The sequence below is a fragment of the Denitratisoma sp. agr-D3 genome (genome assembly GCF_054658675.1).
This window is the reverse complement of the sequence record NZ_BAAGIA010000001.1, coordinates 169,731-282,132: the sequence shown is the minus strand read 5'-3', so window position 1 is coordinate 282,132 and position 112,402 is coordinate 169,731. Positions and strand designations below refer to the sequence as shown.

Below are 112,402 nucleotides of genomic sequence, written 5' to 3'. Positions count from 1 at the left end.
GATGGCAGCGTCCTTCACCGGAATGGCGATCTGGTAGTAGAAACGGTTCGCCACCCAGCCGCGAATCTGCTCCGGCCTTGCCTTGCCGGTGTTGAGCATGACGTTGAAGGCATGGAAGATGTGATACGACTTGCCGTTCTCCCGTAGCTGGGCTTCAAACTCCTCCCGGCTCCAGGGTTCACGGCCGTCGTCAACAGGGGCGGATTCGGCAAGAAGGTCGGCTCGGATCATGAAAGGGTCTCCGCAAAAATAATCAAAGGGTGATGTGCAAGCCATCCTCGGCGACTTCGATACCGCGCCGGATCAGTTCGGCCCGTTGCGGAGAGTCCTCGTCGAGAATGGGATTGGTGTTGTTGATATGGATGAGAATCTTGCGCACGGAACGCGGCAGCTCGTCGAGCCAGTCCATCATGCCGCCGGCACCGGATTGAGGCAGATGGCCAATATCTCGGGCCGTCTTGTCGGAGAGACCGGCAGCGATCATTTCGTCGTCGGTCCAGAAGGTGCCGTCCACCAGCACGCAATCCGCCTCAGCCATGCGGGCGAATACCTCCGAGTCGCGGGCACCCAGGCCCGGCGCGTAGAACAGGCGTTTGCCCTCACCGTCCGTAATGGTCAGGCCGATGTTGTCGCCGTCCACCGATTGCTCCCGGTGGGGCGAATAGGGCGCGGCCTTGCTGGTCAGGGGCAGGGCCGAGAACTGCAAACCCGGCACCTTGGCAATGGCGAAGGGTGCACCATCCAGCGGCACGGTCTGGCGGGCCACGCCACTGTAATGGGCCAACACCTTGAGTACCGGATTGCCGGTGGTCAAATCTTCGTACACCGGGTCGGCACACCACAGGGACAAGGGCTGCTTTTGTTCCCGCAGCATGAAAAGGCCGGTGGCGTGGTCGATCTGGCCATCCACCAACACCACACCGCCGATGCCCGTATCGCGCAGGGCCCGGTTGGGTTGCAGTTCCGGCGTAGCTTTGATCTGTTGCAGGATGTCGGGGGAGGCATTGAGCAGCACCCAGTCGGCGCCGTCATCCGCAGCGACGCAGATGGAAGACTGGGTGCGCGGCTTGGCCCGCACGGTACCGGCGCGCACGCCGGCGCAGTTGCGGCAATTGCAGTTCCACTGGGGAAAGCCGCCGCCTGCCGAGGCGCCAAGGACAATCAGTTTCATGGGATGGGCTGTCGAGGAATTCAGGGACCGCCACCGGCAAGGCCGATGACGGCATCGCTCATTTGCTAGGTGTTCGTGAATGGATCGTAGCGAGCGACCCTAGCCTGGTTCGAGAAGCACAGCCGTACACGAAGTACGGCGAGCATCGCAGGGCCGGGATCGGGTCGCGCAGTAGACTCATTCGGGAACAATTAGCGGGCGGCGATGTACATGGTGATTTCAAAACCGAAGCGGAAATCACAAGCGGTGGGGGTTTCCCATTTCATGACGCAATCTCCTTAAGGGTTTGTCGTAGGTGCCGCAACGGCGAACCGTCCCGGCCAGACCCGCACAGTCGAAATATTTCAGACTTAACGAATCTAAAACGAACTATCCCTCGTATCACCCAGGCGCCTCTCCCTGAAAACCATGAATCAGGACTCATGATTTTCATGAGACCGTGACAAGCACCTCCGCAGCGGACAGGTGATCGCACCCCGCCGCTAGAATCCAGCCATGACTTCCGCCGCACCGCTTGCCCCTCTTTACCCGCCCAGCCAACCCTACGACTGCGCCGAACTGGCCGTGTCGGGCGGTCATCGTTTGCATGTCGAACAATGGGGCACAGCAACGGGGATTCCTGCCCTGGTGCTTCACGGCGGCCCCGGCTCCGGCTGCACGCCGGCCATGGCCCGCTTCTTCGATCCGGAACGCTACCGCGTGATCTTGCTTGACCAGCGAGGCGCCGGCCGCAGCCAGCCCCATGGATGCAGGGAGGGCAACACCACGGCACTGCTGCTGGATGATCTGGAAACCCTGCGCCGCCACCTAGCGGTGGACCGTTGGCTTTTGCTCGGCGGTTCCTGGGGCGGCACCCTGGGGGTACTGGCGGCAGCCGCCAATCCCGCCGGCACCGCTGGCCTGTTGTTGCGCAACCCCTTCCTTGCCCGACAACAGGATGTGACCTGGTTTTTTGAAGGGGCCCGGCCCTTCCATGCCGACGCCTGGCGGCATTGGCAGGTACTGGGCGTACCGGAACAAGCAGGGGCCATGGAGCCCTGGCTGGAACAGCGCCTCGCGACGGGCGACGATGCAGAACGAAGCGCCATAGCGCTGGCCTGGTGGCACTGGGAAAACGCCCTGGCCGGCACAACAGAAACCGCCACACTACCGGCAGCGGACACCCTGCCCCGCCTGGCGAACAAATACCGGCTGCAATTGCATTACTTCCGCCAGGGCTGTTTCCTCGACACCGATTCGGTACTCCGGGCCGCTACCCGCCTGGGCAACGTCCCCACGCTGATCCTCCAGGGACGGCAGGACCACGTCTGCCCCGGCAGTGAAACCGAACGGCTGCATCAGGCTCTGCCTAACAGCCGCCTGCAATGGATAGACGGCGTCGGCCACGCCCCCTATGCGCCGGCCATGGCGGATGCCACGGTGCAGGCGCTGAACCATTACGCCAGTACCGGCACCTTCATCACGCCGTAAAAGGAAAAGGTCCCTGATCAGGAGGGACCCTTGACCAACCAGGCACCAACCCAGCCCGCGCCAACCGAAGCGGTCGCCGGGCTGTCGGCGCTACTGGGCCGCTTCGTCCAGACTGCCCGCCAGGTGGCGCTGGTCGCCCCAGACTTCCACCCGCCAACCATCGGCGCTGACGCTGATCCAGTTGAGGGCGGCGTTGGGAATGGGGAAGTCGCGGGGGCTGGCCAGGTCGCGGCCATGGGCGCGACGGTAGATCACGTCCAGCACGCCGCCGTGGGCCACCAGTAGCACCGTCTGGCCAACATGTTGGGCCGCCAGGCGATTGAGGGTTTCGGCAATGCGCCGGTCGAAAGCGCGCAGGCTCTCGCCGTCGTCGAAACAATGGTCGATGTCGCGCACCTTGTAGGCGGCGAAATCCTGGGGGAAGTCCCGCTCCACTTCGTCCGCCGTGCGGCCCTGGAACAAGCCGAAGTGGCGTTCCCGCAAACCCGGCTCCAGCCTGGGTCGCAGGCCCGTCACCACGGCGATGGCGGCGGCGGTCTCCTGGGTGCGCAGCAGGTCGCTGCAATAACAGGCGTCGAAGTGGTGGGGTTGCAGGCCCCAGGCCGCCGCCTCGGCCTGGCGCAGGCCGTTGGCGTTGAGGCCGATGTCGATGTGCCCCTGGAGCCGCCGCTGGGCGTTCCAATCGGTCTCGCCGTGGCGGACGATGCAAAAACGGGTGACGCTCACCATGCTCGGTAAAGCCAAAAGCTACGCGGCCTCGGTTGCCGACCTTAGTTGCCAGCAATGGTCATCTGGTTGATCAGCACCGAGCCGATCTGCTTGGAGCCCCGCACCAGCACGTCATTGCCGATGGCGACGATGCCCTGGAACATGTCCTTGAGGTTGCCGGCGATGGTGATCTCATGGACCGGATAGGCGATCACGCCGTTCTCCACCCAATAACCGGCGGCGCCCCGGGAGTAGTCGCCGGTCACGTAGTTCACGCCCTGACCCAGCAGTTCGGTCACCAGCAGGCCGGTGCCCATTTCCTTGAGCAGGCCAGCCAGATCGTGCTGGCCAGGCGTGGCGATCAGGTTGTGGCTGCCACCGGCATTGCCGGTGGTCTGCATGCCCAGCTTGCGGGCGGTGTAGGTGGACAGGAAATAGCCCTGCAACACGCCGTCCTTCACCACCTCGCGGTCGTGGGTGGCAACGCCGTCGTCGTCGAAGGGGCTGGAAGCCAGGGCCTTGGGAATGTGGGGACGCTCGGCGACCTGGACGAACTTGGGAAAGATCTGCTTGCCCAGGGAGTCGGGCAGGAAGGTGGACTTGCGGTACAGCGCGCCACCCGATACGGCCTGGACGAAGCTACCGAGCAGACCGGCGGCCAGGGGCGCCTCGAAGATCACCGGCACCTTGCGCGTCTTCAGCTTGCGGGCGCCGAGGCGGGACAGGGCGCGGCGGGCGGCGTAGTCGCCGATGGCCTCGGGCGCGGCCAGGTCGAGGGGGTCGCGCCGGCTCGAATACCAGTCGTCCCGTTGCATGTCGTCGCCTTCGCCGGCGATCACCGAGCAGGACAGGTAGTGGCGCGAAGTGGCGAAACCGTCGAGGAAGCCCAGGCTGTTGGCGGAGACGAAATGGGACTGCTGCACCGAAACGCTGGCCCCTTCCGAGTTGGTGACGCGGGGGCTGACGGCAAAGGCCGCCTGCTCGCAGCGGCGGGCCAGGTCGATGGCGGCCTCGACGCTGATGGACCAGGGGTGGTAGAGGTCCAGATCCATGGGCGCCTTGGCCAGCAGCTTGGCCTCGGGCAGGCCGGCGCAGTCGTCCTCGGCGGTGAAGCGGGCGATGGACAGGGCCGCATCCACCGTGGCCGTGACCGCCTCGGCGGAAAAGTCGGAGGTGCTGGCGTGGCCCCGGCGCTGGCCCAGGTACACCGTGACGCCGATGCCCTTGTCCCGGTTGTACTCGATGGTCTCCACCTCGTCCCGGCGCACGGTGACGGACTGGCCGAAGCCCTCGGAAACATCCACCTCGCAGGCGCTGGCCCCCTGCTTGGCGGCATGGTCGAGCACCTGGCGGGCGAGGGAACGCAAATGGTCTTGGTCGTAGCTGAATTCGGAAGCGGACATGGCAATCGGGACGGATGGGCCGGCGCAAAGCGGGCGAAGCCTATAATCATACCCGTGGATACCAAACTCTTAGACCAAGACGACCTGCCCGAGGACGAACGCCCGGACGACAACCCCGAAGCCCTGCGCTGGGAGGAAAACCGGCGCGGCCCCACCAGCAGCGCCCCCAGCAAGTCCCGCAAGAAGCGGGAAGTGGAGGCCCTGCAAAGCCTGGGGGTGCAACTGGTGGCCCTGTCCACCGACCGGCTGAAGAAAATCGCCCTGCCCGACCACCTGCGGGAAGCGGTGCGGGAAGCCCAGCGCATCACCAGCCATGGCGCCAAGCGGCGCCAGTTCCAGCTGATCGGCAAGCTGATGCGGGAAATCGACCCGGCGCCGATCCAGGAGGCCCTGGACGAGATCAACGGCGTTTCCGCCGCCGCCACGGCCCGCCTGCACGCCCTGGAGAAGCTGCGCCAGCGCCTGCTGGAGGACGAGACGGTGCTGGGCCAGATCGCCGCCGACCATCCGGGCGTGGACATGCAGCAATTGCGGCAACTGCGCCGCAATGCCCTCAAGGAGCAGGAACAGGGCAAGCCGCCCAAGGCCTTCCGCGAGATCTTCCGCATCCTGAAGGAATTGCAGTCCCAGGGGGCGAGCGCCGAAGACGAGGAATTGACCGATGACGACCAATGACAACAAATTGCTGATCGGCCTGGTCTCCATCTCGGACCGGGCTTCCTCCGGCGGCTACGAGGACAAGGGCCTGCCGGCCTTGCAGGAATGGTTCGGCGCGGCCCTGGCCAGCCCCTGGCACATGGAAACCCGGCTGATTCCCGACGAACAAGTGGTGATCGAGCACACCTTGATGCAGTTGTGCGACGACGCCGGCTGCCACCTGGTGCTCACCACCGGCGGCACCGGCCCCACGGTGCGGGACGTGACGCCTGAAGCCACCCTGGCAGTGGTGGAAAAGGAAATGCCCGGCTTTGGCGAACAGATGCGGCAGATTTCCCTGCACTTCGTCCCCACCGCCATCCTTTCCCGCCAGACGGCGGGCATCCGTGGCCGTAGCCTGATCCTCAACCTGCCCGGCCAACCCAAGTCCATCAAGGAAACCCTGGAAGGGGTCAAGGACGCCGAAGGCAGGCAGGTGGTACCCGGCATCTTCGCCGCCGTGCCCTACTGCCTCGACCTGATCGGCGGTCCCTACGTGGAAACCCACGAGGCCGTGATCAAGGCCTTCCGTCCCAAGTCGGCCATTCGCCCGCCTCGCTGAACAGGGCCCTGGGCAGGGTTAGGGCTGACTAACCGCTGGCGCCCTGCGCAAACACCCGTCGTCCCCGTGCAAGCGGGGACCCAGTGGCTTCACACAAAAACACGGAACTCCCGCTTAGCAAAGCCATCCCTGTCCTGGGTGTGTTGACGTGCAGGAGTGGCGGAGCCCATCGGGCAATCAGCGGCTCCAGTCCCGCAGCAGGTGCAGCCCCCAGGCCACGCCGAAGCCGCTGAGCTTGCTGCCCAGGGCACCCAGGCCGCCCTCGTTGGCCGAGGCGGACAAATCCATGTGCAACCAGGGCCGCTTGGCGGTGAAGCGCTTGAGGAAGCGGGCCGCCAGGATGTGGTCGGCGTCGCCGTCCATGGTGCATTGCTTGATGTCCGCCACCTTGGATTCGAGGCCCGTCTCGTAATCCTCGTCCAGGGGAAACACGCAGACCCGTTCACCGCTGGCCCGCCCCGCCGTCACCGCCAGCAGGCCCAGGGCTTCCTCGCTGGCGAACACGCCGGAATACAGATTGCCCAGGGCGGCGTGCATGGAACCGGTGAGGGTGGCGAAATCGATCATCAGGTCGGGCTTTTTCCTCGCCGCCAGGGTCAGGGCGTCCGCCAGCACCAGGCGGCCCTCGGCGTCGGTGTGCACCACCTCGATGGTGGTGCCGTCGAGGGCGGTGACGATGTCGTTCTGCATGAAGGCGCCGGCGGAAATATGGTTCTGGGCGATGGCCAGCCAGGCATCCACCGCGATGGGCAGTTGCAGGTCGCTGACGGCCTGCAACAGGCCCAGCACCACGGCGGAACCGTTCATGTCCTCGTGCATGTCCTGCATGTAGCGGGCGGGCTTGAGGTTGTGGCCGCCGGTGTCGAAGCAGATGCCCTTGCCCACCAGGGCCACGGTCTGTTTGGCGTTTTTCGGCGCGTAGCGCAGATGGACGATGGCGGCGTCCTCATGGGCCGAGCCCTGGGCCACGGCGCAGAAGGCGCCGGCGCCCATCTTCTTCAGCTTTTTGACGTCGAACTCCTCCACGCTCCAGCCCCGGATCTTGGCCAGGGCGCGGATGCGCTTGCGGTAGTCGGCCGGCGTCAGTTCATTGGGCGGCAGGGCGGTGAGGCAGCGGGTCAGGGTGTTACCCGCCGCCAGGGCGACGGCGTCGGCGAAATCGCGCGCGGTGCCGGGACCATGGTAGTGCAGGGCTTGCAGGGCCTTGGCCGGTTTTTTCTTGCGCACCGGCAGGGGGGCGCCGTTGGCCAGGGCCACGTACACCGCGTCCCGGGCGGCGGCCAGGTCCACCCCGGCATTCACCAGGGACAGGGCCTTCGGCGTTTCCTCCAGCAACAGGGCCGCGCCCTTGCGCAGGGCGGTGAGGCGCTCGAAGGCCAGCTTGCTGTTGTCCACCTGGACCAGGGCCATGCGTCCGCCGTCGGCCAGGTCCAGGGCCTGGGGCGTCTTGCCCAGGTCCGTCACCTTGACGCCGCGCCGCGCCAGCACCGCCAGCCACTGGGCCCGCGCCGGCAGCTTGGCCGGCAGTTCCTTGCCCGGCGGCAGCAGCCAGAGCTGGTGGCCGCTTTCCTTGAGGGGGGCCGTGGCGGCGTGGCAATACAGCGTGGCGAGGGGCATGGCGACCTTTCCGTTTACAATTCCGTCGATTATACGTTTCGGGAAATGCCTCCCCATGAAGCAGTACCTCGACCTGATGCGCCACGTGCTGGCCCACGGCCACGAAAAATCCGACCGCACCGGCACCGGCACCCGCTCGGTGTTCGGCTACCAGATGCGCTTCAACCTGGCGGAGGGCTTCCCCCTGCTCACCACCAAGAAGCTGCACACCCGGTCCATCATCCATGAACTGCTCTGGTTCCTCCAGGGCGACACCAACATCCGCTACCTCAAGGACAACGGCGTCTCCATCTGGGACGAGTGGGCGGACGAGAACGGCGACCTGGGCCCGGTGTACGGCCACCAGTGGCGCCACTGGCCGGCCAAGAACGGCGGCGAGATCGACCAGATCAGCCAGTTGATCGAAGGCCTGAAAAAGAATCCGGACTCCCGCCGCCACATCGTCAGCGCCTGGAACCCCACCGACATTCCGGACATGAAGCTGCCTCCCTGCCACGCCCTGTTCCAGTTCTACGTGGCGGGTGGAAAGTTGAGTTGCCAGCTCTACCAGCGCAGCGCCGACATCTTCCTCGGCGTGCCCTTCAATATTGCGTCCTACGCCCTGTTCACCCTCATGGTGGCCCAGGTCTGCGGCTATGAGCCCGGCGAATTCGTCTGGACCGGTGGCGACTGTCATCTGTATTCCAACCACATGGAACAGACGGCCCTACAACTCTCCCGGGAACCCCGTCCCCTACCGACCCTGAAGATCAACCCCGAGGTGAAGGACATCTTCGCCTTCCGCTTCGAGGACTTCACCTTGGAAGGCTACGACCCCCACCCCCACATTTCCGCGCCGGTGGCCGTTTAAGGCGTTCAGGCATGAGCTATTGCCCCACCGCCACCCCCGCCTGGCAGGCCCTGACGGCCCACGCCGCGCAACTCAAGCCGCGCCACCTGCGGGAACTGTTTGCCGAGGACGGCCAGCGCTTCCAACGTTTCTCCCTGCGCCAGGACGACGTGCTGCTGGATTTTTCCAAGCAGCGCATCACCGCCGAGACCCTGAACCTGCTGCACCAGCTCTGGCAGGACGCCGACGTGCCGGGCTGGATCGCCCGCCTGCGCGGCGGCGAGGCCATCAATCACACCGAAGGCCGCGCCGTGCTGCACACCGCCCTGCGCCGCAGCGGCCCCGAGCCGGTGCTGTTCCAGGGCAAGGACGTGATGCCGGACATCCGCCGAGTCCTCGACCAAATGCGCGACTTCTGCGCCGCCGTGCATAGCGGCGACTGGAAGGGCGCCAGCGGCGAACGCATCCGCGACGTGGTGAACATCGGCATCGGCGGCTCGGACCTGGGCGCCCGCATGGCCTCCCTGGCCCTGGTGGCCGAGCAGATGCCGGACCTGCGGGTCCATTACGTCTCCAACCTGGATGGCGCCCATCTCGCCACCACCCTGGCCAAGCTGCACCCGGCAACCACCCTGTTCATCGTCGCCAGCAAGACCTTCACCACCCAGGAAACCATGCGCAACGCCCAGTCCGCCCGGGACTGGGTGGTGCAGAAGCTGGGCGAGAAGGCCGTGGCCCACCACTTCGTCGCCGTCTCCACCAACCATGGCGAAGTGGCCAAGTTCGGCATCGCCCCGCAGAACGTCTTCGAATTCTGGGACTGGGTCGGCGGCCGTTTCTCCCTCTGGTCCGCCATCGGCCTGCCCCTGGCCCTGGCCATCGGCTTCGAGAAATTCCGCCAGTTCCTGGCCGGCGCCGAAGCCATGGACAAGCACTTTTTCAACGCCCCGGTGGAGGCCAACCTGCCCGCCACCCTGGCCCTGCTGGAAGTGTGGAACACCAACTTCCTCGGTGCCGCCACCCGAGTGCTGCTGCCCTACTCCCAGTCCCTCGAAGTGCTGGTGAGCTATTTGCAGCAACTGGAAATGGAATCCAACGGCAAGCAGGTGGATCGCGACGGTGCAGCGGTCAGCTATGGCACCGCCCCCATCCTCTGGGGCGAGTCTGGCACCAACGGCCAGCACGCCTTCTATCAGTTGATCCACCAGGGCGGCAGCCTGATCCCCTGCGAATTCATCGTCCTCAAGAAGGCCGACTATCCCCTGCCCGGCCACCACGAAATGCTGCTGGCCAACTGCTTCGCCCAGAGCGATGCCCTCATGCACGGCAAAACCGTGGAGGAAGTGCGGGTCGAAATGGCTGCCGCCGGCCTGAGCCCCGAAGCGGTGGATGCCCTGTCGCCCTACCGTGTCTTCCCCGGCAATCAGCCCTCGTCCACCCTGCTGCTGTCCGAACTCACGCCCTACACCCTGGGCCAGTTGATCGCCCTGTACGAACACAAGGTGTTCACCCTGGGCGTGCTCTGGCACCTCAACAGCTTTGACCAGTGGGGCGTGGAATTCGGCAAGCAATTGGCCAACAAGCTGTTGCCCATGCTGGAAGGCAAGGCAGCGGTGACGGGGCTGGATAGTTCGACGGCAGGGTTGATTGAGGCGTGTAGAGGATAAGCAACGGACTAGCTTAAGGCTCTATGTAGAAGGGATGCTTAGCCATGAAAAATGACAAAACGCACCATGATGACTACAAAGGTTTTTCGATTGGCGTTCTCATGCTTTGCTACGAGAATGGTTGGACAATCGAAGTAGAAATTACAGGGCAAGACACTTCAATCCCGCGCTGGCGCGATAACGATACGACGTACAAAACCGAAGAAGAGGCCCGTGATGCTGGCATCAACTGGGCAAAGGCATTCATTGACGAGACGATACCGTCTAACAACTAGACTGCCATTCATTTCTTGCCATGAAAATCCCGCAACTCTCTCTCATCGTCGCCCTCGCCAAGGACCGCGCCATCGGTCGCGGCAATCGGCTGCTCTGGTCCCTGCCCGCCGACATGGCTCACTTCCGCGAGGCCACCAAGGGGGCGACGGTGATCATGGGACGCAAGACCTGGGAGTCGTTGCCACCCAAGTTTCGTCCCCTGCCGGGACGGCACAACATCGTAATCAGCCGCCAGGCGGACTACGTGGCCGAAGGGGCGGTGCTGGTGCATAGCCTGGACGATGCGGTGGCGGAAGCCCGGCACAAGGACGCGCCCATTTTCATCATCGGCGGCGCGGAGATTTACGCCCAGGCTCTGCCCCTGGCGGACCGGCTGGTGTTGACCGAGGTGGATGACACCGTGGCCGATGCGGATGCCTTTTTCCCCGCCATCGACGCCGACGCGTGGCGGGAAGTGGAACGCAAAAAAGGCGGGGAGGCCGACGCTGCCGCCGGCACCCCCGCCTTCGATTTCGTTACGCTGGTACGGCGCTAAGGCCACGCCGGGGATTGCCCCGGCAGACCGTCGTCCCCGCGCAGGCGGGGACCCAGTGACTCGGCTTTTTTAGACTTGGCTGTTTTGTAAAGCCCCTGGATTCCCGCCTGCGCGGGAATGACGAGGGTGCTTGGCGCACGGGCTTCGACAAGTACGGCCCGAATGGGGAGGACCAGCCCCCTCACCCTGTCCCTCTCCCACGCTGGGGAGAGGGAACCCATGACGACGCTCGCCGCTTCATGGCTTTTTCTCAGGGCCTAGATGCGTCTGCGGTAAAAGCGTTCGCTTTGCTACTCGAACCAGCTTAGCCCCGCAGTTTCTTGGCCACTTCGGCGATGCGCTTGCCGTATTGCTTGGCTGTTTCCAGATCGGAATCGCGCATGGCTTCGGCGCCTTGGTCGGCGTTGGCCTGGGCCATGGCGCCGCTGAAGCTGCCGAGGCGGTTGAGGTCGTCCACGCTGCCGGTGCTGGAGTTGTTGCCGGGCAGTTGGTTCACGCCGGTCCAGATCATGCCGTGCTGGTTGGCGTAGATCATCAGCTGGATCAGGGTGTTGAGCTTGTCGCCGGATTGGGAGGCGGAGGTGGTGAAGCCGCCGGCCACCTTGTCTTGCCAGTCGCGGGTGTACCAGGGCTTGCTGCTGGCGTCCATGAAGGTCTTGAAGGGGGCGGAAACGCCGCCCATGTAGGTGGGGGTGCCGAAGATGATGGCATCGGCGCCCTTGAGTTCGTCCCAGTCGGCATCGACGATCTTGTCCACGGCCAGCAGACGGCCGGTGGTGCCGGGAGCGGAAAGAGCGCCGTCGAGCACGGCTTGGGCTTGGCGGGCGGTGTGGCCGTAGCCACTGTGGAAGGCGACAACAACGTGGGTCATGGAATGCTCCTGTGATGAGGTTGGGTGGGTGTTCTAGGAAGTTGGGGGTGAAAAAGCGGGGTGATCAGGGCAGGTCGAACCAGAGGAATTCAACGCCTTCGGCGCTGCTCACCTGAAACTCGCATTCGTCGGCGATCCTGGCGCCATCGCCCTTGGTGAAAGCTTGGCCGTTCAAGCTGAGGCTGCCGGCCACTACGTGCAGGTAGGCCCGCCGCCCCGGGGTGAGGGCGATGGCCAGGGATTGCCCGGCCGCCAGGATGCTGGCGTAGATTAGAGCGTCCTGGTGGATCACCATGCTGCCGTCGCGTCCGTCGGGGGACACCAGGGCTTGCAGACGGCCCTGCTTGAGGGCGTCGGGGAATTCCTTTTGTTCGTATTCGGGGCGGATGCCGCGCAGGTTAGGCTCGATCCAGATTTGCAGCAGGGTGGCGGGTTCGCTGTCGGAACCGTTCATCTCGCTATGGAGAATGCCCTTGCCGGCGCTCATGCGCTGCACTTCGCCCCGCCGCAGCAGGCGGCTGTTTTCCATGCTGTCGCCGTGGCGCAAGGCGCCGTCGCCCATGTAGGTGACGATTTCCATGTCGCGGTGGCCGTGGGTGCCGAAACCGGTGCCAGGGGCGATGAAGTCGTCGTTGATCACCCGCAGCGCGCTCCAGCCCATGTGGTCCGGATCGTAGTAGTCGGCAAAGGAAAAGCTGAAGCGGCTTTGCAGCCAGCCCAGATCGGACGCGCCCCGATCCTGGGATTTGCGCAGCGCAATCACATCAATTCCTTTCACATAAGAAATTCATGCCGCAAGGCTAAACGACTGGACAGACACTCCACAACCGATATAAATTGAACGAACAGTTCAATTTTATTCACATGAAAATCTCCCTCGACGCCCTGCAACTGATCGACGCCATCGACCTCAAGGGCAGCTTTGCCGCCGCCGCCGCGTCGGTGCACCGGGTGCCGTCGGCGGTCACCCACGCGGTGCGCAAGCTGGAGGAGGATCTTGGCCTGGAATTGTTTCAGCGGGAAGGCCGTCGCGCCGTGCTGACCCCGGCCGGCCGCATCCTGCTAGAGGAGGGCCGCCACCTGTTGCGGGCGGCCAGCATGCTGGAAAACCGGGTGCAGCGGGTATCCCACGGCTGGGAAACGGAATTGCGCATCGCCGTGGACGCCGTGGTGGACATCGCCGACCTGATGCCCCTGATCGCCGAATTCGACCGCCAGGAAAGCGGCACCCGGCTGCGCTTCAGCCACGAAGTCCTGGGCGGCGGCTGGGACGCGCTGATCACCGGTCGCGCCGACCTGGCCGTCGGCGTCAAGGACGACCCGCCCCCCGGCAGCGGCCTGGTCGTTCAGCCCTGGGGCGAAACCGAGTTCGTCCTCGCCGTGGCGCCCCACCACCCGTTGGCCACCGTGCCGGACCCGCTTTCGCCGGAGGTCCTGGCCCGGCACCGGGTGGTGGCCATCGCCGACACCTCCTTGGAACTGGCCGCCCGGGACGTGGGCCTGCCCACCAGCCAATCCACCCTCACCTTTCCCACCATGGCGGCCAAGGCGGCGGCCCAGATCGCCGGCCTGGGCATCGGCCACTTGCCCCGCGTCCTGGCGGAAAAGGAAGTCGCCGCAGGGCGGCTGGTGATCAAGCGGGAAGAAGGCCCCATGCCCACCAGCCCGGTACGCCTGGCCTGGCGCAGCGGCCCGAGCGGCAAGGCCCTGGACTGGTTCCGCAAGAAGCTCAACGAAGCCGAATGGAAGGCCCGGCTGCTGCCGGGCGCGGGCAAGGACTAACGACTCTGAATAAGTCCGTTCGCACTGAGCCCTTCGGCGAGCTCAGGACAGGCTTCGACAGGCTCAGCCCGAACGGCATCCTCTGAATCAGACTTCCCTAAACAACGGCGCTTGGCCGCCCTTCGCCGAGCACCGCTCAGAGCCAGGGCTCGGGACCGTTGACCCAATCGATCAGGGGCTGCCACTGGGCCTGGTCCTGGCCGGCGCGGGCGGCTGACAGATCGAAGATGGTGAGGCCGTGGGCGGCCGCCTGAACATAGGTCTGGGTGTCGCGCAAATAGGTCAGCACCGGCAAGCCCTGGCTTTCGAGAAATCGCTCCAGTTGCGCCGCCGCCCGGGTGCGGGCGTCCACCCGCATGCCCACCACGGCGACGTAGGCCTGGTGCTTGCGGATTTCCTTTTCCTCGGCCAGGGCCTCCAAGAATTGCTGGGTGGCGAGGATGTCGAAAATGGAGGGCTGCAAGGGCACGATGACCCGATCCACCACCTTCAACACCTGGGACAGGCGCTTGCCGTGCAGGCCGGCCGGGGTGTCCAGCACCGCGTGGGTGGTGCCCTTGGGCGGCCGCGCCGGCTTGTCGCCGTCGATCTCCCAGCTGGTGATCGGCGGCAGGGCCGGGGAACGCAGGCCCAGCCAGGTGCGGGCGGACTGCTGGCGATCGATGTCCCCCAGCATCACTGCGTGCCCCTGGCGGGCGAAATAACCGGCGAGGTTGGTGGCGAGGGTGCTTTTACCCACGCCGCCCTTGGGATTGGCGATCAGGAAGGATTTCATGGTGGCAGTACCCGGGCGAGTTCCAGTCAAGCCGCAAGGATACCCGAGCCGGCCCAGCGGCGCGCCGGAACGGCGCATGCCGTCCCGGACAAGGGCCGGACCGGGAGGGAGTCCGCGTTCTTTTCCCTGCCGGTGAAAGCGGGTAAAGTCGCCCCCTTCGCGTTTTTTCCTCCCTCGTCATGCGGCTGCTGCGCCTCGCCAAGATAATCCGGGTCGGGATCGCCCACGGGCTCGACCAGATGATTCTGGAACACGAACCCTCGGGCCTGCTCATGCGCCTGGCGCAAAAGGTGTTCTTCTGGCGCGACCTGTCGGCGCCCCCGGCGGTGCGCCTGCGCCTGACCCTGGAAGCCCTCGGCCCCATCTTCGTCAAGTTCGGCCAGATGCTGTCCACCCGCCGCGACCTGCTGCCGCCGGACATCGCCGACGAACTGGCGCGGCTCCAGGATCGGGTGCCGCCCTTCCCCTCCGACCAGGCCGTGGCCCTGCTGGAAAAGAACTTCGGCAAGCCCCTGGACCAGGTTTTCGCCAGCTTCGAGCGCACGCCCGTGGCCTCCGCCTCCGTGGCCCAGGTGCATTTCGCCGTGCTGCCGCCGGAACAAGGAGGCCGCGAGGTTGCGGTCAAGATCCTGCGCCCCGGCATCGCCCCGGTGATCGACCACGATCTGGCCCTGCTCGATGCCGCCGCCTGGCTGCTCGAAAAAGTCTGGTCCGACGGCAAACGCCTGAAACCCCGGGAAGTGGTGGCCGAGTTCGATAAGTACCTGCATGACGAGCTGGACCTGATGCGGGAGGCCGCCAACTGCTCACAACTGCGGCGCAACTTCAGCGGCACGGACGCTGCCGCCAAACTGCTCAAGGTGCCCGAGGTGTATTGGGACTGGTGCAGCGAGTCGGTGATGGTGATGGAGCGCATGAAGGGCACGCCCATTTCCCAGATCGAGGTGCTGCGGGAAAAGGCCGTGGATATTCCGGCCCTGGCCCGGGCCGGGGTGGAAATCTTTTTCACCCAGGTCTTCCGCGACGGCTTTTTCCACGCCGACATGCACCCGGGCAACATCCAGGTGGCCACCGAGGGCGCCGACAAGGGCAAGTACATCGCCCTCGACTTCGGCATCGTCGGTACCCTCAACGAAACCGACAAGCGCTATCTGGCGCAGAACTTCCTCGCCTTCTTCCGCCGCGACTACAAGCGGGTGGCCGAGGCCCACGTGGAATCCGGCTGGGCACCCGCGGACACCCGCATCGACGAGTTCGAGGCCGCCATCCGCGCCGTCTGCGAGCCGATTTTCGACCGGCCCCTGAAGGAGATTTCCTTCGGCCGCGTGCTGCTGCGCCTGTTCCAGACCAGCCGCCGCTTCAACGTGGAAATCCAACCCCAGTTGGTGCTGCTGCAAAAAACCCTGCTCAACATCGAGGGCCTGGGCCGTCAGCTCGACCCCGACCTGGACTTGTGGAAGACCGCCAAACCCTTCCTCGAACGCTGGATGAGCGAGCAGGTGGGTTGGCGCGGTCTGATCAACAATCTGAAGAAGGAAGCCCCCCAGTGGGCCACATTGCTGCCGGCCCTGCCGCGCCTGGCCCATCAGGCCCTGGCGGAGCGGGAACCGGCGCGCCTGCTGGCGGCGGTGGAGGCCCTGCAACGCCAGGCCGCCCGCCGCAACGGCTGGCTAGCCCTGATCGCCGCCCTGCTGGGCGGCATCCTGCTGGCCCTGGTCGGGCGCTAAGCGTCCGCCGGCGAAGGCCGAGGGCGCGCTGGATTCCGCCGCCCCCAGGCTGATGCGGTGGGCCCAGTCGATGGCCTCCTGCTGGGCGGCCATGATGCCCTCCTCGCTGATCTGCAAGTCAGCGGCCATGGCCGACACCCGCGCCAGATCGCCCTGCTCCAGGGCTTCGCAGAGGGTGATCAACTGTCCCAAGGGACGGTCGCGGCGGATCAGGGCGGACTTGAGTTCCTCCGCCAAGTGCAGACGTTCCGCCAATTGGTCCATGGACCAGCCCATCAGCACGTCGGCCAGGGACAACAGGCCCACCATGTAGGCCTCGTCCTGTAACAGGCTGCTCACCTGGTGGGTGCGGTAGGTGAGCACGTATTCCATGAAGCGGGCCCGGCGCAGGGCCAGTTCCAGCAGCGGCGAATGGCCGCCGTTGCCGTCCAGCACGTAGAGCAGCACCTGCAACCAGCGCCGCAACTGCTCCCGACCGAGGACGACGAAGGCGTGCTTGATGGAGCGGATCGGCGACAACATGGCGAAGGCGGAGGAATTCACCAGCCGCAGCAAATGCACCGACAGCACCGGATTGGCCTTGAAGGTCTCCTCCAGCACCTTGTCCTCTTCGTTGGCCAGCAGCTTGGCCAACATTTCCAGCACCGCCACCTTTTGCGGGTCGGCACGCTGGCCGGCCACCTGCACCGGGTGGGCGAAGTAGTAGCCCTGGAACAGATGGAACCCCAGTTCGTCCAGGGCGGTGAAGGTTTCGGGGGCGTCCACGCCGCAGGCATAGAGCTGCACTCCCTGGGCCCAGGCCTCGTCGATCAAGGCCTCGCACTCCTCCGCCAGCACCCGGTCGGCGCGCAGCTTGAGCACATCGGCCAGCAGCACGGCGCTGCCCAGGCTGTCGCGCTGGCGGCCGTCCTCCAGGTCGGTGGCGTCCAACACAAAACGGTAGCCGCGGGCCTTGAGTTCCCGGCAGCGGTCGCCCATGGCCCGCAACAAGGGCAGTTTCACCTCCAGGGCAAAACGGTCGGGCGGCAGCAGATTGAGCAGTTCGCTATCGAGCAGGGCGGCGGAAACGGGCAGGAAGGCCCGGCGCAGGCGCAGCAACTCGTCCAGTCCGGAATGGACGAAGGCGCTGAGGATGGCATTGGCGGCGGCCTGGTCCTCCCCCTCCTCGGTCGAAGGGGCGGCCAGGGGCTGGGCCCGGTAAAGCAACTCGACGGCCACGGTGGCGCTGGCGCCGTTGAGTACCGGCTGCCAGGCAAAGGCGTAACGGGGATTGTCCATGGCGTCCGTCATCCGCACCGGGCAACGCCCTGGGGCGCGGACATCAGCGCCAGGCGCGGCGCAAGACCGCCGACCGCAGGTCCGGCCGGAAGCGCGACCGTAAGCCCGACCACCCCGCGCCCGGAACTCCAAAAAATGCCGTCATCATCGCGCTTTTCCAAGCGTTTCAGCCCTCCGTCCCATGGGTCCGACTGCCTATCCCTTGAGTATAATCGCCGCTTCAAAATTTTCCCCTTGCAGCAAGGCTGGGCGCGGCTTTGTGCCGGTCGGCGGCTGCACCTATTTCTGAAGGGCCGCCCATGCTGCTTTGGTTCGTTATCGCTTACTGGGTCGTTTCCGTGGGCATCGGCCTTTACGCCGCCACCCGCGTGCACAACACCAAGGACTTCGCCGTCGCCGGCCGCCATCTCCCCTTTTACATGGTCACCGCCACGGTGTTCGCCACCTGGTTCGGTTCCGAGACAGTATTGGGCATTCCCGCCACCTTCCTCAAGGAAGGATTGCACGGTGTCGTCGCGGACCCCTTCGGCTCCTCCCTCTGCCTGATCCTGGTGGGCCTGTTCTTCGCCGCGCCGCTGTACCGTATGAACCTGCTGACCATCGGCGACTTCTATAAAAAGCGTTTCGGTCGCGGCGTCGAGGTGCTGACCACCCTTGCCATCGTCATTTCCTATCTGGGCTGGGTGGGCGCCCAGATCACCGCCCTCGGCCTGGTCTTCAACGTGGTGTCCGGCGGCGAGATCAGCAAGCTGGCGGGCATGTGGATCGGTTCCGGCACCATCCTGATCTACACCCTGTTCGGCGGCATGTGGGCGGTGGCCATCACCGACTTCCTGCAAATGATCGTCATCGTCCTGGGCATGCTCTGGATCGGCGGCTCCGTCAGCGACATGGCCGGCGGCGTCGGCGTGGTGGTCAAGCACGCCGCGGACAACGCCAAGTTCGACTTCTGGCCCGCCGCCGACGCCAAGGAGATCCTGGCTTTCGTCGCCGCCTGGGTCACCATGATGTTCGGCTCCATCCCGCAACAGGACGTGTTCCAGCGGGTGCAATCGTCCAAGACCGAGAAGATCGCTGTGTGGGGCTCGGTGCTGGGCGGCAGCCTGTACTTCATCTTCGCCTTCGTGCCCATGTTCCTGGCCTACTCCGCCACCCTGATCGACCCGCAAATGGTGGAGTCCCTGATCGACACCGATTCGCAGATGATCCTGCCCGAGCTGGTGATGAAGCACGCCCCCCTGTTCGCCCAGGTGATGTTCTTCGGCGCCCTGCTGTCCGCCATCAAGAGCTGCGCCTCGGCCACCCTGCTGGCGCCCTCGGTCACCTTCACCGAGAACCTGCTCAGGCCGCTGCTGGCCAATGAACACGGCCACGTCCCCGACCGCAAGCTGCTGCTCACCATGCGTATCGTCACCCTCAGCTTCACCCTGTTGGTGACCCTCTACGCCATGAACTCCAAGGCCAGCATCTTCACCATGGTGGAAAACGCCTACCAGATCACCCTGGTGATGGCCTTCGTGCCCCTGGTCTGCGGCCTCTACTGGCGCCGCGCCAGCAACCAGGGCGCCCTGCTGTCGGTCTTCCTCGGGCTGTCCACCTGGCTTGCCCTGCTCCTGGCCGGGCCGGAAGACCCCTTCCTGCCGGCCCAGTTCGCCGGCCTGCTGGCCAGCGCCCTGGGCATGGTGGTGGGCTCCCTGCTGCCCCAATGGCTGCCCCACGACCATCGCATCCACGACGAACTGCGCGCCGGCCACCATGCCGCCGCCCAGACCCACCATGCCGAGCCGGTGCACCACCACGGCAGCCGTTGAGCGGGTCGCGCTGCCGCTCGGCTGCGTGCGCTGACCGTCCGCCATCATGGGCCGCCAGTTCCATTCCAGCCTGTCGCTGCACCTGGCGCTGGCCTACACCGCCCTGGTGGTCTATGCCAGCCTGCATCCCTTCAGCGACTGGCGCGACACGGGCCTGCCGCCCTGGGAATTTCTCGCCGCCCCCTGGCCACGCTACGTCACCGCCTTCGACCTGATCACCAACGTCCTGGCCTACGTGCCCCTGGGCTTCCTTTGGGTGGTGTACCTGCGCCCGCCGCGCCGGCCCTGGCCCGTCGCCGTGCTTTGCGTGCTGGCCGCCAGCCTGCTCAGCCTGGGCCTGGAAACCGTGCAGAACTACCTGCCCAGCCGCATTCCCTCCAACCTGGACCTGGGCTGCAACAGCCTGGGTGCCCTGATCGGCGCCCTGGTCGGGGCGTGGCGCGGCCACCTGCTGCTCAACGGCAGCCGCCTGCACACCCTGCGCCAACACTGGTTCCTGCGCGGCGGCGCGGGGGACGCCGGACTGACGCTGATGGGACTCTGGCTGCTGACCCAGCTCAACCCGGAAATCCTCCTGTTCGGCAACGGCGACCTGCGTCAATTGCTTGAACTGGAAGACGCCATGGCCTTCGACGTGGACCGTTTCAGCCGCATCGAAACCTTCATCGCCGCGGCCAACACCCTGGCCGTCGGCCTCGCCGCGTCCTGTCTGCTGCTGCGCCGGCAGTGGGCCGGCGTGCTGCTGCTGATGGCCGCCGCCCTGCTGGTGCATAGCTTCGCCGCCGCCCTGCTGGTCAGCCCGCAACAGGCCCTGCGCTGGATCACCCCGGGCAACAGCCAGGGCATCGCCGTCGGTCTGTTGTTGCTGCTGCCCAGCCTGCAACTGGCCCCGCCCCTGCGCCGGGTACTGGCCGGCAGCGCCCTGCTGGTGGCCACGGTGCTGGTGAACCTGGCCCCCACCAATCCCTACCTGACCCTGGCTGCCCAGGCCTGGTGGCAGGGCCACTTCCTCAACTTCAACGGGCTGACGCGGCTCGCCTCCATGCTCTGGCCCTTCCTGGCCCTGCCCTGGCTGCTGTTGCCCCAACGGGAACGAACCTTCCATGCATGACGACCGACCCGATGACCGACTGCTCGCCCTGCGCGACGAACTGCGGGCCTTCTGCGCCGTGCGCAACTGGCAGGGCTACCACACGCCGAAAAACCTGGCGATGGCCATGATCGTCGAAGCGGCGGAACTGGTGGAACACTTCCAGTGGGCGACGCCGGAGGAAAGCCTGGCCCTCACCCCGGAGAAAAAGGCCGAGGTCCAGGACGAAGTGGCCGACACCTTCATCTACCTGCTGGAACTGGCGGACGTGCTGGACATTGACCTGATTGACGCGGCCCGGCTCAAGATGACGAAGAATGCCCGCAAATATCCGGCCCCGACCAAGGAAGGCGGTCGGGTCTGAGATAATCCGGCCTTCGTTTCCTTGTCCGCCCCACGGAGTCCCCCATGAGTTTCTTCAAGCACCACATCTTCTTCTGCACCAACCAGCGGCCCGACGGCGAGGTCTGCTGCAACAGCCACGGCGCCGATGCCCTGTGGGCCTATGCCAAGGAAAAAGCCAAGAACTCCGGCCTCAAGGACGTGCGGGTGAACAAGGCCGGCTGCCTCGGCCGCTGCGACCAGGGCCCGGTGGCCGTGGTTTACCCCGAAGGCACCTGGTACACCTTCATCGACCAGGAAGACATCGACGAGATCGTGGACAGCCACCTGGCCCAGGGCAAGGTAGTGGAGCGCCTCAAGATCTGAGCCAAAAACCAATCGTCATATCACCCCTAGCCCCTACCATGAGCCTGCACGAACGCGTCCTGCTGGACGGCCCCACCGGCAAGATCGAGGTTTTCGTCGAACCCACGGCGGGAGCCAAGGGCATCGCCCTGATCTCCCACCCCCATCCCCTGTTCGGCGGCACCGCCGACAACAAGGTGATAACCACCCTGGCCCGCACCTTCCGCGACCTGGGCTATGCCACCCTGCGCCCCAGCTTCCGCGGCGTCGGCGGCTCCGAGGGCGAACACGACCACGGCTACCAGGAAACCGACGACCAATACGCAGTGCTGGCCTACGCGCGACAACGCTTCGGTACCGAATTGCCGGTGTACCTGGCCGGCTTCTCCTTCGGCGCCTACGTCACCACCCGCCTCGCCAAGCGCCTGCAAGACGAAGGCAGCCCGGCCAAGCGCCTGGTGCTGGTGGGCACTGCCGCCGGCTACGTGGAGGGCGCCCGCAGCTACACCACCGAGGCGGTAGCGGCGGACACCATCGTCATCCACGGCTCCAAGGACGAAACCGTCGCCCTCGACAACGTGCTGGCCTGGGCCGAGCCCCTCGACCTGCCCGTCACCGTGGTGCCCGGCGCCGACCATTTCTTCCATCGCCGCCTGCACATCATCCGGGCGATCATTACTCAGGCCTGGAGGCCGGAGTCATGATCGCCCGATTGCAAAAGAATCGCCCTCGCTCCCAACCCCGCTCCCCGAGGGAGCGGGGCGACTATTTCGGACTGGCCTACGGCAAGTCATTGCCCAGCCCATGACATCTCCCCTTCGCGTCCGCGAGCTGCGCAAATCCTACGGTGACCGCGAGGTCGTGGCCGGGCTCTCCTTCGAACTGCGCCCCGGCGAGTGCTACGGCCTGCTCGGCCCCAACGGCGCGGGCAAGACCACGACCCTGCGCTGTTGCCTGGGACTCACCGCCCCCGAAGGCGGCGACATCGCCCTCGCCGGCGAGCCGGTGCCGGCCCGGGCCCGGGAAGCGCGCCAGCGGGTCGGCGTGGTGCCCCAGTTCGACAACCTCGACCCGGACTTCAACTGCCGCGAGAACCTGCTGGTGTTCGGCCGCTACTTCGGTCTCGACGACGACGCCATCCGCCGCCGCATTCCCGAACTGATGGAATTCGCCGGCCTGGCGGGCAAGGAGGACGCCCCCCTGCGCAGCCTGTCCGGCGGCATGAAGCGGCGCCTGACCCTGGCCCGCGCCCTGATCAACGACCCCGATCTGCTGGTGCTGGACGAACCCACCACGGGCCTCGATCCCCAGGCCCGCCACCTGATCTGGGATCGCCTCAAGCGCCTGCTGGGCCAGGGCAAGACCATCCTGCTCACCACCCACTTCATGGACGAGGCGGAACGCCTCTGCGATCGTCTTGCCATCGTGGACGCGGGTCGCATCATCGCCCAGGGCAGCCCCCGGGAACTGATCGCCGACGAAATCGAGAACTCGGTGGTGGAAGTCTTCGGCGACGGCGCGCCCCGCTGGGCGGCGGACCACGCCGCGGCCTATGCCCACCGCTTCGAGATCACCGGCGAAACCGTGTTCTGCTACCTGGACGACGCCGGCCCGCTGCTGGCCCATCTCAACCACCACCCCGAGCTGCGTTCCCTGCACCGTCCGGCCAACCTGGAGGACGTGTTCCTCAAGCTCACCGGCCGCGAACTGCGGGATTAACGGGCCGTTACAGCCCAGCCGGCCAGGGCCGGCGGCCTCCCCTACAATGCGGACTCACGCCTGCGCCGCAGCGTGAACGTCCGACGGAAAAATGCCATGCCCCGACGCCTTCGCCGACTGATCCTCCTGTTGCTGACCGGCCTGCTCGCCGGCTGCGGCAGCACGTCGCCCAAGTTGTCGGAACTGTCCGTCATCAACGACGAACGCTTCGACGTCATGTCGCCCTATGCCTACCAGACCTCCGTCAGCAAGGAAAAGGCCTGCGAGGCGGCGCGCAAGACCCTGCTCAGCCAGGGCTATCAGGTGGACCTGCGGGACGCCCTGACCATCAACGGCACCAAGTTCTTCCAACCCACCAAGGACCACCACACCAAACTGGAAGTGGGCCTGGTCTGTGTGGACACGGAGGAAGGCACGGTCGTGTACGCCAATGCCAAGCAGACCTATTTCGAGCTCAAGGCCAGCAGCAACAGCGCCGGCCTCGGCCTGGCGGGCATGGGTTCGATTTCCCTGCCCTGGTCCGCCAGCGTGGACAACCTGGTCAAGGTGGGAGAGGAAACCGTCACCGACAAGAGCTTCTACCGCCGCCTGTTCAGCCTGCTCAGCCAGGGCCTGCGCAGCGGCGACTAGCGGCAAACCTCCTGCACCAGCAAGCGCAGGTCGTCCACCGCCCGGCTGAGCCAGGCCTGGGTGCCCAGGTAGCTGTCGATGGGACGATGGTCGACGAACACCGACCAGGCCGGCACCAGGCGCGGCGTGCGGACCTCGCCTGCCATCACCTTTGCCCGTAGCCAATCCAGTTCCGGCGGATAGTCCCTGGCGACGTAGGGCTCGGCCAGGCGCGGTTTTTTCACGCTGTGGAAATCCACCTTGGCGAAGGTCGGGCTACGGCGGAAAGCCGGGCCCAGATTGGGTTCGCTGACCCAGCGCTGGCACCAGCTGCAATCCTCGGCGCTCCAGTAGATCACCTGGATGCGGCGCTCATGGCAGGGGTCGGCCGGGGGCACGGCGAACGCGGACGCGGCGAAAAACAACAGGCAGGACAGCAGGCAAAGACGTGGAGCGGACACGGGCCAAGGCGGAAGCAAAGTGTTAAGGTACGCCGAGTTTACTCGTCGTCATCGCACCCCATGCTTTCTCTGCTTTTCCATTCTCTGGCCTCGGGCCGCTTCCTCACCGTCTGGCGCCGCAATTTCCTGGTCTGGCGCAAGCTGGCCCTGACCTCGGTGCTGGGCAACCTGGCGGACCCGATGATCTATCTGTTCGGCCTCGGCTACGGCCTCGGCGGCCTGCTGCCCCAGGTGCACGGCGTGCCCTACATCGCCTTCCTCGCCGCCGGCACCCTCTGTTCCAGCACCATGAATGCCGCCAGCTTCGAGGCCCTCTACAGCGCCTTCTCGCGCATGCACGTGCAAAAAACCTGGGAAGCCATCCTCAACGCTCCGATCTCCCTGGAAGACGTGGTGGCCGGGGAATGGTGCTGGGCCGCCACCAAGTCGGCCCTGTCGGGCACTGCCATCCTGGTCGTGATGGCGCTCCTGGGCTACGCCGACCCGGCCCACGCCCTGTGGGTGTTGCCGCTGATCTTCCTGATCGGCCTCTGCTTCGCCGGCCTGGGTTTGATCGTCACCGCCCTGGCGCCGTCCTACGACTTCTTCATGTATTACTTCACCCTGTTCATCACCCCCATGACCCTGCTCTCGGGGGTGTTCTTTCCCCTCGAACAGCTCCCCGGCGTGCTCCAGGGCCTGGCCCAGGTCCTGCCCCTGAGCCATGCGGTGGCCCTGATCCGGCCCCTGCTGCTGGGCACGATGCCGGACCAGATCCTGCTACACATGGGGGTTTTGCTGCTGATCGCCCTGACCAGCTTTGCCGTGGCCCTCAAACTGGCCCGGCGGCGCCTGCTTACCTAGGCGTCGACGACGCTTCCGGCAACGCGCCCAGTTCGCGGCTCAAGCGCAGCGCGGCGGTGTCGCCGGCCCGGGGCTGGGGCCCTTGCGCCAGGGATGACGCCCCGTGCCGAGGCACGTCGATGCGCCACGCCGCCCAACCCAGGACCAGGGCAAAGGCCGCCACCAGCAGGCCGCGCCAATGGCGGGAGACCCCATTCCTGAGTGCTGCCCAACGCCCGACGCCTTGTCCCGGCTTGTCCGCCAGCGCCCGCCGCGCGGCCCGGCTCTCGGCCAGAGCGGCCTGAGCCTCGGCCTTTTCCCGCGCCGCCTCGGCGGCGGCAGCCTGGGCCGCCTGCTTGGCGGCGCTGGCGAGACGGGCCTGTTCCTCCTTCTCCAGCCGCAGACGGGCGGCCTTGGTGGCCTCGATGTCCGCGGCGCGGCGCTCGATGGCCACCCGCTCGGTCTTGCGTTCGGCGTCCGCCAGGGCTTCCGCCTGCTTGGCCAACATTTGGTCGGTCTGGATGCGGATACGGGCCAGGGCCAGGGCCTCGGCCTCGGCCAGTTCCTGCTCGCGCAGGGCCTCCAGGGCTTGCTTGCCCTGGTCCAGGCGGTCCCGGGCCGCGGCCTCGACGGCGGCGCGGTGTTCGGCGGGGGTCTGCTGGCGGGAAGTCGTCACGGTGGCTCCTGGAATATCCCGTCAGCCTAGCCTAGCGGAGGCGCGGGAAAAACCCGAATAAGGAACCCTTCCCGCCCGCCAACCGGGGCATCAGTGACCGATCATGTCCCGGTTGGCGGCCCCCGGCGGCACCATGGGATAGACGTGGTGATCGATGTCCACCGGGGCGTGGATCAGCACCGGCCCCGGCCGGCGCAGGGCTGCCGTCAGGCTCTGGACCGGATCCTCGGCGGCCCCCAGGTCCACCGCCGCCAGGCCGCAGCCCCGCGCCAGGGCGACGAAATCGGGACCGTGGCGGTAGCGGCTGGCGTAGATGCGTTCGCCGTAGAACAGGGTCTGTTGCTGGTTCACCAAGCCCAGGGAGTTGTTGTTCATGACGATGATCTTGAGGTTGGCCCCCTCTTCCGCCGCCGTCACCAGCTCCTGCACGTTCATCAACAGGCTGCCGTCGCCGCTGAAGCAGACCACGGTCCGCTCCGGGCAGGCCAGGGCCGCGCCCAGGGCCGCCGGCACGCCGAAGCCCATGGTGCCCAGGCCGCCGGAGGTGAGCCACTGCCGGGGCCGAGCCAGGGGATAAGCCTGGGCGGTCCACATCTGGTGCTGCCCCACGTCGGTGGCGACGATGGCGTCCGGCCCCAGGGCCTCGGCGGCGATGCGGATCAGGCCGTGGGGCGTGTCCGCCGTCGTGGCGTCGGCCCAGGCCGGCGGGTGTGCTTGGCGCAGGGTCGTCACCCGGCGCCGCCATTCCGGGTTGCGCCGGGGCGCCACCTTGGGCAACAAGGCCTGCAAGGCTTGTCGGGCATCGGCGCGCAGGGCCAGATCGGGTCGACGCAGCTTGCCCAGCTCGCGGGCGTCGATGTCCACATGGACAACCCGGGCATCGGGACAGAAGGCTTCCAGCTTGCCCGTGGCCCGGTCGTCGAAACGGGCGCCGACGACGAACAACAGGTCGCATTCCTCCAGCGCCAGGTTGGTGTGGCGGGCGCCGTGCATGCCCAGCATGCCCAGGTCGAGGGGGTGGCCGACCGGCATCGCGCCCAGGGCCATGAGGGTGGACACCGTGGGCAGGTCGGCCTTTTCCGCCAGGGCCAGGGCAGCCTCGGCGGCCTCGGCGTGGATCACGCCGCCGCCCAGGTAGAGCACGGGACGGCGGGCGGCGGCGAGCATGCGAGCAGCCGCCTCCAGGTCGGCGTCGCTAGCTGCGGGATGGGACTCGGCCAGGCCCGGCGCGGGCCACTGGGTGATGGTCACCTGCTCCATCTGCACATCCTTGGGCACGTCCACCAGCACCGGGCCGGGCCGCCCGGACAGGGCGATGCGGAAGGCCCGGGGAATCGCCTCCAGCAGGTCGGCGGCATGGCTGACGAACAGCACTTCCTTCGTGATGGGTGCCGCCACGGCGCCAATGTCCAGTTCCTGGAAGGCGTCGGTGCCGATCATGGCCCGGGGCACCTGGCCGGTGATGGCGACGATGGGAATGGAGTCGAGCATGGCGTCGGCCAGGGCGGTCACCAGGTTGCTGGCGCCGGGACCGGAGGAGGCCAGGCAAACGCCCACCTCCCCCGTCGCCCGGGCCGCGCCCTGGGCCATGAAACCGGCGCCCTGCTCATGGCGGGCAAGGACGTGGCGCAGCGCGGGAAAACCGGCCAAGGCGTCGTACACTGGCAGGATGGCGCCGCCGGGAATGCCGCTGACGAAGCCCACGCCCTGCCGGGCGATGAGGCGGACGATGAGTTCCGCGCCGGTGAAGGTGGTGGGCGTGGGCAGAAGGCCGGTCAGGGCCAGTTCCCGGTCGGGTGCGTTCATGGTGAGGCTCCTCTCTAGGTTGAGGTGCCGGTACGCCGAAGGGGAATGGACAATAAAAAACCCCCGCCGGCAGCGCCGGCGGGGGTTTTTGGAAAACAGTTCAGCGAACCCGGGCCGACGCGGTGTCTACGACGACTACTACGACTACGCTGCCGACGACGGCCGAAACCCGCTCGCCCGACGAGGGGAAAGGGTTGTTGGCGGAGGCGGTGGGCAGGTTCATCGGCGGTAAGGGTTCGGGGGTTGCAAAAGGCCCGACCATTATGCGCGCCCCGGTACGGCTTCCGCAAGTCCCCACAGAAAGTGCATGTTCTGGGAAAATCGGTCTTTCGGCCCTGATCAAGGGGCCGCCGAGGTACCAGGCGGAAAACAACGGGGATTCCGTGAATAGAGACTTGGACACCACTCGCCGCTTACAGGCACTCAAGACGATCCGCCCCTGGGTCGCCCGGATGCTTGTCGTCTCCTTGCTCGCCACCGCCGGGTTGATGGGCTATTTGCTCTGGTCCAGCTATCAGGATGCCCTGCTACTGGGCCGAACCACCACCCGCAACATGGCCTGGGTGCTGGAATCCCGCCTGGATGCCACCCTGCGCCGGGTGGATGCCCTGCTGGAAAAACGGGCATCCAACCTGGCCCGAACTCCGTCGATGATGGATGTCGCCCAGGCCCCGCGCCACCAGCTTGCCCTGACGGCCGCCCTGCAACAGGATCTGGTCAATTTCCACGAAGTGGTGAGCCTGCGCGTGTTCGATGCCCAGGGGCGATTACTCTACAACTCCGAACCCCCGCCCTGGCCGGAAAACGACGTCGCCGACCGCAAATACTTCCGCGCCCTGAAGGCCGACGCCACCCTGGGCCGGGTGTTCTCGGAAGTCGTCTATTCACGCTTCGATGACCAGCCCGTGTTCGTGGTGGCGATGCCGATCCGGGCCGCCACGGGCCGTTTCCTCGGTGTGGCCACCGCCGCCATCAACCTGAGCGACCTGTCCGCCCTGTTGCGCTCCATCGAGCTCGGCCGCGACGGTGTCATCAGCATCCGCCGCAGCGACGACTTCCGCCTCGTGCTGCGCTGGCCGCCCCTCCCCGACCAGATCAATACCCCCCTGGCCCCCAACCATCCCAACCGCCTGGCCGTGGAGGCGGGAGAAAAGACCCACACCTCCACGCTCCATTCCCAAAGCGACGGCACCCTGCGGATTTTCAGCCTGCGCGTCCTGGAAAATCACCCCTTCTCCGTCGTCGTGGGCGTTTCCGTCAGCGACGCGCTGGCGGGCTGGTACCGCCGCCTGAGCATCGTCATGATCGCCGGCACCTGGATTCTGCTGCTCTGTCTTTCCCTGTTCCTGACCTTGCGCAGGCGGGGACGGGAACTGATCGCGGCCCACGACTCCCTGGAAAAGAGCGCGGCGGAACTGCGGGACAACGAGCAGCGTTTCCGCACCCTGTTCGAGGAGGCGCCCATCGGCCACATCCTCACCCGGGCCAGCGACGGCCGCTTCCTTGCCAGCAACCAGGCCTATTCCGACCTCAGCGGCTACGCCAAGGAAGCCCTGGACAAGCTCAGCTCCTGGGACCTGGTGCCCGATAGCGAAGGGGAGGACGAGCAGCACGGCTTGCAGATCCTCAAGCAAACGGGCCGCTTCGGCCCCGTTGAAAAGCACCTGCTGCACCGGGACGGCCATTGGGTGCCGGTGCGCCAGCAGAGCCGCATCGTGCCGGGCTGGAACGGCGAAGACCAGATTCTCTCGGTGGTGGAAAGCATCGCCGGCCAAAAGCAGGCGGAAGAGCGTATCCATCTGCTGGCCAACGTTTTCCAATACAGCGGCGAGGCGATCCTGATCACCGACCGGGACAACCGCATCGTCGACGTCAACACCGCCTTTACCCGCATGACCGGCTATGGCGCCGACGAGGTGCTGGGCAAGGACCCCAAGCTCCTCGCCTCGGGCCGCAATACGGCGCGGGAATACCAGGTCATGTGGCGCGCCATCAAGGAGCAGGGGCGCTGGCAGGGGGAATTGTGGGACCGGCACAAGGACGGCCACGTCTATCCCAAGTGGATCACCATTTCCACCATCGTCGATGGCAACGGCGACATCAGCCACTACATCGCCAGTTTCACCGACATCACCGAACACAAGGCGGCCGAGGAGCGCATCCACTACATTGCCCACCACGATGCCCTGACCAAGCTGCCCAACCGTCTCAGCCTGCAAGGCCGGCTGGAACAGGCCCTGGCCAGCGCCCGCCGCGAGGGTAGCCATCTGGCGGTGATGTTCGTGGACCTGGACCGGTTCAAGATCATCAACGACACCCTGGGTCACCACGTGGGCGATGACCTGCTGGTGGAAGTGGCCCAGCGCCTGCGCGAGAGCGTGCGGGAAAGCGATATCGTGGCCCGTCTCGGTGGCGACGAATTCGTCATCGCCGTGGTCGGCACCGCCGTCGCCGAGGCGGCCCTGGTGGCAACCAAGGTGCTCAACACCCTGTCCCAGCCCTATGTCATGGAGGGCACCGAACTCCACTCCACCCCCAGCATCGGCATCAGCCTGTTCCCCGAGGACGGCGAGGACGTGGAAACCCTGATGAAGAACGCCGACACCGCCATGTACCACGCCAAGGCCATGGGACGGAACAACTTCCAGTTCTTCCACCAGACCATGACCGAAATGGCGACGGAGCGCCTGCTGATCGAAACCCATCTACGCCAGGCCCTGGCGCGCAATGAATTCGTCCTTCACTACCAGCCCCAGATCGACGCCGAAACCCATCGCGTGGTCAGCGTCGAGGCCCTGATCCGCTGGCGCCACCCCGACCGGGGCATGATGCTGCCCTTCAAGTTCATCCCGGTCGCCGAGGAATCGGGCCTGATCGGATTGATCGGCGCCTGGGGCCTCAACGAGGCCCTGCGCCAACTCAAGCAATGGCGCGAGGCAGGCATCGACACGCTGCGCATGGCGGTGAACATCTCCGCCAGCCAATTGCGCGACCCGCTGCTGGCCGACCACATCCGCGACTTGCTGGCCCAGTACGGCCTGACGGGGCGGGACCTGGAACTGGAAATCACCGAGAGCGTGGCCATGCACGACCCGGCCAAGAGCGCGGCCCTGATGAACCAGCTCCATGCCCTGGGCGTGGAACTGACCATCGACGACTTCGGCACCGGCTATTCCTCCCTGGCCTACCTCAAGCAACTGCCCCTGGATCGGCTCAAGCTGGACCGCTCCTTCGTCTCCGACATCGAACACGACCCCAACGACGCGGCCATCTGCACCGCCACCATTTCCCTGGCCCACAGTCTGAATCTCGCCGTGGTGGCCGAGGGCGTGGAAACCCTGGCGCAGATGGATTACCTCAAGCGGCTGGGCTGCAACTTGCTGCAAGGCTATCTGTTCAGCAAGCCCCTGCCCGCCGACAAGTGCCTGCCCTTCCTGCGGGCCAATACCTAGCCTCCCCGAGGCCCTGGCCCATGGCGGGTAGAATCGCCCGCCATGGAACCCGCCACCCCGCCCAGCCCCGTTCTGCTGGTCCTGACCAACCTGCCCGACGCCGATGCCGCCCGCATGCTTGCCAGCCGGCTGGTGGAAGGACGGCTGGCGGCCTGCGTCAACCTCCTGGCGCCCTGCACCTCGGTCTATCGCTGGCAAGGGCAAATCGAAGCTGCGACGGAAGTGCCGCTGCTGATCAAGACCACGGCGGCCCGCTACCCGGCCCTGGAAGCGGCCATCCGGGAAAACCACCCCTATGAACTTCCCGAGATCATCGCGGTCCCAATCGCGACCGGCCTGCCCGCCTACCTGGGCTGGGTCGTTGCAGAAACCACACCGAACGACACCCCATGCTGACCCGCCAGTTTTTCCGTAGCCTCCTCTGCCTGTTTCTCTTCCTCATGCCCTGGCTGGCCCAGGCCGGCCAGGAGCCCCTGCCGCCGGAACAGGCCTTCCAGGCCAGCGCCCGCTTCCTCGACCCGGCCACGGTGGAAGTGCGCTACGACATCGCCCCGGGCTACTACCTCTACCGGGACAAGTTCCAGTTCGCCGTCGCCACGGGGGCCGGCACCCTGGGCACACCGATCTTCCCCAAAGGCGAGACCAAGGACGATCCTAATTTCGGCAAGGTGGAAGTGTTCCACCAGTCCTTCGCCGTCAAGCTGCCCGTCAGCGGCGCCGGCAACCCGCTCAGCCTGAAACTGGGCTTCCAGGGCTGCGCCGACATGGGCATCTGCTACCCCCCCATGAGCCCCGTGGTGGATGTGGAAGCGGCCGGCACGGCCGCAACGAACAAGGCCAGCAACACCCTGGGCGGCGACAATAATGGCAACGAAACTTCACGCATCGCCCGCCTGCTCCAGGGCAACCTGTGGCTGGCCCTGATCAGTTTCTTCGGTTTTGGCCTGCTGCTCTCCTTCACCCCCTGCATGCTGCCCATGGTGCCCATCCTCTCCGGCATCATCGTCAATCACGGCCACGCTGTCAGTCATGCCCGCGCCTTCGTCCTGTCCCTCGCCTACGTGCTGGGCATGGCCATCACCTACGCCCTGGCCGGCGTCGCCGCCGGCCTGTCCGGCACCCTGCTCTCCAGCGCCTTGCAAAACGCCTGGGTGCTGGGGGGCTTCGCCCTGGTGTTCGTGGTGTTGTCCCTCTCCATGTTCGGCTTCTACGAACTGCAACTGCCCAGCAGCCTGCAAAGCCGCCTATCCGACACGGCCAACCACCGGGGCGGCAACCTGCCCGCCCTGTTCATCATGGGCGCCCTCTCAGCCCTGATCGTCGGCCCCTGCGTCGCCGCGCCCCTGGCCGGCGCCCTGCTCTACATCGCCAAGACCGGCAACGCCCTGCTCGGCGGCACGGCCCTGTTCGCCCTGGCCTTGGGCATGGGTGTGCCGCTGCTGGCGGTGGGCCTGTTCTCCCGTTCCCTGTTGCCCCACACCGGCCCCTGGATGGAATCGGTGAAAAAATTCTTCGGCGTGCTGCTGCTGGCCACGGCCCTCTGGCTGGTGTCGCCGGTACTGCCGATCTGGCTGGTGATGCTGGGTTGGGCGGCTCTGCTGATCGTGCCTGCCATCTACTTGCGGGCCATCGACCCGCTGCCGCCCCACGCCAATCACTGGCACCGTTTCTGGAAGGGCATCGGCCTGCTCATGCTGCTGGCCGGCGCGGCCCTGGTGGCCGGCGTTGCCGGCGGTTCCCGCGACCCCTTGAAGCCCTTGGGCTTCCTCGCCCCGGCCAACGCCAGCGTCAGCCGCGAAGTACATTTCGACACCGTGCGCACCGTGGCGGAACTGGACGCCCGCCTGCAAAAAGCCGACAAGCCCGTGCTGCTGGACTTCTACGCGGACTGGTGCGTGAGCTGCAAGGAGATGGAGCGCAACACCTTCAGCGATCCGGCGGTTCAGCAACGCTTCGCCACCATGACCCTGTTGCGGGCCGACGTTACCGCCGCCAACGACGCCGACTACGAACTGCTCAAGCGCTTCAGCCTGTTCGGTCCGCCGGGTATCATCTTCTTCGATCGTTCCGGCCAGGAACTGACGGACCTGCGGGTCGTCGGCTACCAGGCGCCGGCAGAGTTCCTGGCGGTACTCGACCGCCTCCCCCATTGACGTCCTGATTGCGGAGATTCATCCATGTTCACCGGCATCGTTGCCGCCACCGGCAAGATCACCCACGTGCAGCCCCTGGAAAAGGGCGTGCGCCTCACCATTCAAGCCCCGGCCCTGGGCCTGGACGACATCGGCCTCGGTGATTCCGTGGCCCACAACGGCGTCTGCCTCACCGTCATCGAGAAGGCCGGCGACAGCTACAAGGTGGATGTTTCCAAGGAAACCCTGGACTGCACCGTGGGCCTGGATGGCGCCAGCAACAATGCCGAAGTGAACCTGGAAAAAGCCATGCAACTCACCGACCGCCTCGGCGGCCACCTGGTCAGCGGCCATGTGGACGGCGTGGGCGAAGTGCTCAAGTTCGAGAAGATCAGCGAATCCCACGAGCTAGTGATCCGCGCCCCCAAGGCCTTGGCCAAGTACATCGCGCGCAAGGGCTCGGTGACGGTGAACGGCGTGTCCCTCACCACCAACACCGTGGACGGCACCGACTTTTCCATCAACCTGATTCCCCACACGGTACAGGTCACCACCCTCAAGTACCTGAAAGCCGGCGCCGGGGTGAATCTGGAGGTGGACCTGATCGCCCGCTACTGCGAGCGCCTGCTCACCGCCGACAAGGAACTAGCCGGCTGACCGCCCAAGCTCGCCACGGCAGGGCCGATCGTCAACAATCGGCCCCGTCCGGTTTTGGGGCGTAAAATGCGCCCCTTTTCCCCTACACCCTTTACACCCCGCCCATGAGCGACATCAGCCCCATTTACGACATCATTGCCGACATCCGCGCCGGCAAGATGGTGATCCTCGTGGACGAGGAAGACCGGGAGAACGAAGGCGACATCGTCGTCGCCGCCGAGTTCGTGACTCCCGAAGTCATCAACTTCATGGTCAAGCACGCCCGCGGCCTGGTATGTCTGACCCTGACCGAAGCGCGCTGCAAGCAACTCAACCTGCCGCCCATGGTGCAGGACAACCGCACCCCCCACGGCACCGCCTTCACCGTTTCCATCGAGGCCGCCGAGGGCGTCACCACCGGTATTTCCGCCTTCGACCGGGCCCGCACGGTGCAGGCCGCCGTGGCCCGGGACGCCAAGCCTTCCGACTTGGTACAACCCGGCCACATCTTCCCCCTCACCGCCCAGAACGGCGGCGTGCTGGTGCGCGCCGGCCATACCGAGGCCGGCAGCGACCTGGCCCGTCTGGCCGGGCTGGAACCGGCCTCCGTCATCTGCGAGGTGCTCAAGGACGACGGCACCATGGCCCGCCTGCCGGACCTGATCGAATTCGCCAAGGAACACGGTCTCAAGATCGGCACCATCCGCGATCTGATCCACTACCGCAATGCCAATGAAAAGCTGGTGGAGCGGGTCTCCACCCGCCAGGTGCGGGGAACCCATGGCGACTTCACCCTCCACGCCTATCTGGACAAGACCAGCGACGAGGTGCATTTCGCCCTGACCAAGGGCGAGATCAAGCCGGACCAGGAAGTGCTGGTGCGGGTGCACCAGCCCCTGTCCATCCTCGATTTTCTCGACTTCCAGGGCCAGCCCTACAGCTACAGCATCGACCAGGCCATGCGCACCATCAATGCCAAGAACGGCGTGCTGGTGCTGTTGCAGCGGCAGCCCTCCCGTAGCGCCATCATGGCCGCCCTCGGCGCCAGCACCAGCGACGGCGGCAGCAATCCGGCCCGCTGGGACAACCGCCTGTTCGGCACCGGCGCCCAGATCCTGCGCGACCTGGGCGTGGGCAAGATGCGCCTGATGGGCAACCCCCAGCGCATTCCCAGCATGGCCGGCTTCGGCCTGGAAGTGACGGGCTATCTCGCGCCCGACAACGCCAACAAATAAAGGAACCCACATGGCTCGCCGCGAATTCCGCGAACTGGAATCCAATCTCTCCGCCGCCGGGCTGCGCTTCGGCATTGCTCTTTCCCGCTTCAACGAGGAGATCGGCGACGGCCTGCTCTCCGGCGCCAGCGACGAACTGGCCAAGCTGGGCGCCAACGCCGACGACGTGACCCTGGTCACCGTACCCGGTGCCCTGGAACTGCCCCTGGTGCTGCAAACCATGGCCAAGAGCGGCAAGTACGACGCCCTGATCGCCCTCGGTTGCGTCATCCGTGGCGAGACCTACCACTTCGAGGTGGTGTCCAACGAATCCTCCCGGGGCATCACCGAGGCCCAGCTGTTCACCGGCGTACCCATCGCCAACGCCGTGCTCACCGTCGAGAACGACGACCAGGCCCGCGTGCGCATGGTGCAGAAGGGCCGCGAAGCCGCCCAGTGTGCGGTGGAAATGGCCCACCTGCTGAAGGCGGTGCGTTCATGAGCGGCAAGAACTCCCGCCGCAAGGCCCGCGAATTCGTCGTCCAGGGGCTCTACCAGTACCTGATCGGCGGCCAGGACGAAGCCGCCATCCAGGTGCAGACCGAGGCCGTGCCCGGTTTCGACAAGGCCGACACCGAGCTGTTCAAGTCCCTGCTGCACGAAACCCTGCTCCACGCCGCCGACCTGCAAACCCTGATCGCGCCCCACATCACCCGCGCCTGGGAAGACGTATCCCCCATCGAGCGGGGCATCCTGCTGCTGGCCACCTGCGAGCTCAAGCACCACATCGAGACGCCTTACCGGGTCATCATCAACGAGGCCATCGAGCTGACCAAGACCTTTGGCGGCACCGACGGCCACCGTTTCGTCAACGGCGTGCTGGACAAGCTGGCCCCGGAACTGCGGGCCGCCGAAGCGCGCAAGTAGGCTGCCTCGCCCACCCCACCCGGAGGCGCCCATGCCGTCCGAGTTCTCCCTGATCGAACGCTACTTCACCCGCCCCGCACGGTCCGCCGTGCTGGGCGTGGGAGACGATTGCGCCCTGCTGGTCCCCAGCCCCGGCCAGGAACTGGCGGTATCCACCGACCTGCTGGTGACGGGTACCCACTTTCTTGCCGATGCCGAGCCCGAGGCCCTGGGCTGGAAGACCCTGGCGGTCAACGTCTCCGACATCGCCGCCATGGGCGGCACGCCCCGCTGGGCCACCCTGAGCCTGGCCCTATCGGCGACCACGGCGGCGGACGAAGCCTGGCTGGCTGCCTTCGCCCGGGGCTTTTTCGCCTGCGCCGACGCCTTCGACGTTGAACTGATCGGCGGCGACACCACCCGCGGTCCCCTGACCCTGGGCGTCACCATCCTCGGCGAGATACCGGCGGGCCAGGCCCTGCGCCGTAGCGGTGCCCACGCCGGCGACGATGTCTGGGTCTCCGGCACGCCGGGCCGGGCCGCCCTGGGCCTGAGCCAGGTGCAAGGCCGCGTCGCCCTACAAGACGCCACGGACTGCCTGACCGCCCTGCACCGCCCGCAACCCCGGGTTGCCCTCGGCCTCGGCCTGCGCGGCCTGGCCAGCGCCTGCATCGACGTGTCCGACGGCTTGCTGGCGGACCTGGGCCATATCCTCGAACGCTCCAACCTCGCCGCTACGCTGCACGTAGAAGCCCTGCCCCTGGGCCTGCTGCCCGCGGACGCGCCGCCAGATCTGGCCCTCGACAGCCTGCTGGCCGGCGGCGACGATTACGAGCTGGCCTTCACCGCCCCCCCGTCACAGCGCCCGGCCCTGCTGGCCTTGGCCGCCTCCCTTCACCTGCCCCTGCACCGCATCGGCACGACCGAAGCCGGCCCCGCCGGCGACCTGCGTCTGCTGGATGCCCAGGGGCAGCCCCTCCCCGTCCGCCGACGGGGGTACGATCACTTCGTTCCCTAGCCCCTCATCACCAGCTCCTGACAGCCATGGCCAAGAATCCTCCGCCCCCCCTCAAATTCCTCTTCACCGATCCGGCCCACCTGGTGGCCTGCGGCTTCGGCAGCGGGTTGTCCACCTTCGCCCCGGGCACCGTCGGTACCGCCTTCGCCTGGGCCAGCTACCCGCTGCTGCGCTTCGTCTTTCCCTCCGATCCAGTCTGCCTGCTGGCCCTGTTCTTTCTCTTTGTCTTCGGCGTCTATGCCTGCCACGTCACCGGCCGGCGGCTGGGGGTGGTGGACCACGGCTCCATCGTCTGGGACGAAATCGTCCCCTTCTGGGGCGTGCTGATGTTCTGTCCGCCGGCCCTGATGCCCTCGCCCCACGGCTACTACTTCTCCCTGGACGGTTTGCTCTGGCAGACAGCGGCCTTCTTCCTGTTCCGCCTGTTCGACATCATCAAGCTGCCGCCGGCGGGCTTTTTCGACCGCCAGGTGAAGAACGGCTTCGGCGTGATGATGGACGACCTGATGGCCGCCGGCCATACCGTCCTCGTCCTGGCCCTGCTCAAGCGCCTGCTGGGCTGATGCCGGCCATGGACCCGCGCCTGGCCGACCTTTCCGCCCGGGTCGGAGCCGCCCTGGCGGCCCGGGGACTGACCCTGGCCACGGCCGAATCCTGCACCGGCGGCTGGGTGGCCCAGGTGCTGACCCACACCGCCGGCAGTTCGGCCTGGTTCGAGCGGGGCTTCGTCACCTATTCCAACGAGGCCAAGCAGGAAATGCTCGGCGTCCCCGTCGCCACCCTGGAAAACCACGGCGCGGTGAGCCTGGAAACCGCCGCCGCCATGGCCCTGGGCGCGCTGCAAAACTCCAAGGCTTTGATTTCACTGTCGATTACCGGCATCGCCGGGCCGACGGGTGGCTCACCGGGTAAGCCAGTGGGTACCGTATGCTTCTCTTGGTGCTTCCGGGGCGAAGCGCCCCGGAATCGTCGCCGACGCTTCGGCGGTGACCGGGAAACCGTTCGCTATCAAGCACTTGTCTTCGCCCTCGAACAACTGCTGGCGCTCCTTGCCAAAAAGCCCTAGCGGGGCGGCAAGAAGCGTGCCATTCATGCCATAATCGGCCCAATCATTGAAAGGACACTCCATGGACGACAACAAGGCAAAGGCCCTCCAGGCCGCCCTGGCCCAGATCGAAAAACAATTCGGCAAGGGCTCCATCATGAAGATGGGCGAAGGCCAGATCGAAAACGATATCCAGGCGGTTTCCACCGGCTCCCTGGGCCTGGACATCGCCCTGGGCATCGGCGGCCTGCCCCGTGGCCGCGTCGTCGAAATCTACGGCCCGGAATCCTCCGGCAAGACCACCCTGTGTTTGCAGGTGGTGGCTGAAGTTCAAAAACTGGGCGGCGTGGCCGCCTACATCGACGCGGAAAACGCCCTCGACCCGGTCTATGCCGGCAAGCTGGGCGTCAACGTGCCCGACCTGCTGATCTCCCAGCCCGACACCGGCGAGCAGGGCCTGGAAATCGCCGACATGCTGGTGCGTTCCGGCGGCGTGGACCTGATCGTGATCGACTCCGTCGCCGCCCTGACGCCCAAGGCCGAAATCGAGGGTGAAATGGGCGACCAGCTGCCCGGCCTGCAAGCCCGCCTGATGTCCCAAGCCCTGCGCAAGCTCACCGCCAACATCAAGCGCACCAACACCCTGGTCATCTTCATCAACCAGATCCGCATGAAGATCGGCGTCATGTTCGGCAACCCGGAAACCACCACCGGCGGCAACGCCCTCAAGTTCTACGCTTCCGTGCGCATGGACATCCGCCGCACCGGCGCCATCAAGAAGGGCGAGGAAGTGATCGGCAACGAAACCCGCGTCAAGGTGGTGAAGAACAAGGTGGCCCCTCCCTTCCGCGAAGCCCACTTCGACATCCTCTACGGCGAGGGCATCTCCCGCGAGGGCGAAGTGGTGGAACTGGGCGTGGAAAACAAGATCGTCGAGAAGTCCGGCGCCTGGTATTCCTACAACGGCGAGAAGATCGGCCAGGGCAAGGACAACGCCCGCGAATACCTGCGGGAACATCCCGAGATCGCCGTGGAAATCGAGAACAAGGTGCGCGCAGCACTGGGCGTCAATGCAATCCCCACCGCGAACAGCGAAGACTAAGGAACCCCTGAGCGTCGGCGAGCTGAAGGCCAAGGCCGTTCGGCTCCTGGCGCGCCGGGAACACAGCCGCGCCGAACTGCTGCGCAAGCTGTCCCCCCACGGCAACCCCGAGGACATTGAAACCGTGCTGGCCGATCTGCAACGCCACAACCTGCAATCCGACGCCCGCTTCGCCGAAAGCTACGTGCGTAGCCTGGGCGAGCGCTTCGGCGTCGCCAAGCTGCGCCACACCCTGCGCGGCAAGGGCATCGCCACCGAGGTGGTGGAGGCGGAACTGGGCAAGGCCGACCTGGCGGACGATAGCGAGCGGGCCCGGGCCGTGTGGGCCAAGAAATTCGCAGCGGCACCGACGGACGCCAAGGAATGGGCCCGCCAAGCCCGCTTCCTCCAGTCCCGGGGCTTTGCCACGGACGTCATCCGCCGCGTGTTGAAGGAACTGGACGCATGTTGAGCGACACCTCCACCCTGCCGCCGGTCCGGCTTTCCGCCAGCAACCTGCGCAAGAAATACAAGTCCCGCACCGTGGTCAAGGACGTGTCCTTCGACGTGGGCAGCGGCGAAGTGGTGGGCCTGCTGGGCCCCAACGGCGCCGGCAAGACCACCTGTTTCTACATGATCGTCGGCCTGGTTTCCGCCGACGGCGGCGAGATTGGCCTGGAAAGCCCGGGCGCCCGCGACCGGCTGACCCACATGCCGATCCACCGCCGCGCCCACCTGGGCCTGTCCTACCTGCCCCAGGAGAACTCGGTGTTCCGCCGCCTCACCGTGGCCGAGAACATCCGCGCCGTGCTCGAATTGCAAAATCTCACGCCCCAGCAGATCGAGGGCCACCTGGACGAACTGCTGCAAGAACTGCACATCTCCCACATCAAGGACAGTCCGGCCATCGCCCTTTCCGGTGGCGAACGGCGCCGGGTGGAAATCGCCCGGGCCCTGGCCACCAGTCCCCGCTTCATCCTGCTGGACGAACCCTTTGCCGGCGTTGACCCCATCGCCGTGCTGGATATTCAAAAGATCATCGGCTTCCTCAAGGCGCGCAACATCGGCGTGCTGATCACCGACCACAACGTGCGGGAAACCCTGGGCATCTGCGACCGCGCCACCATCATCAACGAGGGCGAGGTGCTGACTTCGGGCACGCCGGAGGAAATCATTCATAATGAAAACGTACGCCGTGTCTATCTCGGAGAAAATTTCCGCATGTAGGGCCCAGGGCCCGGCGGCAGCACAACGATGAAACAATCGCTTCAGCTCAGAGTTTCCCAACACCTGGCGCTCACGCCCCAGTTGCAGCAGTCCATCAAGCTGCTGCAACTATCCACCTTGGAGCTCAACCAGGAAATCGAGCAGTTCCTCCAGGACAATCCCCTGTTGGAACGGGATGAGCCCGCCAGCGACATGAGCAGCTACACCCCCGGTGGCGACGCCTTGCAAACCCCGCAAACCGTCACCACGCCGGCCGAGAGCGAAACCACCCCGGCCAGCGACAACAACGATGAACTGAGCTGGGGCAACGACTTCGGCACCCCGGGCAGCGGCAACAGCAACCGCGACCCCAACGACGACAACGACACCGATGCCGGTGAAATCCAGGCGGCCGCCACCAGCCTCGGCGACCACCTGCTGACCCAGCTGGCCATGACCCAACTGCCGCCCCGGGACCGCGCCCTGGTGGCCTTCCTGATCGAAGCCCTGGACGACGACGGCTACCTGGCCCAACCCTTGGAAGAGCTGGTGGACGTATTGCCGGAGGAACTGGGGGATGACCCGGAGGAGCTGCTGGAGGAACTCCAGATCGCCCTGCGTCACGTGCAGAATTTCGACCCCACCGGCGTCGGCGCCCGCAGCCCGCGCGAATGCCTGCTGCTGCAATTGGCCGTGATGCCCAAGACGCCGGTGCATGAACTGGCCACGGCCATCGTCGCCGGCCACCTGGAGCAACTGGCGGCCCGCGACTTCGCCCGCATCAAGAAGGCCCTGGGTTGCAACGACGACGCCCTGCGCGACGCCCAGAACATGATCAAGGGCCTCAACCCCCGTCCCGGCGCCCAGTACGCGGCCCTGGACACCCGCTACGTCACCCCCGACGTGATGGTGCGCAAATACCGGGGACGCTGGACCGCCAACCTGAACTCCGACGCCATGCCGCGCCTGCGCATCAACCGGCTCTACGCCGAGCTGCTGCGGCAGAACCGGGGCAGCGCCTCCTCCGGCCTGTCCGGCCAGTTGCAGGAAGCCAAGTGGCTGATCAAGAACGTGCAGCAACGCTTCGACACCATCCTCCGGGTCAGCCAGGCCATCGTGGACCGGCAGCGGGCCTTCTTCGACCACGGCGAGGTGGCGATGCGTCCCCTCACCCTGCGCGAGATCGCCGACACCCTGGGCCTGCACGAGTCCACCATCTCCCGGGTCACCACGCAAAAGTACCTTGCCAGCCCCCGGGGCGTGTACGAACTCAAATACTTTTTCGGCAGTCACGTGTCCACCGACACCGGCGGCGCCGCATCGAGCACCGCCATCCGCGCCCTGATCAAGCAGCTGGTCGGGGCCGAGGACGGGCAAAAACCCCTTTCCGATGCGCGAATTGCAGAAATCCTCGGTGAACAGGGTATCGTGGTGGCGCGGCGGACCGTCGCCAAGTACCGCGAGTCCTTGAACATACCGCCGGTCAACCTCAGAAAGACTATCTAAAGAGAGAAGGAGGCATCATGAATCTCAACATCACCGGTCATCATGTGGAAGTCACCCCCGCGATCCGTGAATACGTTAGCGGCAAAGTGGAAAAGGTCATCCGCCACTTCGACCACGTCACCAGCACCCACGTCATTCTCTCCGTGGACAAGACCAAGCAGAAGGCTGAAATCACCCTGCACGTGAAGGGCAAGGACATCCACGCCGACGCCGTGGGCGAGAACCTCTACGCCTCCATCGACGCGATGGTGGACAAGCTGGACCGGCAAGTGGTCAAGCACAAGGAAAAGGTCACCGACCACAACCACGACAAGCGCGCCACCGGCGCCGCCAATCCCGCCGAATAAGCCGGCCCTGCCCGGGAATGCCGAAGTCCCCCCGGATCGCCGGCATTCCCGATCCGTCCCGCCACGGCGGGGTTCTTCAGGGGTTGTCCATCCACCCATGAATCAGATCGCCAAAATCCTGCCCCTCGACAATGTCGTGGCGGACCTGGAAGCCAGCAGCAAAAAAAGGGCATTCGAACAGGCCGGCCTGCTGTTCGAGAACAACCACGGCATCGCCCGCGCCACGGTTTACGACGCCCTGTTCGACCGGGAAAAACTCGGCTCCACCGGCCTCGGCCAGGGCATCGCCATTCCCCACGGTCGCATCAAGGGCCTCAAGGAAGCCCGCGGCGCCTTCCTGCGCCTGGCGGCGCCGGTACCCTACGAGGCTCCCGACGGCCAGCCGGTGAACCTGATGTTCGTCCTCCTGGTACCCGAGGCGGCCACGGAAAAGCATTTGCAACTGCTGTCCGAACTGGCCCAGATGTTTTCCGACAAGGCCTTCCGCGAAGGCCTGCTCTCCGCCCCCGACAACGCGGCCCTGCACGGCCTGTTCCAGCAATGGCACGCAAGCTGACGGTCGCCGACCTCTACGCGGCCCAGGGCGAATTCCTCACCCTGAGCCACATCTGCGGCGACATCGGCCGCAGCATCGCCACGCCCCGGGACGACATTTCCCCGGCGGACATCGTCGGCCACTTGAACCTGATCCACCCGGAGCGCATCCAGGTGTTCGGCATCCCCGAACTGGTCTGGGCGGCCAAGCAGCCGGAAGACAAGCTGCGCCACCAGATCCACGAAATCATGCAGGCCCCCTGCCCCGCCGTCATCGTCGCCGACAACTGCGGCGTGCCCGACGTGCTGCGCCAGGAATGTGAAGCCACCAACACTCCGCTGCTGGTGTCGCCCCAGTCCGCCGCCGTGGTGATCGACGTGCTGCGCCTGCACCTGTCCCGGGTCTTCGCCGAAACCATCGCCCTGCACGGCGTGTTCATGGACGTGCTGGGCCTGGGCGTTCTGCTCACCGGCGACTCCGGCGTGGGCAAGAGCGAGCTGGCCCTGGAACTGCTGACCCGGGGCCACGGCCTGGTGGCCGACGACGTGGTGGAAGTCTCGCGCATCCCTCCCGATGTGCTGGAAGGCCGCTGCCCCGAACTGTTGCAGGACTTCATCGAAGTGCGCGGCCTGGGTTTGCTCAACATCCGCACCGTGTTCGGCGAAACCGCCTGCCGGCGCAAGATGCGCCTGCGCCTGATCTGCTACCTGCAAAAGCCCCAGCCCGGCGTGCCCCAGGCGGCGCGGCTGCCGCTGGATGCCCAGACGGAAACGGTGCTCGGCGTGCCGGTGCGCAAGGTCACCATCCCCGTCGCCGCCGGCCGCAACCTGGCGGTGCTGGTGGAAACCGCCGTGCGTTCGACCATCCTCAAGCTGCGCGGCATCGACTGCATGCAGGAATTCCTCGACCGCCAGCACAAGGCCCTGGCGGGTGACATGAACTAGGCTGCCCGCCAGCCGCCCCGGTTTTCACGATTGCCGTTCCACTCAACCACTGAAGGAGACGCATCCATGAAGAAAATCGCCCTCGCCCTGATCACCGCCACCCTCGCCCTCGGCAGCGTCAACGCCCTGGCCGCCTCCGAGGCCCAGAAGGCCCAGCAGGAAAGGATGAAGTCCTGCAATGCAGACGCCAAGGCCAAGAACCTGTCCGGCCCCGCCCGCAAGGATTTCATGAAGTCCTGTCTGAGCGGCGGCGAAGCCGCCCCGGGTGCCGCCGCCCCCAACGCCCAATGCGAGGAAAAAGCCATGGGCAAGAACGGCAAGCCCCTGGCCGGCGCCGCCAAGGGCGCTTTCATGAAGAAGTGCCAGGCCGAAGCTGCCGCCGCGAAATAAACGGCACGCCGCCAACAAAAAAGGCCGGGAGTCCCCGGCCTTTTTTATTGCCCGTGCAACACAGGAGTCATTCGTCGTCCATCGCCATCAGCGGGATCACGCCAGGGGCCACGGGCATTTCCTGGTCGAACACCACGTCGCCCTCGGCATCGGGAATGCCGGTGGTCTTCAGATTCTTGAAGTCGAACAATTGGTGGTCCATCAGGTGGGAGGGCGTGACCCGGCCCAGGGCGGCGAACATGTTCTTGATGCGGCCGGGGAAACGCTTGTCCCAATCATTGAGCATCTCCTTCACCACCTGCCGTTGCAGGTTCTCCTGGCTGCCGCAGAGGTTGCAGGGAATGATGGGGAACTGCTGCACCTCGGCCCAGCGCTCCATGTCCTTCTCGCTGCAATAGGCCAGGGGGCGGATCACCATGAACTCGCCGTTGTCGGACACCAGCTTGGGCGGCATGGCCTTCATGCGGCCGCCGAAGAACATGTTGAGAAACAGGGTTTGCAGAATGTCGTCCCGGTGGTGGCCCAGGGCAATCTTGTTGGCGCCCAGTTCCCGTGCCACCCGGTAGAGGATGCCGCGGCGCAGGCGGGAACAGAGGGAGCAGGTGGTCTGGCCCTCGGGGATCACCTTCTTGACGATGGAATAGGTGTCCTGCTCCTCGATGTGGAAGGGCACGCCGATCCGCTTCAGATAGGCGGGCAGCACCTCCTCGGGGAAGCCCGGCTGCTTCTGGTCCAGGTTCACCGCCACGATCTCGAAGTTGATCGGTGCGTGGTCGCGCAGGTGCAGCAGGATGTTGAGCAAGCCGTAGGAGTCCTTGCCGCCGGACAGGCAGACCATCACCTTGTCGCCGTCCTCGATCATGTTGAAGTCGGCGATGGCCTGGCCCACCTGGCGGCGCAGACGCTTGCCCAGCTTGTTGGCCTCGCGCTTCTCCTTTTCCTGGGCGGGAGTGAGGGCGGGCTTGTCGCCGGTGCTGGTGTCGGCAAGGGTTTCGATGGCGGCGTCGGTCATGGCGGATTACTCGGGGATATCGGGTAGGGACAGGTGGGCGGAACGACCGCCATCCACGTGGATGACCTGGCCGGTGATGTAGGGGGCGTCGAACAGCAGGAAGGCCACGGTGCGGGCCACGTCGTCGGCGTTGCCGGGACGTTGCAGCAGGGTGCTGGCGACGATGGCGGCCTGGGTGAAGGCGGAGAACTCGGCGTCGCCCTCGGGCCACTCCACCGGACCGGGGGCCACCGCATTGACCCGGGCCTGGGGCGCCAGTTCCACCGCCAGGGCCCGGGTCAGGCCCAGCAGGCCGGCCTTGGCCGCCGTGTAGGTAGCGTAGCCCCGGTCCGGCTGGTTGGCGTGGATGTCGGTGATGTTCACGATGCTGCCGCCGCTGGCGCGCAGGGCCGGGGCGGCCGCCTGTGACAGGAACAGCGGCCCCTTCAGGTTGCTGCCCATCAACTCGTTCCAGTCGGCTTCGCCGATGCGGCCCAGGGGCGTGGGGAAAAAACTGGAGGCGTTGTTCACCAGCCCGTCGAGACGACCGAAGGTGGCCAGGGTCTTGTCCACCAGGGCGGCCAGGGCGACACAGTCGTCGAGGCTGGCCTGGGCGGTGGCGGCGGAACCCGGCCGCAGGCCGTTGAGTTCGGCCGCCAGGGCCTCGGCCTCGGCCGCCGAGCTGCGGTAATGCAGCATCAGCCGCGCCCCATCGCGATGGAGACGGCGGGCGATGGCGGCACCGACGCGACGGGCGGCGCCGGTGACGAGCACGACAGGAGCGGTTGCGGATGGAGCCACGATGGAGGGCGAAAAATGGTCAGGGGTGGGCAAAGGCGGCATTTTACCCGGCCCCTTCGCCCCCTCCTAGCAGTCATGCGGTCTTCCCCGCTCCGGTGGGAAGCCAGTGACGTTGAGTGCCCAAGACGCTGGGTCCCCGCCTACGCGGGGACGACGCTGGGAGCATTGCCGCCCGCCCCCTAGCCCCTAGCCTCCAGTCCCTGGCCCCTATTAACGTCCCAGCAGGCGATTGAGCACCAGGGCGGCAGCGGCAAAGCCGAAACCGGCGGTGACCGCCACCGAGGAACCGTAGCCGGCGCAGTTGAGGCCCTGGGGCGCCGGCGCGTGCTGTTCACCCGGCACCTCGCACGCCTCGCCGGCCTGAGGGCGGATGATCTGTTCGTCGGAATAGACGCAGGGCAGGCCGAACTTCTTTTTCGGATCGCGGGGGAAACCGTAATCCTTGCGCAGGCTGGCCCGCAGCTTGGAAGCCAGGGCGTCCTGGGTGGTGCGGGAAAGATCGTCCACCTTGACCCGGGTCGGATCGATGCGGCCGCCGGCACCGCCGGTGGTCACCAGCCATTGCCCATGGCGGCGACAATGGGCGGCCAGGGCGGCCTTGGCCCGCACCTGGTCGATGGCGTCGATCACGCCGTCGCAGATGGGCACCAGGTCGGCAATGTTGTCCGGGGTGATGAAGTCGTCCACCTGGCTCACCGCGCAGGCCGGGTTGATCGCGGCCACCCGCTCGGCCATGGCCTGCACCTTGGCCTTGCCCAGGTTGTCCTCCACCGCGTGGAGCTGGCGGTTCATATTGCTCTCGGCAACGTGGTCCAGGTCCACCAGGGTCAGCCGGCCCACGCCGGACCGGGCCAGGGCCTCCACCGCCCAGGAACCCACGCCGCCCAGGCCGATGACGCAAACGTGGGCCGCTTGCAGCCGGGCCAGGGCGTCGGGGCCGTAGAGCCGCGCCATGCCGCCGAAACGACGCTGGTAATCGGGGGAATCAGTCATGGCCGGCATTGTATGATGCCGCGCCATGGAATCCCGACTCCCCGCCCCCTCCGCCGACGCCCAGGCCGCCAGCCAGCGCCTCGTCCAGCACATCGCCGACGAGATCCGCCAGACCGGCGGCTGGATCTCCTTCGCCCGCTACTGGGAACTGGCCCTCTACACCCCGGGCCTCGGCTACTACGCCGGCGGCGCGCAGAAGTTCGGCAGCGCCGCCGAGGGGGGCGACTTCGTCACCGCGCCGGAACTCACGCCCCTCTTCGGCCAGGCCCTGGCGCGCCAAGTGGCGCAGATCACCACCGCTTCCGCGCCGGTGGTGCTGGAAGCCGGCGCCGGCAGCGGCAAGCTGGCCGCCGACCTGCTGCTGGCCCTGGCCGCCCTGGACCAGGCGCCGACGCGCTACCTGATCCTGGAACTGTCCGGCGAACTGCGGGCCCGGCAGCGGGACACCATCGCCCGCCTGGCACCGGATCATCTGGCGCGGGTGCAGTGGCTCGATGCCCTGCCGCACACCTTTTCCGGCTGCGTCGTCGGCAACGAAGTGCTGGACGCCATGCCGGTGCACCGCCTGCACTGGCACGAAGAAATGGGCTTACAGGAAATCGGCGTGACCCTGGCCGCCGACGGCACCTTCGCCGAAACGGAACGCCCCGCCGGCGATGCCCTGCGCCGGAGCGTGGCCGACATCGTCGTGCCCCTCGGCTATCGCGGCGAAGTGAGCCTCGCCGTCCGCGCCTGGATGGGCGAATGGGGACGCCGCATCGAACAGGGCGGCCTGCTGCTGATCGACTACGGCCTGCCCCGCCACGAGCTCTACCATGCCCAGCGGGACGGTGGCACCGTGCGCTGCCACTACCAGCACCGCAGCCACGACGATCCCTACTGGTATCCCGGTCTGTCGGACATCACCGCCCACGTGGACTTCACCGCCGTGGCCGAGGCCGGCTTCGGTGCCGGGCTGGACGTGCTGGGCTACACCACCCAGGCCAGCTTCCTCATGAACTGCGGCATCGCCGACCTGCTCGCCCAACGCCAGCGCGAGGACAACCCCGCCGGCGCGGTGAAGGCCAGCGGCGCGCTACAACTGCTGATGTCCCCCAACGAAATGGGCGAACTGTTCAAGGTCATCGCCCTGGGCCGCGGCATCGCCGGCCCGCTGCTGGGCTTCAGTCGCGGGGACAAGACGCATACGCTGTGAGTCTGAAAGACTTTCGATCAAGCGACATACATATGGTCTAAGTTTGTATCCAAGATTTTTTACTGGAATATCACCATGGGCACTTCGTCAATCTTATAAAGAACGATACAAATCGAATGCCGAATGAATCAGTACCCGTCATTTTCACGCCTGACGATGAGCCCTACCTTGGCCGGCAATTGCTATTTCACTTTGATCAGCTCATTAGCTCAGTGCTGAAGTTAAATACAGCAACCGCCCCAACCTCTCACGGCCGTCACCTTACAGACCATCAAGAAATGGCCTGTCAAGTAATAGCGCAATCCCTCAGCATTGCGCTGTCCATCCGAGAACTAATTCGTCAAGGCTATCTTTTTGGCGGACATGTTCTTCTTCGCCCTCTTGTTGAGAGGCAAACGATTCTTTTCTATCTTCATCTACACCCTGAAGAGATAGAAAAGTGGAAACGCGGATGGCATCAAGGCGATGCCCCAGGACTTGCAAAAATGATTGAAGAGATTCAAAAAAAACTACAACGCGAAGAAATCATTAGCGGCAAAAAAATAACTGCGGCAATGAACAGTCTCATGCATGCAAAACCGGACTCCGCTCAATGGAACCTTGTCCCCCTCGGAACAGACGCTGCGGGACATGCTGTTTCAAAAATTCTCAACCGTCCTGATCTCTGTGACGAGCTTTGCGCAGAAGTGATTCCAGTTCTTGCGATTATCCAAGCAATGATCTCCGCTTACTTCCCCGTTGAAGAATAACGAAAAGCCAAAAGGGAAAGGGATTCTCTTTAACAATCGCGCTTCATCACTCTGACCATCCTCACTCCAAAAACCCCATCGTCTTCCGCGTCGCGCCCCGCAGGCCGCTGCGGGCCGGTTCCAGATCCTCCGCACGCAATACGTCCCGGCCCGCCAGCTTGGCGTTGCCAAAGGCGGCCATCAGGCGCTTGCGCATGTCCCGTGGCGGCACGCTGGCCAGGGCCTCCATCACGGCGGAGGGCGGCTCCTCGCTGAAACCCCAGTCATGGTCGGCGAGGATTTCCCGGTAGAGGCGGCAGGCGATGCGGTAGGCGGCGTCGCCGTCGGGGCGGGGCACGTCGTAGACGTTCATGCGATTGAGGATGGGCTCGGGCAGGTTGCGCTCGTCGTTGGCGGTGGAAATCCACAGCACGTGGCTGGCATCCATGTCCACCTCGACGTACTCATCGCGGAAGGCCCGCGCCGTGTCCCGCTCCAGTAGACCGTAGAGGGCGCCGAGGGGGTCGTAGCGGCTGTCGCCGCCGGCCTTGTCCACCTCGTCCAGCACCATCACCGGGTTGGCGTATTCGCCGTTGATCAGGGTACTGGCCACCTTGCCCGGCTTGGCGTTGCTCCATTGGCTCGAGGCGCCGGACAGAATCCAGCCGGCGGTGAGGGAACTCATGGGCACGAACTCGTAGCCGGTGCCCAGGGCGTCGGCCAGGCAGCGGGCGAAATGGGTCTTGCCGATACCCGGCTCGCCCAACAGCAGCATGGGCGTGAACTGCACCGGCTCGTTGCCGGAAACCGCCAGGGCCAAATACTTTTTCAGGTCGTCGATGACTTCGCTGAAGTTGGGGCACTGCTCGTAGAGATTGTCGAGGGCGTCGGGATTGGAAGGCTTGATGGCGTAGCGGTTTCCCCCCAGCTTTTTCATTTTTTCGTAAAAGCTGGCCAGGGCCTCGTTGCGGCTGGGCGGGGTGTCGTCCAGGGCCCGGTCCACGTCGGCCAGGGAATAAATTTGCCGCATGTCGGCAAGGGGGATGTGAAAGTCCGTATCCATGATGCTGCCCTCCTCAAGTCCTGACTGCACAAGGCGCGGATTCGGACCGTCCACCTCGCCCCACAACAGTGTTGTCGGGGTGACGGCCCGGAACTCGCCCTGAGAAAAGTCGAGCATATTTGGTGCCAGCAAGTCATCAAGGGGCGCCGGGCGACGTCGGAGGGCTACCGCCCAAGCCAGGATTGGTGCGGGTCTACGGGGTGGCCAAAGGGGCATTGAACGGCACAACTACAGAGCGACGGCCGCGTCTCGGCGCAGCGGTGTTTGTCGCGAAAGGGAGGAATGCCCCATTGTCGGGCACGGGCCGGGAGCATGCCCCCGGCCGTTGAAGGGCTTAGGCGCCCATGTCCACGGGGAGGGTTTGGCGCCGGCCGCCGAGGATGAACCAGACTAGGCTGGCCGCCTGCAAGGCCAGCAGCATGGCCCAGGCCAGGCGCAGGGCGTCGTCCCGATCCAAGCCCCGGGCCTGCCCCGCGTCCACCACCAGGCCGAAACCCCACTGCAAGGCGAAGCCGCAGACGAACACGCCCAGGTTGAGGCAGGTGTTGGCCCGGCCCGACAGATGGCGGGAATAGCCCTGGGCGTGGGCCGCGTAGGACAGATTGGCGGCGGCGAAGACCAGGCCGAACACGGTCCATAGCAGCACACTGGGGGCGGCATCGACGATCAGGACCAGGCTCACAATCAAGGCCAGGGTGTTGCCCACGGTGATGAAGTGGACGGGGGTGATGCCGCGCCGGGTGCAGCGGGTGATGGTGCTGGCGATGAGGATGTAGCCCGTCATCAGCGCCAGGTTGAGCAGCAGCAGATGGAAGGCGGCATGGTGCTGGCTGGCGTCGTTCACCGTCATCAGCCAGGGCACGGCCCAGAGGCTTTGGATGGCGATGAAGCCGCCGATCATCATGCCGGTCTGGGGGGCGAAGCGCCAGAAGTGGCGACAGGCGAGAATGCGCGCCACGCCCTGCAACTGGGCGGCCAGGCCCTCGCCCGTGGCGCCGCTTTCCCTTTCCGGCGTGCGGCTCACGGCCCAGGCCGCGACCACGGCGAGCAGGGCCAGGCCCCAGAAAATGCCGCGCCAGCCCACCAGGGGCAAGAGGAAACTGAAGGGGGCGCTGGCGGTGAGGGCGCCGAGGCCACCCGCCACCATGATGGAGGAACTGAGGGCGGCCTGCCGCTCCGGCGGAAACCAGAGGGAAAACGCCTTGAAGGCGGCCATCAGGCAGGCGGAAACGCCGAGGCCGATCAGGCCCCGGGCCAGGGCCAACTGGCTCAGGTTGCGGCCCAGGGCGAAGGCGGCGCAGCCGGCGGCGCACAGCAGCAGCAAGGCAGCCTCGACCCGGCGCGGACCGAAGCGGTCCAGGGCCATGCCCAGGGGCAGTTGCACCAGGGCGAAGGCGATCAGGTAGGCGCTGGTGAGCAGCCCCAGGTCGGCGGCGGACAAGCCCAATTCCTGGGACAGGTCGGGGGCGATCACCGCGTTGACGGTGCGCAGCAAATAGGAGATGTAATAGCCCAGGGCGTAGGGCAGAAAGATGCGTTGCCAGGCGTGCAGGCCGGTGGGCGTGTTCATGGGGAGGAATTCAGGCTGGCACGGCGGGCCACAACCAGGCCGCGCCGCGCACGCCGGAGGAATCGCCGTGGCGGTGACGGACCAGCCGGGTCGCCACCGTGTCGGAAAAAATATGGGCGCCCCAAAGGCGGGTCACATTGCGGTAAAGCCGCTCGACGTTGGATAGGCCACCGCCGAGGACGATGACCTCCGGGTCGAGGATGTTGATCACCACCGCCAGGGCCCGGGCCAGGCGAGCTTCATAACGTTGCAGGCTGGCCTCGCAGGCCCCGTCCCCCGCCGTCGCTCCGGCGACGATGGCTTCCGCCGTCAGGTCCTGCCCCGTGACGCGACGATGGTCCGCCGCCAGACCGGGGCCGGAGAGGAAGGTCTCGACGCAACCGTGCCGGCCGCAATAGCAAAGCGGAGAGACGTCCTCGCCGTCGACCGGCAATGGGATATGCCCCCACTCCCCGGCAATGCCGTTGACGCCGGCCACGACCTGGCCGTTGACCACAAGGCCGCCACCCACGCCGGTGCCGAGAATGACGCCGAACACCGTGGCCGCCCCCGCCGCCGCGCCGTCCGTCGCTTCCGACAGGGCGAAGCAGTTGGCGTCGTTGGCCAAGCGCACTTCCCGTTGCAGGCGGTGCGCCAAGTCCTGGCGCAGGGGCCGGCCGATCAGGCAGGTGGAATTGGCATTCTTGATCAGGCCCGTCGCCTGGCTTTCGCAGCCGGGAATGCCGACCCCCACGCTGCCCTGCCGTTGCAAGGCCTGCTCGGCCTCGCGCACCAGGGCGACGATGGCGTCCAGGGTGGCTTGGTAATCGCCCTGGGGCGTGGCCACCCGCTTGCGCCACGCCTCCCGACCGTCCTCGCCCAGGGCCAGCAATTCGATCTTGGTACCGCCCAGATCGACGCCCAGCCTCGGCGCTGGCGCCATCAGACGCCGCCGCCGGCGATGTTTTTCAGCGCCGCGTTGTAGAGGGAGGACACTTCATCGGGACCGGAGGCGCTCATCTTCATGTCCCGCGCCAGGCCGTCCTTGAGGCCGTACACCCAGCCGTGCACCGTCAGTTCCTGTTTGCGCGCCCAGGCATCGCGGACCACGGTGGTCTGGGCCACGTTCACCACCTGCTCGACCACGTTGAGTTCGCACAGGCGGTCGACCCGGTCCTCTTCCGCCGTGCCGGCCAGGATCCAGGCGTGTTTGTCGCGCACGTCCTGGATGTGGCGCAGCCAGTTGTCGATCAGGCCCAGCTTCATGTCCTTGAGGGCAGCCTGGACGCCGCCGCAGCCGTAGTGGCCCACCACCATGACGTGGCGCACCTTGAGCACGTCGATGGCGAATTGCAGCACCGACAGGCAGTTGAGGTCGGAGTGCACCACCACGTTGGCAACGTTGCGATGGACGAACACCTCGCCCGGCAACAGGCCGGTGATCTGGTTGGCCGGGACGCGGGAATCGGAACAACCGATCCACAGGTATTCGGGGTTTTGCAGGGTGGCAAGCTTGGAGAAGAACTGGGGGTCCTCGGCGCTGATGCGCTCGGCCCACTCCCGGTTGTTCTTGAACAGGTGAGACAGATCGGCATTACTCATGGGAAGGGTGACTCTCTTTCTGGGTGTTGCAAAACGGGTGGGTGCGCAGGTCGATGGGCGGGTTTAGGCACCATCGCCGACGTAGGGATTGGTCTGGCGCTCGCGGCCGAAGGTGGAGTTGGGACCGTGGCCGGGAATGAATTCCACCTCGTCGCCGAGGGGAAACAGCTTGCCGCGGATGGCGGCGGCCAGGGTGTCGAAATCGCCGTAGGGCTTGCCCTTGAAGTCGAAGTCGGTGCGGCCCACGGAGCCGGCGAACAGCACGTCGCCCACCACCGCCAGGCCCTTGCCGCGATGGAAGAACACCACGTGGCCCGGCGTGTGGCCGGGGCAGTGGAGCACTTCCAGGGTTTCGTTGCCGAAGCGCACCGTGTCGCCGTCCTGCAACCAGCGGTCCGGCGTGAAGGATGGAAAGACGGGAAAGCCGTAGAGGGCGCACTGCTGGGGCAGGTGGTCGATGAGGAACTTCTCGTCCTGATGGGGGCCCTCGATGGGCACCCCGCCCAGGCGCTGGGCCAGTTCGCCAGCGGCGGAGGCGTGGTCCAGGTGGCCGTGGGTGAGCAGGATGCGCTCCACGGTCAGGCCGTTCTTTTCCACGGTGGCGAGGATGCGCTCGATGTCGCCGCCGGGGTCGATCACCACGGCGTGCTGGGTGGCGTCATCCACCAGGATGGAGCAGTTCTGCTGAAAGGGAGTGACGGGAAGGACGGCGTATTTCATGGGGTAAAGGTCCACCAGGTGACGGCGGCCGCGCCGAGGACGGCGGCGGCCAGGAGGACGCGGCCCCAGGGGAAGGGCTTGTCCGCGTAGGGATCGGTCAGGGCCCGTTCGGCGCCCGGGGGAAGCTGGGCCAGGCCGGTGAGGGAGGTGCCAAAGGGAATGTTGATGCGGGCCCGGGCGTTGATGGCCCAGCCGTTGGCGTCCAGCAGCGGGCCCAGGTTGCGCCCGCGCAGCTTGAAGGCGGCGACGATCATGGCCGGGCCCGACACCGCCAGCATCAAGCCGGCCAAGGCCAGGGGCACCTGCCACCAGGCCAGGCCCAGCAGGCCCGTCACCAGGGACGCCAGGGCGGTGCCCAGGGCGCCCACGGCGAGGCCGATGGCAGCGAAGATGCCGGCGAACTTGCCCACGTCGAAGGCCTGTTGGGCCGGCGCCTTGGCTGGCGCGTCGACTTTCTTGGCCACGCCGGCGGCGGTTTCGGCCAGCTTGGCCTCGACCCCGGCGGCCTTGTTGGCGGCGATCTTCTGCAACTGTTCCGCCACCAGTCGCGCTAGGCGCTTGTAGGGCGACCAGAAAGCCTGGCGCAGACTGATGGGGTGGTCCACGATGCGGACGATGGTGGCGTCCCAATCCCGCCCCCGGCGGTCGTAGAACACGCCGTTGCGACCCACCAGCAATTGGTCGGCGTCGCCGGCGGTGAAGGCGGCGGCGATGGTCATTTTTTCCACGCCCGCCTCGCCCTGGCGCAGGCAGTCGCAATAGACCAGACACATGCGGGACAGGCCGGCCAGGGCGGCGTGCTTGGCCGGGTCGGTCACGGCGACGCACAACTCGGCGCTGCGGCCATCGAGATAGAGGGTGCCCAACTGGAAGGTGGCCCAGGACTTGGTGCCCGGCTGGCGGTTGTAGAAGTCGCGGAAGGCGACGAAATTGTTAGCCAGGGGCAGCAGGTCGCGCACGTAGCGGGCCAGCCGTTCCAGGTCGCGGGCGGCCAGCAGCTCGGCAGGGGGCTCGGTGGCCTGGGCCGGGTCCGCCGCCAGCCAGTCCTGGTAGGGCACGAAGGCGGCCTGGAGGGCGAGCCACTGGCTTTCCGTCAATTCGTTGCGGCCCAGGCCGCCGACCAGGGGCCGCGCCACGGCATCGGCAAAGGCGGCCACGGCGTCGGCCCAGGCCGGGTTGAGGCCGTCCTTCAGGGGCAGCGCGCGGCCCGCCTCGACGCGGGCCAGGGGCAACGCCGCCACGGCATCGGCGGCGCCATGGAGCAGGCCGGTGCCCAAAGCGCGCAGGGTGTCGGGGTCGGGATTGAGGGCCGCCGCGCCCTGGGGGTCGAAGGCGGCCAGGCGGCAGCGGGTGAAGTAGTCGTCGATCTTGGCCCGGACCTCCGTCAGGGCGGCGTGGGCGGCGGGGGTGTCGGCGCCGAGGGGCAGCACGTCGGCGCTTTGGCCCTGGGCCTGCCACTGGGCCTGGAGCCGGGCGCGGCAACGTTCCTCGGCGGCGGCGGCCTCGGCCACGGTGAGCAGGGCGTCCGCCGGTTTGCCCAGTTCCGCCAGCAGCGCAGTACCGGCGGCGGCCAGGGCGGTGCCGGCGGGGTTGTCCGCCAGGGCGGCCAAGGGCAGGCCGGGCAGGGACCGGGCCAGCACTTCCCGATCCGCCAAGCGTTCGGCGGCCCAGGCGATGGCGGCCAGCAGTTCGGCGGCGCGGATGTGGCCATCGCCGTCGCTATCGATCAGGGCCAGGGTACGGGCGTCAAACTCGATGCCGATGGTGGGACAGGAAAGGGCGACCCACAGCTTCTGGTCGAGCCGGTCGAGGGCCAGCAGGTCGGCGGCGCGGTCCAGGCGCACCTGATCGAAGCCGCCGGCGCGGAAGAAGCGCCAAGTATGGGATGTCGCGGTCACGATGGGTCCAGTGGGTGGTCGGGAAGACGAATGCTAGCAGGCTCCCCGGCCAGGGTCGCCATTGTCCTCCCCGCGCGGCACAGGCAGCTTACAACCCTGTCGGGAAAGGGGTTGTCGCCTGCTCCAGGGCCGTCAGCCAGGCCAGGGCCTGGTCCCGCTGTTCGCCGCACATTTCCGCCGAGGGTTGCAGCCCGCCGCAGCAGGCGGGCCGCTCGGGGCGTCCGAACAAGCGGCAGCGCAATTGCTCGTCCAGGTGGCGGCAGGGAACGCCGGCCGGCTTGTCCAGGCTGCTGATGGAGGGCGCGATGCAGCAGGCGCCGCAACCGGGACGACAGTCCATGACGGCCGCCGTCAACGCAGGCCCAGGTCCTTCAGCTTGCGGTAAAGATGGGTGCGCTCCAGGCCGGTCTTGTCGGCGAGGCGGGTCATGTTGCTGCCGTCGATGTTGAGGTGGTATTCGAAGTAGATGCGCTCGAACATTTCCCGCGCCTCGCGCAGGGGCAGCTCCAGCATTTCGGCGGAAAAGCCCGCCGGCGTGGCGTTGCCGCCGTTGGCCGGGGCGATCAGACGATAGACGTCCTCGGCCTCGATCTCCTCCGCCAGGGCGGACAGGGCCAGGGACTTCACCGCCGCCCGCAGCTCGGCGTAGCCGCCGGGCCAGGCGTGCTGGCGCAGGGCGTTCTGGGCTGCCACGGCGAGGCGGCGCGGCGCCACCTGTTCGGCTTCCACCAATTGGTTGAGCAGGTGGCCGGCGATGTCGGGAATCTCGTCGCGCAATTCGGCCAGGGCCGGCAGGCCCAGGCGGCCGGGGAACACCCGGGCCAGCAGGGCCTCGTCCCAACCGTGGGCGGCCAGGGCCGCGGCATCGGCCTCGGTGCCCACCACCAGGTGCAGTTGGTACTTTTCCAGGCGCTCGGCGGCGAACAGCAGGTTCTTGTGCTGCAAGCCCTTCAAGCGGGTCAGTTCCTCGGCGTAGATCACGCCGCCGCCGGCGGCTTCCAGGGTTTCCAGGGACAGGGGATTGGAATCGGCGGCCAGGTCGATCCAGGTCTTGCCCGGGGCAAGCAGGGTGCGGGCGGCCAATTCCACCAGGCCGCCGGGGGCGGAGCGGAGCAGGATGGCGGCACTGCCGGCGGCCACCTGGTCGAGACGCTTCTTCAGGTCCTTGAAGTGGGCGGAACGGGGAAAGGCCGCCAGGGACAGGCCGCCGACGGGACGACGACCGTGGTCCAGGCCCTGCTTCACCGCTGCCAGCAGCTTCTGCATGCCGATGGGTTTTTCCAGGAAATCCACGGCGCCGATCTTGGTGGCCTCGACGGCGGTGTCGATGGTGGCGTGGCCGGACATCATCACCACCGGCATGGTCAGTTGGCCGGAGGCGGACCACTCCTTGAGCAGGCTGACGCCGTCGGTGTCGGGCATCCAGATATCGAGCAGCACCAGGTCCGGTCGCCCTGCCTCGCGGATGCGGCGGGCGGCGGCGGCGTTCTCCGCCAGGAGCACGTCGTGGCCCTCGTCCCGCAGGATTTCGGAAAGCAACTCGCGGATACCGACTTCATCATCAACCACCAGAATTTTCGACATGATTCCTCATCACCTCAGATTGCTTCGTTATTCGCTTCATGCACCAGGGGCAGCTTGATGGCGACTTCCGCCCCCCCGGTTTCCCGGTTGGCGAGCCGGATTTCTCCGTTGTGCTCGTCCACGATCTTCTTGACGATGGCCAACCCCAGGCCGGTGCCCTTGGCCTTGGTGGTGACGTAGGGCTCGAAGGCCCGACTCAGGGTGGTGGGCGGAAAGCCGGGGCCGTTGTCGGCCACGGTCAGCACCGCCTGGGGCCCCTCGCGCCGGGTGTCGATCCGCACCTGGCCGCCACCGCTGTCCACCAGGGCATCCTGGGCGTTGGCCAGCAGGTTGTGGATCACTTGGCGCAACTGGTTGGCGTCGGCCCGCACCAGGGGCAGGTCCGGCGCCAGGTCGGCGTCCACCCGGGCGGCGGCGCTTTCGTACAGGCCCAGCACTTCCCGGATGAGTTCGTTGAGGTCCACCGGCGCCAGGGCCGGCGGCGGCAGACGGGCGTAGTCGCGGAAGTCGTTGACCATGGTCTTCATGGCTTCCACCTGATTGACGATGGTGCGGGTGGCCCGCTCCAGCATGTCCTTCTCGTCCCCGCTCAGGCGCTGGGCCAGCTTCATCTGCAAGCGCTCGGCGGACAGCTGGATCGGCGTCAGGGGATTCTTGATCTCGTGGGCGAGACGCCGCGCCACTTCGCCCCAGGCGGCGGAACGCTGGGCCGAGAGCAATTGGGTGATGTCGTCGAACACCACCACGTAGCCGCCGCTGGGCAGGGTGGAGCCGCGCACCAGCAGGGTCTTGGCCACGCCCTGGGGGAAGGCCAGTTCCAGTTCCCGCTGCCATTCGGCGCCCCGCTCGGCGAAGCCCTGGACCAGGGCCTGGGCGAAGTCCCGTTGACGCGGCCACTCGGCGAGGGGCAGGTCCTCGAAATGGGCCAGGTCGTCCGCCAGGATTTGCACCGCGCCCCGGTTGGCCGCGCGCAGGCGGAATTCCCGGTCGAAGGCCAGCACGCCGGCGGACAGGTTGGCCAGCACGCTTTCCAGATAGGCCCGCGCCGCTTCCAGTTCCGCCCGGTGGCGCTCGGTCTCGCGCCGGGCCTCCGACAACTGGGTGGTCATCTGGTTGAAGGAATGGGTCAGCACGCCCATTTCGTCCCGGGTGCGCACCGTGGCGCGGGGAGTGAAGTCGCCGGCGGCCACGGCCCGGGTGCCCTCGGCCAGGATCAGCAGCGGCTCGGCCAGGCGCCGGGCGAGGAAAAAGGCCAGGGCCACGGCGGAGAACAGGGCCATCAGCAGGGTGATGGTGAGGGTCAGGGTATAGACCCGCTTCAGACTGTCGCGGCCCAGTTGCAGGCCCTGGTAGTCGCGGTAGGCGGACTCGACGCTGTCGGCGCTGCGGGCGATGGCGGCCGGCACCGGCTGGCTCAGTTGCAGATAGCTCTCGCTGCCCAGGCCGCTGATCACCGGCACCAGGACGAACACGGTCATGCCCTGGCTGGCATCCCCTTCCACCCAACTGTTGCCCTGGCTCTGCCGGGCCTGGCGCAGCTGGGCCGTCGTCGGCAGGCTGGGCAACAGTCCCGCCGAATCGGCGCTGCTGCTGTAGGCCAGGACCTTGCCCGCGGCGGAAAACAGGGCCGCCGTCTGCACCCCGCCCTGTTCGCGCAAGCGGTTGAGTTGGGACAGGGCGGCATAGCCGCTGCCGTCGCCCAACTCCAGGGCCATGCCGCGGGCCTTGCCGCGCAGTTCGGCCTGGAGGTTGCCGAGCACGTTGCGACCGAGCTCCAGCCCGCCCTCCAGGGCGCTATCCACCCGCACGTCGAACCAGGAGTCGATGCTGCGCACGGCGAACTGCATGGACACGCCGTACACCAGGACGCCGGGCAACAGGGCCATCAAGGCCAGCATCAACAACAACCGCGTCTTGAGCCGGGAACCGAAGACGCGGCTGCGATACTCGCGCCACAACTGGCGCAATTGCACCGTCACCAAGCCCAGCACGGCCAGAGCGACGACGGCGTTGACCCCCACCAGCAGGGCGTAGTGGCGGGCGAACAAATCGGTGTTGGAGGTGGCCGAGGCCAGCAGGAACAACAGCAGGGTGCCGATCACCGCGGCCACCACGGTCATGGTCAGCCTCATTTGGCCTCCCCGGCGGTGACGGCGTTGACGAAGCCGGCGGCGGCCTGGGGCTGCCAGCGCAAGGTCTTGCTGGCGATTTCCCAATCCCGGTTGGCGAAGGCGTCCAGTTGGAAGGGCTTGGGCAACTGGTTACGGTCGAGGGACAAGCGCACCGCCGCCTGGTAGCTCTCGCCGCTCTTGAGGGCGTTCTTGTCCAGCACCGGCAGGGCGCCGACCCGGCCCAGGGCACGCAGGGCCTCGGCCAGGGTGTCGAAGTTGCGGTAGAGGGTGCCGGTGGCGAGGCGGTACTGACGGGTCAGGTGGTTGTAGGTCAGGCGGTAGGTCAGGGTGTGGCCGGCGACGTGTTCGTTGGCCCAATACCAGCGGTTGCGGGTCAGCTCGAACTCCAGGTTGAAGTAGAGGGCCAGACCCCGATTGACCGCGTCCTCCACCCGGTGGCCGAGATCCACGGTGAACTCGGCGGTCAGGGCGTAGCCGTCGTCGCTGGCCACCAGGCCGGCGCGCTGGGGTTCGATGCCGCCGGCGCTGGCGCTACCGACGCAGGCCAGCCAGACCGCCAGCACGGCCCAGAACCGCAGCAGGGGCCGCAGATCAGGCAGCGTGCTTTTCCAGCAGGGCATAGTAGAAACCGTCATGTTCGGCGTTGGGCATCAAGGGCGTTCCGAGCTGGGCGGGTTCCGGGAACAGGCAGCGGGCGTCCCCATGCCGGGCCAGGAAGGCGGAAATCTGTCGGCCGTTTTCCGCCGGAAACAGGGAACAGGTGCAGTAGAGCATTCTGCCACCCGCTGCCAGCAAGGGCCACAGGGCATCGAGAATTTCGCCCTGGGTTGCGGCAAATCCGTCGGCGTCGCCGGGACGGCGCAACCACTTGGCGTCCGGGTGGCGACGCACCACGCCGCTGGCGGAACAGGGCACGTCGGCCAGGATGCGGTCGAAGGGACGGCCATCCCACCAGTCCGCCGTGCGGCGGCAATCGACCACCTTGACCTCGGCCCGCAAGGCCAGGCGCTCCAGGTTCTCGTCGATGCGCCGGGCCCGTTTTGGATCGGCCTCCAGGGCCAGCAGGTCCGTCGCCCCCCGCTCCAGCACGTGGGCGGTCTTGCCGCCGGGAGCGGCGCAGGCATCCAGCACCCGCATGCCGGGCTGGGCATCCAACAGCAATGCGGCGCGCTGGGCGCCCAGATCCTGCACCGATACCCGGCCCTCGAAGAATCCGGGCAGGCGATCCACGGCGACGGGCTTGGTCAGCAGGATGCCGGCCTCCTCGCCACGGGGTTCGGCGTCGATGCCGGCTTGTCCCAGGCTGGCCAGATAGTCGTCGCGGGAGCCCCGGCGCAGGTTCACCCGCAGGGCCATGGGCGGGTGGCTGTTGCCCGCCGTCAGCACCTGCTGCCAGTCCTGGGGATAAGCCTGCCGCATTTGTTCCAGCCACCAGCGGGGATGCTGCCAGCGAGCCACCTCGTCGCCCTCGGCGGCCGCCGCCAACTCGTCGCGACGACGCAGGGCATTGCGCAACACGGCGTTGACCAGACCGCGCAGATGGCCGCCCGCCATGGCACCGGCGGCTTCCACGGCCTGGTTCACCAGGGTGTGGGTATCGTCGGAACGGCTGTCCAGCAGATGCAGGGTCACCAGCAGCAGACCATGCACTTCCGCCGCCTTCAGTTTTTTCTGTAGCAGTTGCCCGAGCAGGAAGTCGCCCCGGCCGTAGGCGCGCAGGGTGCCGTACACCATGTCCATCACGTTGGCCCGCTGGCTTGGCGCCAATTGGGCCAGGGCCGGCGAGCCGTCCAGGCTGCGGCCACGGCCCACCTCGGCGACGATGCATGCCGCGGCATGGAGGGCGAAGGCCAGGGAATCCTCGGCGAGTCCGGTGACGGAGCGGGAACGGGCGGGACGAGGGGGCAAGAAATCAGGCTTTCGACGAAGGTGGACAGGGCGGATTCTGGGACTTCGCTGCGGGAACTGCAAGCCGGCAACCGGGCCAAGCCGGCCCGCTCCCCGACCGAGAGATCAATCGGGAAGGTAGCCGTGCGAATACGGACTCAGAAAGTGCACTCGCTGCCGCCGTTCTTGCCCACGCCCTGACCATTGCCGTTGTTCTGACGGATGCTGGGTGGCAGGGGTATCGGCTGGACGGCCTGTTGCGGCGGCACCAGCACCGGCGGCGCCGTGGGGGTGGGCACGAAACCGAACTGGCCCGGATTCACCAGGATCTGGCCGGCCGTGTTGGTGACGACGACGGCCCCCGAGGTCACGTCCACGTGCAGGCCGTTGGCCGGCGCCTGCCCCCCCGGCATGGGGACGCCGGCGCAATCGTTCTGGCAGAGCAGGGCACCGAAGTGGGTGCCGCGAATACCGATGGTGGCGGTGGGCGTGGTGAAGGTGACGTTGTCCTTGTTGCGCTTGCCGATCGCGCCGGTCACCGCGCGCAGGCCGCCCTTGACCAGGTTCAGCACCGAGCTGTCGGCGGCGGGCTTGGCCTCGTCGTAGGCGTAGGCTTCCACCTTCAGTTGACTGCCGGGCCGCAGCACCACCTCGCCGCCGTCCACGAACTTGATGCGGGCGTAGGTTTCCTGCTCGGTGGTCAGCAAATCGCCGCTCTGCACCTCCGACTTGACCGACAGCAGCTTGCTGCTGCCGTCGGCGCGCTTGACGGACAAAGTGCCGGACAGGTGGGTGACCACCCCCGCCCCCGCGCCCCAGGCGGCGGCGGAGCACAGGAGCAGGAGCCCCGTCAGCAGCCTAGCTGCACTGGTTCTTGGGTTTCGCTTGGCCATTGTTCTGGTCTTTCGATGTCGCGTTGTTGGTGGAGTCCTGCTTGTCGTCCTTGCCGTCGTTGTCGCCGAAGCTGTCGCCGTTACCGCCGTTACCGCCGCTGCTGCCGCTATTACCACTGCTGACGCTATTGCCGCTATTACCATTGCTGCCGCTGCTGCCCCCCTTCCCCAGGTTGTTCGGGCTGGTGACCGAATTGAGGGTATTGGTGATGGTGCTGGTGACGGTATTGCTGGCAGCGGTGGCGGCGCTGTTGCCGCTCAAGCCATAGACCAGGGACAGGGTGCTGCCGCTGGCGACGGTGCCACTGCCGATAATGCCGGTATAAAAACCGCTGCCGCCGGCCACGGTGTCGGTGGTCTCGCTACCGTCGATGTACACACCACCATCCTTGCGTTGAGGGAAGTTGATGTGGATCGTGGCTCCCTGGGCGCCAGTACCGCCATACACCGTGGATGTACTTTGCTGGCCTGCGGCCTGATCGTTCACATACAGGCTGGAACCGCTGCCCTGTAGGTTGAAATAGACGTCGCCGCCGGCCTGGACCGAGGCGCCGTCGTTGATGCGGATGTTGCCGCTGGCGGTGACGGTGGTCTTGCTGGCGGGATTCACCGTGCCGGAGCCGTTGATGCCCCCCACGAGTTCGGAGCCGGAACCCGTTAGGGTGATGTCGGCGCCCTTGACGGTCAGATCGCCCCCGGATTTCAAGCTGCCCCCACCGCTCAGGCGGATGTTGCCGCTGGCCGTGGCCTTGAGGCTACCGTTGTAGGCATGCAAATAACCGTTGTCGATATTGATGGTGGTCGCATCCACCGTCAGGTCGCCGCCAGTGGTCAGATAGGCGCCGTCGGACACGGTGAGGGTGGCGGCATTCAGTGCCACCTTGTTCAAGGCCGACCAGTTCGCGCTGGTGCCGAAGGTAAGAGTGCCGTCGGTGCCGACCTTCACCAAATTGTCCGTACCGGCGATCTGGATGACACTCACCCGATCCAGGCGTAGGTCACCGGAATTGCGGAAGTCCACGCTGAAGCGGCCATTGCTGCCGAGACCACCCTGGCTGGCGTAGTCCTTGAACAGGATGATGTTGCCGGTATCCGTGCCGAAACCGGAATCATCGGTATTGCGTACCGAGATGCCGCCGTAGGCCGGCGTCGCCGTCACCACTGTGGGCGTGCCCGCGCTGATGTCGTCGACGCCGACAGCGGCCTTTAGCACGCCAGCCACCTTGGAAACATTGGTATCGACGCTGATGGCAATGCCATTGGCGCTACCGCCGTATTGGCTGGTCAGGTAGATCTTGTCGGCCGTGACGTTGGTGTCGCTGCCGTTCTGGTCCAGGATCGCACCATAGGCGGTGATGTAGGCGCCGTAACCGGCGCCGCTGTAGGCGGTCAGAGAACCGAGGCCCACCTTGCCGAAATAGGAACGGACGCGGGCGTCCTGCCCGGCCCTGATGGTGACACCGCTACTCATCAAGATGTCGTTGCTGAGTAGCAAGGAAGACACCGAACTGCTCAGCGCGGACAGGGAGCCGATGAACACGCCGCCACGATTGTTGGTCGTCGCATCGGAGCTGATGTTCACCGCGCCGTTGGCCTGGATGTTCACCGTGGCCGTCCCGCTGAGGGAACCGATGATGACCGGACTGCCGGTACCGCCAATGAGGTCCACGCCACCTTGGGTGGTGATGCGAATATTGGCGCCGTTCTTGCCGCCAATGTAGGCGGCGGTTGCCGGCACGCTGTCCTCGTCCAGGTTCTGACTGCTGCCGCCCTTCATATAGAGGCTGCTGGCAGTGTTGTAGAGATTGATCTGCTGGTTCGATCCGCCGAGGCCGGCGCCGCCGTAGGCCGCCGCGCCGCCGTAAATGGACAGGGAGTTGGCATACACGTAGCGTGTCTTTGTGCTGGCATCGGCCAAGGTGATGGAAGCCTCGTTGCCTTGGCTGACACTACCGCCGCCATTGCCGCCGTAGAGAGTAACGCTGGGCCGATAGGTGCCGCTCGTCTCGGGATGCTCGCCGATCTGTTGGTTGCCCATACCACCATTGATCTCGGCCCGGTTGTTGGCGCCGTAGCTGCCGCCGTACAAGGTCAGCTTGCCGCTGCCGGTGCCCTTGAAGGTGATCGACTGGGAACCGCTACTGGCGTTCTGGCGAATCTCGGCGTAGTTGCCCGTGCCGCTGCCGCTGGTGATGCCGTAACCGCCATCCATGCGCAGCTCGCCGCCGCTGCCGTTGATTTCGATGATCTGGGTGCCGTTGGCCACCACACGGCCATAGTTATTGCTCAGGGAGAACGTGGAAACGTTGTCCATCACGCCGCCGCCGTAGACCCGGATCTGATTGGCAGAGAGGGTCTGGGTGCCGCTCAGGGACTCCACCGTCGCCCCGGTATTGCTGATGGTGCTGCCGCCATAGACCCGAAGCTCGCTGGCGGCCTTGAGCGTCTGGTTGCCGCCGGCCTGGACCAGGGCGGCATGGGTGCTGCTGCCCTTGATCTCCATCTTGCCGCCGGCATTCCAATCCATGACGCCGCTGCTCTTGACGGTGCTGCCGGCAACGGTGATGTCGCTCCCGGCGGCCCAATCCATGGAAGCCGCGTTAACGGTGGCATCACTCACGGTGATCGTCCCGACACCCGTGTTCAAGGCATAGGCGGTAGAACTGCCAAAGCCGCCACCATTCCATCCCGCGCGCACCGTCATTTTCCCCGTCGTGGAAATGCCGCTGTCCGTGCTGCTGTCCGGAGCAAACTCGATGCCTCCACTGGCGTAAAAACCCACATCCCCGACATAACTAATACCTTTCGGCACCGTCAAGCCGCCACTCGAGTTGGCGAGCGTTGCGCCATTCAGGGTGACCCCACCGGTAAATGTGGTCGTGCCAATACCGATGTCCAGCGCCCCCGGACCCGTGATGGTGGTGCCATAAAAAGTTCTCGCCCCGCCATGGACCTCGGTCAGCTTTACCCGGGCGTTATCGGCAATGGAAACCGAGCCATCAACCGTGCCGGCGTTCTGGAGGGAGAGAATCGCGCCCCCATCAACATTCGTTTTCCCTGTGGACGATTGGTTATAAAGCGCCTCGAAGGCGGTACTCGACTTGATGATGACGGTACCGTCATTATTGAAGACGCCGCTATCACCGGTTGACTCGCTATAGATGGCAAAACCCGAGCGATCATTGCTGGTGAACGTCCCCGTGCTCTTGTTGTTGAACGTTGCCGCCTGAGGGTTTGTCGAGGGTATCGGATTCGAATCCCATAAACGAATCTGGGCCTTCCCCCCCAGGGATACGGAGCCGAAGTTATTCCAGGTTTTCCCGCCCAATACGTTGACATTGGTGCGATAGTTAAGCGCGCTATCGCTACCAAAATACAGATCGGTATTGGCCGTGGTCGTGATGCTTCCGCCCGCATTCAAGTCAAGCGTGAGGTTACCCTTGGAACTCATGAAGGTAATTCGGGATGTATCAGCGCCATCACCAAACACGATGTTGTTAACAACATTGAAGGTGAGGCTGCTCGGGCTCGAGTCAGCGTCACGATACGTACCGATATCCACGCCCGCGTTAATCGTCAGATTGTCTGCTTGATAGACAATATTGGCACCATATAACGCATGATTGATGTCGGAATCAGTCAACACCGACCCGGCGTATGAAGCCGTGCCGCTATGGATGATCGTCACGTCTGTCGGATCGAGCAGCCAGGTGCCGCGCTCGCCCTTCGCCGCCAAGGCATTGACCCGCATCCCTGATGCATACAAAGTCTTGTGGCCGGATGTTTCGACAAAGCCGCCGTCGCCGCCGTTCGCGCCCCCTTGGACGGAGACCTTGCCCCAGGCAGTGGTCGTGTCATTGGACCAAAGGATGACTTTGCCACCATCCCCGTTATCGGTGGCATCGGCCTTGATGGTGGCACCCGCGCCAAAATACGTGTTTTCGGCGTTTTGTATCGCGGCGTTTTTGCCCTGATAGTCACCGCCGATCAGCACCGTGCCGCCGCCGGTGCTACCCGACGCATCGATCGTGGCGGCGTCCGTAACCGTGACACGATTGCCGAGCACTTCCACCTGACCACCCTTGGTGCCCGTGGTCACAATCCGCCCATTGCCATCCACGTAGGCGTCCTGACTGGCCTTGAGGAAAACCCGGCCGCCCTCTTTCACCACGCTGCTGGCGTTGAGGGTGCCGCTGTTGCGGACCAGGACGCCGGCCATGCCGATGCGCCCGGCTTCGGCCAGGATGGTGCCCAGGTTGGTGGCGCTGCCCTCGCTGCCGGTGATTTCCACCTTGACTCCCGGCGTGCCGGTGTCCACCAGGGACACGGTCTGGCCGGCGGCAAGAATGGTCTCGCCGTTGGGCGTGACGATGGTGCCCAGGTTCTCCACCTTGGGCGCGATCAGGTACACCGAACCGCCGCTGGGGGTAGTGATGGTGCCTTCGTTCCGCACCGTGCCGGCGCCGGGCGTGGCGTCGAACAGCAGTTTGCCGGCAAGGAAGTTCTCGTTGCTGATGTTCAGGGTGGAGGCAACGAAACTGCCCACGTCGATCTTGGCACCGGCGCCGACCATGATGCCCGCGCTGTTGACGATCCAGACGTTGCCCTTGGAACTGATGGTGCCGGCGATCACCGTCGGATCGACGACCAGCTTGCCATTCACCATCATGCCCACCACCCGGTTCAACACCGAACTGCCGGCGGCCTGGTCGAAGATCAGGGTTTCCCCTTTCAATACCGACAGGGCACCCCAGTTGATGATGGCGCCGTTGCTGTTCACCACTGTCGTGACGTTGCCGTTTTGGCTGTAGGTGGCGGAACCCGCCACCACGTTGAAGTCCACGCCGCCGCCTTGGGCGGCACTGCCGAAGCAAGTGGCCAAGGCCAGGGGGAGCAAGCGCAAGCGACTGCGGATTTGACGGCGGTGCAGGGGATGCACTGGTTTCATGGTGTTCTCGACTCCCACGGGAGTTCTGGGCAAGGGGTTTAGGCGGCGTTCAGCCAAAGGGCCAATTTATTCGCAAAAAGCAAGATGGGGCAATGACTTAGGACACGGGCATCAAAAGCTGTAACTGAGACCGAAATGGGCTCGCCAGGCGGCATCCACATAACCGACGGTAGTGGCGGAGAGGGCGGCGCTATGCAGGATGCGGGCCCAATCGAAGCGGGCGGTGGTGCTTTTGCCCAGGGCGTAGCGCAGGCCGAAACCGGCGCTGGCCAGGGAAATCCGTTCGTTGGGGGTGCCGTTGGCCGGCGCGACGACACCGGTCTCGTTGACGTAGCTGGCGTTGGGGGTCAGGGTGTTGTAACCGTTGGCGACGTCGAGGAAGGTCAGGGCGCGGACGGTGCTGCCGGCGGCCATGTCCCCCAGCAGCGGGGCCAGGTCGGGGGAGTACAATTCCAGGTTGGCGACGAAGCCGCTGTCGGCGGTCAGCACCCGTTCATTGAAGCCCCGCACCGCGCTATAGCCGGTGAGGCTGAACTGGTCCGAGGCCGGCAGGGGGTCGGCGCTGTACTGGCCGCTGACGGCGCCCCGGGCCATGCCGCCCCAGTCGAAGGCGTAGCTGAGGCTGGCGGCGCCCTGGAGGCTGGTGAAGTTGCGCTTGCCCGCCCGGTTGCCGGCGGCGTAAACATAGCGCCAGTATTCCTGCTGCTCGCCCCAGGCCGTGTTGTATTGCAGGCCAAGGCTGACGTCGGCCGACCACTGGGGCTTCTGCCACTGGCCGGAGTAAGTGACGGAGGCCACCCGTTCCAGGGTGGCGACGCAACCGGCGGTGATCAAGGGGGCGCCCGCGGAACGGCAGGGATTGAGCTGGTTCTTCTGGTCGAAACCGAACACCAGGCGCGAGGTGTATTCCCCCTGGCGCGCGAACAAATGGTTCCAGCGCACCGCCGCGACGTCGCCCTTGCCGTTCATGGCCAGCACGCCGCCCGGGGCGATGACGTTGGCCGACATATTGATGGAACTCCAGCCCAGGATCACGTCGAGGCTGTCGCCCAACTCATAAAAGGGCTTGCGGAAACCGACGCTGACCACTTCCAGGTCCACACCCTGGGGTGCATCGGGGGAAGTGATGTAGCCCAGGGTCAGCACCTCGTCGCTGCCGAGCAGGTTGGCGTCCCGATAGGCCATGCCCAGCCGGTATTGGCCGGTCTTATCCTTGTCGCCGGTGTTGTCCAGGGTGAGGATGATCTTTTTCGGATTGTCGTCCTCCACCTGGACGCGGGCGTCCACCTTGCCCTCTTCGTCGCTGACGGCCAGGGTCACATCCACCTGTTTGGACGGATTTTCGTTGGCCAGTTGCACGTTCTCGGAAATCCGGCGCAGATTGGGTGCTCCCCCTGCCTGTAATTGGGGCAGGGAGCGGCGCAGGTTGGCCTCGTCGAAATAGCGGTTGCCACGTAGGCTGACCTTGCCGATGGCCATTTCCACCACGTTGATCCGCACCACGCCGGCGGTCAGCTCCTGCTCCGGCACGTAGACCTGGACCGTGCCGTAACCCAGGCTGCGGTAGCGGTTCTCCAGGGCCTCCAGGGCCTTCTGGATATCGCCATAGACCTTGCCGCGGCCAACGAAGGGCGCCACCAGGGCGTCCGTTTCCGCCGCCGGCAACAAGGTATTGCCTTCCACCTGGAAGCGGGCGATATCGAAGCGCTCGTCATCGGCCTGGGCCAGGGGCGCCAGCATCGCCATCAACAGTGACAACCAAAACCGTTTGTTATTCTTCATTACCCATCCCTACCGGCCCGGCCGCGACCATCGCGGCGAGCACCGGCCTATTCTCGACAAAGACGTCACACAAGCGTCACACGCCCCGGACGGCATAAGCAATCCGCGGGCCACGGCCTGGATCGCCTAGAGCTTCTCCAGGCCCTCCCTGATCCGCTCCGATTCCTCCATGCGCAACAAGCGGGCGACCTTGCCCGTCAGCTTGTTGGCATCCGCCATCAGGATCTGATGCTTGATTTCCAGCAACTGGGCCGGATGCATGGAGAAATTACGCAAGCCCATGCCCAGCAGCAGCCGGGTCATGCGCGGATCACCGGCCATTTCGCCGCACACCGAGACCGACAGGCCGGCCCGCTGGCCGGTCTGGATCACCAGGGAGATCAGGCGCAACACGGCCGGATGAAGGGGATCGTAAAGATGGGCCACCGCCTCGTCGGTGCGGTCGATGGCCAGGGTGTATTGGATCAGGTCGTTGGTGCCGATGGAAAGAAAATCCAAGCGGCGCAGGAAAGGCCCCAGGGCCAGGGCGGCGGCGGGCACTTCGACCATGCCGCCGATTTCGATGGCTTCGTCGAACTTGATCTTGGCCGCCCGCAACTGGGCCTTGGCCTGGTCGATCAGGACCAGGGCCTGGGCCACCTCGGTGGCATGGGCCAGCATGGGAATCAGCAGGCGCACCTTGCCGAAATGGGAGGCGCGCAGGATGGCGCGCAACTGGGCGAGGAAAATCTGCGGCTCCGCCAGGCAATAACGGATGGCGCGCAGCCCCAGGGCCGGATTGGGCTGGATGCGCTCTGCGCCGCGCAGGGCCTTGGCCTCCTTGTCGGCGCCGATGTCCAGGGTGCGGATGGTGACGGGCTTGCCGCCCATGGCCTTGGTTACGGTCTTGTAGGCCTCGAACTGCTCGTCCTCGTTGGGCAGGTCGTCCCGGTTCATGAACAGGAATTCGGTACGGAACAGGCCGACGCCGTCGGCCTCCACGGCCTTCACCTCGGCCATGTCCTGGGGCAGTTCGATATTGGCCTGGAGGGAAATCTCGACGCCGTCCAGGGTGGCCGCGCGGGCGTTCTTGAGCCGCTTGAACTTGGACCGTTCCAATTCCAGGGCGGTCTTTTTCAGCCGGTATTCCTCGAGGATGCGCTGATCGGGATCGATGATCAGGGCGCCCCGGGTGCCGTCCACGATCAGCAGATCGTCGTCCTGGATCAGGGGCCGGGCGTGGTGCATGCCCACCACGGCGGGGATCGCCAGGCTGCGGGCGACGATGGCGGTGTGGGAGGTGGCGCCGCCCAGATCGGTGACGAAGCCGCCGATACGCATGCTCTTGAACTGGATGGTGTCCGCCGGCGACAAGTCGTGGGCGACGACGATCAGGTCCTCGTCGCGGCCTTCCTTGCCGCGCTTGGCCAATTTGCGCGGCTTGCCGAGCAGGGCCTTGATCACCCGCTCCACCACCTGCACCACGTCCTGCTTGCGTTCCCGCAGATAGGGGTCGTCGAATTCATCGAACTGGGCCACCACCTGTTGCATCTGTTGCACCAGGGCCCACTCGGCATTGCAGCGGCGGTCGCGGATCAGGGCCTTGGACTCTTCCACCAGCATCGGATCGGCCAGGATCATGGTGTGCAGGTCGAGGAAGGCCAGTAGTTCCGAGGGGGAACCGGGGGCATCCGCCTCACCGCGCAGGGCCTCCAACTCGGTCTTGGCCAGGGCAAAGCCCTCTTCCAAACGGGCCACTTCCCCTTCCACGTCCTTGTCCCGCAGCTGGTACTGGGCCACCTCCATGATGGCGTGGGAGACCAGGTGGGCACGGCCGATGGCGATGCCCTGGGAGACGGCGAGACCGAAAATGGAAAAGGTCATGGTGGCGGCGGTCCTATTCGCCTTCGCCGAACTTGTCGGCAATCAGGGCCAGAATGGCGTCCAGGGCTTCCTGGTCGCGCTCGCCGGCGCAGTCGATGGTCACCGTGGCGCCCTTGCCGGCGGCCAGCATCATGACCCCCATGATGCTCTTGGCATTAACCCGGCGACCATTGCGTTCCATCCATACCTCGCAGGGAAAGCTGCCCGCCAACTGGGTCAGTTTGGCCGAGGCGCGGGCGTGCAAGCCCAGTTTGTTCACGATTTCTGCATCTGCTTTTGGCACGAATCCTTCCCCCTGACCCGAAATTGTCCACGTTGACCCCGGGATTTTGCCTGATGGAGGCCGGCTCTGCATGGGCGGCCGGGGTAGAGTGTGAGAATATTCGGGATTTGTTGCATTGCATCAGTCGATAAGAAAAACGGAGACAACATGCCCCTGAGCCCCCCCTCCCCACGGGACCCCATCCATCACCGCGTCGTCGAGTGCCAGGGTTTCCGCCGCGCCGACGGCCTGCTGGAAATCGACGGCCACATCACCGACATCCGTCCCTTCCCCTACTATGGCCACTGGAGCAACGAAGTGGTCACCGGCCAGCCGGTGCATGAAATGTGGCTGCGCCTGACCATCGACGCGACAAAAACCATCGTCGCCGTGGAAGCCGCCCTGGACCACACCCCCTTCCCCACCTGTCCCGACGTGGGCGCCCACTACCAGCGCTTGGTGGGCCTCACCATCGGCCCCGGCATGGGCAAGGACATCTTTGAACGGGTTGGCGGCACCGAGGGCTGTACCCATGTCACCGGCCTGATCCAGGCCATGGCCACCACCCTGTTCCAGGCCATGGCCTCGGAAGCCCAACGGCTGACGCCGGGGGACGAGACCCTGGAGGGGGACGAGCTGCTGCGCAAGCGCATGCGCAAGGTGGGGGACGCCTTCGCCAACTCCGCCGCGCCGGGCTATCCCCTGCTCAACACCTGTTATTCCCATTCCTCCACCAGCCCGGTGGTCAAGCGCCTGGCGCCGGAATACCACCACCCCGAAGGGGAGGACTGACCCGCCGGGCGACGGGGCCGGGGGGGGCCCTACGGGGTCAAGCCCGCCGACTCAGGGCAGCACGTCCACCTTGAGGTCGGGCGGATCGAAGCTGAGCCGGGCGCGGAATGCCGCGGTCACCTGGATGCGGCCGTCCGCCGCCACCCGCAGGGCCTGGCTTACCCCCAGCTTGGCCGCCAGGCGGGGCCAGTCGTCGCCGGCGATGAACAGGGGCTTGCTGGCGGCGTCGGACCACATGCCGGCCTTGGGGCCGGGCGGAATCAGCACAGACAGGGACTCGCTGGCGGTGGCCGGCACGCCGGTACGCGGGTCGATCAAATGGCTGTAGCGGCGGCCATCCAGTTCAAAGTAGCGCTGGTAGTCGCCGGAGGTGCCGATGGCCTCGCCATCCCGCAACTCCAGGGCCGCCAGGGGATTGGTGCTGCGCGGATGCTGCAAGCCCACCCGCCAGGGTTTGCCGCCCTTGCTGCCCAGAGCCATGATGTTGCCGCCAATGTTGACCAGGGCATTATTGACGCCCTGCTGGCGCAACAGGGCGGCCGCCTTGTCCAGGGCTACGCCCTTCAAATAACCGCCGAAGTCGAGGGCGACGGCCCGGTTGCGGCTGCCGATCATGCGGCCATCGATGCGCAGGTCGGCAACGCTGGGATGGGCGGCCTGCAAGGCCTTGAGCTTGGCCGGGTCGGGCAGACGGGGCTTGAAGGTGTCGTCGTGGAAGCCCCACAGCTCCACTAACTTGCCGATGCCCGGGTCGAACAGATATTCGCCCTGGCGGGCGAAATCCGCGGCCTCGGTGACGAAGGCCTCCATTTCCGCCGTCACCTCGCGGGGCTTGCCGGCGGCGATGGCGTCGTTGAGGGCGGTCAGTTCCGAGGGTTGCCAGGCGTGGTAGGTCCGGTGCAGCCGGTCGAATTCCCGCAGCACCGCGTTGGCGGCGGCATCGGCCTTGGCCTCGTCCTCGCCCCAGACCAGCACCTGGACCCGGGTGCCGAAGACGAAGGATTCCTTGCTGACCAGGGGTTCGCGGCCGCAGCCGGCCAGGGCCAGCAGCAGGGCGGCCAGGAACAGGAAACTAGGCCGCATCGGCGATGTCCGCGGGCTGGCTTTCCTCCAGTTCCAGGGAGGCCGCCAACAGGGCCAGGCGGGCGACCACGCCGTAGGCGTAGAAGCGGTTGGGCGGCGCGTCGGGCTCCAGGCAGACGTCGGGCAGGGAACAACAGGTCTCGAAATCCAGGGGCTTGAAAGTCATGCCCGGCGCGTTGAGGTTCTCGTCGATGCCCCGCGCCGTGTTCACCCGGTAGAAGCCGCCCACCACGTAGCGGTCGATCATGTACACCACCGGCTCCGCCGTGCCTTCGTCCACCCGTTCGCAGGTGGGCACGCCTTCCTGGATCAGCACCTGGCTGACTTCCATGCCTTCCTTGATCACCGCCATCTTGTTGCGTTGCTTGCGGTTGAGGCCCTTCACCTCGCTGGCGTCGCGCACGGTCATGATGCCCATGCCGTAGGTGCCGGCGTCGGCCTTGACGATGACGAAGGGGTCAGCGTCCACCTCGTATTCCTTGTAGCGCTGACGCACGCGGTTCAGCACCATGTCCACATTCGCCGCCAGGCATTCCTCGCCGGTGCGCTCGTGGAAGTCCACCCCGTCGCAGACGCCAAACTCGGGATTGATACGCCAGGGATCGATGCCGATGTGGGCGGCGAAGTCCTCGGCCACCCGCTGGTAGGCGGCGAAATGGCGGGATTTGCGCCGGGTGGCCCAGCCCGCGTGGAGGGGCGGGATCACGAACTGCTCGTGCAGGTCCTGCAACAGGGCCGGCACGCCGGCCGACAGGTCGTTGTTGAGCAGCACGGCGCAGGGATCGAAACCGTCCAGGCCGAGGCGGCGACCGCCGTTGCCCAGGCGCTTGAGGGGTTCCAGCACCAGCTGCTGGCCGTCGGGCAGGTCCAGGGTGGTGGGCGCGGTGATGTCCGGCAGCAGGGAACCGATGCGCACGTTGAGCCCGGTGCGGCGCAGGATGGCCGCCAGGCGGGCCACGTTCATCAGGTAGAACTGGTTGCGGGTGTGGTTTTCCGGCACCAGCAGCAGGTTGCGGGCCTCGGGGCAGATTTTCTCGATGGCGGCCATGGTCGCCTGAATGCACAGGGGCAGGAAGGCGGGGTTCAGGTTGTTGAAGCCGCCGGGGAACAAATTGGTGTCCACCGGCGCCAGCTTGAACCCGGCATTACGTAAATCTACCGAGGCGTAAAAAGGTGGGGTGTGCTCGTTCCACTGGCTGCGCAGCCAGTGCTCGATGGCCGTGGCGCTGTCGAGGAATTTCTTTTCCAGCCCCAGCAGGGGACCGGTCAAGGCGGTGGTGAGATGGGGAACCATGGGTTCTCGATAAACCAGTGTTCTGGAGAGCGGCGATGTTACACCAAGGCCCAATACCAACCTGGCCCATGCCGGGGCTGGCAGCGGGTAGAATCCGCCCCTTCGCCCGCCCCTGCGGCGGGCCGCCATCATCCGGGAAATCTACCGTGCTCGTCGCATCCAACATCACCATGCAGTTCGGGGCCAAGCCCCTGTTCGACAACGTCTCCGTCAAGTTCGGCGAAGGCAACCGCTACGGCCTGATCGGCGCCAACGGCGCCGGCAAGTCCACCTTCATGAAGATCCTGGCCGGGGTGCTGGAACCTTCCGCCGGCAACGTCTCCATCGATCCGGGCGAGCGCATGGCCTTTCTGCGCCAGGACCAGTTCGGCTACGAGGACGTGCGGGTGCTGGACGTGGTGCTGATGGGCCACAGCGAGATGTGGGCCTGCATGAGCGAGCGCGACGCTATCTACGCCAATCCCGAAGCCACCGAAGACGACTACATGAAGGCCGCCGAACTGGAAGGCAAGTTCGCCGAGTACGACGGTTACACCGCCGAAGCCCGTGCCGGCGAGCTGCTGCTGGGGGTGGGCATTCCCACCGAACAGCACAACGGCCCCATGCGCGAAGTGGCCCCCGGTTGGAAGCTGCGGGTGCTGCTGTGCCAGGCCCTGTTCGCCAACCCGGACATCCTGCTGCTGGACGAACCCACCAACAACCTGGACATCGACACCATCCGCTGGCTGGAAGACGTGCTGAACCAGCGCGAGTCCACCATGATCATCATTTCCCACGATCGCCACTTCCTCAATCAGGTCTGTACCCACATGGCCGACCTGGACTACGGCACCATCAAGGTGTACGGCGGTAACTACGATGACTTCATGGAAGCCTCGACCATGGCACGGGAACGCCAGCAGGCCGCCAACGCCCGGGCCAAGGAACGTATCGCCGACTTGCAGGACTTCGTCCGCCGCTTCTCCGCCAACAAGTCCAAAGCCCGTCAGGCCACCAGCCGCTTGAAGCTGATCGACAAGATCAAGCCCGAGGACGTGAAGCCTTCCAGCCGTCAGTACCCCTGGATTCGCTTCGAGTACGACGAAAAGGACAAGCTGCACCGTCTGGCGGTGGAACTGGAAAACGTCACCTTCGGCTACGAGAAGGACCAGCCCGTCATCAAGGGCTTTTCCACCGCCATTGAAGCCGGGGATCGCGTCGCCATCATCGGTGAAAACGGCGTCGGTAAAACCACCCTGCTGCGCCTGCTGGCGGGTGCCGACCTGGGCGGTCTGACGCCCAACTTCGGCACCGTGAAGTGGGCGGAAAAAGCCAAACCCGGCTACTTCGCCCAGGACCACACCGAAGACTTCGCCGGGGGCGAAAGCCTCACCGACTGGATCGTGCAGTGGGTGCGGGAAGGCGGCTATGAAGGCGGCGACGTGGAAACCCTGATCCGCGGCACCCTGGGCCGTCTGCTGTTCTCCGGCGACGAAGTGAAGAAGTCGGTGAAGGTGATCTCCGGGGGCGAACAGGGCCGCATGCTGTTCGGCAAGCTCATGCTCCTGCGCCGCAACGTGCTGCTGATGGACGAACCCACCAACCACTTGGACATGGAATCCATCGAATCCCTCAACACCGCCCTGGACAAGTTCCCCGGCACCCTGGTGTTCGTCTCCCACGACCGGGAATTCGTCTCCTCCCTGGCCACCCGCATCATCGAGATCAAGCAGGACCACAGCATCGTCGATTACCGTGGTACCTACGAGGAGTACCTGTCCAGCCGGGGCATCGAGTAAGCCATGGCCTACGTCGTCGCTGCGCCCGAACAACCCTCTCTGCCCGTGCGGGGCACGGCTGACCGTTTTCCGGTACGGCGCATCTTCTGCGTGGGGCGCAACTACGCCGCTCACGCCAAAGAAATGGGCGCTGCCGGAGATAAACCGGCAGGCGGCCCCATGTACTTCACCAAGAGCGCCCACGCCCTGGCCCAGTCCGGCAGCACCCTGCCCTACCCGCCGGGTACCAGCAACTACCACTACGAAGTGGAACTGGTGCTGGCCTTGGGCGGCATCGACGGGACCCCGGTTTTCCGCGTCACGCCGGAACAGGCGACAGCAGCCATCTACGGCTACGCCGTGGGCTTCGACATGACCCGCCGCGATTTGCAGAACGCCGCCAAGGACAAGGGCCACCCCTGGGACCTGGGCAAGGACTGCGAAGGCGGTGCCGTGGTATCGGAGATCGTGCCCTTCGCCGAACTGGGCCTGCTCGACCAGGGCGATATCCGCCTCAGCCGCAACGGCGAATTGAAGCAACAGGGCGACCTGGCCGACATGATCTGGCCCCTGGGCGAAGTCATCAGCCACCTCTCCCACTACTACCACCTGCAAGCTGGCGACCTGATCTTCACCGGCACGCCGGAAGGCGTGGGCCCGGTGCAGGCCGGCGACACCATCATCGGCACCGTGGCTGGCGTGGGTAGCGTATCCCTGACCCTCGGCCCCGCCGAATAAGCAATACAGGCAAGGTAAGCCCGTCATGATTCAGTTACGCCGCCTGGCGTTCTCCCGCGGCGTGGACCGCCTGGTGGAAGGCGCGTCCTTCCAGCTCCATCCCGGTTGGAAGGTGGGCCTCACCGGCGCCAACGGTTGCGGCAAGTCCTCGTTCATGGCCCTGCTGCGGGGCCAGCTCCACGCCGACAGCGGCGACCTGGAAATGCCGCCGAGCTGGGTCATCGCCCACGTGGCGCAGGACACACCGGCCCTGCCCAATACCGCCCAGGATTTCGTGCTCGGTGGCGACGAAGAGTTGGCCCGCATCGAGGCCGACCTGATCGTTGCGGAAGAAAAACACGAGGGCGAAAAGATCGCCCTGCTCCATGGCCGCATCCAGGAAATCGGCGGCTACGCCGCCCGCGCCCGGGCGGCCGAGTTGCTCCATGGTCTCGGCTTCAAGGACGGCGACTTCACCCGCCCGGTGGCCGAGTTTTCCGGCGGCTGGCGCGTGCGCCTGAACCTGGCCCGGGCCCTGATGTGCCGTTCCGATCTGCTGCTGCTGGACGAGCCCACCAACCACCTTGATCTGGACGCCGTGCTCTGGCTGGAAAACTGGCTCAAGAGCTACCCCGGCACCCTGCTGATGATCTCCCACGACCGGGACTTTCTTGATGCCGTGGTGAGCCGCATCGTGCATATCGAGCAGCAGCAGATGACCCTCTACCAGGGCAACTACACCGCCTTCGAGCGCACCCGCATGGAGCGGCTGGCGGGCCAGCAGTCCATGCACGAAAAGCAGCAGCGGGAAATCGCCCACCTGCAAAAGTACGTGGACCGCTTCCGCGCCCAGGCCACCAAGGCCCGTCAGGCCCAAAGCCGGATCAAGGCCCTGGACCGGATGAAGGAAGTGGCGGCCGCCCACGTGGACAGCCCCTTCAGTTTCAGCTTCCTCGAACCGGAAGCATTTTCCGATCCCCTGCTGCAACTGGATCAGGCGGTCATCGGCTACGGTGAAACGCCGTTGCTGAACCGGGTCAGCCTCAGCGTGCGGCCCGGCATGCGCCTGGGCCTGCTCGGGCGCAACGGCGCGGGCAAGTCCACCCTGGTCAAAGCCCTGGTGGGCGACCTGGCCCTGCTCGGCGGCCAGCGCAGCGAAGGCCGCCACCTGCGCATCGGCTACTTTGCCCAGCACCAGCTGGAGCAACTACGCCCCGACGAATCGCCCCTGCAACACCTGCTGCGCCAGGAGCCCCAGAGCCGGGAACAAGATCTGCGCGACTACATCGGCGGCTTCGATTTCCGTGGCGACATGGCCACCACGCCCTGTGCCAATTTTTCCGGTGGCGAGAAAACCCGCCTCGCCCTGGCCCTGCTGATCCGCCAACGCCCCAACCTGCTGCTGCTGGACGAGCCCACCAACCACCTCGACTTGGAAATGCGCGAGGCCCTGACCCTGGCCCTGCAAGAGACCGAGGCTGCCGTGGTGCTGGTCTCCCACGACCGCCACCTGTTGCGCACCACCTGCGACGACCTGTGGCTGGTGGCCGATGGCAAGGCCCAGGCCTTTGACGGCGACCTGGACGACTACGCCCGCTGGCTGGCGGAGCAACGCAATGCGGAAAAAGCCGCCGCCCAATCCCAGGATGCCGACAAAGCCGCCCGCAAGGAGGCCCGGGGCCAGGACCGCGCCCTGAGCCAGGCCCAGAAACAGGCCCTGCTGGCCCAACGCCGGCCCCTGGTGAAGGAACTGGAAAAACTGGAAAAAAACCTGGCCGCCTGGCAAAACGAAAAAACCCAGGTGGACGAACAACTGGCGGACCCGTCCCTGTACACCGCCGCCGATCGGGGTCCCATGGAAACCCTGCTCAAGCGCCAGGCCGAATTGACGGCGCAGGTGGATAGCGCCGAACTACGCTGGCTGGAAATCCAGGAAACCTTGGAGAATCTGGCTTAGCCTGGAAACTTTTTGCCACGGCCACGCTCTTTCCCGATCCTTGCCAATCACCGAACCACGCCATGAACGCCATCGACTGGTCCCTCCTGCTTCCCCCCTTCCTGGCCGGCCTGCTGGTGCTGTCCACCCACGTGCCCCTCGGCCGCAAGGTGCTGGACAAGGGCATCATCTTCATCGACCTGGCCGTGGCCCAGGTGGCGGCCCTGGGCTTCATGGTCGCCACCTTCCTGGCGGAGCGGCTGCCCTTCCACAGCGACATGAGCGAAGCGGTCTTCGGCCAGATCGCCGCCGGCCTGGCCGCCTGCGGCGCGGCACTGCTGCTGACCTGGTCGGGCCGACGTTGGCCGGAAGTGCAGGAAGCCCTGATCGGCCTGCTGTTCGTGGCCGCCGCCTGCGCCGGCATCCTGCTCCTGGCCCACGATCCCCATGGCGGCGAGCACCTCAAGGACTTGCTGGCGGGCCAGATCCTCTGGGTCGGCCTGGGGCAGCTGACGGTCCCCGCCCTGGTCTACGGCCTCCTGCTGCTGGTCTGGCTATTCCTGCGCAAACGGCTGTGGGACGGCGATTTCTATTTGCTGTTCGCCCTGGCCGTCACCGTCTCCGTGCAACTGGTGGGGGTCTTCCTGGTGTTCACCAGCCTGATCGCCCCGGCCATCGCCAGCCGCCGCCTTCGCGGCGGCGCCGCCCTGCTGCGCGGCTACGCCGTCGGCATCGCCGGCTACGCCCTGGGCCTGCTGGCCTCCGCCCTGTGGGACCTGCCCGCCGGGCCGGCCATCGCCGCCTGCCTCTGCCTGCTGGCCCTGACCGGGCTGCGCCGGGAACGCACCTGACCGGGGGCGCCCCCGCCGGGTGGTAAACTCACCCGCTTTACGGGCCGGCCCCGCCGCCTCCCGCACAAGGGTCCCATGAGCATCCAGACCGACAACTTCAGCGCCTCCTTTGCCGAACCGACGCCGGAACGGCTGATCTCCGGCGGCAAGGAATCCAGCCAGGAAGAAGCCCTGGAACGGGCGCTGCGCCCGAAGAAATTGGCCGAGTACGTGGGCCAGCAAAAGATTCGCGGCCAACTGGAAATCTTCATCGAGGCCGCCAAGAAGCGCGGCGAGGCCCTGGACCACGTGCTGCTGTTCGGCCCCCCGGGTCTGGGCAAAACCACCCTGGCCCACATCGTCGCCCACGAAATGGGCGTCAACCTGCGGCAGACTTCCGGTCCGGTGCTGGAACGGGCCGGCGACCTGGCCGCGATCCTGACCAATCTGGAACCCCACGACGTCCTCTTCATCGACGAAATCCATCGGCTCTCGCCGGTGGTGGAGGAAATCCTCTACCCGGCCCTGGAAGATTTCCAGATCGACATCATGATCGGCGAAGGCCCGGCCGCCCGCTCAGTCAAGCTGGACCTGCCGCCCTTCACCCTGGTGGGGGCCACCACCCGCGCCGGCATGTTGACCAACCCCCTGCGCGACCGCTTCGGCATCGTCGCCCGGCTGGAGTTCTACACCCCCGACGAGCTCGCCCACATCGTCCGCCGTTCGGCCCAATTGCTCAATTGCGATGCGGTGGACGACGGCGCCATGGAAATCGCCAAGCGTTCCCGCGGCACGCCCCGCATCGCCAACCGCCTGCTGCGCCGGGTGCGGGATTTTGCCGAGGTCAAGGCCGAAGGCCGCATCACCCGCGAGGTGGCCGACGCCGCCCTGACCATGCTGGACGTGGACCACCTGGGGCTCGACATCATGGACCGCAAGCTGCTGTCCGCCATGCTGGAGAAATTCGGCGGCGGCCCGGTGGGCGTGGACAACCTGGCCGCCGCCATCGGCGAGGCCCGGGACACCATCGAGGACGTGCTGGAGCCCTATCTGATCCAACAGGGCTACCTGCAACGCACACCGCGCGGCCGCGTCGCCACGGCCAGCATCTGGCGCCACTTCGGCCTGGCCAGCCCGAACACGCCGCCCTCCCTGTTCGACGGCGTCGACAAGGGCTGAGATGGGCGTCAGCCACGTCGCCTACTGTTTCGACGGGGCCTACGCCCTGCTCACGGGGGTGTCCCTGACCTCCCTGCTGCACCACAATCCCGGCCCATCCCTGCACATCCATTGCCTGGTGCGGGACGTGGACGCGGTCGAACGGGAGCGGCTGCGCATCACCGCCCAGCGCTATGGCGCGGCCCTCGACTTCATCGACCTGGAACAGGGCCTCCTCGCCGACCTCCCCCTGGACGGCCATCTGACCTCGCCCCTGATCTACGCCCGCCTGCTGCTGCCGCGCCTGTTGCCGGCAAGTCTGGAACGGGTGCTCTATTTGGACTCCGACACCCTGGTGCTGGGCGACATCGGCGCCCTGTTCCGCGTCGACCTGGCCGACCACCCCCTGGCCGCCGTGGCTGATGTCGCCCACGTCCCCATGGGTGCCCGCCTCGGCCTGCCACCCGGCACCTATTTCAATGCCGGCGTCCAACTCATGAACTTGTCCCATTGGCGGCAGCAGACCTTGGGCGAGCGTTGCCTGGACAGCCTGATCCAGCCCGGCGCCGGCGAACGCTTCGCCGCCCTGGACCAGGATGCCCTCAACGCCCAGGTCCAGGGCCGTTACCTGGCCCTACCCGATGACTACAACCTGGCCTTGCACCACAAGGGGGAAGTCACGGTACTGGGCCACCGGCTACGCTCGGCGCCGATCACGGCGCAGACCCGCATCGTCCAGTTCCTCGGTCGGGTCAAACCCCATTGCGACTGGTATGTCGGCCCCGGCCTGACCCAGTTCGAACGCTATCGCAGCGCTTCCGAGTGGCATGACGTCCCCCTGGTCCCGCCCCGTTTCGTCGACGACCTGGTGGACTGGGCCGACAAGCGCTGTACCGAGGGTCGCTACACGGAAGCCGTCGCCCTGCTACGCAAGGGACTGCTAACCCTGGCCGACCGCATCGTGAAGGAAACCCATCCATGAACACCATCGGCCGCCTGTCGCTGCGGGTCTACTACGAGGACACCGACGCCGCCGGCATCGTCTATTACGCCAACTACCTGCGCTTCCTCGAACGCGGCCGCACCGAGTACCTGCGCGCCCTGGGCTACGGCCAGGAAGCCCTGGCCCGCGAAACAGGGCTGGCTTTTGCCGTGCGTTCCCTCAATGCCGAGTACCTGCTTCCGGCTAAATTGGACGATGAACTTATCGTCGCCTCCCGCATCGAAACCCTCGGTCGCGCCCAGGTGGTCTTTGCCCAGCAGGTGCTCCGGGGCGACACCCTGCTGCTGGACGCCAAGGTCAAGGTGGTCTGCATCGACGCCGCCAAAGGCAAAGCCGCCGCCGTGCCCCGGGGCATCCACGAAAAACTCAACGCCGCATTCGCCGCTTCCGCCAAGGTAAATCCATGAACCTGACCCAGGACCTTTCCATCATCGACCTCTTTCTCCAGGCCAGCTTCGCCGTCAAGCTGGTGATGAGCCTGCTGCTGGGCGTTTCCGTCATGTCCTGGTACTGGATCTTCCGTAAATGGTTCGCCATCGGCGAGGCCCGGGGCCGCACCGAGCAGTTCGAGCGCGATTTCTGGAGCGGCGGCGACCTGGCCAACCTATACCAGAGCGCGATCAACGACCGCCATAGCACCGGCGCCCTGGAACGCATCTTCGAAGCCGGCTACCGCGAGTTCACCAAGCTGCGCGGCCAGAAGAGCCTGGACCCCGGCACCGTGGTGGACGGCATCCGCCGCGCCATGCGCGCCACCTACCAGCGCGAACTGGACGACCTGGAAGCCCACCTGTCCTTCCTCGCCTCGGTCGGTTCGGTGTCACCCTACGTCGGCCTGTTCGGCACCGTGTGGGGCATCATGCATGCCTTCCGCGGCCTGTCCAACGTCGCCTCCGCCACCCTCTCCTCCGTCGCCCCCGGCATCGCCGAGGCCCTGGTGGCGACGGCCATCGGCCTGTTCGCCGCGATTCCCGCGGTGATCGCCTACAACCGCTTCGCCCACGACGTGGACCGCCTGGCCGTGCGCTTTGAGAGCTTCATGGAAGAGTTCTCCAACATCCTGCAACGGCAGTTGAGGTAAGGCCATGGCCCGTCGTCAGCGTCGCCTGAAAAGCGACATCAACGTCGTCCCCTACATCGACGTGATGCTGGTGCTGCTGGTGATCTTCATGGTCACCGCACCCATGATCCAACCCAGCAGTGTGGACCTGCCCAGCGTCGGCAAGAGCAACACGCCGCCGGTGGCCCCCCTGGAGGTGGTGATTCGAGCCGACCAGACCCTGGCCCTGCGCGACCGGGCCAAGAACGGCAGCGAAATCACCCTGTCCCGCAGCGACTTGGCGGCCCGGCTCAAGGCCGCCCAGCAGGCCAATCCCGACCAGGCGGTGTTGATCGCCGGTGACAAGAACGTGCGCTACGAAGCCGTGCTCAGTGTCATGGACGAACTGCAACGGCAACAGGTGGGCAAGATCGGCCTGCTGGTGCAACCCAAGGCGGGCGGCAGCGAATGAAGACGGTGAATCCGGCAGCGGACATGCCCCTGGCACCCCAGGAGGCGCCGGGCAAGCGGGCCGCCCTGGTGATGGCCGTGGTGGTCCATGCAGTGCTGCTGGGGTTCCTGATCTATGGCATCCGTTGGCAGACCCAGTCGCCGGAAGCCGAATCGGTGGCGGTGGAACTGGTCCGCGCCGGCCCCGCCGCCAAGGCTGAACCGGCCCCGCCGCAACCCAAGGCCGAGCCGGAACCGCCCCCACCGCCGCCCAAGCCGGTGGTCAAGGCCGAGCCAAAACCCGAACCGAAGGCGGAACCCAAGGCCATGGCCAAGCCGGACATCGCCGTGAAGGAAAAGGAAAAGCCGAAAGCCGAGCCGGAAAAGAAGTCCAGCCTGCTGGACAAGTTCCTCAACAAAGAATTCGACCAACTCAACAAGAACAGCAAGAGCGCCTCGGTGGCCTCGGCCCTGGACAAGGAAATCGCCCAATCCAAGGCCACCCAGGCCGCCGCGGCCAATGCCAAGGCGGTGGCGGACTACATGGGCCGCATCCGCGGCAAGATCCGCGGCAACCTGATCCTGCCGCCGGACGTCAAGGGCAACCCCGAAGCCAGTTTCGACGTAGTGCAACTGCCCAGCGGCGAAATCATGTCCGTCAAGCTGCGCAAGTCCTCCGGCAATGCCGCCCTCGACGCCGCCATCGAACGGGCCATCCTCAAATCCAGCCCCCTGCCCAAGCCGGAACGGGGCGAAATCTTCAGTCGCGACCTGGATTTGAAGTTCCGTCCCCTGGACGACTGAAATTTCCGCTTAATCCGTGCCCGCTATAATCGCCGCCCATGAAATCCATTAAAAGCCTGATTGCCACGCTCCTGGTCGGACTTTCCGCCGGGGCCAGTGCCCAACTTTCCATCGAGATCACCGGCGCCGGGGCCAATCGCATCCCCCTCGCCATTCCCGCCTTCGATGGCGAGCGCATCGTCTCCACCGCCCTGGTTTCCGTGGTCCGCGCCGACCTGGAGCGCAGCGGCTTCTTCCGCATGGTGGACCCGGGCACCGCCCCCCTCGGCGAAGCCGCCCCGGTGGCCTACGCTGACTGGCGTGCCAAGGGCGCCGACGCCCTGGTCAGCGGCACGGTGCAAGCCGCCGGCGAGGGCCGCTACGACACCCGCTTCCGCCTCCACGACGTGCCCAAGCAGGCCCTGCTCACCAGCGGCGGCTTTGCCCACAGTTCGGCGCCCTACCAGTTGCGGGCCACGGCCCACCGGGTGGCCGACGCCATTTACGAAAAGCTGACCGGCGAAAAGGGCGTGTTCTCCACCCGCATCGCCTACGTGGTGAAGAGCACCGGCCGCTTCGAGTTGCAGATCGCCGACGCCGACGGTGCCAACCCCCAGACCGCCCTGGCTTCCCGCGAGCCCATCATTTCCCCCACCTGGTCGCCGGACGGCGGCAAGCTGGCCTACGTGTCCTTCGAATCGAAGAAACCCGTGGTTTACGTGCACGACCTGGCCACCGGCCGTCGCCACGTGGCTGCCAACTTCAAGGGCTCCAACTCGGCGCCGGCTTGGTCCCCGGACGGCAAGCGCCTGGCCGTGGTGCTGACCAAGGACGGCGGTTCCCAGCTCTACACTGTCAATGCCGACGGCAGCGGCCTGCTGCGGGTGGGCGGTTCCGGTGGCATCGACACCGAGCCCCAGTTCTCCCCCGACGGCCAGTGGATCTACTTCACCTCCGACCGGGGCGGTAGCCCGCAGATCTACCGCATCGCCGCCAGCGGCGGCGACACCCAGCGGGTCACCTTCAACGGCAGTTACAACGTGACGCCCCGTCTCTCGCCGGATGGCCGCAGCATGGCCTACATTTCCCGCGAGGGCGGCCGCTTCCAGGTGACCCTGATGGACCTGGCCACCAAGCAGACCCAGATCCTGACCGATTCCGCCCGGGACGAATCCCCCAGCTTCGCCCCCAACGGCCGCATGATCCTCTACGCCACCGAAGTCGGCGGCCGGGGCGTGCTGGCCGCCGTGTCCAGCGACGGGCGGGTCAAGCAGCGCCTGACGGTGCAAGCCGCCGACATTCGGGAACCAAGCTGGGGTCCCCTCATCAAATAACCGTCCCACCCAACCCCTTTTCTTCTGACACCGCCCCGGAGATTGCCATGAGTTCCCCCCTGTCGTTCCGTTCCTTGTCCTCCCTGCTGGCCCTGGCCGCCGTGCTGGCCGCTTGTAGCAGCCAGCCCCCCGCCCCCGAACAACTCCCCTCGGGCGTGGAAAGCCGTGATCCCAACGCGGTGACCGGACGAGTGGATGGTATCGACCCCCTGAGCATGGCCGCCCTGAAGGACCCCCGCAGCCCCCTGTCCAAGCGGGAAGTGTTCTTCGACTACGACAGCTTCGTGGTGCGCGAGGAATATCGCCCCCTGATCGCCGCCCACGCCAAGTTCCTGGTGGCCAACCCCAAGGTCAAGATGCTGATCCAGGGCAACGCCGATGATCGCGGCAGCCGCGAATACAACCTGGCCCTGGGCCAGAAGCGGGGCGAGGCCCTGAAGAAGGCCCTGCTGCTGCTGGGCGCCCGGGAAGAACAGATCGAGTCCGTCAGCCTGGGCGAGGAAAAGCCCCGTTGCGAGGAGCAGACCGAGTCCTGCTGGGCCCAGAACCGGCGTGACGACATGCTCTACAGCGGCGAGTTCTAAGCTATGAAGCGCCTCCTCCCCGCCGCCCTACTGTTGGTGCTGAGCCAGGCCCAGGCCGGTCTGTTCGACGACGACGTAGCCCGGCAACGCATCGACGGCTTGCAGGCCCAGGTGGGAAGCCTTTCCCAGCGGGTGGAGGACGCGGGGCGCAATCAACTCGATTTCGCCAACCAGATCGAAAGCCTGAAGGCGGAGCTGGCCAAGCTGCGGGGGCAACTGGAAGAACTGAGCTACAACCTGGACGCCACCCAGAAGCGGCAAAAGGACTTCTACGTTGACCTGGACAACCGCCTGCGCCGCTTCGAACAGGGCGCCGCGCCGGCCAAGGCCGAGGTGGCAGCCGATGGCGCCGCGCCCGAGGCGGGGGCCAAGCCCGCCGCGCCGGCGGCCAATCCGGCCAACGAGGGCAAGGATTACGAGACGGCCCTGATGGCGCTCAAGGGTTCCCGTTTCAAGGAAGCCCTGGCCGCCTTCACCGCCTTCATCAAGAACTACCCCAACAGCGCCCAGCAGCCCAGCGCCCACTTCTGGGCCGGCTACGTTTCCGCCCAACTGAAGGACCACGTCCGCGCCGCCGAGTTGTACGGCAAGGTGGCGGCCAACTGGCCCAGCGACGCTCGCGCCCCCGACGCCCTGGCGGAGCAGGCGGCCTCCCTTGAGGCGGCTGGCGACAAGGCCGGCGCGCGCAAGGTCTGGGAAACCCTGGTGGAAAAGTATCCCGGCTCGGATGCGGCGAAACGGGCCCGACCGGGCAGCAAAAAGAAATAAACTCCCCGGGCCGCGTTTGCGGCCCTTTTTCTTTGTGCCATGACCGTTACGCCCTCCCCACTTGCCGCCAAGTTGCGCCTGAGCGAAATCTTCCATTCCCTCCAGGGGGAATCCACCCGGGTCGGCCTGCCCACGGTCTTCGTCCGCCTCACCGGTTGCCCCCTGCGCTGCGTCTGGTGCGATACCAGCCATGCCTTCCACGGCGGCGAAACCACCACCGTGGCGGCCGTGCTGGAGCGGGTGGCGGCCTACCAGTGCGCCACGGTCTGCGTCACTGGCGGCGAGCCCCTGGCCCAAAAGGGCTGCCTCGCCCTGCTGACGGCCCTGTGCGACGCGGGCTACTCGGTGTCCCTGGAAACCAGCGGTGCCCTGGACATCGGTGCCGTGGATCCCCGGGTCAGCCGCATCATGGACTTGAAGGCACCGGACTCGGGAGAGGTGGAAAAGAATCTTTGGTCCAATCTGGACCTGCTGACGCCGCGAGACGAGCTGAAGCTGGTGCTGGCCTCCGAAAACGACTATCGCTGGGCCGTGGCCCAGCTACAGGAGCGGAATCTGGCCCGGCGCTGCACCGTGCTGTTCTCCCCGGTCCAGGGTGCCCTGGCCCCGGCGGACCTCGCCGCCTGGATACTGCGCGACCGGCTGCCGGTCCGCTTTCAACTGCAACTCCACAAAATCCTGTGGGGCAATGAACAAGGAAGATGAAATGAGCGCAAGCAAACCCGCCGTCGTGCTGCTTTCCGGCGGCCTGGACTCCGCCACGGTGGTGGCCCTGGCCCGGGAACAGGGCTTCGACGTCTACTGCCTGTCGGTGGAATACGGCCAGCGTCACCACGCCGAACTGGCCGCTGCGGCCCGGGTGGCCGCCGCCCTGGGCGCCAAGCAGCACCGGGTGCTGCACATGGACATGAACCAGTTCGGCGGCTCCGCCCTGACCGATGCCTCCATCGCCGTGCCCACGGACGGCGTGCAACCCGGCATTCCCATCACCTACGTGCCGGCGCGCAACACCATCATGCTTTCCCTGGCCATGGCCTGGGCCGAGGTACTGGATGCCGCCGACATTTTCGTCGGCGTCAACGCGGTGGATTATTCCGGTTACCCCGACTGCCGCCCGGAGTTCATCAAGGCCTTCGAGACCATGGCCAACCTGGCCACCAAGGCGGCGGTGGAAGGCCGCAAGCTCACCATCCACGCGCCCTTGATGGACATGGGCAAGGGCGACATCATCCGTGCCGGCCAGCGCCTGGGGGTCGATTACGGCCTCACCGTGTCCTGCTACCAGGCCGATGAAGCGGGCCGCGCCTGCGGCCTGTGCGACTCCTGCCGCCTGCGCAAGGAAGGCTTCGCCGCCGCCGGCGTGCCCGATCCGACACGGTACCAGTCACAATGACCGCTCCGGGGCCTTGCCCAGCGGGCCCCAAGCCGGGAAAATTCCCTGACTTGTACGGGGAGCGCCTTTGAAGAATCTTGGCATACGCCAACGGGTACTGCTGATCGCCCTGGTGCCGATGACGGTCATCGCCCTGGCCCTGGTGTCCTATTTCACCCTGCTGCGCTACAGCGACGTGGAGAATGCCCTGGTGCAACGGGGCGGCACCATGGCCCGGCAACTGGCCCCGGCCTCGGTGTATGGCATGTTCTCCGGCAACACCACGGAGTTGAGCCGACTGGCGGAAGCCGTTCTCGCCGAGGCCGACGTCTCCGCCGTTTCCTTCTTCGACCGCAACGGCAAGCTGCTGGCCTCGGCCGGTACCCGCCGCAGCTTCGAGGATCCCTTTTCGTTAACCAACGACTGGCAGGGGCAAACCAGCGACGGCAAGACCCTGTTCTTCCACGTCAAGGTGATCCAGGCCGGCTTTGACCTGGACGATCCCTTCTACGACGGCGGCGGCGCCCGGGGACCGCGCACCCTGGAACTGGGCAGCCTGACCGTCGAAATCAGCCGCAAGCACATCGTCGAGCGCAAGATCGAAATCCTGGTGGTCAGCCTCGTCTCGGTGCTGGCCATGCTATTGGCCACCTCATTCCTCGCCCGCCGCCTGGGGCGGGACATCACCGAACCGGTCATGGCCCTGGAAGCCGCCATGCGTCGGCTGCGGGAAGGCACCTTGTCCACCCGCGTCCCGCTCCATCCGGCGCGCACCCTGCGCGCCCTGGAGGAAGGCATCAATGAAATGGCCGTGGCGCTGGAAGCGGCCAGCCAACGATCGGCGGCGGCCCTGGCCAGCAGCGAGGCCGAGTTGCGCAAGCAGTACGACTTTGCCAGCGCCTTGCTGCAAGCCCAATCCGACGCCCGGGTGGGGATGATGATCCTGCTCGATGGCCGGGTCGTGTTCGCCAACGACGCGGCACTGCACATCCACGGCTATACCCTGGACCAGCTCATCGCCCTGCCCGACGTGCTGCTGCTGCTGCCCGCCTCCGAACGGCAGAAGCAACTGGCCCGGCGCCAGTTGCTGATGGAATCGAAGTGGCCCGGGGAGCGCACGGTGACCGCGATCCTGACCCGCGACGGCGAAATCCGCCACGTGGACATGGTGATGATGCCCCTCAAGAGCGACAGCCATTCGCCGCGCATGGTGGTGATCGAGATCGACATCACCCAACGGATCTTCGACCAGGCCCGGATCGAGGCCGTGAACCTAGAACTCCAGGCCCAGCGCGAGGAGGCGGAACGGGCCAACATGGCCAAGTCGCGCTTCCTCGCCGCCGCCGGCCACGACTTGCGCCAGCCCCTGCATGCCCTCAACCTGTTCGCCGCCGAATTGGAAAGCCGGGTCAGCACGCCGGTGCTACGCCGGCTCTCGCGCCAGATCAACACCGCGGTCGGCTCCCTCGGCGAGCTGCTGGCCGCCCTGCTGGACGTTTCCCGCCTTGACGTCTCGGAACTGAATCCCCACCGCCAGCCGGTCGCCCTGTTCCCTTTGCTGGAAGCCGCCGTGCTCAATCACCAGCGCAGCGCCGACGCCAAACAGTTGCGCCTACAGGTGATGCCGACCCGGCTCTGGGCCGATTCCGATCCCCGTTACCTGACCCGCATCGTCAGCAACCTGGTAGGCAACGCGGTGCGCTACACCCCCAAGGGCCGGGTGCTGGTGGGGGTGCGCTCCCAACAAGGCATGGTGCGGATCGAGGTATGGGACACCGGTATCGGCATCGCCCCCGAACACCTGCCCAGCCTGTTCCAGGAGTTTTACCAGGTGCACAACCCGGAACGGGATGCCAACAAGGGGCTCGGCCTCGGCTTGTCCATCGTGGACCGCTTGTCCAAGGCCCTCGATCATCCGGTCACCGTGCGCAGCACCCCGGGCAAGGGCACGGTGTTCACCGTGACCCTGCCCAAGGCGAAACCCCCCGTGGCGGAAGAGGAAAACGATGCCGCCGGCGAAGGCCCGGGGGTACGCGTGCTGCTCGCCGCCGACGCGGCCACTTGCGGCAGCTTGGGCGCCCTGCTGCGGGGCTGGGGTTACCGGGTTTCCGAGGCCAACGACGAGGCCGGCTTATCCGCCCTATTGCAGGCGGAGGAACAACCGGTCCTGGTGGTGTGCGACGACACCCTGTGTGATGCCCTGTTGGCCGCCCGACGGGGCGGCAGCAGCGACCAGTTCGCCGTGATCATCCTGGGCACGGCACCCGACACCATGACCACCAGCGACCTGCGTCTGGCCGGGCAACTGGGCAAGCCCTTGAAGCCCGCCCGGTTGCGAGCCCTGCTGCGTTCCGTACTGGAGGAATAAGCCGCACCCTGTGCCCGTCATGGCTGGCGGGGGGAGGCAACGGCGGCGCCTAGACCCTCGTGGCGCCGCGCTTAGCGTAGGAGGTACGCTGGGATTCGCTGGGGTATTAGACCCGGCGGGTCTTGTTCACCGCCAGCAGCGCCTGAGAGCGGTTGGTGACGTTGAGCGCCTTGAAGATGGCCGATACGTGGATCTTCACGGTGCCTTCCGTCACGCCCAACAACTCGGCAATCTGGCGGTTGGTCTTGCCCTCGGTCAGCAAATCCAGAACCCGGGCCTGGCCAGGGGTCAGGCTGAAGCGTTCGGCGGCGCTGCGGCCCCGGCCCTTGGTGGCCTGGCCTTCTTGGTACTTCGGCGGCAGGAAGATCTCGCCGGCCAGCACCAGGCGCAGGGCATCCAGCATGGATTCGCTGGTGCTGGCCTTGGGCACGAAACCGGAGGCGCCGCTCTTGAGGGCCCGTTTCACGGTCTCGGGATCGTCCAGGGCGGACAGGATCACCACCGGCACATCGGGGAAGCGCTTGCGCAGGACGCTGAGAAAGGACAAACCGGTCAAACCGGGCAGCATGATGTCGAGCACCATGAGGTCGATATCCGGATGCTGTTCCAGCACCTTGAGCGCGGCATCGGCATCCTCCGCCCCCATGGTCTGCACATCCTTGTCAATACCGCGCAGGGTCTGGAGCAGACCTTCACGCACCAATGCATGATCTTCAACCACCAACAGCTTCAGCACGCTATGCCACCCCCCGGAACTAATGACAAACGACAGATTCGACAGGGGCATAGTCTAACGCCATTCCCCGCTTGAAGAAAGAAAGTCATTTCATCTATTTACGAGTACCATGAGGCTCAAAACCAGGGAGAAATGCCATGAGCGAACCCCATGCTTCCCAGTCCTCCGCCGACCCGCAGGACTTCCTCCGCCAGTTTTGGGCCGGCCTCAATATGCCTCTGCCGGGCATGGTGACGCCGACCTTGGACATCAATGAGTTGGATAAGCGCATCGCCGACCTGAAGGCCGTCGAAGGCTGGCTCAAGATGAACCTCAACATGCTGCAAATGAGCATCCAGGGCCTGGAAATGCAGAAGGTCACCCTGGCCACGATTCAGAGCATGAGCCAGGGCGCCGCCGACGGCAGCGGCAATCCTTTTTCCAATGCGGCCATGAACCCGGCCTTCTGGTCCTGGAACTTCATGGCGGGAGCGAACGAGCCCCCGGTAGCCGCCGAGCAATCCGCGCCCGATGACGCCGCAGCCCCCGAGGCCGGTAAGAAAGGTTCGTCCTGAGGGAATAGGACTGGGGCGGCGCCGACCTACAACTCGGTCAGGAAGCCCTGGGCGTCTTCCAGAAGATTGATCAAGTCCTCCTGGTCCAGCCCGAAGTGGCGGCACACCAGGGGCTTGAACTTGGCCCACTCGGCGTCGTCGCCGGTTCTCATATAAGTGTGGTGTACGTGACCGGCGATATGGCCGATGCCGATCATGGTCAACACCCCTTCCCCAGCGCCGGCGCCCGGATCGTACACCCCGATTTCATGGTGGCGCAGGATGGCCTGGCAGAGGTCGTCGGGCAAGTACCAGGACTTGGCCAGGAAATAGCCCATGGCCGCGTGGTGAGTGCCCAGGGCCTTGTCCTCGACTTCGGTGAATGCTTCGTCATAGGCCTGATTGGCCTGGAGCAGCACCGTTTTGTAGTCGGGATAGCGTTGCATCATCATCGGGATGCCGCAGTCATGGAACAGGCCATAGGTGTAGGCCTCCTCGCGACCGATGCCGCGCAAGCGACCGGCCAGATAGGAGGTGGTCAGGGCCACCTTTTCCGCCGTGTCCCAGAAGCGGTCCATGGCGGGGCCGCCTCCTTCCACGTGGCGAAGTACCAGCCCCATGGCCAGGGTCGCAACCTGTTTCATGCCCAGCAGATCCACCGCCGTCGCCACGTTGGTGGCCTTGCGCCGCAAACCGAAGGCCGGTGAATTCACCGCCTTGAGCATGGCCCCGGCCAAGCCCACGTCAGCCATGATGGCCTGGGCGACCCGGCGCAGGTCGGGGTGCTCCTTGTCCTTTTCCGCCAGCAGCAGATTAACCACCTCGGGACGCGGCGGGATGCTCAGATTGGCCGGTTTGCGGGGAATACCGGGCGCTGTGTTCAGGCTGGCTGGCATGGGGGGGACTTTCCGTTTTGGCTTAACCGCGTACGCGGGGCGGATTTATTTGTGCTTTACCGGGCGTTTCCAATTGGTGATGGAAACCTGCTTGGCGCGGGAGACGGTCAACTGTCCGGGCGGCGCGTCCTTGCTCAAGGTTGTGCCAGCGCCCAGGGTTGCGCCACGACCGACGGTCACCGGCGCGACCAGTTGGGAATCAGAACCGATGAAGGCGTCGTCCTCGATCACGGTCCGGTGCTTGTTGGCACCGTCGTAATTGCAGGTGATGGTGCCGGCGCCGATGTTCACCCGGCTGCCCACGGTGGCATCGCCCACGTAGGCCAAGTGATTGGCCTTGGAGGCCGTGGCGATGGTGCTGTTCTTCACCTCGACGAAGTTGCCGATGTGCACCTGGTCCGCCAAGGTCGTGCCCGGACGCAGCCGGGCATAGGGACCGATGGCGCAGTCAGCGCCGACGCTCGCATCCTCCAAGTGGCTGAAGGCCAGGATACGACTGCCGGCGGCCACCTTGACGTTCTTCAACACGCAATGGGGCCCCACCTGAACCCCCTTGCCGAGTTGCACCGTGCCCTCGAACACGCAGTTCACGTCGATGGCCACATCCTGCTCGCATGCCAATAGGCCGCGCACGTCGATACGGGCGGGGTCGGCGAGCATCACGCCTTCCTCCAACAGTCGGCGAGCAATGTTGGCCTGGTGCACCCGCTCCAATTGGGCCAGTTGTACCTTGCTGTTGACACCCTCCACTTCCCAGGCCGCTTCCGGATGGGCCGCCTTGACCGCCATGCCTTCCGCGGCGGCCATGGCGATGGCGTCCGTCAGGTAGTACTCGCCCTGGGCATTGCGGTTGCCCAATTGCGGCAACCAGCGTTGCAAGGCCTCGGTGGGCGCCACCAGGATGCCCGTGTTCACTTCCTGGATGGCTTTCTCGGCGTCATCCGCATCCTTTTCCTCGACGATGCGCACGATCTGGCCGTGCAGCCGGACGATGCGGCCATAACCGTGAGGATCCGCCATGAAGGTGGTCAGCAGACCCAGGGATCCGCTCCCCGCCACGGCGGCCAATTTGGCCAGGGTATCGCCCTGGATCAGCGGCACGTCGCCGTACAGCACCAGGGTCGGCAGGGCCGGATCCAGCTCGGGCAGGGCTTGTAGCACCGCGTGTCCCGTACCCAACTGGGGCTCCTGACGGACCCAGCGCACATCCGGAGCGGCCAGGGCCTGGGGCACCACCTCGCCGCCATGGCCGTACACCACGCAGATCCGGGCAGCGCCCAGGCCCCTGGCCGTATCCAACACATGGGACAACAGGGCCTTGCCCGCCAGGGGATGGAGCACCTTGGGCAGGTCGGAACGCATGCGCTTGCCCTTGCCGGCGGCCAGGATGACGACGTTGAGGGGATTGGGTGAGGTCATGGGCGAATAAACGAAAAAGGCGTGGCCGGAATTCTATTCCGCCACGCCTTGTATTGGCCGAGCTTGGGACGAATCAGCGGGGCAGGATCGAGCTGCCCATCAGGAACTCGTCCACCGCCCGCGCCGCTTGCCGGCCCTCACGGATGGCCCAGACCACCAGGGATTGGCCGCGACGCATGTCGCCGGCGGCAAAGACCTTGGGCACATTGGTGCTGTAAGCCTTGGCGCTTTCGGTGTCGGCCTTGGCATTGCCGCGTGCGTCCTTCTCCACGCCAAAGGCGTCGAGGATGCCGCCGACGGGGCCGAGGAAGCCCATGGCCAGGAAAACGTGGTCGGCCTTGATCTCGAACTCGGAACCCGGGATCTCGCTCATCTTGCCGTCCTTCCATTCCAGACGCACGGCCTTGACGGCCTTGAGCTTGCCCTTTTCGCCGATGAATTCCTTGGTGGCGATGGACCAGTCGCGCTCGCAGCCCTCGTCATGGGAAGAGGAAGTGCGCAGCTTCAGGGGCCAGTAGGGCCAGGTCAGGGAGCCGTTTTCCTGCTCGGGGGGGCGCGGCATCAGTTCGATCTGGGTGATGCTGGCCGCGCCGTGGCGGTTGGAAGTGCCCACGCAGTCGGAACCGGTGTCGCCACCGCCGATGACCAGCACATGCTTGCCCTTGACGTTGATCGGGTTCTTCTTGCCGCCGTGGACTTCCTTGTTCTGGGGAATCAGGAATTCCAGGGCGAAATGGACACCTTCCAACTCACGACCGGGAATCGGCAGGTCGCGGGGCGCCTCGGCGCCGCCGGCCAGGACCACGGCGTCGAACTGCTTCTTCAACTGCTCGGGGGTCACGGTCTTCTTCGCATCGTTGGCGATGCTGGCGGGCAGCTTGGTGTTGGTGACCAGGGTGTTGGTCACGAAAGTCACGCCTTCCGCCTTCATCTGGGCCATGCGCCAGTCGATCAGACGCTTGTCCAACTTGAAGTCGGGGATGCCGTAGCGCAACAGGCCGCCGATGCGTTCGTTCTTTTCATAGACCGTCACGTCGTGGCCGGCACGGGCCAGTTGCTGGGCCGCCGCCAGGCCGGCAGGGCCGGAACCGACGACCGCCACCTTCTTGCCGGTCTTGACTGCGGCCGGCTGGGGACGCACCCAGCCTTTTTCACCGGCCTTGTCGATGATGGCACGCTCGATGGACTTGATGCCCACCGGGGTCTGGGGAATGTTCAGGGTACAAGCCGCCTCGCAGGGCGCGGGGCAAATGCGGCTGGTGAACTCGGGGAAGTTGTTGGTGGAGTGCAGAACCTGGATCGCCTCTTCCCATTGTCCCCGGTAAACAAGGTCATTCCAGTCGGGAATGATGTTGTTGACCGGGCAACCGTTGTTGCAGAAGGGGATGCCGCAATCCATGCAACGGGCGCCCTGCACCTTGGCCTGTTCATCGCTCAGGTGATGAACGAACTCCTCGTAGCCCTTGAGGCGAACCGCGACGGGTTCGTAGGACTCGGACTGACGTTGGAATTCGAGAAATCCGGTGGGCTTGCCCATTTATGCGGCCTCCAGTTGCTGCTGTTCCGCCTGGTCCTTGAGCACGCGGCGATACTCGTGGGGGAACACTTTGACGAATTTGCCGCGGTAGCTGTTCCAGTCGGCCAGGATGGCCTTGGCCCGTTCGCTGCCACTTTCCTTATGGTGCTGTTCGATGAGGGCCTTGAGCAGGGCCTCGTCGGACTGCTGGCGGTGGTAGGTGTCCAGCGCCTGCTCGGCGGCGGGCAACACCTTTTCCAGGGACACCATGGACAGGTTGGCGCGCTGACCGAAGAAACCGTCCTCGTCCAACACGTAGGCAATGCCGCCGCTCATGCCGGCGGCGAAATTGCGACCGGTCTGACCCAGAACGACGACGGTGCCGCCGGTCATGTACTCGCAACCATGGTCGCCGGTACCCTCGACCACCGCGGTGGCGCCGGAGTTGCGGACGCAGAAGCGCTCGCCGGCCACGCCACGGAAGAACACCTCGCCCTCGGTGGCACCGTAGAGCACGGTGTTGCCGACGATGATGTTTTCGGCGGGATCGCCGCGGAAATCCTTGGAAGGCTTGACGATGATGCGGCCGCCGGAGAGGCCCTTGCCCACGTAGTCGTTGCCTTCGCCGGTCAGTTCCAGGGTGATGCCCTTGGCCAGGAAGGCGCCGAAGCTTTGGCCAGCGATGCCGCTGAGCTTGACGTGGATGGTGTCGGCGGGCAGGCCGGCGTGGCCGTAGCGCTTGGCCACTTCGTGGGAAAGCAGGGTGCCGCAGGTCCGATTGACGTTGGTGATGGCGGTCTCGATGACCACCTTCTCCTTGCGTTCCAGGGCCGGTTGGGCAGCCTTGACCAGCTTGTGGTCGAGGGCGCCGGCAAGGCCGTGGTCCTGGGTCTCGTTGTGGCTGCGGGCCACGCCCTCGGGCGCGGGGGGCATGTAGAAGATCTTGCTGAAGTCGAGGCCCTGGGCCTTCCAGTGTTCAATACCGGCACGGGTGTCGAGCAGATCGGCGCGGCCGACCAGGTCGTCGAACTTGCGGATGCCCAGCTGGGCCATCAGTTCGCGCACTTCCTCGGCAACGAAGAAGAAGTAGTTCACCACGTGCTCGGGCTGGCCGCTGAAACGCTTGCGCAGCTCGGGGTCCTGGGTGGCGACGCCGACCGGACAGGTGTTGAGGTGGCACTTGCGCATCATGATGCAGCCTTCCACCACCAGGGGTGCGGTGGCGAAGCCGAATTCGTCGGCGCCGAGCAGGGCGCCGATCACCACGTCGCGGCCGGTCTTCATCTGACCGTCGGCCTGGACGCGGATACGACCGCGCAGGCGGTTGAGCACCAGGGTCTGCTGGGTTTCGGCCAGCCCCAGTTCCCAGGGGGTACCGGCGTGCTTGACCGAGGACAGGGGAGAGGCACCGGTGCCGCCGTCATGGCCGGCGATCACCACGTGGTCGGCCTTGGCCTTGGAAACGCCGGCAGCCACGGTACCCACGCCCACTTCGGACACCAGCTTGACGGAAATACTGGCAACGGGATTGGCGTTCTTCAGGTCATGGATGAGCTGGGCCAGATCCTCGATGGAATAGATGTCGTGGTGGGGCGGCGGCGAAATCAGGCCGACACCGGGCACGGAATGGCGCAGGAAGCCGATGTACTCGGACACCTTGTGGCCGGGCAATTGGCCGCCTTCGCCGGGCTTGGCGCCCTGGGCCATCTTGATCTGGATCTGGTCGGCGTTGGTCAGGTATTCGGTGGTGACGCCGAAACGGCCGGAAGCCACCTGCTTGATCGCGGAGCGCAGGGAGTCGCCGTCCTTGAGGGGAATGTCGCGCTCGATACGGCTCTTGCCGATCACGTCGGCCAGGGTCTGGCCCTTTTGCACCGGCTTGAAGCGCATCGGATCCTCGCCACCCTCGCCGGTGTTGGACTTGCCGCCGATGCGGTTCATGGCGATGGCCAGGGTGGAGTGGGCCTCGGTGGAGATGGAACCGAGGGACATGGCGCCAGTGGCGAAGCGCTTGACGATTTCCTTGGCGGACTCCACTTCATCCAGGGGCACGGCGGGGCCGGCGGCCTTCAGCTCGAACAGGCCGCGCAGGGTCAGGTGGCGCTTGCTCTGGTCGTTGATGAGCTTGGCGTATTCCTTGTAGGTCTCGTACTTGTTGGAACGCGTCGCGTGTTGCAGCTTGGCGATGGAGTCCGGGGTCCACATGTGCTCTTCGCCACGGATTCGGAAGGCGTATTCGCCCCCGGCATCCAGGTGGTCCGCCAGCACGGGGTCGGCGGAGAAGGCGGCTTGGTGGACGCGTACGGCTTCCTCGGCCACGTCCTTGAGGCCCATGCCTTCCACTTGGGTCGCGGTGCCGGTGAAGTACTTGGCGACGAAGGTGGCGTTGAGGCCGATGGCCTCGAAAATCTGGGAACCGCAGTAGGACTGGTAGGTGGAAATGCCCATCTTGGACATGACCTTGTTGAGACCCTTGCCCACGGCCTTGACGTACTTCTTCTGGGCGTCCTTGGCATCCTTGCCGGAGAAGTCGGCAATGGTTTCCAGGGCCAGCCAGGGGCACACGGCCTCGGCGCCATAACCGGCGAGCAGGGCGAAATGGTGCACCTCGCGCACGGAACCGGAATCCACCACCAGACCGGTGCTGGTGCGCAGTCCCTTCTTGGTCAGGTGGCGATGCACGGCGGCACAGGCCAGCAGGGCGGGGATTGCCACGTGGTGACGGTCCATGCCGCGATCGGACAGGATCAGCACGTTGTAGCCGTCGGCCACGGACTGCTCGGCGGCGGCACAAATGCCCTCGATGGCCGCTTCGATGCCGGCCGCGCCATGGCTGGCGGGATAGACGATGTTCACCACCAGGGACTTGAACTTGCCCTGGGTCAGCTTGTCGATGCCGCGCAAGCGCGCCAGGTCATCGGCCAGCAGCACGGGTTGGTGCACCTCCAGACGGGGCGTCAGGGCCTCGTTGGGGTTGGCGATGCCCATCAGGTTGGGCTTGGGTCCGATGAAGCTGGTCAGGGACATGACGATTTCTTCCCGGATCGGATCGATCGGGGGATTCGTCACCTGGGCGAACAACTGCTTGAAGTAGTTGTAGAGGGGCTTGTTCTTGGCCGACAACACCGGCAAGGCACTGTCGTTGCCCATGGAGCCGGTGGCTTCCTCGCCGTTCTTGGCCATGGGTTCGAGGATGAACTTGACGTCCTCCTGGCTGAAGCCGAAGGCCTGCTGGGTGTCCAGCAGGGATTCCTTGTGCTCCTTGCCGATCTTCGGCGCGGCCAGGTCGGAAAGGAAAATCCGCGACTCGTCCACCCACTTGCCGTAGGGCTCGGAGGTGGCGATCTTGGTCTTGAGTTCGGCGTCGTCGATGATGCGGCCCTGTTCCAGGTCGATCATGAACATCTTGCCCGGTTGCAGACGCCACTTCTTGACGATCTTCTTCTCGGGGAAGGTCAGCACGCCCATTTCGGACGCCATCATCACGATGTCGTCCTCGGTCACCAGATAACGGGCGGGACGCAGGCCGTTGCGGTCCAGGGTGGCGCCGATCTGGCGGCCATCGGTGAAGGCCACGGCGGCGGGGCCGTCCCAGGGCTCCATCACGGCGGCATGGAATTCGTAGAAGGCGCGGCGCTGTTCGTCCATCAGGGTGTTGCTGGCCCAAGCCTCAGGAATCAGCATCATCATGGCGTGGGCCAGGGGATAGCCGCCCGCCACCAGCAGTTCCAGGGCGTTGTCGAAACAGGCCGAATCGGACTGCTCGGCCTTGATCAGGGGCCACAGCTTGTCCAGGTCCTCGCCGAATAGGTCGGAGGCCATGGCCTTTTGCCGGGCCGCCATCCAGTTCACGTTGCCGCGCACGGTGTTGATTTCACCGTTGTGGGCGATCATGCGGAAGGGGTGGGCCAGATCCCAGGTGGGGAAGGTGTTGGTGGAGAAGCGCTGGTGCACCAGGGCCAGGGCCGAGGTGAGGCGCTCGTCCTTGAGGTCGATGAAGTATTCGCCCACCTGCCAGGACAGCAGCATGCCCTTGTACACGATGGTGCGGGAGGACAGGCTAGGGACGTAGAACATGCCCTTGTCCACGATGTTGAGCTTGGCAACGGCATGCTCGACCCGCTTGCGGATGACGAACAGCTTGCGCTCGAAGGCGTCCTGGTCCTTGGTCTGCTCGCCCTTGGCGATGAAGACCTGACGCACCACGGGTTCGATTTCCCGGGCGGCCTCGGCCAGGCCGCTATTGTCGCGGGGCACGTCGCGCCAGCCGAGGAAGGTCTGGCCTTCCTCACAGACGATGCGGGCAATGGCCGACTCACAGGCGGCGCGGCCATTGGCGGACTGGGGTAGGAAGATCATGCCGCAGGCGTAGTCGCCGGCCTTGGGCAGGGCGATGCCCAGCTTCTTGGTTTCTTCGCGGAGGAAGGCATCCGGTAGTTGCAGCAGGATGCCGGCGCCGTCCCCGAGTTTGGGGTCGTAGCCGGTGGCGCCACGGTGTTCCAGGTTTTTCAGGATGGCAAGGCCTTGCTCAACGATGGCATGGCTTTTCTTGTTCTTGATGTGGGCAACAAAACCGACGCCGCAGGCATCGTGCTCGTGGGCGGGGTCGTAAAGACCTTGCCGGCTGGGTAGATCCATCACTTTTTCCTTGAAAAACAAACGTTTCTGCTTGACAGGCCGCGGGCCGTCACAACCGGCAAAAAAGCCGGGGCGCGACGGCTCCCCGGCTTTAGTTCGATTCTTAGGGTGAACGGGCGACTATAACCCCGATCCCCGGTTAACTCAATACTCCGTGACTCACGTCACTATCACCAAAGTGGGCCAAACCAGCCTCTTATGCCCATGAAACCGCGCAATTGGCGGCCATCGGAGTCAAATTTCCCCCACGGCGAAGAGACGGCGATGCTCGCGCATGGCGTAGCGGTCCGTCATACCGGCAATGTAGTCGGCCACAGCCCGGGCCTTGCCGTCGGCCACCATGGGATCGTCCGAGGGACGCGCCGCCATGGCCTGGTATTGGGGCGGCAGCAGGCGCGGATCGGCCATGAAGGCCGAAAACAGGTCGGCGATGATGCGCCGGGCCTTGCTGGTCATGCGCAGCACCTGGTAATGGCGGTACAACTCGTCCCGCAGGAAGGTTTTCAACTGACGATTTTCCTCTTCCATGGCGGGCGAAAAACCGATCAGGACGGGCGCCTGGGCCACGTCCGCCAGGCTCGCCGGTGCCAACTCGGCGATGCGTCGTGCCGATTCGGCCAGGAGGTCCGTCACCTGGGCGTCGATCATGCGGCGGATGGTTTCGTGGATCAGGCGGCGGCCGGCCAAGCCGGGGAACGCCGCCTGGGCCTCCGCCGCGTGGCGCTGAAACAGGCTGATCTCCTGCAATTGTTCAAGCTGAAGCAAGCCGGACCGCAACCCGTCATCCACGTCATGGTTGTTGTAGGCCACCTCGTCCGCCAGGTTGCAGATCTGCGCCTCCAGGGACGGCCGCAACTTGTCGATGAAGCGCTGGCCCAGGGGACCAAGCAGGCGGGCGTTGCGCGGGGAGCAATGCTTGAGGATGCCCTCCCGGGTCTCGTACATCAGGTTCAGACCATCGAAGGCGCCGTAGCGCTCTTCCAGCCGATCCACCGTGCGCAAGGACTGGAGATTATGTTCGAACCCGCCGTAGGGGTTCATGCATTCGTTGAGGGCGTCCTGGCCGGCGTGGCCGAAGGGGGTGTGCCCCAGGTCGTGGGCCAGGGCAATGGCTTCGGTCAGGTCGTCGTTGAGACGCAAGGCGCGGGCCACGGTGCGGGCCAGCTGGGCCACCTCGATGGAGTGGGTGAGGCGAGTGCGGAACAGGTCGCCCTCATGGTTCACGAACACCTGGGTCTTGTATTCCAGGCGGCGGAAGGCGGTGGAGTGGATGATGCGATCCCGGTCCCGCTGGTACTCGCCCCGCGCCTTGGGCCGCGGCTCGGTGATGGACCGGCCCGGACTGCGCTCCTCGTGAACCGCGTAGGGAGCCAGTTCGCTCACGATGCCAGGGGCTCGCAGCAGATGTCGATGGCGGCGAGGATGTCCTCGCGGCTTGCCTCGCCGTAGGTGACGCCCTGGCCGAGGCCCTTGAGCAGCACCAGGCGCAGCTTGCCTGCGAGCACTTTCTTGTCGTGTCCCATCATGTCGAGATAGCGCTCCGCCCCCAGTTGCGGGCCGATCACTGGCAGGCCGGCCCCTTGCAACAGATGCCGCACCCGCGCCACGTCCGCGCTGGCGAGCCAGCCGAGACGACGGGACAATTCCAGCGCCATCACCGTGCCGGCGGCCACGGCTTCGCCGTGCAGCCAGACGCCATAGCCGAGGCCCGTTTCGATGGCGTGGCCAAAGGTGTGCCCCAGGTTGAGCAGAGCGCGGCCGCCGTCCTTGGCGGTTTCCCGTTCGTCGCCGGCCACCACCTCGGCCTTGTTGGCACAGGAGCGCTCGATGGCATAGGCCAGGGCCTCGCCGTCACATGCCCGCAGCGCATCGATGTTGGACTCGATCCAATCGAGGAAGGGCAGGTCGCGGATCAGGCCGTACTTGATCACTTCCGCCAGGCCGGCCGACAGCTCCCGCGACGGCAGGGTTTTCAGGGTGTCCGTGTCGGCCAGCACCAGGCGCGGCTGCCAGAAGGCGCCGATCATGTTCTTGCCCTTGGGGTGGTTGATGCCGGTCTTGCCACCCACCGAGGAATCCACTTGGGACAACAAGGTGGTGGGGATCTGGATGAAGGGCACGCCGCGCTGGTAGGTGGCGGCGGCGTAGCCCGCCATGTCGCCGACCACCCCACCGCCCAAGGCGATCACCGTGGTGGCCCGGTCGCAGCGGGTTTCCAGCATGGCATCGTAGATGCGGTTCAGCGTATCGCCATTCTTGTAGGCCTCGCCGTCGGGCAAGATCACTTCGGTGACGACCACACCGGCGGCGCGCAGGGGCCCGACCAGAGCATCCAAATAGAGCGGCGCCACCGTGTCGTTGCTGACCACGACGGCGCGCTTGGCGGGCAGGCGGTCGAGGATGAGCGCAGCCTGACCGAGCAGCCCGGGGCCGATACAAATGGGGTAACTGCGCTCGCCGAGCGCAACGGTCAGTTTTCGCATGTTCAGGCTTCCAGGGCTTGGAGGATGCGCCGCACCACCTGCGACGCCTGGGTCTGCCCCACTTCGACCACGCAGTGGGCCGCTTCCCGGTAGAGGGGATCGCGCAGGGCAAACAACTGCTGCAATTTTGCCAGACGATCCTCCACTTGGAGCAGCGGCCGCCCCCGATCCATCCGGGTGCGCTCGTAAAGCACTTCCGGCTGGGCGTAGAGATAGACCACCAGACCGCGTTGCCGCAAGTGGCTGCGGTTGTCCGGATCCAGCACAGCACCGCCGCCGGTGGCCAGCACCAGCCCCTGGCGCTGGGTGAGGTCGTCGATGACCTGAGACTCCCTCTTGCGGAAGCCGGCCTCGCCCTCGATTTCAAAAATGGTCGGGATCGGCACCCCGGTCCGGGCTTCGATCTCATGGTCGGCATCGACGAATTCGGCCTTGAGTTTCTTGGCCAGCATGCGACCAACCGTGGTCTTGCCGGCCCCCATCAGGCCCACCAGAAAAATCGATTTCAAGTCGCTGCCTTACTGCAACACCAACTCTTCGCTCACCACCCGGGGGGTGATGAAGACCAGCAGTTCGTTACGGGTTTTGTTTTCGGTCCGGTTCTTGAACAGGAAACCGACGTAGGGGATGTCACCCAGGAAGGGGATGCGCTCCACCGTGTTGCTGTCCACCTGTTTGTACATGCCGCCGACCACCACCGTGCCGCCATTCTCGACGACTACCTGGGTCGCCACCTGGCGCTTGTTGATGGCGAAACCGGCAGACCCGGCGCTCTGGCCGCGGGAATCCATGGTGACGTTGAGCATCATCTGCACCCGGCCGTCCTGCTGGATCTGGGGCGTCACGTCCAGGGTGATGGCGGCATTGATGAAGGTGGTAGTGGTGCCGTTGTTGGCCGACGTAGTGGCGTAGGGAATCTGCTCGCCATGCATCAGGGTGGCCTTTTGCGTGTCCCGGGTCAGGATCTTCGGGCTGGCGATGGTCTTCGACTTGGCATCGCTCTCCACCGCGTCGAGTTCCAGGTTCACGATACGGGTCTGGGAGGAGTTGAACAGGGAGAAGGCCAGGCTGCCAGGCGACGCGCCGGTGCCGGCGCCGAGGGATTGGGAAGTGGAGAAAGTGCCGAAGGTGACATCGGCGGCCGTGTTGCCGATGGTGTAGCCGTACTTGCCACCGGACAACTTGACCCCGAGGGAGCTGAAGAAGGTATCCGCCACTTCCACCAGGCGCGCCTCGATCATGACCTGGCGCATGGGCCGATCCAGGGCGGCGATGCGCTCCCGGATCTTGTTCAGGCGGGTCTTGGTTTCCTCGATGAAGATGGTGTTGGTGGCGTTGTCGAAGGTGATGCTGCCCCGCTCGCTGATGATGGAGGCGTTGGCCGCCGCACCCGCCGTCGCGCCAGGCGCGGCAGCCGGCGGGGTCGTCGCCTGGGCGGCAGTGGCCCCGGTAGCGGCAGCCGCATTGGCGGGACCGGCGTTGGTGGTCAGGCGCTGGACGATTTCGCCGGCGGTGCGATAGCGGATCTTGAAGGTTTCCTGCTGGATCGGTTCGCTGTTGGCCAGGGTCGCGGCCCGTTCCCGCTCGTCCTTGTCGTACTTGACCAGGTCGTCGGCCTTGCCCACCACCACGATGTTGCCATAGCGACGGAAACCCAACCCATACATGCGGGAGATGATGTCGATGGCGGTTTCCACCGAGGTGTTCTCCATCTTGAGACTTTGGATCTCGCCGCTAACACCGGGCATCACCATGAAGTTGAGGCCGGTGATGTCCTGGAAGATGCCGATCATCTGGCTGACGGGCACGGGCTGGGTGAAGTTGAAGCTCACCACCTTGCCCTGGATGTCCTTGGACCCGGCAAGACTGGTGGGATCCTGGATGACCCGGCGTACTTCCAACACCACCGAGGTGTCGATCTGGCGCACGGAGTAATCCCAATCGCCGCGATTGGTCAGCACCACCTCGACACGGCCGCCGCCACGGCTGGTGCTCAGCATAGTCACCGGCGTGCCGAAGTCCCGCACATCGAGTTTTTTCAACAAGCGCGGCTGCACGTCGGCATTGGCAAAGGACAAGAGCAGGTTGTTGCCCTGCTGCTTGACGTCGAGCAAGGCGTTCGGATCCGTCAGGTCCACCTTGATGTTGGCCTGGTCATTGCCGACGGCCTGGAAATCCACATTGGTGATCAGCGGCACGACGGCCCGGACACCGCCGTCCGTGGCGAAACCCACGGCCGGCGAGGCGGTGGCGGGAACGGCGGCAGCGGCATTGGCCGCCACGTCGGCGCCGGTCAGGCTGATGAAAAAGACGTTACCCTCGATGCTGATCCCATGCTGGACCGGCCCGGAAAGGTTCAACACCAGGCGACTGCGGGCCTCGCTCTGCACCACCGCCACGCTCTGCAAGCTGCCGATGCCGGCCTTCTTGGTCGTCACGCCAAGGTTGCTCGTCACCCCGGGGAAGTCGAAGGCGATCCGATAGGGACTGGCGGTGACGAAGGAAGTTGGTGTTGTCTTCAGCGGCCCTTGCAGGGTCACCTTGACCAGGGTCTGGGCGCCCTGCTGGGAAAATTCCACGTTGTCGATTGCATTGGCCGCATCCCCCGCGCCGGCCGCCAAGGCCACCCGGATCGTCATGCAGGCCAGCACCACCAGCGCCTTGCCGTATCTTGCCATCATCATTTCTGTTCTCCCTGCCCGGAGGACGTGAGGCGCACCTCACGATCAACCCAGCTGCCTTTCTCCTGAACGGTTTCCTTGATCAGCATTTCCGCTTCGTTCTTGTCGGTGGCCGGACGGATGGACAGGATGCGTCCGCCGTTCTGCCCGATGTAGTCCCCGGCCTTCACCCGCCGGGGCGCGTCGCTGCCGGCCGACACCACCGCGATCACCTGTTTGCCCAGGGTCATGGTGCCCAACAACCGCACTGTTTCCAGGGGCACCCGGGCCAGGGGGTAGGCGTCCAGGTTCACCGCCTGGCGGCCGCCGTTGCGGCCGGCCTGGGCTGCGCGGGCCTCCTCGGCGAACAGCTTTTCCACCGAGAAAGGCGGGATCAGTTCGCCCGGATCGTAGCTGATGGCCGGCAGGGCCTTGATCTCCGGCAGGGGCGGCACCTTGCCCTTCATGTCCTTGGTGGCCTCGTTCATCCAGGCACGCACGTCCTCCGGCTCGTCCCCCTCGCACCCGGCCAGGAAGACCGCCACCAGCAGGGACAGCCAATACGGGGCTAAGGCGCGCATCACTTGGCCCCTCCCGGCTTGTTGGCCTTCTGTTGCTTCTTCTGGGCCGCCAGTTCCTCGCTATCCAGATAGCGATACGTCATCACCGTGGCGTCCAGGGAGAGCTGGCCCGCCTTCGCATCCTTGGGCTTGAGCTTGATGTTGTTAAGGGTGACGATGCGGGGCAGCCTGGCCAGGTCACCGGCGAACTGCGCCATGTCGTTGTAGCCGCCATTCATCACCACACTGATGGGCATTTCCGCATAGAAGTCCTTGCGGGACTCGCTGCCGGGCTTGAACAGTTCGATCTTCAAGCCCCGGGTCAGGGCGGCTTGGCTGATGTCCACGATCATGGCGTCCATCTCGGCGCGATTGGGCAACTGCTTGAGCATTTCGCCGAAGGAACGGTCGATCTCTTCCTTCTGCTTGCGGTAGGCGTCCAGGTTCACCGCCTGGCGCTTCTTGTCCAACCATTCGTTCTTGAGCTGCTCTTCCCGCTGTTGCCGGGCCGTGAGTTCGTCAAGCTGGGAACTCCAACCGAGGAACCAGGCGAGGAACATCAAGGCGAGGAAAACGCCCGCCAGCACCACGACACGGGGTCCCAGGGGCCATTGCCCCGGGTCCTGCATGTCGAGGGTCTTGAAATCCTCCGCCAGCTGCTTGAAGTCCACGGCGGGCAGGGTCAGATTGGGTTTGGCGAAGGACTTCATGGCTTGCCCCCCGCCGGCTTGTTGCCGGGCTCAGTGCCCGCCGCCGCACGCTCGATAGACATCTTCATTTGGAAACCGTAGATGGGGCGACCGTTGGCCGCCGTCCCGGCGCGGATTTCCAGGGGGGTTACCTGCTGGAACAGGGGCGACTCCTCCAGGTTGCGCATCAGGGTGGACACCCGGGCCTCGGACACCGAATCGCCCACCATGTCGAATTGCATGCCATTCTGGTTGAAGCTAGTGATGCGCACCCCGTCCGGCACCCGACGCAGCAATTCGTCGAAGACATGGACGGTTTCCGCCCGGCTGCCTTGCAAGGTTTCGATCACCTGTTTGCGCTTGAGCAGGGCCTCGGTCTCCTCCTTGAGCTTGGAGATTTCCTCGATCTGCTTCTTCAGGTCGCCGATTTCTTTCTCGATGAAGGCGTTCTTGCCATCCTGGGTCGAGATGTACTGGTTGATCGCACTGAAGCCGAGGAACCAGATAACAGCGGCCACCACCGTCACCAGGCCGAGGAAGGCATAGAACTGCTGGCGCCTCGCCTTGCGCTTCTCCTCCCGGTGGGGCAGTAGGTTGATGCGGATCATTGGTCGAATCTCCGCAAAGCCAGGCCGCAGGCCACCATCAACGCTGGCGCGTCGCCCAGCAGACTCTTGGCCCGCACCTTGGCGGCCAGCTCCATGGCGGCAAAGGGATTGGCCACCAGGCATTCGACTTGGGCATGGCCCTGCACGGCCTCGCTCAAGCCGGGAATGACGGCGCTGCCCCCGGCCAGGACGATGTGATCCACCTGGGTATAGGGCGTGGCGCTAAAAAAGAACTGCATGGCCCGGCTGACTTCCTGGCCCAGGGTATCCATGAAGGGCGCCAGGATTTCACTGGCGTAGTTGTCGGGCAGGTGTTGGTTGCGCTTGGCCGTTTCGGCCTCTTCCTGGGACATGCCGTAGGCGCGCATGATCTCCTGGGTCAGCACATGGCCGCCGAAGGCCTGCTCCCGGTTGTAGATGGGTTGCTGGTTGTGCAGCATGACCACGTTCATCACATTGGCGCCGATGTCGATCAAAGCCACCACCTTGTCCTTGCCGCCGTCGGGCAACTGCTGGCTCACCAGCTCGAAAGCGCTTTGGCTGGCATAGGACTCCACGTCCATCACCAGGGGCTTGAGACCCGCCCCCTCGGCACAGGCCACCCGGTCTTCCACCATTTCCTTGCGGCTGGCGGCCAGCATCACCTCGACCTCGTCGGGGCTGGAGGGGGCCGGACCGATGACCTGGAAATCCAGGTTCACCTCTTCCAGGGCAAAAGGGATGTACTGGTTGGCCTCGGATTCCACCTGGACTTCCATTTCCTGCTCCCGCAGGTTGGCAGGCAGGATGATCTTCTTGGTGATGACCGCCGCCGCCGGCAAGGCCATGGCCACATAGCGGGTCGTGCTGCCCATGCGCTTCCAGGCCTTGCCGATGGCGTCGGCAACCCCTTCCATGTTCATGATCTTGCCGTCCATGACCGCATCCCGAGGCAGGGGCTCGATGGCGTAACGCTCCACCAGGTAGCCGCCCTTTTTCTTTTCCTGGGCGGACAGCTCCAGCATCTTCACCGAGGAAGAACTGATGTCCAGCCCGATCAAGGGACGATCGCCGGGATTAAAGATCGAAAGGTCGATCTGCAAGATGATTTTTCCTTTATAAATTAAATCGTTACGCGCAATAACGATAATTTACTTCAGATGCTAACAACAACTATATCGGCTGTAAAGCCAATTTGTTTAATTAAGTAGTCGTTATCACGGTTTACGCCAAGCGCACTCCTACTTAATGGGGAGAAACGCCGCCGTATAATCCCGCCTCTTTCCCGGCTGGACTCCGCCATGACTGTTCCCTCCCCCCTGCGTTGGCTTCTTTATGGTTTTTTGGCCTTCGCCGGCCTGCTGCTGGTGTGTGCCGCCCTGGTGGGCATTGTCGTGGTGCTGGCCTATCCCCAGCTGCCTTCCCTGGACGTCCTCACCGACTACCGGCCCAAGATTCCCCTGCGCATCTATTCCGCCGACGGCAAGCTGATCGGCGAATTCGGCGAGGAACGGCGCAACGTGGTCCAGATCAAGGAAGTACCGCCGCTGATGGTGCACGCCATCCTCGCGGCGGAGGACGAACGCTTCTACCAGCACCCGGGCATCGACACCCTGGGCGTGCTGCGGGCCGCCTATTCCAACTTCGCCAGCGGCGGCAAGCGTCAGGGCGCCTCCACCATCACCATGCAGGTGGCGCGCAACTTCTTCCTTTCCAGCGAGAAAACCCTGACCCGCAAGGTGTACGAAGCCCTGCTCTCCTTCAAGATCGAGCACAGCCTGTCCAAGGATGAAATCCTCCAGCTCTACATCAACCAGATTTACCTGGGCCAGCGCGCCTACGGCTTCGCCTCCGCCGCCCAGATTTATTTCGGCAAGGCCCTCAAGGAACTGAGCCCGGCCGAGGCCGCCATGCTGGCCGGCCTGCCCAAGGCCCCCTCGGCCTACAACCCGGTGGCCAATCCCAAGCGGGCACGCCTGCGCCAGCTCTACGTGCTGCGCCGCATGAAGGAACTGGGCTTCATCGACGAAGCCCAGTACAAGGCCGCCGAGTCCGAGCCCCTGCACGTCAAGCAGGACGTGAACGACTTCGGCCTCCACGCCGAATACGTGGCCGAAATGGCGCGCCAGATCGCCGTCGAACGCTTCCAGGAGCAGGCCTATTCCGGTGGTTACCAGGTGATCACCACCATCAACGCCGCCGACCAGCAGGCCGCCTACCAATCCCTGCGCCGCGGCGTCCTCGACTACGATCGCCGCCACGGCTATCGCGGCGCCGAGGCCTACGAAAAGATGGACGGCATCAAGTCCGACCAGGACGAAGCCCTGGAAGACCTGCTGTCCGACTACGAAGACGCCGACACCCTGCTGCCGGCCCTGGTGCTGGAAGCCGGCCCGACCCGCTTGCGCGCCTACCTGCGCGGCGGCGAGATCGTCACCCTGAGCGGCGATGCCCTCAAATTCCCGGCGCGGATGATGGACGACAAGGCACCGGCCAACAAGCGCCTGCGGCGCGGCGCGGTGATCCGTCTGTCCAAGGACGACAAGGGCCAATGGCAAGTGGCGCAACTGCCCGAGGTGGAATCCGCCTTCATCGCCGCCAACCCGGTGGACGGCTCGGTGCGGGCGCTGGTGGGCGGTTTCGACTTCAACCGCAACAAGTTCAACCACGTCACCCAGGCCTGGCGCCAGCCCGGCTCCAGCTTCAAGCCCTTCATCTACTCCGCCGCCATCGAAAAGGGCTACACCCCGGCCTCGGTGGTGCCCGACGAGCCCATCGTCATCCCCGCCGGCGAAACCGGCAGCCAGGCCTGGGAGCCCAAGAACTACGACGGCAAGTACGAAGGCCCGATGACCCTGCGCACCGCCATCGCCAAGTCGAAGAACATGGTGTCCATCCGCCTGCTGCGTTCCATCGGCACCCACTACGCCCAGGAATACATCACCCGCTTCGGCTTCGAGGCCGACAAGCATCCGCCCTACCTGACCATGGCCCTGGGCGCCGGCTCGGTCACCCCCTGGCAACAGGCGGCGGCCTACTCCGTGTTCGCCAACGGCGGCTACCGCATCCAGCCCTTCGTGGTGAAACAGATCCTCGACAGCAAGGGCAAGGTGCTGGCCCAGTTCGATCCGCCCGTGGCCGGCGACGAGAACATCCGCGCCATCGACCCGCGCAACGCCTACATCATGGACAGCCTGCTGCACGAAGTCACCCGACGCGGCACCGCCGCCCGGGCACCGGGCATCCTCAAGCGCTATGACATCGCCGGCAAGACCGGCACCACCAACGACTCCATCGACGCCTGGTTCTGCGGCTACCACCCGACCCTGGTGGGCGTGGCCTGGATCGGCTTCGACAAGCCGCGCTCCCTGGGCGGCGGCGAAACCGGCGGCGGCGCGGCGTTGCCGATCTGGATCGGCTTCATGGAAAAGGCCCTCAAGGGCGTGCCCGAAGCCTGGATGGAAGCGCCCGAGGGCTTGGTGTCCATGACCGCCACCGACCCGGAAAGCCAGAAGACCGTGCGCGAAATGATCTACAAGGAAGCCCTGCCCGAGCCTGGCAGCGAGGACCCGGCCAACGGCGAGCGGCCCCAGGTGCCCCTGGCCCCCGTGCAGGACGCCAAGCCCAAGCCTGTCGCCAAACCGGCCGAGGTGGGGGAAAAGAAAAACTGACGCGCCCACGCCCCGGTTCGCCGGGGCGCATGCCCTCAGGCGAGGGTGACGCTGACGCCGGACTGTTCGCCCATGCAGCGGGCCAAGGAAACAAGCAGCCCGTCGCCGCTGCGGGTATCCCGCCACTGGCCGTCTTCGTAACGGAAGTGGTAACCGCCGGAGCGGGCCGCCAGCCAGATTTCCCGCGCCGCGCCGTGACGATTGACGATGATCTTGCTGCCGTTGTCGAACTCGATCTCCAACACGCCGCCGGGCTTCAACTCGAAGTCGAAATCGGGGCCGTCCCCGGCTTGCAGGGCTTCCAGCGCCGCTTCGATGCGGGCCAGCATGGCGTCGGCCTGCTCGGCAAATTCCTGTTCATTCATCGCGTGCTACCATCCTTCGCCACTGTCGACCCGGGTCGACATACTTCGGAAATCCGCAAGATGCGTCCAACCATTCTCGTGCTGACGGCACTCTGCCTGTCCTTCACGCTTGCCGCCTGCGGCCTCAAGGGTCCGCTCTATTTATCCACGCCCACCGGCACACCACCGGCGGCCGCGAAAAAAGCCGAGCCCGCCAAGGGCGGCGATGATAACAAAGCCACCACCGGTAAAAACACCCAGGAATCCAAGCAATGAGCCTCACCCAGTCGCACAACGGAACCCTTCATGTCGAAGGGGTTTCCCTCGCCACCATCGCCGAGAAATTCGGCACCCCCTGCTACGTCTATTCCCGCGCCGCCCTCACCGCCGCCTATCAAGACTACGCCGCCGCCCTGCAAGGCCGCGAATCCCTGGTCTGCTACGCCGTCAAGGCCAACTCCAACCTGGCGGTGCTCAACGTCTTCGCCCGCCTCGGCGCCGGCTTTGACATCGTCTCCGGTGGCGAACTGACCCGGGTCCTGGCCGCGGGCGGCGACGCCTCCAAGGTGGTGTTCTCCGGCGTCGGCAAGCGCCGCGACGAATTGAAGATGGCCCTGGAGGCCGGCATCCACTGCTTCAATGTGGAATCCCCCGCCGAACTGGACCACCTCAATGCCGTCGCCGGTGAAGTGGGCAAGAAGGCCCCCATCTCCCTGCGGGTCAATCCCAACGTGGATCCCAAGACCCATCCCTATATTTCCACTGGCCTGCGCACCGCCAAGTTCGGCGTTGTCTACGAAGACGCCCTGGCCCTCTACCGCAAGGCCGCGTCCCTGCCCAATCTGCAAGTGAAGGGCATCGACTGCCACATCGGTTCCCAGTTGCTGGACCCCGCCCCCGCCGCCGAAGCCGCCGAGAAGGTGCTGGCCCTGGTGGACGCCCTGGCCAAGGACGGCATTGTGATTGAGCACATCGACCTGGGCGGCGGCAAGGGCATCCGCTACCAGGACGAAACCGAACTCTCCGCCGCCGACTACCTGGCCCCCCTGCTCAAGGTGCTGGCCGGGCGCAAGGAAAAGCTGGTGTTCGAACCGGGCCGCTCCCTGGTGGGCAATGCCGGCCTGCTGCTGACCAAGGTGGAAGTACTCAAGCACGGCGAGGAAAAAGACTTCGCCGTGGTGGACGCCGCCATGAACGACCTGGCCCGCCCCGCCCTCTACGACGCCTTCCACGACATCGTTCCGGTGGCGCCCCGTCAAGGCAGCACCCGCAGCTACGAGGTCGTCGGTCCCATTTGCGAATCCGGCGACTTCCTCGGTCACGACCGCGATTTGGCCTTGGCCGAGGGTGACCTACTGGCCATCCTCTCCGCCGGCGCCTACGGCATGACCATGAGCTCCAACTACAACACCCGCCCCCGCGCCGCCGAGGTCATGGTGGACGGCGACCAGGTGCACCTGGTGCGGCAGCGGGAAACCGTGGCCCAGCTCCTGGCCGGCGAATCCCTGCTGCCCTGATCCTGCCGCCTTGATCCTAGCGCTACTCCCCAGCCTTAATACAGAGGCTGGAGGTAGCGGCCCAGGGTTACCGCCTCCCGTTCAAACCAGGCGGCGGCCTCGGCTGGCCAGGGTGTGGCCTGGCTGAAGTCCAGCTCGCGCTCCAGGGTGTCCACGACGAACAGCCGCTCCCATTCCCCGGCTTCATCCTGGAAGCGTTGGGTCACGCGCGCCGCGCCACCCCCTGTCCCGGGCTGCCAGGCAAAGCCTTCATCGGCGAACAGGGATTGTCCGATCCGCCCCGGGCGGGTGGACAGGGTCACGGTAAAACCCGTCGCCAAGGAACCCTTGGCGACCGAGGTTTCAAAGCCGAACAGACTCGCCAGACGTTCCTCTTGCCCTTGGGCCGCCAGGGCCTGGATTTTCAAGGTTGAGGTCGGGGTCGCGGTGGGAAGCTCAGGGGGCGCCTCGGCGCGCCCCAACACCAGGGCTGCATGGTCGCCGCAGACGATCAAGGCGCCACCGCGGTGGCGCACCCGGTCACCACCGACCTGC

Annotated in this window: 107 protein-coding genes (2 of these 107 only partly in view); 58 read left to right on the top strand and 49 right to left on the bottom strand. The window is 65.7% G+C overall.

Going from position 1 to position 112,402, the window contains the following annotated elements:
• The 3 genes from pqqC to pqqA form a co-directional block, all read right to left on the bottom strand.
• A protein-coding gene (gene pqqC / locus ACYQ2U_RS01330) for a pyrroloquinoline-quinone synthase PqqC (protein WP_459948535.1) crosses the window boundary here: on the bottom strand, positions 1-231 show its beginning. Its footprint begins 582 nt before the window's first position; only the first 231 of its 813 coding nucleotides appear in the window; the start codon lies at positions 229-231; its stop codon lies off the left edge, out of view.
• A 22-nt stretch (positions 232-253) separates the two neighbouring features.
• The gene (gene pqqB, locus ACYQ2U_RS01325) at positions 254-1,171 is read right to left on the bottom strand and encodes a pyrroloquinoline quinone biosynthesis protein PqqB (RefSeq protein WP_459948534.1); all 918 of its coding nucleotides are present in this window, start codon (positions 1,169-1,171) and stop codon (positions 254-256) included.
• Between the two features lie 191 nt (positions 1,172-1,362).
• Positions 1,363-1,437: a pyrroloquinoline quinone precursor peptide PqqA gene (pqqA, locus tag ACYQ2U_RS01320; RefSeq protein ID WP_141353941.1), complete on the bottom strand. Its 75-nt coding sequence runs from the start codon at positions 1,435-1,437 to the stop codon at positions 1,363-1,365.
• A 229-nt stretch (positions 1,438-1,666) separates the two neighbouring features.
• Between pqqA and ACYQ2U_RS01315 the strand changes: the two genes are divergently transcribed.
• Positions 1,667-2,641: an alpha/beta fold hydrolase gene (locus ACYQ2U_RS01315; RefSeq protein WP_459948533.1), complete on the top strand. Its 975-nt coding sequence runs from the start codon at positions 1,667-1,669 to the stop codon at positions 2,639-2,641.
• Between the two features lie 90 nt (positions 2,642-2,731).
• On the opposite strand, the gene ACYQ2U_RS01310 is transcribed toward ACYQ2U_RS01315, so the two are convergent.
• On the bottom strand, positions 2,732-3,370 hold the full coding sequence (locus ACYQ2U_RS01310) for a histidine phosphatase family protein (protein WP_459948532.1): 639 nt from the start codon (positions 3,368-3,370) through the stop codon (positions 2,732-2,734).
• A gap of 41 nt (positions 3,371-3,411) precedes the next feature.
• The gene (gene pmbA, locus ACYQ2U_RS01305; protein ID WP_459948531.1) at positions 3,412-4,752 is read right to left on the bottom strand and encodes a metalloprotease PmbA; all 1,341 of its coding nucleotides are present in this window, start codon (positions 4,750-4,752) and stop codon (positions 3,412-3,414) included.
• A 54-nt stretch (positions 4,753-4,806) separates the two neighbouring features.
• On the opposite strand from pmbA, the gene yjgA reads away from it, so the two are divergent.
• Both yjgA and mog read left to right on the top strand, forming a co-directional pair.
• Entirely contained in the window at positions 4,807-5,427 is a 621-nt protein-coding gene (gene yjgA / locus ACYQ2U_RS01300) for a ribosome biogenesis factor YjgA (protein ID WP_459948530.1), read from the top strand.
• Positions 5,414-6,010, top strand: a complete 597-nt coding sequence (mog, locus tag ACYQ2U_RS01295; protein ID WP_459948529.1) for a molybdopterin adenylyltransferase — start codon at positions 5,414-5,416, stop codon at positions 6,008-6,010. Before yjgA ends, mog begins: the two co-directional genes overlap by 14 nt.
• Positions 6,011-6,187: 177 nt before the next feature.
• Here mog and ACYQ2U_RS01290 read toward each other — a convergent pair whose 3' ends face one another.
• Positions 6,188-7,627, bottom strand: coding sequence for a M17 family metallopeptidase (locus ACYQ2U_RS01290; protein ID WP_459948528.1), 1,440 nt, complete (start codon positions 7,625-7,627; stop codon positions 6,188-6,190).
• A gap of 55 nt (positions 7,628-7,682) precedes the next feature.
• Between ACYQ2U_RS01290 and ACYQ2U_RS01285 the strand changes: the two genes are divergently transcribed.
• From ACYQ2U_RS01285 to ACYQ2U_RS01270, 4 genes are read left to right on the top strand one after another with little or no spacing between them, the layout of a single operon-like run.
• Complete coding sequence (locus tag ACYQ2U_RS01285) at positions 7,683-8,477, top strand: thymidylate synthase (protein WP_459948527.1); 795 nt, start codon at positions 7,683-7,685, stop codon at positions 8,475-8,477.
• Between the two features lie 11 nt (positions 8,478-8,488).
• Positions 8,489-10,123 (top strand): glucose-6-phosphate isomerase, encoded by a 1,635-nt coding sequence (gene pgi, locus ACYQ2U_RS01280; protein WP_459948526.1) that lies wholly within the window; start codon positions 8,489-8,491, stop codon positions 10,121-10,123.
• 44 nt (positions 10,124-10,167) lie between these two features.
• Complete coding sequence (locus ACYQ2U_RS01275; RefSeq protein WP_459948525.1) at positions 10,168-10,398, top strand: DUF6566 family protein; 231 nt, start codon at positions 10,168-10,170, stop codon at positions 10,396-10,398.
• 20 nt (positions 10,399-10,418) lie between these two features.
• On the top strand, positions 10,419-10,934 hold the full coding sequence (locus ACYQ2U_RS01270) for a dihydrofolate reductase (protein ID WP_459948524.1): 516 nt from the start codon (positions 10,419-10,421) through the stop codon (positions 10,932-10,934).
• Positions 10,935-11,238: 304 nt separating this feature from the next.
• On the opposite strand, the gene ACYQ2U_RS01265 is transcribed toward ACYQ2U_RS01270, so the two are convergent.
• Complete coding sequence (locus tag ACYQ2U_RS01265) at positions 11,239-11,805, bottom strand: flavodoxin family protein (protein WP_459948523.1); 567 nt, start codon at positions 11,803-11,805, stop codon at positions 11,239-11,241.
• A gap of 64 nt (positions 11,806-11,869) precedes the next feature.
• Positions 11,870-12,583 (bottom strand): pirin family protein, encoded by a 714-nt coding sequence (locus tag ACYQ2U_RS01260; RefSeq protein ID WP_459948522.1) that lies wholly within the window; start codon positions 12,581-12,583, stop codon positions 11,870-11,872.
• 86 nt (positions 12,584-12,669) lie between these two features.
• Between ACYQ2U_RS01260 and ACYQ2U_RS01255 the strand changes: the two genes are divergently transcribed.
• Positions 12,670-13,587, top strand: a complete 918-nt coding sequence (locus ACYQ2U_RS01255) for a LysR family transcriptional regulator (RefSeq protein ID WP_459948521.1) — start codon at positions 12,670-12,672, stop codon at positions 13,585-13,587.
• A 136-nt stretch (positions 13,588-13,723) separates the two neighbouring features.
• Here the strand turns inward: ACYQ2U_RS01255 and ACYQ2U_RS01250 are convergent, their stop codons facing one another.
• On the bottom strand, positions 13,724-14,362 hold the full coding sequence (locus tag ACYQ2U_RS01250) for a nucleotide-binding protein (protein ID WP_459948520.1): 639 nt from the start codon (positions 14,360-14,362) through the stop codon (positions 13,724-13,726).
• Between the two features lie 179 nt (positions 14,363-14,541).
• Between ACYQ2U_RS01250 and ubiB the strand changes: the two genes are divergently transcribed.
• Positions 14,542-16,089: a ubiquinone biosynthesis regulatory protein kinase UbiB gene (gene ubiB / locus ACYQ2U_RS01245; RefSeq protein ID WP_459948519.1), complete on the top strand. Its 1,548-nt coding sequence runs from the start codon at positions 14,542-14,544 to the stop codon at positions 16,087-16,089.
• Here ubiB and ACYQ2U_RS01240 read toward each other — a convergent pair.
• A complete protein-coding gene (locus tag ACYQ2U_RS01240; RefSeq protein ID WP_459948518.1) occupies positions 16,033-17,367 on the bottom strand; it encodes an EAL and HDOD domain-containing protein in 1,335 nt (444 codons plus the stop codon). The genes ubiB and ACYQ2U_RS01240 overlap by 57 nt on opposite strands.
• Before the next feature lie 299 nt (positions 17,368-17,666).
• On the opposite strand from ACYQ2U_RS01240, the gene ACYQ2U_RS01235 reads away from it, so the two are divergent.
• The 7 genes from ACYQ2U_RS01235 (at position 17,667) to ACYQ2U_RS01205 (ending at position 23,304) form a co-directional block, all read left to right on the top strand.
• On the top strand, positions 17,667-19,178 hold the full coding sequence (locus ACYQ2U_RS01235; protein ID WP_459948517.1) for a high affinity choline transporter 1: 1,512 nt from the start codon (positions 17,667-17,669) through the stop codon (positions 19,176-19,178).
• Between the two features lie 46 nt (positions 19,179-19,224).
• A complete protein-coding gene (locus ACYQ2U_RS01230; protein WP_459948516.1) occupies positions 19,225-20,289 on the top strand; it encodes a VanZ family protein in 1,065 nt (354 codons plus the stop codon).
• On the top strand, positions 20,282-20,632 hold the full coding sequence (locus tag ACYQ2U_RS01225; RefSeq protein ID WP_459948515.1) for a nucleotide pyrophosphohydrolase: 351 nt from the start codon (positions 20,282-20,284) through the stop codon (positions 20,630-20,632). The genes ACYQ2U_RS01230 and ACYQ2U_RS01225 overlap by 8 nt, the downstream gene beginning before the upstream one ends.
• 44 nt (positions 20,633-20,676) lie before the next feature.
• Positions 20,677-20,976, top strand: a complete 300-nt coding sequence (locus ACYQ2U_RS01220; protein ID WP_459948514.1) for a (2Fe-2S) ferredoxin domain-containing protein — start codon at positions 20,677-20,679, stop codon at positions 20,974-20,976.
• A 38-nt stretch (positions 20,977-21,014) separates the two neighbouring features.
• The gene (locus tag ACYQ2U_RS01215) at positions 21,015-21,659 is read left to right on the top strand and encodes an alpha/beta hydrolase (RefSeq protein ID WP_459948513.1); all 645 of its coding nucleotides are present in this window, start codon (positions 21,015-21,017) and stop codon (positions 21,657-21,659) included.
• Between the two features lie 100 nt (positions 21,660-21,759).
• Positions 21,760-22,674 (top strand): ATP-binding cassette domain-containing protein, encoded by a 915-nt coding sequence (locus ACYQ2U_RS01210; protein WP_459948512.1) that lies wholly within the window; start codon positions 21,760-21,762, stop codon positions 22,672-22,674.
• Positions 22,675-22,770: 96 nt separating this feature from the next.
• Positions 22,771-23,304 carry a DUF2242 domain-containing protein gene (locus ACYQ2U_RS01205; RefSeq protein WP_459948511.1) on the top strand — a complete coding sequence of 178 codons (534 nt, stop codon included), beginning with the start codon at positions 22,771-22,773 and terminating at the stop codon, positions 23,302-23,304.
• Here ACYQ2U_RS01205 and ACYQ2U_RS01200 read toward each other — a convergent pair.
• Complete coding sequence (locus ACYQ2U_RS01200) at positions 23,301-23,744, bottom strand: hypothetical protein (RefSeq protein WP_459948510.1); 444 nt, start codon at positions 23,742-23,744, stop codon at positions 23,301-23,303. The two genes, ACYQ2U_RS01205 and ACYQ2U_RS01200, sit on opposite strands and share 4 nt — an antisense overlap.
• Before the next feature lie 60 nt (positions 23,745-23,804).
• On the opposite strand from ACYQ2U_RS01200, the gene ACYQ2U_RS01195 reads away from it, so the two are divergent.
• Positions 23,805-24,587 carry an ABC transporter permease gene (locus ACYQ2U_RS01195; RefSeq protein WP_459948509.1) on the top strand — a complete coding sequence of 261 codons (783 nt, stop codon included), beginning with the start codon at positions 23,805-23,807 and terminating at the stop codon, positions 24,585-24,587.
• On the opposite strand, the gene ACYQ2U_RS01190 is transcribed toward ACYQ2U_RS01195, so the two are convergent.
• Positions 24,580-25,242, bottom strand: a complete 663-nt coding sequence (locus ACYQ2U_RS01190; RefSeq protein WP_459948508.1) for a hypothetical protein — start codon at positions 25,240-25,242, stop codon at positions 24,580-24,582. The two genes, ACYQ2U_RS01195 and ACYQ2U_RS01190, sit on opposite strands and share 8 nt — an antisense overlap.
• A 90-nt stretch (positions 25,243-25,332) precedes the next feature.
• On the bottom strand, positions 25,333-27,048 hold the full coding sequence (ilvB, locus tag ACYQ2U_RS01185) for an acetolactate synthase large subunit (RefSeq protein ID WP_459948507.1): 1,716 nt from the start codon (positions 27,046-27,048) through the stop codon (positions 25,333-25,335).
• Positions 27,049-27,431: 383 nt separating this feature from the next.
• Here ilvB and ACYQ2U_RS01180 point away from each other — a divergent pair, with 383 nt between their 5' ends.
• The 18 genes from ACYQ2U_RS01180 (at position 27,432) to ACYQ2U_RS01095 (ending at position 43,460) form a co-directional block, all read left to right on the top strand.
• On the top strand, positions 27,432-30,500 hold the full coding sequence (locus ACYQ2U_RS01180) for a bifunctional diguanylate cyclase/phosphodiesterase (RefSeq protein WP_459948506.1): 3,069 nt from the start codon (positions 27,432-27,434) through the stop codon (positions 30,498-30,500).
• A gap of 42 nt (positions 30,501-30,542) precedes the next feature.
• Positions 30,543-30,896, top strand: coding sequence for a divalent-cation tolerance protein CutA (gene cutA, locus ACYQ2U_RS01175; RefSeq protein ID WP_459948505.1), 354 nt, complete (start codon positions 30,543-30,545; stop codon positions 30,894-30,896).
• Positions 30,890-32,653: a protein-disulfide reductase DsbD gene (gene dsbD / locus ACYQ2U_RS01170; RefSeq protein WP_459948504.1), complete on the top strand. Its 1,764-nt coding sequence runs from the start codon at positions 30,890-30,892 to the stop codon at positions 32,651-32,653. Before cutA ends, dsbD begins: the two co-directional genes overlap by 7 nt.
• Before the next feature lie 24 nt (positions 32,654-32,677).
• Positions 32,678-33,289 (top strand): riboflavin synthase, encoded by a 612-nt coding sequence (locus tag ACYQ2U_RS01165; RefSeq protein ID WP_459948503.1) that lies wholly within the window; start codon positions 32,678-32,680, stop codon positions 33,287-33,289.
• A 104-nt stretch (positions 33,290-33,393) separates the two neighbouring features.
• The gene (ribBA, locus tag ACYQ2U_RS01160) at positions 33,394-34,503 is read left to right on the top strand and encodes a bifunctional 3,4-dihydroxy-2-butanone-4-phosphate synthase/GTP cyclohydrolase II (protein WP_459948502.1); all 1,110 of its coding nucleotides are present in this window, start codon (positions 33,394-33,396) and stop codon (positions 34,501-34,503) included.
• A 10-nt stretch (positions 34,504-34,513) separates the two neighbouring features.
• Positions 34,514-34,984, top strand: a complete 471-nt coding sequence (gene ribH / locus ACYQ2U_RS01155) for a 6,7-dimethyl-8-ribityllumazine synthase (protein WP_459948501.1) — start codon at positions 34,514-34,516, stop codon at positions 34,982-34,984.
• The gene (gene nusB, locus ACYQ2U_RS01150; protein ID WP_459948500.1) at positions 34,981-35,409 is read left to right on the top strand and encodes a transcription antitermination factor NusB; all 429 of its coding nucleotides are present in this window, start codon (positions 34,981-34,983) and stop codon (positions 35,407-35,409) included. The genes ribH and nusB overlap by 4 nt, the downstream gene beginning before the upstream one ends.
• 31 nt (positions 35,410-35,440) lie before the next feature.
• Positions 35,441-36,406, top strand: coding sequence for a thiamine-phosphate kinase (gene thiL / locus ACYQ2U_RS01145; RefSeq protein ID WP_459948499.1), 966 nt, complete (start codon positions 35,441-35,443; stop codon positions 36,404-36,406).
• A gap of 26 nt (positions 36,407-36,432) precedes the next feature.
• A complete protein-coding gene (locus ACYQ2U_RS01140) occupies positions 36,433-36,969 on the top strand; it encodes a phosphatidylglycerophosphatase A family protein (protein ID WP_459948498.1) in 537 nt (178 codons plus the stop codon).
• A complete protein-coding gene (locus ACYQ2U_RS01135; RefSeq protein WP_459948497.1) occupies positions 36,969-37,472 on the top strand; it encodes a CinA family protein in 504 nt (167 codons plus the stop codon). The genes ACYQ2U_RS01140 and ACYQ2U_RS01135 overlap by 1 nt, the downstream gene beginning before the upstream one ends.
• 61 nt (positions 37,473-37,533) lie before the next feature.
• Entirely contained in the window at positions 37,534-38,553 is a 1,020-nt protein-coding gene (gene recA / locus ACYQ2U_RS01130) for a recombinase RecA (protein ID WP_459948496.1), read from the top strand.
• Entirely contained in the window at positions 38,522-39,004 is a 483-nt protein-coding gene (gene recX / locus ACYQ2U_RS01125; protein WP_459948495.1) for a recombination regulator RecX, read from the top strand. The genes recA and recX overlap by 32 nt, the downstream gene beginning before the upstream one ends.
• Entirely contained in the window at positions 38,998-39,759 is a 762-nt protein-coding gene (gene lptB / locus ACYQ2U_RS01120) for an LPS export ABC transporter ATP-binding protein (protein ID WP_459948494.1), read from the top strand. The genes recX and lptB overlap by 7 nt, the downstream gene beginning before the upstream one ends.
• Before the next feature lie 27 nt (positions 39,760-39,786).
• Entirely contained in the window at positions 39,787-41,244 is a 1,458-nt protein-coding gene (locus ACYQ2U_RS01115; RefSeq protein ID WP_459948493.1) for an RNA polymerase factor sigma-54, read from the top strand.
• A 17-nt stretch (positions 41,245-41,261) separates the two neighbouring features.
• Positions 41,262-41,591, top strand: coding sequence for a ribosome hibernation-promoting factor, HPF/YfiA family (gene hpf / locus ACYQ2U_RS01110; RefSeq protein WP_459948492.1), 330 nt, complete (start codon positions 41,262-41,264; stop codon positions 41,589-41,591).
• Between the two features lie 97 nt (positions 41,592-41,688).
• Complete coding sequence (gene ptsN / locus ACYQ2U_RS01105; protein ID WP_459948491.1) at positions 41,689-42,147, top strand: PTS IIA-like nitrogen regulatory protein PtsN; 459 nt, start codon at positions 41,689-41,691, stop codon at positions 42,145-42,147.
• Entirely contained in the window at positions 42,132-43,070 is a 939-nt protein-coding gene (gene hprK / locus ACYQ2U_RS01100) for an HPr(Ser) kinase/phosphatase (protein WP_459948490.1), read from the top strand. The genes ptsN and hprK overlap by 16 nt, the downstream gene beginning before the upstream one ends.
• Positions 43,071-43,136: 66 nt before the next feature.
• Positions 43,137-43,460 (top strand): PsiF family protein, encoded by a 324-nt coding sequence (locus ACYQ2U_RS01095; protein WP_459948489.1) that lies wholly within the window; start codon positions 43,137-43,139, stop codon positions 43,458-43,460.
• Between the two features lie 67 nt (positions 43,461-43,527).
• On the opposite strand, the gene ttcA is transcribed toward ACYQ2U_RS01095, so the two are convergent.
• From ttcA to tcdA, 3 genes are all read right to left on the bottom strand, one after another.
• A complete protein-coding gene (ttcA, locus tag ACYQ2U_RS01090) occupies positions 43,528-44,472 on the bottom strand; it encodes a tRNA 2-thiocytidine(32) synthetase TtcA (RefSeq protein WP_459948488.1) in 945 nt (314 codons plus the stop codon).
• A gap of 6 nt (positions 44,473-44,478) precedes the next feature.
• Complete coding sequence (locus tag ACYQ2U_RS01085) at positions 44,479-45,252, bottom strand: pteridine reductase (protein ID WP_459948487.1); 774 nt, start codon at positions 45,250-45,252, stop codon at positions 44,479-44,481.
• 210 nt (positions 45,253-45,462) lie between these two features.
• Positions 45,463-46,245 carry a tRNA cyclic N6-threonylcarbamoyladenosine(37) synthase TcdA gene (tcdA, locus tag ACYQ2U_RS01080; RefSeq protein ID WP_459948486.1) on the bottom strand — a complete coding sequence of 261 codons (783 nt, stop codon included), beginning with the start codon at positions 46,243-46,245 and terminating at the stop codon, positions 45,463-45,465.
• Between the two features lie 25 nt (positions 46,246-46,270).
• Here tcdA and ACYQ2U_RS01075 point away from each other — a divergent pair, with 25 nt between their 5' ends.
• Both ACYQ2U_RS01075 and ACYQ2U_RS01070 read left to right on the top strand, forming a co-directional pair.
• Positions 46,271-47,440, top strand: a complete 1,170-nt coding sequence (locus tag ACYQ2U_RS01075) for a class I SAM-dependent methyltransferase (protein ID WP_459948485.1) — start codon at positions 46,271-46,273, stop codon at positions 47,438-47,440.
• Positions 47,441-47,556: 116 nt separating this feature from the next.
• Entirely contained in the window at positions 47,557-48,189 is a 633-nt protein-coding gene (locus ACYQ2U_RS01070) for a hypothetical protein (protein ID WP_459948484.1), read from the top strand.
• A 61-nt stretch (positions 48,190-48,250) separates the two neighbouring features.
• Here the strand turns inward: ACYQ2U_RS01070 and ACYQ2U_RS01065 are convergent, their stop codons facing one another.
• From ACYQ2U_RS01065 to ACYQ2U_RS00990, 16 genes are all read right to left on the bottom strand, one after another.
• Positions 48,251-49,231 carry an AAA family ATPase gene (locus ACYQ2U_RS01065; protein ID WP_459948483.1) on the bottom strand — a complete coding sequence of 327 codons (981 nt, stop codon included), beginning with the start codon at positions 49,229-49,231 and terminating at the stop codon, positions 48,251-48,253.
• A gap of 334 nt (positions 49,232-49,565) precedes the next feature.
• Entirely contained in the window at positions 49,566-50,801 is a 1,236-nt protein-coding gene (locus ACYQ2U_RS01060; protein WP_459948482.1) for an MFS transporter, read from the bottom strand.
• A gap of 10 nt (positions 50,802-50,811) precedes the next feature.
• Positions 50,812-51,723 carry an ROK family protein gene (locus tag ACYQ2U_RS01055; RefSeq protein ID WP_459948481.1) on the bottom strand — a complete coding sequence of 304 codons (912 nt, stop codon included), beginning with the start codon at positions 51,721-51,723 and terminating at the stop codon, positions 50,812-50,814.
• Positions 51,723-52,382 (bottom strand): carbonate dehydratase, encoded by a 660-nt coding sequence (can, locus tag ACYQ2U_RS01050; RefSeq protein WP_459948480.1) that lies wholly within the window; start codon positions 52,380-52,382, stop codon positions 51,723-51,725. The genes ACYQ2U_RS01055 and can overlap by 1 nt, the downstream gene beginning before the upstream one ends.
• Positions 52,383-52,445: 63 nt before the next feature.
• A complete protein-coding gene (locus ACYQ2U_RS01045; RefSeq protein ID WP_459948479.1) occupies positions 52,446-53,102 on the bottom strand; it encodes an MBL fold metallo-hydrolase in 657 nt (218 codons plus the stop codon).
• Positions 53,099-55,000 (bottom strand): hypothetical protein, encoded by a 1,902-nt coding sequence (locus ACYQ2U_RS01040; protein ID WP_459948478.1) that lies wholly within the window; start codon positions 54,998-55,000, stop codon positions 53,099-53,101. The genes ACYQ2U_RS01045 and ACYQ2U_RS01040 overlap by 4 nt, the downstream gene beginning before the upstream one ends.
• An 88-nt stretch (positions 55,001-55,088) precedes the next feature.
• Positions 55,089-55,340, bottom strand: coding sequence for a YkgJ family cysteine cluster protein (locus tag ACYQ2U_RS01035; protein ID WP_459948477.1), 252 nt, complete (start codon positions 55,338-55,340; stop codon positions 55,089-55,091).
• 11 nt (positions 55,341-55,351) lie between these two features.
• The gene (locus ACYQ2U_RS01030) at positions 55,352-56,584 is read right to left on the bottom strand and encodes a sigma-54-dependent transcriptional regulator (RefSeq protein WP_459948476.1); all 1,233 of its coding nucleotides are present in this window, start codon (positions 56,582-56,584) and stop codon (positions 55,352-55,354) included.
• A 14-nt stretch (positions 56,585-56,598) separates the two neighbouring features.
• Positions 56,599-58,716, bottom strand: coding sequence for a sensor histidine kinase (locus tag ACYQ2U_RS01025; protein WP_459948475.1), 2,118 nt, complete (start codon positions 58,714-58,716; stop codon positions 56,599-56,601).
• Positions 58,713-59,351 carry a DUF4390 domain-containing protein gene (locus tag ACYQ2U_RS01020; RefSeq protein WP_459948474.1) on the bottom strand — a complete coding sequence of 213 codons (639 nt, stop codon included), beginning with the start codon at positions 59,349-59,351 and terminating at the stop codon, positions 58,713-58,715. Before ACYQ2U_RS01020 ends, ACYQ2U_RS01025 begins: the two co-directional genes overlap by 4 nt.
• Positions 59,308-60,624 carry a 16S rRNA (cytosine(967)-C(5))-methyltransferase RsmB gene (rsmB, locus tag ACYQ2U_RS01015; RefSeq protein ID WP_459948473.1) on the bottom strand — a complete coding sequence of 439 codons (1,317 nt, stop codon included), beginning with the start codon at positions 60,622-60,624 and terminating at the stop codon, positions 59,308-59,310. The genes ACYQ2U_RS01020 and rsmB overlap by 44 nt, the downstream gene beginning before the upstream one ends.
• A gap of 137 nt (positions 60,625-60,761) precedes the next feature.
• A complete protein-coding gene (locus tag ACYQ2U_RS01010; RefSeq protein WP_459948472.1) occupies positions 60,762-61,496 on the bottom strand; it encodes a FecR family protein in 735 nt (244 codons plus the stop codon).
• The gene (locus ACYQ2U_RS01005; RefSeq protein ID WP_459948471.1) at positions 61,462-66,444 is read right to left on the bottom strand and encodes a beta strand repeat-containing protein; all 4,983 of its coding nucleotides are present in this window, start codon (positions 66,442-66,444) and stop codon (positions 61,462-61,464) included. The genes ACYQ2U_RS01010 and ACYQ2U_RS01005 overlap by 35 nt, the downstream gene beginning before the upstream one ends.
• Positions 66,445-66,555: 111 nt before the next feature.
• Positions 66,556-68,226, bottom strand: coding sequence for a ShlB/FhaC/HecB family hemolysin secretion/activation protein (locus ACYQ2U_RS01000; RefSeq protein WP_459948470.1), 1,671 nt, complete (start codon positions 68,224-68,226; stop codon positions 66,556-66,558).
• A gap of 126 nt (positions 68,227-68,352) precedes the next feature.
• The gene (ptsP, locus tag ACYQ2U_RS00995; protein WP_459948469.1) at positions 68,353-70,089 is read right to left on the bottom strand and encodes a phosphoenolpyruvate--protein phosphotransferase; all 1,737 of its coding nucleotides are present in this window, start codon (positions 70,087-70,089) and stop codon (positions 68,353-68,355) included.
• Positions 70,090-70,102: 13 nt separating this feature from the next.
• On the bottom strand, positions 70,103-70,372 hold the full coding sequence (locus ACYQ2U_RS00990; protein WP_459948468.1) for an HPr family phosphocarrier protein: 270 nt from the start codon (positions 70,370-70,372) through the stop codon (positions 70,103-70,105).
• A gap of 147 nt (positions 70,373-70,519) precedes the next feature.
• On the opposite strand from ACYQ2U_RS00990, the gene ACYQ2U_RS00985 reads away from it, so the two are divergent.
• Positions 70,520-71,143, top strand: coding sequence for a DUF2889 domain-containing protein (locus tag ACYQ2U_RS00985; RefSeq protein WP_459948467.1), 624 nt, complete (start codon positions 70,520-70,522; stop codon positions 71,141-71,143).
• 51 nt (positions 71,144-71,194) lie between these two features.
• Here the strand turns inward: ACYQ2U_RS00985 and ACYQ2U_RS00980 are convergent, their stop codons facing one another.
• Positions 71,195-72,226, bottom strand: a complete 1,032-nt coding sequence (locus ACYQ2U_RS00980) for an FAD:protein FMN transferase (RefSeq protein WP_459948466.1) — start codon at positions 72,224-72,226, stop codon at positions 71,195-71,197.
• Positions 72,216-73,520, bottom strand: coding sequence for a glutamate--cysteine ligase (gene gshA, locus ACYQ2U_RS00975; protein WP_459948465.1), 1,305 nt, complete (start codon positions 73,518-73,520; stop codon positions 72,216-72,218). Before gshA ends, ACYQ2U_RS00980 begins: the two co-directional genes overlap by 11 nt.
• Positions 73,521-73,666: 146 nt before the next feature.
• Between gshA and ACYQ2U_RS00970 the strand changes: the two genes are divergently transcribed.
• The 16 genes from ACYQ2U_RS00970 (at position 73,667) to ACYQ2U_RS00895 (ending at position 89,619) form a co-directional block, all read left to right on the top strand.
• On the top strand, positions 73,667-75,298 hold the full coding sequence (locus tag ACYQ2U_RS00970) for an ABC-F family ATPase (RefSeq protein ID WP_459948464.1): 1,632 nt from the start codon (positions 73,667-73,669) through the stop codon (positions 75,296-75,298).
• 3 nt (positions 75,299-75,301) lie between these two features.
• A complete protein-coding gene (locus ACYQ2U_RS00965; protein WP_459948463.1) occupies positions 75,302-76,015 on the top strand; it encodes a fumarylacetoacetate hydrolase family protein in 714 nt (237 codons plus the stop codon).
• 25 nt (positions 76,016-76,040) lie between these two features.
• Positions 76,041-77,951, top strand: coding sequence for an ATP-binding cassette domain-containing protein (locus tag ACYQ2U_RS00960; RefSeq protein ID WP_459948462.1), 1,911 nt, complete (start codon positions 76,041-76,043; stop codon positions 77,949-77,951).
• Positions 77,952-78,013: 62 nt separating this feature from the next.
• On the top strand, positions 78,014-78,781 hold the full coding sequence (locus tag ACYQ2U_RS00955; RefSeq protein ID WP_459948461.1) for a metal ABC transporter permease: 768 nt from the start codon (positions 78,014-78,016) through the stop codon (positions 78,779-78,781).
• A gap of 75 nt (positions 78,782-78,856) precedes the next feature.
• On the top strand, positions 78,857-79,939 hold the full coding sequence (gene ruvB / locus ACYQ2U_RS00950; protein WP_459948460.1) for a Holliday junction branch migration DNA helicase RuvB: 1,083 nt from the start codon (positions 78,857-78,859) through the stop codon (positions 79,937-79,939).
• Position 79,940: 1 nt separating this feature from the next.
• Positions 79,941-80,900: a glycosyltransferase family 8 protein gene (locus tag ACYQ2U_RS00945; protein ID WP_459948459.1), complete on the top strand. Its 960-nt coding sequence runs from the start codon at positions 79,941-79,943 to the stop codon at positions 80,898-80,900.
• Positions 80,897-81,328, top strand: coding sequence for a tol-pal system-associated acyl-CoA thioesterase (ybgC, locus tag ACYQ2U_RS00940; protein WP_459948458.1), 432 nt, complete (start codon positions 80,897-80,899; stop codon positions 81,326-81,328). Before ACYQ2U_RS00945 ends, ybgC begins: the two co-directional genes overlap by 4 nt.
• Positions 81,325-82,002, top strand: a complete 678-nt coding sequence (gene tolQ / locus ACYQ2U_RS00935; protein ID WP_459948457.1) for a protein TolQ — start codon at positions 81,325-81,327, stop codon at positions 82,000-82,002. The genes ybgC and tolQ overlap by 4 nt, the downstream gene beginning before the upstream one ends.
• 4 nt (positions 82,003-82,006) lie before the next feature.
• Positions 82,007-82,432: a protein TolR gene (tolR, locus tag ACYQ2U_RS00930; RefSeq protein WP_459948456.1), complete on the top strand. Its 426-nt coding sequence runs from the start codon at positions 82,007-82,009 to the stop codon at positions 82,430-82,432.
• On the top strand, positions 82,429-83,214 hold the full coding sequence (gene tolA / locus ACYQ2U_RS00925; RefSeq protein WP_459948455.1) for a cell envelope integrity protein TolA: 786 nt from the start codon (positions 82,429-82,431) through the stop codon (positions 83,212-83,214). Before tolR ends, tolA begins: the two co-directional genes overlap by 4 nt.
• A 38-nt stretch (positions 83,215-83,252) precedes the next feature.
• Positions 83,253-84,527 carry a Tol-Pal system beta propeller repeat protein TolB gene (gene tolB / locus ACYQ2U_RS00920; RefSeq protein WP_459948454.1) on the top strand — a complete coding sequence of 425 codons (1,275 nt, stop codon included), beginning with the start codon at positions 83,253-83,255 and terminating at the stop codon, positions 84,525-84,527.
• Positions 84,528-84,574: 47 nt separating this feature from the next.
• The gene (gene pal / locus ACYQ2U_RS00915; protein WP_459948453.1) at positions 84,575-85,111 is read left to right on the top strand and encodes a peptidoglycan-associated lipoprotein Pal; all 537 of its coding nucleotides are present in this window, start codon (positions 84,575-84,577) and stop codon (positions 85,109-85,111) included.
• Positions 85,112-85,114: 3 nt separating this feature from the next.
• Entirely contained in the window at positions 85,115-85,879 is a 765-nt protein-coding gene (gene ybgF, locus ACYQ2U_RS00910) for a tol-pal system protein YbgF (RefSeq protein ID WP_459948452.1), read from the top strand.
• A gap of 39 nt (positions 85,880-85,918) precedes the next feature.
• Complete coding sequence (queE, locus tag ACYQ2U_RS00905) at positions 85,919-86,584, top strand: 7-carboxy-7-deazaguanine synthase QueE (RefSeq protein WP_459948451.1); 666 nt, start codon at positions 85,919-85,921, stop codon at positions 86,582-86,584.
• A 1-nt stretch (position 86,585) separates the two neighbouring features.
• Positions 86,586-87,272, top strand: a complete 687-nt coding sequence (gene queC, locus ACYQ2U_RS00900; RefSeq protein WP_459948450.1) for a 7-cyano-7-deazaguanine synthase QueC — start codon at positions 86,586-86,588, stop codon at positions 87,270-87,272.
• A 67-nt stretch (positions 87,273-87,339) separates the two neighbouring features.
• Complete coding sequence (locus ACYQ2U_RS00895; RefSeq protein ID WP_459948449.1) at positions 87,340-89,619, top strand: ATP-binding protein; 2,280 nt, start codon at positions 87,340-87,342, stop codon at positions 89,617-89,619.
• Positions 89,620-89,725: 106 nt separating this feature from the next.
• Here ACYQ2U_RS00895 and ACYQ2U_RS00890 read toward each other — a convergent pair whose 3' ends face one another.
• Positions 89,726-90,355, bottom strand: a complete 630-nt coding sequence (locus ACYQ2U_RS00890; protein WP_459948448.1) for a response regulator transcription factor — start codon at positions 90,353-90,355, stop codon at positions 89,726-89,728.
• Between the two features lie 137 nt (positions 90,356-90,492).
• Between ACYQ2U_RS00890 and ACYQ2U_RS00885 the strand changes: the two genes are divergently transcribed.
• Positions 90,493-90,909: a PhaM family polyhydroxyalkanoate granule multifunctional regulatory protein gene (locus tag ACYQ2U_RS00885; RefSeq protein ID WP_459948447.1), complete on the top strand. Its 417-nt coding sequence runs from the start codon at positions 90,493-90,495 to the stop codon at positions 90,907-90,909.
• 26 nt (positions 90,910-90,935) lie between these two features.
• Here ACYQ2U_RS00885 and ACYQ2U_RS00880 read toward each other — a convergent pair whose 3' ends face one another.
• The 12 genes from ACYQ2U_RS00880 to ACYQ2U_RS00825 all read right to left on the bottom strand — a co-directional run bounded on the left by ACYQ2U_RS00880 (position 90,936) and on the right by ACYQ2U_RS00825 (position 107,433).
• Positions 90,936-91,784 carry an HDOD domain-containing protein gene (locus ACYQ2U_RS00880; protein WP_459948446.1) on the bottom strand — a complete coding sequence of 283 codons (849 nt, stop codon included), beginning with the start codon at positions 91,782-91,784 and terminating at the stop codon, positions 90,936-90,938.
• A gap of 45 nt (positions 91,785-91,829) precedes the next feature.
• Complete coding sequence (glmU, locus tag ACYQ2U_RS00875) at positions 91,830-93,203, bottom strand: bifunctional UDP-N-acetylglucosamine diphosphorylase/glucosamine-1-phosphate N-acetyltransferase GlmU (RefSeq protein WP_459948445.1); 1,374 nt, start codon at positions 93,201-93,203, stop codon at positions 91,830-91,832.
• Between the two features lie 73 nt (positions 93,204-93,276).
• A complete protein-coding gene (locus tag ACYQ2U_RS00870) occupies positions 93,277-94,740 on the bottom strand; it encodes a glutamate synthase subunit beta (protein WP_459948444.1) in 1,464 nt (487 codons plus the stop codon).
• Positions 94,741-99,357, bottom strand: coding sequence for a glutamate synthase-related protein (locus tag ACYQ2U_RS00865; protein WP_459948443.1), 4,617 nt, complete (start codon positions 99,355-99,357; stop codon positions 94,741-94,743). It abuts the gene before it with no gap.
• Positions 99,358-99,591: 234 nt separating this feature from the next.
• Positions 99,592-100,740 (bottom strand): deoxyguanosinetriphosphate triphosphohydrolase, encoded by a 1,149-nt coding sequence (locus ACYQ2U_RS00860; RefSeq protein WP_459948442.1) that lies wholly within the window; start codon positions 100,738-100,740, stop codon positions 99,592-99,594.
• The gene (gene aroB, locus ACYQ2U_RS00855) at positions 100,737-101,840 is read right to left on the bottom strand and encodes a 3-dehydroquinate synthase (protein WP_459948441.1); all 1,104 of its coding nucleotides are present in this window, start codon (positions 101,838-101,840) and stop codon (positions 100,737-100,739) included. The genes ACYQ2U_RS00860 and aroB overlap by 4 nt, the downstream gene beginning before the upstream one ends.
• A gap of 2 nt (positions 101,841-101,842) precedes the next feature.
• Positions 101,843-102,322 carry a shikimate kinase gene (locus ACYQ2U_RS00850; RefSeq protein WP_459949226.1) on the bottom strand — a complete coding sequence of 160 codons (480 nt, stop codon included), beginning with the start codon at positions 102,320-102,322 and terminating at the stop codon, positions 101,843-101,845.
• 36 nt (positions 102,323-102,358) lie between these two features.
• Positions 102,359-104,524, bottom strand: coding sequence for a type IV pilus secretin PilQ (gene pilQ, locus ACYQ2U_RS00845; RefSeq protein WP_459948440.1), 2,166 nt, complete (start codon positions 104,522-104,524; stop codon positions 102,359-102,361).
• On the bottom strand, positions 104,521-105,081 hold the full coding sequence (locus ACYQ2U_RS00840) for a pilus assembly protein PilP (RefSeq protein ID WP_459949225.1): 561 nt from the start codon (positions 105,079-105,081) through the stop codon (positions 104,521-104,523). Before ACYQ2U_RS00840 ends, pilQ begins: the two co-directional genes overlap by 4 nt.
• Positions 105,081-105,770 carry a type IV pilus inner membrane component PilO gene (locus ACYQ2U_RS00835; RefSeq protein WP_459948439.1) on the bottom strand — a complete coding sequence of 230 codons (690 nt, stop codon included), beginning with the start codon at positions 105,768-105,770 and terminating at the stop codon, positions 105,081-105,083. The genes ACYQ2U_RS00840 and ACYQ2U_RS00835 overlap by 1 nt, the downstream gene beginning before the upstream one ends.
• Positions 105,767-106,357, bottom strand: coding sequence for a PilN domain-containing protein (locus ACYQ2U_RS00830; RefSeq protein WP_459948438.1), 591 nt, complete (start codon positions 106,355-106,357; stop codon positions 105,767-105,769). Before ACYQ2U_RS00830 ends, ACYQ2U_RS00835 begins: the two co-directional genes overlap by 4 nt.
• Entirely contained in the window at positions 106,354-107,433 is a 1,080-nt protein-coding gene (locus ACYQ2U_RS00825) for a pilus assembly protein PilM (protein ID WP_459949224.1), read from the bottom strand. The genes ACYQ2U_RS00830 and ACYQ2U_RS00825 overlap by 4 nt, the downstream gene beginning before the upstream one ends.
• A gap of 204 nt (positions 107,434-107,637) precedes the next feature.
• On the opposite strand from ACYQ2U_RS00825, the gene ACYQ2U_RS00820 reads away from it, so the two are divergent.
• Entirely contained in the window at positions 107,638-110,007 is a 2,370-nt protein-coding gene (locus tag ACYQ2U_RS00820; protein ID WP_459948437.1) for a penicillin-binding protein 1A, read from the top strand.
• A gap of 35 nt (positions 110,008-110,042) precedes the next feature.
• Here ACYQ2U_RS00820 and cyaY read toward each other — a convergent pair whose 3' ends face one another.
• Entirely contained in the window at positions 110,043-110,372 is a 330-nt protein-coding gene (gene cyaY / locus ACYQ2U_RS00815) for an iron donor protein CyaY (RefSeq protein WP_459948436.1), read from the bottom strand.
• Positions 110,373-110,432: 60 nt separating this feature from the next.
• On the opposite strand from cyaY, the gene lptM reads away from it, so the two are divergent.
• Positions 110,433-110,627: an LPS translocon maturation chaperone LptM gene (lptM, locus tag ACYQ2U_RS00810; RefSeq protein ID WP_459948435.1), complete on the top strand. Its 195-nt coding sequence runs from the start codon at positions 110,433-110,435 to the stop codon at positions 110,625-110,627.
• Positions 110,624-111,868: a diaminopimelate decarboxylase gene (lysA, locus tag ACYQ2U_RS00805; protein WP_459948434.1), complete on the top strand. Its 1,245-nt coding sequence runs from the start codon at positions 110,624-110,626 to the stop codon at positions 111,866-111,868. The genes lptM and lysA overlap by 4 nt, the downstream gene beginning before the upstream one ends.
• Before the next feature lie 35 nt (positions 111,869-111,903).
• Here the strand turns inward: lysA and ACYQ2U_RS00800 are convergent, their stop codons facing one another.
• On the bottom strand, positions 111,904-112,402 hold the 3' portion of the coding sequence (locus ACYQ2U_RS00800) for a hypothetical protein (protein WP_459948433.1). 473 nt of this gene lie beyond the right edge of the window; 499 of the gene's 972 nt are visible here — the last part of the coding sequence; its start codon lies beyond the right edge, outside the window — the gene reads right to left on this strand; its stop codon occupies positions 111,904-111,906.

Excerpts from the sequence above, each read along its gene's own strand:
- ACYQ2U_RS00865 (WP_459948443.1), bottom strand. The coding sequence starts at position 99,357 with ATGGATCTACCCAGCCGGCAAGGTCTTTACGACCCCGCCCACGAGCAC.
- ACYQ2U_RS01205 (WP_459948511.1), top strand. The coding sequence starts at position 22,771 with ATGCCCCGACGCCTTCGCCGACTGATCCTCCTGTTGCTGACCGGCCTG.
- ACYQ2U_RS00980 (WP_459948466.1), bottom strand. The coding sequence starts at position 72,226 with ATGCGGCCTAGTTTCCTGTTCCTGGCCGCCCTGCTGCTGGCCCTGGCC.
- ribBA (WP_459948502.1), top strand. The coding sequence starts at position 33,394 with ATGAGCGACATCAGCCCCATTTACGACATCATTGCCGACATCCGCGCC.
- ACYQ2U_RS01195 (WP_459948509.1), top strand. The coding sequence starts at position 23,805 with ATGCTTTCTCTGCTTTTCCATTCTCTGGCCTCGGGCCGCTTCCTCACC.
- ACYQ2U_RS00985 (WP_459948467.1), top strand. The coding sequence starts at position 70,520 with ATGCCCCTGAGCCCCCCCTCCCCACGGGACCCCATCCATCACCGCGTC.
- ACYQ2U_RS01230 (WP_459948516.1), top strand. The coding sequence starts at position 19,225 with ATGGGCCGCCAGTTCCATTCCAGCCTGTCGCTGCACCTGGCGCTGGCC.
- ACYQ2U_RS01225 (WP_459948515.1), top strand. The coding sequence starts at position 20,282 with ATGCATGACGACCGACCCGATGACCGACTGCTCGCCCTGCGCGACGAA.
- ACYQ2U_RS00945 (WP_459948459.1), top strand. The coding sequence starts at position 79,941 with ATGGGCGTCAGCCACGTCGCCTACTGTTTCGACGGGGCCTACGCCCTG.
- ACYQ2U_RS00880 (WP_459948446.1), bottom strand. The coding sequence starts at position 91,784 with ATGCCAGCCAGCCTGAACACAGCGCCCGGTATTCCCCGCAAACCGGCC.
- ruvB (WP_459948460.1), top strand. The coding sequence starts at position 78,857 with ATGAGCATCCAGACCGACAACTTCAGCGCCTCCTTTGCCGAACCGACG.
- lptM (WP_459948435.1), top strand. The coding sequence starts at position 110,433 with ATGCGTCCAACCATTCTCGTGCTGACGGCACTCTGCCTGTCCTTCACG.
- ribH (WP_459948501.1), top strand. The coding sequence starts at position 34,514 with ATGGCTCGCCGCGAATTCCGCGAACTGGAATCCAATCTCTCCGCCGCC.
- recX (WP_459948495.1), top strand. The coding sequence starts at position 38,522 with ATGCAATCCCCACCGCGAACAGCGAAGACTAAGGAACCCCTGAGCGTC.
- ACYQ2U_RS01035 (WP_459948477.1), bottom strand. The coding sequence starts at position 55,340 with ATGGACTGTCGTCCCGGTTGCGGCGCCTGCTGCATCGCGCCCTCCATC.
- recA (WP_459948496.1), top strand. The coding sequence starts at position 37,534 with ATGGACGACAACAAGGCAAAGGCCCTCCAGGCCGCCCTGGCCCAGATC.
- ACYQ2U_RS01235 (WP_459948517.1), top strand. The coding sequence starts at position 17,667 with ATGCTGCTTTGGTTCGTTATCGCTTACTGGGTCGTTTCCGTGGGCATC.
- ACYQ2U_RS01025 (WP_459948475.1), bottom strand. The coding sequence starts at position 58,716 with ATGAGGCTGACCATGACCGTGGTGGCCGCGGTGATCGGCACCCTGCTG.
- ACYQ2U_RS01310 (WP_459948532.1), bottom strand. The coding sequence starts at position 3,370 with ATGGTGAGCGTCACCCGTTTTTGCATCGTCCGCCACGGCGAGACCGAT.
- cyaY (WP_459948436.1), bottom strand. The coding sequence starts at position 110,372 with ATGAATGAACAGGAATTTGCCGAGCAGGCCGACGCCATGCTGGCCCGC.
- tolQ (WP_459948457.1), top strand. The coding sequence starts at position 81,325 with ATGAACCTGACCCAGGACCTTTCCATCATCGACCTCTTTCTCCAGGCC.
- hprK (WP_459948490.1), top strand. The coding sequence starts at position 42,132 with ATGGCACGCAAGCTGACGGTCGCCGACCTCTACGCGGCCCAGGGCGAA.
- ACYQ2U_RS01270 (WP_459948524.1), top strand. The coding sequence starts at position 10,419 with ATGAAAATCCCGCAACTCTCTCTCATCGTCGCCCTCGCCAAGGACCGC.
- ACYQ2U_RS01055 (WP_459948481.1), bottom strand. The coding sequence starts at position 51,723 with ATGGCGCCAGCGCCGAGGCTGGGCGTCGATCTGGGCGGTACCAAGATC.
- ptsN (WP_459948491.1), top strand. The coding sequence starts at position 41,689 with ATGAATCAGATCGCCAAAATCCTGCCCCTCGACAATGTCGTGGCGGAC.
- nusB (WP_459948500.1), top strand. The coding sequence starts at position 34,981 with ATGAGCGGCAAGAACTCCCGCCGCAAGGCCCGCGAATTCGTCGTCCAG.
- queE (WP_459948451.1), top strand. The coding sequence starts at position 85,919 with ATGACCGTTACGCCCTCCCCACTTGCCGCCAAGTTGCGCCTGAGCGAA.
- ACYQ2U_RS00840 (WP_459949225.1), bottom strand. The coding sequence starts at position 105,081 with ATGCGCGCCTTAGCCCCGTATTGGCTGTCCCTGCTGGTGGCGGTCTTC.
- ACYQ2U_RS00885 (WP_459948447.1), top strand. The coding sequence starts at position 90,493 with ATGAGCGAACCCCATGCTTCCCAGTCCTCCGCCGACCCGCAGGACTTC.
- ACYQ2U_RS01020 (WP_459948474.1), bottom strand. The coding sequence starts at position 59,351 with ATGACGGTTTCTACTATGCCCTGCTGGAAAAGCACGCTGCCTGATCTG.
- ACYQ2U_RS01075 (WP_459948485.1), top strand. The coding sequence starts at position 46,271 with ATGGAATCCCGACTCCCCGCCCCCTCCGCCGACGCCCAGGCCGCCAGC.
- ACYQ2U_RS00870 (WP_459948444.1), bottom strand. The coding sequence starts at position 94,740 with ATGGGCAAGCCCACCGGATTTCTCGAATTCCAACGTCAGTCCGAGTCC.
- dsbD (WP_459948504.1), top strand. The coding sequence starts at position 30,890 with ATGCTGACCCGCCAGTTTTTCCGTAGCCTCCTCTGCCTGTTTCTCTTC.
- ACYQ2U_RS00960 (WP_459948462.1), top strand. The coding sequence starts at position 76,041 with ATGATTCAGTTACGCCGCCTGGCGTTCTCCCGCGGCGTGGACCGCCTG.
- mog (WP_459948529.1), top strand. The coding sequence starts at position 5,414 with ATGACGACCAATGACAACAAATTGCTGATCGGCCTGGTCTCCATCTCG.
- thiL (WP_459948499.1), top strand. The coding sequence starts at position 35,441 with ATGCCGTCCGAGTTCTCCCTGATCGAACGCTACTTCACCCGCCCCGCA.
- lptB (WP_459948494.1), top strand. The coding sequence starts at position 38,998 with ATGTTGAGCGACACCTCCACCCTGCCGCCGGTCCGGCTTTCCGCCAGC.
- ACYQ2U_RS01255 (WP_459948521.1), top strand. The coding sequence starts at position 12,670 with ATGAAAATCTCCCTCGACGCCCTGCAACTGATCGACGCCATCGACCTC.
- can (WP_459948480.1), bottom strand. The coding sequence starts at position 52,382 with ATGAGTAATGCCGATCTGTCTCACCTGTTCAAGAACAACCGGGAGTGG.
- ACYQ2U_RS01140 (WP_459948498.1), top strand. The coding sequence starts at position 36,433 with ATGGCCAAGAATCCTCCGCCCCCCCTCAAATTCCTCTTCACCGATCCG.
- ACYQ2U_RS01135 (WP_459948497.1), top strand. The coding sequence starts at position 36,969 with ATGCCGGCCATGGACCCGCGCCTGGCCGACCTTTCCGCCCGGGTCGGA.
- pal (WP_459948453.1), top strand. The coding sequence starts at position 84,575 with ATGAGTTCCCCCCTGTCGTTCCGTTCCTTGTCCTCCCTGCTGGCCCTG.
- ACYQ2U_RS01290 (WP_459948528.1), bottom strand. The coding sequence starts at position 7,627 with ATGCCCCTCGCCACGCTGTATTGCCACGCCGCCACGGCCCCCCTCAAG.
- tcdA (WP_459948486.1), bottom strand. The coding sequence starts at position 46,245 with ATGACTGATTCCCCCGATTACCAGCGTCGTTTCGGCGGCATGGCGCGG.
- ACYQ2U_RS00955 (WP_459948461.1), top strand. The coding sequence starts at position 78,014 with ATGAACGCCATCGACTGGTCCCTCCTGCTTCCCCCCTTCCTGGCCGGC.
- ACYQ2U_RS01215 (WP_459948513.1), top strand. The coding sequence starts at position 21,015 with ATGAGCCTGCACGAACGCGTCCTGCTGGACGGCCCCACCGGCAAGATC.
- hpf (WP_459948492.1), top strand. The coding sequence starts at position 41,262 with ATGAATCTCAACATCACCGGTCATCATGTGGAAGTCACCCCCGCGATC.
- ACYQ2U_RS01010 (WP_459948472.1), bottom strand. The coding sequence starts at position 61,496 with ATGGCCAAGCGAAACCCAAGAACCAGTGCAGCTAGGCTGCTGACGGGG.
- queC (WP_459948450.1), top strand. The coding sequence starts at position 86,586 with ATGAGCGCAAGCAAACCCGCCGTCGTGCTGCTTTCCGGCGGCCTGGAC.
- ACYQ2U_RS01030 (WP_459948476.1), bottom strand. The coding sequence starts at position 56,584 with ATGTCGAAAATTCTGGTGGTTGATGATGAAGTCGGTATCCGCGAGTTG.
- ttcA (WP_459948488.1), bottom strand. The coding sequence starts at position 44,472 with ATGACCGACGCCGCCATCGAAACCCTTGCCGACACCAGCACCGGCGAC.
- ACYQ2U_RS01115 (WP_459948493.1), top strand. The coding sequence starts at position 39,787 with ATGAAACAATCGCTTCAGCTCAGAGTTTCCCAACACCTGGCGCTCACG.
- ACYQ2U_RS01265 (WP_459948523.1), bottom strand. The coding sequence starts at position 11,805 with ATGACCCACGTTGTTGTCGCCTTCCACAGTGGCTACGGCCACACCGCC.
- ACYQ2U_RS01210 (WP_459948512.1), top strand. The coding sequence starts at position 21,760 with ATGACATCTCCCCTTCGCGTCCGCGAGCTGCGCAAATCCTACGGTGAC.
- ubiB (WP_459948519.1), top strand. The coding sequence starts at position 14,542 with ATGCGGCTGCTGCGCCTCGCCAAGATAATCCGGGTCGGGATCGCCCAC.
- ptsP (WP_459948469.1), bottom strand. The coding sequence starts at position 70,089 with ATGACCTTTTCCATTTTCGGTCTCGCCGTCTCCCAGGGCATCGCCATC.
- ACYQ2U_RS00850 (WP_459949226.1), bottom strand. The coding sequence starts at position 102,322 with ATGGGGGCCGGCAAGACCACGGTTGGTCGCATGCTGGCCAAGAAACTC.
- tolA (WP_459948455.1), top strand. The coding sequence starts at position 82,429 with ATGAAGACGGTGAATCCGGCAGCGGACATGCCCCTGGCACCCCAGGAG.
- pmbA (WP_459948531.1), bottom strand. The coding sequence starts at position 4,752 with ATGTCCGCTTCCGAATTCAGCTACGACCAAGACCATTTGCGTTCCCTC.
- gshA (WP_459948465.1), bottom strand. The coding sequence starts at position 73,520 with ATGGTTCCCCATCTCACCACCGCCTTGACCGGTCCCCTGCTGGGGCTG.
- ACYQ2U_RS00965 (WP_459948463.1), top strand. The coding sequence starts at position 75,302 with ATGGCCTACGTCGTCGCTGCGCCCGAACAACCCTCTCTGCCCGTGCGG.
- ACYQ2U_RS01005 (WP_459948471.1), bottom strand. The coding sequence starts at position 66,444 with ATGAAACCAGTGCATCCCCTGCACCGCCGTCAAATCCGCAGTCGCTTG.
- ybgF (WP_459948452.1), top strand. The coding sequence starts at position 85,115 with ATGAAGCGCCTCCTCCCCGCCGCCCTACTGTTGGTGCTGAGCCAGGCC.
- cutA (WP_459948505.1), top strand. The coding sequence starts at position 30,543 with ATGGAACCCGCCACCCCGCCCAGCCCCGTTCTGCTGGTCCTGACCAAC.
- ACYQ2U_RS01000 (WP_459948470.1), bottom strand. The coding sequence starts at position 68,226 with ATGAAGAATAACAAACGGTTTTGGTTGTCACTGTTGATGGCGATGCTG.
- aroB (WP_459948441.1), bottom strand. The coding sequence starts at position 101,840 with ATGCGAAAACTGACCGTTGCGCTCGGCGAGCGCAGTTACCCCATTTGT.
- ACYQ2U_RS01070 (WP_459948484.1), top strand. The coding sequence starts at position 47,557 with ATGCCGAATGAATCAGTACCCGTCATTTTCACGCCTGACGATGAGCCC.
- ACYQ2U_RS01285 (WP_459948527.1), top strand. The coding sequence starts at position 7,683 with ATGAAGCAGTACCTCGACCTGATGCGCCACGTGCTGGCCCACGGCCAC.
- ybgC (WP_459948458.1), top strand. The coding sequence starts at position 80,897 with ATGAACACCATCGGCCGCCTGTCGCTGCGGGTCTACTACGAGGACACC.
- ACYQ2U_RS01095 (WP_459948489.1), top strand. The coding sequence starts at position 43,137 with ATGAAGAAAATCGCCCTCGCCCTGATCACCGCCACCCTCGCCCTCGGC.
- ACYQ2U_RS01060 (WP_459948482.1), bottom strand. The coding sequence starts at position 50,801 with ATGAACACGCCCACCGGCCTGCACGCCTGGCAACGCATCTTTCTGCCC.
- ilvB (WP_459948507.1), bottom strand. The coding sequence starts at position 27,048 with ATGAACGCACCCGACCGGGAACTGGCCCTGACCGGCCTTCTGCCCACG.
- ACYQ2U_RS01045 (WP_459948479.1), bottom strand. The coding sequence starts at position 53,102 with ATGAAATACGCCGTCCTTCCCGTCACTCCCTTTCAGCAGAACTGCTCC.
- pqqB (WP_459948534.1), bottom strand. The coding sequence starts at position 1,171 with ATGAAACTGATTGTCCTTGGCGCCTCGGCAGGCGGCGGCTTTCCCCAG.
- ACYQ2U_RS01065 (WP_459948483.1), bottom strand. The coding sequence starts at position 49,231 with ATGGATACGGACTTTCACATCCCCCTTGCCGACATGCGGCAAATTTAT.
- tolB (WP_459948454.1), top strand. The coding sequence starts at position 83,253 with ATGAAATCCATTAAAAGCCTGATTGCCACGCTCCTGGTCGGACTTTCC.
- ACYQ2U_RS01165 (WP_459948503.1), top strand. The coding sequence starts at position 32,678 with ATGTTCACCGGCATCGTTGCCGCCACCGGCAAGATCACCCACGTGCAG.
- ACYQ2U_RS01275 (WP_459948525.1), top strand. The coding sequence starts at position 10,168 with ATGAAAAATGACAAAACGCACCATGATGACTACAAAGGTTTTTCGATT.
- ACYQ2U_RS01240 (WP_459948518.1), bottom strand. The coding sequence starts at position 17,367 with ATGGACAATCCCCGTTACGCCTTTGCCTGGCAGCCGGTACTCAACGGC.
- lysA (WP_459948434.1), top strand. The coding sequence starts at position 110,624 with ATGAGCCTCACCCAGTCGCACAACGGAACCCTTCATGTCGAAGGGGTT.
- ACYQ2U_RS01250 (WP_459948520.1), bottom strand. The coding sequence starts at position 14,362 with ATGAAATCCTTCCTGATCGCCAATCCCAAGGGCGGCGTGGGTAAAAGC.
- ACYQ2U_RS01220 (WP_459948514.1), top strand. The coding sequence starts at position 20,677 with ATGAGTTTCTTCAAGCACCACATCTTCTTCTGCACCAACCAGCGGCCC.
- pgi (WP_459948526.1), top strand. The coding sequence starts at position 8,489 with ATGAGCTATTGCCCCACCGCCACCCCCGCCTGGCAGGCCCTGACGGCC.
- pilQ (WP_459948440.1), bottom strand. The coding sequence starts at position 104,524 with ATGATGATGGCAAGATACGGCAAGGCGCTGGTGGTGCTGGCCTGCATG.
- tolR (WP_459948456.1), top strand. The coding sequence starts at position 82,007 with ATGGCCCGTCGTCAGCGTCGCCTGAAAAGCGACATCAACGTCGTCCCC.
- ACYQ2U_RS00820 (WP_459948437.1), top strand. The coding sequence starts at position 107,638 with ATGACTGTTCCCTCCCCCCTGCGTTGGCTTCTTTATGGTTTTTTGGCC.
- ACYQ2U_RS01315 (WP_459948533.1), top strand. The coding sequence starts at position 1,667 with ATGACTTCCGCCGCACCGCTTGCCCCTCTTTACCCGCCCAGCCAACCC.
- ACYQ2U_RS00835 (WP_459948439.1), bottom strand. The coding sequence starts at position 105,770 with ATGAAGTCCTTCGCCAAACCCAATCTGACCCTGCCCGCCGTGGACTTC.
- glmU (WP_459948445.1), bottom strand. The coding sequence starts at position 93,203 with ATGACCTCACCCAATCCCCTCAACGTCGTCATCCTGGCCGCCGGCAAG.
- ACYQ2U_RS00830 (WP_459948438.1), bottom strand. The coding sequence starts at position 106,357 with ATGATCCGCATCAACCTACTGCCCCACCGGGAGGAGAAGCGCAAGGCG.